The following is a 115,343-nucleotide window of genomic DNA, read 5'->3' on the forward strand; positions in this document are numbered from 1 at the left end:
GGACGAGGACACCGCGCATGCCGAACCACCCGGACTGGACGGTCACCCCGGTGGTGTCGAGTCTGGTCGCACCGAGCCACCGCGCGCCCGGCCACTACCCGGACTCGACCGCCACGCTCTGACCGGGCCGGTCAAGGGGACGGGGGCCGGGCGGCGTGTGCCGCCCGGCCCCCGTCGTCGTCGCGGCCGGGCCTGTGGGGCCCGGTCCGTCGGGTCGAGCTCGTCCGGACCGTCGCGGCCCGGCCCGTGGTCAGAGGCGCTTCGCGGCCTCGCGCTGATGCGGTATCGCGGTCTCCAGGAAGCCCGTGCCGCCGGCCTGGATCGCGACCGTACGGGCGGGCGAGGGAATCCGGATGCCCTCGTCCCGGTAGCGCTTGTGCAGGCGCTTGATGAACTCGTGCTTGATCCGGTACTGGTCGCTGAACTCGCCCACACCGAGGATCACGGTCAGACCGATGCGAGAGTCGCCGAAGGTGTGGAAACGCACGGCGGGTTCGTGCTCCGGCACGGCACCGTCGATCCCGGTCATCACCTGGGCGACCACCTCGTTCGTGACCCGCTCGACGTGGTCGAGGTCGCTGTCGTAGCCGACGCCCACCTGCACGGTGAGCGTCATCCGCTGCTCGGGCCGGGTGAAGTTGGTCATGTTGGTGCCCGAGAGCTGGGCGTTGGGGATGATGACCAGGTTGTTGGAGAGCTGACGGACTGTGGTGTTGCGCCAGTTGATGTCGACGACGTACCCCTCCTCCCCGCTGCTCAGCTGGATGTAGTCACCCGGCTGGATCGTCTTCGAGGCGAGGATGTGCACGCCCGCGAAGAGGTTGGCCAGGGTGTCCTGGAGCGCGAGGGCGACCGCGAGACCGCCCACACCCAGGGCCGTCAGCAGGGGCGCGATCGAGATTCCCAGGGTCTGGAGGACGACCAGGAAACCGATCGCCAGCACCACGACCCGGGTGATGTTGACGAAGATGGTGGCCGAACCGGCGACGCCCGAGCGGGACTGGGTCACCGAGCGGACCAGACCGGCGATCAGCCGCGCGGCGGTGACCGTCGCGACCAGGATGAGCAGCACGGTCAGCGAACGGTTGACGGTGCGGCCGATGGGCGCGGTCAGCGGAAGCACCGCGGCCGCCGCGGCGACGCCTCCCGCCACCGCCGACCACGGCACGACGGTGCGCAGCGCGTCGACCATGACGTCGTCGCCGCTCCAGCGGGTGCGCTCGGCGTGCTTGCCCAGCCAGCGCAGCAGCATCCGCAGCAGGAACGCCGCCAGCAGCCCGGCCGCCACGGCTATTCCGGCGATCATCAGGTCGTCCAGGGTGACGGAGCGCTTCATCGACGGCCTCCTCGCGGGCCGTGGCCGCGGGCGGGGCCGGGGTGAGGGCCCGCGGGCCGAATGTGCTGTGTCGTCACTTGCCACCTGCTCGAATCCGGGAACGCGCGGTCGTGCCCGGACGAGTGATCATCTTCGTCCGGGAGAGGGCTCATCCTGCCGCATCCGGCCGCCCCTTCGTCACCAGCCCGGTGCGGGACGGCCCTTGAGGTCCCGTACCGGCCACCGGGCCCAACTGCCGTACGCCGGCTGCCCGGACGGGGTGCGCGACGCTCACTGTCCGCCGAAGGAACCGTGCCGACCCGCGCCGGAGGCGAAGCGGGCCGCACCCTCCATGCCCTCCGCCAACACATCCATGCCGTAACGGAGTTCGATGCGCATCGCCTCCCTCTCCGCCAGGCCCTCCTGGTCGAGGACCGCGGCGCGGTCGCTGCGCAGACACGACTGCGGGAAGCCGGCGATCTCGGCGGCCAGCCGCTCGGCCTCGGCGCGGGCCCGGCCGACCGGGACGAGACGGTTCGCGAGCCCCATCTCGTAGGCCTCCCGGGCCTGGACCGCACGGCCGGTCAGGATCATGTCCATCGCACGGCTCGTGCCGATGAGCCGGGGCAGCCGTACCGTGCCCCCGTCGATCAGCGGCACCCCCCAGCGGCGGCAGAACACCCCGAAGACGGCGTCCTCCTCGGCGACCCGCAGATCGCACCACAGTGCCAGCTCCAGACCGCCGGCCACGGCGTGCCCGGCGACCGCCGCGATCACCGGCTTGGTCAGACGCAGCCGGGTGGGCCCCATCGGACCGTCACCCTCCTCGGCGACCTCGTTGCCCCGCTCGGTGCCCATCGCCTTCAGGTCGGCGCCCGCGCAGAAGGTGCCGCCCTCACCCCAGAGCACCGCGACCCGCGCGGTCTCGTCCGCCTCGAACGTCCTGAAGGCTTCCGCCAGTTCGGCGGCGGTCGGCCCGTCCACGGCGTTGCGGGCAGCGGGCCGGGAGAGGACGATCGTGGTGACGTGACCCTGACGTTCGCTGCGGACCGGCATCGCGCTGTCCCTTCCGGCGGCCGGCGCGCCACACCGCGCGCCGTGGTTGCTCCTCGGTATCACGGCGGGCGGCGCGACGCACGGTTCGGGGCGGACCGGATCGGATCCCGCCCCCAGGACCCGCGCGTCAGATCACGTTCCAGCGGACCAGCGCCCCGAGCGTCAGCGCCCCCGGCAGCAGCGGCAGCCACACCGTGATGATCCGGTACGCGAGCACCACCGCGGTCGCCACGGCCACCGGGCCGCCCGCCGCGACCAGGGTCACGACCAGCGCGGCCTCCACCGAGCCGAGCCCGCCGGGCGTCGGCACCATCGCGACCGCGATCGTCGCCGCCAGATACGCGATCATCATGTGCGTCGGCGACACCGGGAGGCCGAGCGCCCGCCCCACCGAGGCCAGCCCGGCGGCCTGGAGCAGCGGGAAGGCCAGCGAACCGCCCCACAGGGCGAGGGCCCGGGACGGGCGGCTGTGCACCGAGCGGGCCTCCCCGAAGGCGGTGCGCAGGAAGGAGAACACGGCCGTGCGCAGCCGCGTCACGAACGTGAGCGCCGCCAGCGCGCCGCACAGGGCCAGACCGGCGCCGAGCAGCAGCAGTGCGACCGCGCCGTCCGGCAGCAGACCGTCCACCCGGAGCGCGTCGGGGAAGGCGATCAGCAGGCCGAGCAGCAGGGCCAGCCGGGCGACCGCCTCGGCCAGCAGATACAGCGCGAGCGCGGCCGACGAGCGGGCCAGCGGCACCCCGCACACCGTCATGAACCGCAGATTGACCGCCCCGGCGCCGAGCCCCGTGGGCAGCAGATGATTCGCGGCGCCCGCGGCGAACTGGGTGGCCAGCAGCCGGCGGGCGGGCAGCCGTTCCATCACGGCGCCCTGACGGGTCACGGCCGCGGCCACCCAGGTCAGACAGGTCGCGGCGGCCGCCGCGACGAGCCAGGGCCACTCGGCCGACCTCAGATGGCCGAAACCCTCGGCGAGCACGGACCGGTGGCGCACGGCCACCACGAGGACCAGCGCGAGCGGGAGCAGGCACAGGGCCGGCCGGACGGCGGCGGGCCGCAGGACGAGACGGCGGGGGAGCCGGGGCAGCGCCCGGGGAAGTCGTACGGCTGTCACATCGGGAGAGGCTTTCCACACCGCACCAACGCGAGGTTGCGGGCGCGGGGACGGCGGCTGACACCCGGGGCAAGCCGCGGGAGGAGCGGACGACCGCTGACACCCCGGGCAGGCCGTGGGAGGGGCGGACCGCGGACGCCCCGCACCGGCCCCGGAGCCCGTGCGGCCCCACCCCCGCGAGTGCTCCCGCCCCGATCCGTTGACCTCAACAATGCTTGAGGTCCTACTGTCTCTCCCATGAGCATGGAGACCACAGCCTGGACACAGTTGCACAGTGTCATGAACGCCCAGCAGGAGCGTCGTCCCTTCGACCCTGCGGCGCTGCGCCGCATCGCCGCCTTCGCCCGTCCGCACCGCCGCCGTATCGCGCAGTTCGTCCTCCTCAGTGTGGTGACGGCGCTGCTGGCCGTCGCGACGCCGGTGCTCGCGGGGCATGTCGTGAACACCATCGTGGCCCACGGCGACGGGAGCACCGTCGTCCGTCTTTCCGTGCTCATCGCCGTCATCGCGGTCGCCGAGGCGGGATTCGGGATCCTGGGCCGCTGGCTGTCGTCGACGCTCGGCGAGGGACTCATCCTCGATCTGCGCACGGCTGTCTTCGATCATGTGCAGCGCATGCCGGTCGCGTTCTTCACACGTACACGTACGGGCGCGCTCGTCAGTCGACTCAACAACGACGTGATCGGCGCCCAGCGCGCGTTCTCCAACACCCTGTCCGGCGTCGTGAGCAATGTGGTGACCCTGCTGCTCACCCTCGTCGTGATGCTCACCCTGTCCTGGCAGATCACCCTGCTCGCGCTGGTCCTGCTGCCGGTGTTCGTCATCCCCGCCCGGCGCACGGGCCGCCGCATGGCCAGGCTCCAGCGCGAGGCCGCCGACCTCAACGCCTCCATGGGCACCCGGATGACCGAGCGCTTCTCCGCGCCCGGCGCGACCCTCGTCAAGCTCTTCGGGCGGCCCGGGGAGGAGTCCGCCGAGTTCGCGGCGCGCGCCCGGCGGGTGCGGGACATCGGGGTGCGTACGGCCATGGCGCAGTCCGCCTTCATCACCGCCCTGACCCTGGTCTCGGCCCTGGCGCTCGCCCTCGTCTACGGACTCGGCGGCTGGTTCGCCCTGCGCGGCACCCTGGAGCCGGGCGCGGTCGTCTCGCTGGCGCTGCTGCTCACCCGTCTGTACGCACCGCTGACCTCGCTGGCCGGGGCGCGTGTCGAGGTGATGAGCGCCCTGGTCAGCTTCGAGCGCGTCTTCGAGGTGCTCGACCTGAAGCCGCTCATCGAGGAGCAGCCGGAGCCCCGTACGGTCCCGGAGGGGCCCGCGGCCGTCGAGTTCGAGGACGTCCGCTTCGGCTACCCCTCCGCCGACAAGGTCTCCCTCGCCTCCCTGGAGGAGGTCGCGGCCCTCGACACCCGGGGCGGCGACGAGGTCCTGCACGGCATCTCCTTCCGCGCCGAACCCGGCCAGACCGTCGCGCTCGTCGGCTCCTCCGGCGCCGGCAAGTCGACCATCGCGCAACTGCTGCCCCGTCTGTACGACACCGACTCCGGGGCCGTACGCATCGGCGGCGTCGACGTCCGCGAGCTCAGCGCCGTGTCGATGCGCGCGACCCTCGGCATGGTCACCCAGGACGGGCACCTCTTCCACGACTCGGTCCGCGAGAACCTGCTCCTCGCCCGGCCCGAGGCGGCCGAGGAGGAACTGTGGGACGTCCTGCGCCGGGCCCGTCTCGACGAACTCGTACGGTCCCTGCCCGACGGCCTGGACACCGTGGTCGGCGAGCGCGGCTACCGGCTCTCCGGCGGCGAGCGCCAGCGCATGACCATCGCCCGGCTGCTGCTCGCCCGCCAGCGCGTGGTCATCCTCGACGAGGCCACCGCGCATCTCGACAACACCTCGGAGGCGGCCGTCCAGGAGGCGCTCACCGAGGCACTGGAGGGCCGTACCGCCGTCGTCATCGCGCACCGGCTGTCGACGGTCCGGGCCGCCGATCTGATCCTGGTCGTGGAGGCGGGCCGGATCGTGGAACGGGGCACCCACGACGATCTGCTCGCCGCGGACGGACGCTACGCGGAGCTGTACCGGACGCAGTTCAGGACCGGCCGCCAGGACGGGACCCCGCTGCCCGTCGCGGCGGACGGGACCCCGGTCCCCGCCACCGCGGACGCCCCGGTCCCCGCCACCGCGGACGTGGCGCCGTAGGTGCGCGCGAGTGCCGTGGACGCACGGACGGCCGCCCGCCGTCCGTGCCCCTCGGACCCCTCCGTCAGGTGGTGAAGCGGAAGCTGCCGCAGCCGACGCGGTACACCGCGCAGCCTTCCTCCGTACGCAGGAAGGCCCCGCCGGTGTGCGCGACCGCGTCCGGGCCGGTCGCGGGGATCCACACCTCGGCCGTGGTGTTGGCGGGAACGGAGCAGCTGAGGTCGAAGCCGGCGGAACCCTGGTGCCACCGCGTGGAGACCGGGCCGTATACGGAGGTGAAGGTGGCCCGGGCCGAGGTGACGCCCCCGCCCGGCCGGGGACGCACGACGATCTCCCGGTAGCCGGGCCGGCCCGGAGCGATACCGGCGACGGTCGCGTACATCCACTCGCCCACCGAGCCGTAGGCGTAGTGGTTGAAGGAGTTCATCTCCGGGGTCTGGAAGCTGCCGTCGGGCCGGATGGAGTCCCAGCGTTCCCACATCGTGGTGGAGCCCTTGTCGATCTGGTAGCCCCAGCTGGGGAAGGATCGCTGCCCGATCAGCCGGTAGGCGACGTCCGTGTGCCCGGTGTCCGTGAGGACCGGGAGCAGCCGGGGCGTGCCGAGGAAGCCCGTCGACAGGTGCCAGTCCCTCGCGCGGATCAGATCGACCAGACGCCCGGCCGCCGCCGTGCGCAGGGCGTCGGGAACCAGGTTCATCGACAGGGCGAGCACGTACGCCGTCTGAGTGTCGCCCCGCACCTTCCCGTCCGCGCCGACGTAGGCGTTGCGGAACGCCTCCCGGACGCGGTCGAAGAGGCCGGTCCAGGGCGCGGGATCCTCGCCGAGCGCCGTGGCCATCCGGGACGCGAGGTCGGCGCTGTGCGCGAAGTACGCGGTGGCGATGACGTCCTTGGGCGTCTCGTCCGAGACGTTCAGCCAGTCGCCGTACCCCTCGGCGGGCCGCAGCAGGCCCTGGCTGTGCCGCTCCAGATAGCCCAGCCACGCCCGGACGGACGGCCACGCGTCGGCCAGGACCTGCCGGTCCCCGTATGCCTGGTAGAGGGACCAGGGCACGGTGACACCCGCGTCGCCCCAGCCCGCGACGCCGTTGCCGACGGTCCCGACCATCGGCGCCACGTCCGTGAACGCGCCGTCGGCGGTCTGGCCGTCGCGCAGGTCCACGAGCCATTTGGCCAGGAAGCGCGCCGACTCCATCGTGTAGGCGGCCGTGGGGGCGAAGACGTTGATGTCGCCGGTCCAGCCCAGCCGCTCGTCGCGCGCGGGCGTGTCCGTCGGGACGGAGAGGAAGTTGCCCCGCTGGCCCCAGGTGATGTTGCTGTGCAGCTGGTTGAGCATCGGGACGTCGGTCTCGAACTCCAGGGTGAAGGGCGCCGACGTATGCATGACACGGCCGGTTACGGCCGCCGCGGTGGGGGTGCCGGGGAACCCGGTGACCTCGACGTAGCGGAACCCGTGGAAGGTGAACCGCGGCTCGTAGGTCTCCTCGCCGCCCCCCTTGAGGGTGTACGTGTCGGTCGCCGCGGCCGAGCGCAGATTCGCGGTGTAGAGGGTGCCGTCGGGGTTCAGGACCTCGGCATGGCGCAGCCGTACCGTCGTCCCGGCCTCTCCTGTGACGCGCAGCCGGACCGAACCGACCATGTTCTGGCCCAGGTCGAAGACGAACACGCCCGGGGCGGGTTCGGTCACCTTCTCGGTCCGCCGTTCCCCGGCCACCCGCACCGGTCCGTCGGCCTGCGCGACGATCCGGCGGGGCGCGTCGTCACCCGCGCCGCGTACCGCGAGCCAGGTCCGGTCGTCGAAACCGGGTGAGGTCCAGCCGGCGGTCTCCCCTCGCGCGTCGTAGGTCTCTCCGTTCAGCAGGTCGGCGGAGACGATCGGTCCGGCCGCGGCTCTCCAGTCCGTTCCCGAGGTGACGCGCTCCCGCCTCCCGTCGGCGTAGTCGACCTCCAACTGCGCCAGCAGCGCGGGGCGTTCACCGTACTGATGGGGTCCGAACATGCCGACGTCCCCCGCGTACCAGCCCGGCGCGACCCAGGCGCCGAGGGCGTTGGCCCCGGGCTTCACCAGGGAGGTGACGTCGTAGGTCTGGTACTGGACGCGTTCGCGGTAGTCGGTCCAGCCGGGGGCGAGCTGGTCGCGGCCCACCCGTCCGCCGTTGAGGTGGGCCTCGTACAGGCCGAGAGCCGTGGCGTACAGGCGGGCGCGCGTCACCTTCCCGGCGGGAAGCGTGAACTCGTGCCGCAGTTGGTTGGCGGCGAACGAGGCCGGAACGACCCTTCCCCAGGGACCCGATCCCCACGCGGCGGCGACCTTCGCGGTCGTCCAGCCACTGTCGTCGAAGCCGTCCTCGCGCCAGGTGCCGGGGGGCTCGGTGTCCGTCGCCCTCCAGGACGTGTCGGTGACGATCCGCCGCTCGCCTGACGCGGTGCTCAGGGTGAGGACGGCGATCAGACCGGCGGGCCCCACGGTGGCGTTGGCCGCCGAGACCGCGAGGACGTTCCGTCCGGAGCGCAGGTGTGCGAGGACATCGACGACGGCCGGGTGGCGCCAGTCCTCGTTGTCCGTCGCCAGGTCGGTGCGGGCCACTTCGGCGCCGTTCACCGAGAGCGAGAAAACGTTGTCAGCGCTGATGGCGATCTTCGCCGCCGTGATGTCGTCGGGGAGGTCGAGGACCCGCCGGAACCACCGTGTGGCCGCCGGAGCGCTGCTCGCCGGGTCCCCCTCGGGGAACCAGATCCAGGAGCTGCCTTCGAGGGAGGGCGCGTCCGTGAGGACGGGAGGAGCCGCGACCCACTCCGCCGACCACGGCGTGTCCAGGAGGCCGGTCTCCCACCAGGACGGCGCGCTCCAGTCGGAGACCGCGCCGTCGTTGTCCCAGACCCGCACGGACCAGAAGTAGCGGGTCCGCGGGGCGAGTCGAGGACCGGCGTACGGGACGAGGACGGACTGGTCGGACATGACCTTCCCGCTGTCCCACACATCGGGACGGGACAGGCCCGAGGCGGTCGAGGCGACCCGGATCCGATAGGCGCTCTGCATCGTCCCGGGCCTGTCCGAGACCATCGGCCAGCTCAGCCGCGGGTGTTGGGCGTCGAGGCCTAAGGGGTGCTGGACGTACTCGACGGTCGGAGCGGTGACGCGTGGGGCCGAGAGCCCGGCTCGCGGTCCGGCCTGCCCGGCCCGGCTCGGTGCCGCCGTGGCCGGTCCCGCTCCGGCGACCGTCGCGGCCGCGGCCCCCGCCGCGCTCGCCAGGATGTTCCTTCTGCTGATCAACTGGGGCCCCTCACCTAGGAGTTGTGAAACGATTCATGGCGGTGAAGGTAGGGGTGGGGGAGGAGGAGGTCAACAAGGGGGGCGGGATTTTCCTGAATTCGGCCCCGCTGATCCGTGTCATCGCGCGATCCGGCCGGTTCGCGTCCTCGACCATTGAACGGTTTCAATCGGTGGCGGCCCATCGGGCGCCGTGGGTGCGGCCGGACGGTAAGGCTGGGTCGTCTTGGACGGTCGGGTCGTCCTGGGGGCCGCGTGCCGGCTGAGCGGAGGCGCGGGGGCTCCGGCCTGCCGAGGTGCGGACGGCTTCGGGCCGGCGATCGCTCGCGGTGGCTTCGGCTCCGCGGTCACGACGGCGGCGGCCCCGGCTTCCCGGCCGCGCGCCGCGACCTCGGCCCCGTGGTCGCGCGCGCCGCCGTGGCGTCGGACCAGCTGGTACAGTCCTCAACGATCGATCTCGATCGCAGGATTGTTACTCCCTGTGGAGACCGTCGTCGTCGCCCCGTGCGACGCCGGGTGGCCCACTTGTGCGGGAGGCAAGGCCTGGGTGGCGCCCCGTGCGCTGTCCGGGCCTTTTTTGTTGCTCCGGTCCGGGCGTGAGAGGTCGCGGACCGATGCGGTATCGCAAGAACCAGAGGGATGCAGGGACGCAGCATGAACACAGTCACATCCGAGTCGCCGGCGGAGAAGATCCTCCGCGGCGTCGGCGGACCCGAGAACATCGAGAGCCTCACGCACTGCGCGACGCGGCTGCGCTTCCAGCTCCACGACGGCGAGAAGGTCGACCAGGCCGCGCTCGACGCCCTCGACGGCGTCATGGGTACCGTGCCCCAGTCCGGCGACCGCTTCCAGATCGTGATCGGCGGAGCCGTCGCGGGCGTCTACTCCGACATCATGAACCTGCCGTCGATGAGCGGCGGCAGCACGCCCCGCCCGCAGTCCGACGCCGACGTCAAGGCCGAGATCCGTGCCAAGGGCCGCGGCCGCTACGCCTGGCTCGACAACTTCTTCGAGTACCTCTCGGACTCGTTCCGCCCGCTCCTCGGCGTGCTGCTCGGCGCCTCGCTGATCATCGCGATCGCCTCCATGCTCGACGCCTTCGGCCTGGTCGACTTCCGCTCTGCGGACAAGTCCGCCACCTGGGTCTTCGTCGACTCGATGTGGCGCTCGGTGCTGTACTTCCTGCCGATCATGGTCGCCTACAACGCGGCCAGGAAGCTGAAGGTCGACCCCTGGATCGGCGCCACGGTCATGGCCGCGGTGATGACCCCGAACTTCACCGGCATGATCGGGTCCAAGACCCCCGGCGTCACCACCCACACCAACACGACGCTGGGCACCACCGAGTCCGTGGCGCACGTCTTCGGGCTGCCGATGCAGCTCAACGACTACGGCGGCCAGGTCTTCGTGCCGCTGCTGATGGTCGCCCTGCTCGCCCTGGTCTACAAGGGCCTGAAGCGGATCTTCCCCGAGAACGTGCAGATGGTCTTCGTGCCGTTCTTCAGCATGCTGATCATGATCCCGCTGACCGCCTTCCTCATCGGCCCCATGGGCGTCTGGGCCGGCAACGGCCTCGGCACGGGTCTGTCCTGGCTCAACGGCCACGCCCCGATCGTCTTCGCGATCGTCATCCCGATGCTGTACCCGTTCCTGGTGCCGCTGGGTCTGCACTGGCCGCTGAACGCGCTCATGCTCGTGAACATCAACACCCTCGGGTACGACTTCATCCAGGGCCCCATGGGTACGTGGAACTTCGCCTGCTTCGGCGCGACGGCCGGTGTCCTGCTGCTCTCGATCCGTCACCGTGAGAAGGACATGCGTCAGACCGCCACCGGCGCCCTGGCCGCGGGTCTCCTCGGCGGTATCTCCGAGCCTTCGCTGTACGGCATCCACCTGCGCTTCAAGCGGATCTACCCGCGCATGCTCGTGGGCTGCCTCGTCGGTGGTGTGATCATCGGCCTGCTGGGCGGCGTGAACACCAAGGCCTTCGCCTTCACCTCCCTGCTGACCATCCCGGTCTTCTCCCCGATGATCAAGTACATCATCGCGATCTCGGCGGCCTTCTTCACCTCGATGGCCCTCGTGTACTTCTCCGACTACCGCACCAAGGAGGAGCGCGCCCGGGTCAACGCCGAGCGCGACGCGGCCCGGGCCGCCACCCGCGGTGAGGCCGCCCCGGCCGCCCCCGTCACCTCCGCCGCTCCGGCCGAGGCCGCGCCGGCCGCCGACCGCGAGCTCGTCGGCGTCGGCGCCACCGGTGCCTCCACCGGTTCCGCCTCTGTGCCCGCCGTCGCGGCCGAGGCTCCCGTCGCCGCGAAGGGGCTGGAGCTGATGGCGCCGGTCGCGGGCCGGGTGGTCGGCCTCGGCGAGGTCGAGGACCCGGTCTTCTCCTCCCGCGCGCTCGGCGAGGGTGTGGGCATCGAGCCGGCCGACGGCCGTGTCGTCTCCCCGGTCGACGGCGAGCTGATCACCGTCGCCGACACGGGCCACGCCTTCGGCATCCGCACCGCGAACGGCGTCGAGGTGCTCGTCCACATCGGCATCGACACGGTGAAGATGAAGGGAGAGGGCTTCGACGTGCGCGTCGAGTCCGGCCGGAAGATCTCCGCGGGCGACCTCCTCGCCGAGGTCGACCTCGGCGCCGTGCGCGCCGCGGGACACCCGGCCGTCACCCTGATGACCGTCCTCAACACCGCGGACATGGCCTCGGTCGAGCCGCACGTCGGGCAGGACGTCGCCGTCGGCACCCCCGTCGTGACCGTGCGACGGTGATCAGCCCCGCTTGACGCACACGATCCGGCGCGTGCACGCCTCCCGCGAGGGACGCGTGCACGCGCCGCGTCGGCGTTCGGGAGACCATGGAGATCGGACGGAAAGGAGGGCCGGCGGTGAAGGCTGTGCGTGTCCTGAACAACAACGTGGTCCTCGCGAGCGACGAGAAGGACCAGCCGGTCATCCTGACCGGGCGCGGCATCGGCTTCAGCTCCCACCAGGGCAAGCCCGTCGACCCCACGCTCATCGAGCGTGTCTTCGTCCCCGCCGACGGCCGTGACCCGGCCGCGGGCTCCGTCCCCGACGCGGACCCCGCCCGACTGGCCGAGGCCATGGCCCTCATCAGTGAGGAGATCCTGGAAGCCGTCGTGACCGCCCTCGGCGACGCCGGCATCGAGGGCCGCGAGTCCACCCGGCCCACTCTCGCCATCGCGGTCGCCGACCACGTCGCCGGAGCGCTGGACCGGGCCGCGCGGGGCATAGTCATCGAGTACCCGCTGCGCGCCGAGGTGCAGACCCTGTACGCCACCGAGTACGCCCAGGCGCAGCTCCTGCTCCAGGCCGTCAACGAGCACGTGACCCCGCAGCTGGAGGCCTCCGAGGCGACCCCGCTGGCCCTGCACCTGGTCAACGCGGGCTTCGTCTCGGGCGACCTGTCCTTCACGTACACGATGACCGGGGTCATCCAGCAGATGCTCGCCGTCATCAGGGAGCGGTACGGGCTGGACGTCTCCCACGAGTCGATGAACGTGGCGCGGTTCATCACCCACGTGCGCTATCTCTTCGTACGGATTCAGCAGCGCCGGCAGCTGAAGGGCCACGAGTCCACCATCGGTGTGGGCATCCGCCAGTACTACCCGGAGGCGACGCGCACCGCGCAGCAGCTCGCGACGATCGTCGAGCTGCGTCTGGGCCGCCAACTGAGCGAGGACGAGGTGTCCTATCTGGCGCTCCACGTGGCCCGCATGACGATGGAGGCCGACGACACGGCGGCGTGAGCCGCACGGACGCCGCGACTTCGTGACCACCACCGCCCGCGCCCGCGGGACCACCGCGACCGGCATGGCACGCGAACTGCTCCGAGGGAGTAGTTGAGGGCGGCCATACCGGAGCCGGGGCCGATCGGGTGCCGCAGGGTGACGCGGTCGGGTCCGGTGGTGAAGATCGAGCCCGCCGCGACGGCCTCGTCGATGTCGCTCGGGCCGGGCCCTGCCGGAGCCTTGTGGCTCCTCAACCGCGCGACGAGCCGATCGGGCGCGTCGCCGAGGTCGAGTAGGCCGCCCCAACGCTCGAGTTGACGGAAGATGGCGACGCCGCTGGACGGCCCGGGGCCGTCCGTCCCGCCGCCGGGTTCCGCGTGCAACGGGGACGACCGGTCCGGGGGCGCACCGGTTCCCGAGGGTGCGGGTTCTGAGCCGGGCCGTGCCTCGGGGGAGGACGCCGGAAGCGTCCTCCCCCGAGGGGAGGGCGCCGGAAGCGTCCTCCCCCGAGGGGAGGGCGTCCGACGTTTCCTGTCCGGGGGAGCCGTCCCGGAGCCGGACATCAGGAGTGCTGTCCGGAGGTCTCGACCAGGAGCCCGTCCTGGCCGGGCTCGGCCAGGACGGCCGGCTGCCTGCCCTTGAGGAAGATCAGCGCGAACAGCCCGCCGATCAGGGCCCCGGCCCCGGCGATCTCCATGGCGAGGTGCATGCCCTCCACGTAGACCGGACCGACCGCCTTCATGACCGTCCCCCGGATCGCCGACGGGAGGCCGCTGATCCGGGACAGGTCGCCGTCGCCGAGCAGCTCGACGGCCTTGGCCTGGGCCCGGGCAGGCATGTCGGTCTTGGCCAGGGCGCCCGGCATGCCGTCTCGCAGGTGCCGCAGAAGCAGGGTGCCGGCGAGGGCCACGCCGAAGACCGTACCGACCTGGCGGAACGTGTTCGAGACGCCGGAGGCGGTACCGGCCTGCTCGGCCGGAACCGAGCCGAGGAGCGCGACCGTGGCGGACGCGCCGGTGAACGAGACGCCCACGCCGAGGAGGGCGAGTGACCACCAGTAGCTGCCGAAGCCGGAACCGACCTGAAGGACCGTGAGCCCGAAGAGGCCCACCGCGGACAGCACGGAACCGATCGCGATCGGCAGCCGCGGCCCGACCTTTTCCGCCACGACGCTCGCGGCGAACGAGGCGATCATGATGGGCACGGTGAGCGCGAGGAACCGTACTCCGGTCTCGATGGAACTGAGCCGGTTGATGCTCTGGAGGTACAGGGTGAGCACGAAAATCGCCGCGAACAGGCCGAACAGGCTTAGGCAGTTGACGATGCCGGCGACGACCACGATCGGGCTGCGGAAGAAGCCCATCGGCAGCATGGGGTCGGGATGACGCAACTCCCAGAACATGAACAGCAGCAGGGTCACGACCGAGCCGGCGAACGACCCGAGGATGATCTCGGACGTCCAGCCCTTGGTGTTGCCCTCGATCAGTCCGTACGCCAGTACCGCGATCGTCGTGATGAACAGCAGCTGTCCGACGAAGTCGAGCCTGCGCCCGCGCGGGGAGCGGTTCTCGGTGAGGAGCCGGGCGAGGACGACGGCCGCGATGACACCGACGGGCGCGTTGACCCAGAAGATGCTGTGCCAGCCGTAGTGGTCGACGAGCACTCCGCCGAGCACGGGGCCGGTCGACAGCGCGATACCGCCGACGCCGGCCCAGATGCCGATGGCCTTGGCGCGGGCGGCTGGGGTGGTGTAGGCGGCGGAGACCAGCGCGAGCGAGACCGGGATCATGATGGAGCCGCAGACTCCCTGGAGGATGCGGCCGACGAGCAGCGCCCCGATCGAGTCCGACAGCGCGCAGACCACGGAGCTGAGGGTGAAGCCGATCAGGCCCGCCAGGAAGATCTTCTTGCGGCCGAGGATGTCGCCGAGGGTGCCGGAGGTCAGCAGCAGACACGCGAAGGTCAGCGTGTACGCGTCGATGATCCACTGAAGCTGGGTGATGTCCGTGGACAGGTCTTCCTGGATGTCGGGCAGCGCCACGTTCACGATCGTGGCGTCGAGATAGACCATGAACACGCCGAAGCAGAGGAAGGCGAGAACAAGCCCTTTCCGCTGGTCCGGGGTGGTGGTGTCGCTCATCGCGGTTCCCTCGTGTCAAAGGTCGGGGACGGACTCGGGGATGGTGCGGGGTCGCGGTTGTCGGTTGTGTCAAGGCGACTCGTGACTGATGACCGACGGTCAGTCGGCTCTTCGACGTTAGTGACCGACGGTCAGTCAGTCAACTGACCGTCGGTCGGTCAGTGGGAAGGTAGATTTGGGGAGGTGATCCCAGGAACCTGACGGCGGATCCCCGGACAGGAGACGAGCCCGTGGCGACAGCAGCAGAGACGGACCCCGGCAAAGCCGTGCGCCGGAAGCGCCGGACCATGAGCCCCGACGACCGCCGCTCGGCGCTGATCAAGGGCGCTTCCGAGGTCTTCGGGGAGAAGGGCTTCGCCGCGGCCACGGTCGCCGAACTGGCCGAGGCCGGCCAGGTGGCCAAGGGCACCTTCTACCTCTACTTCGACTCCAAGGACCATCTGCTCGGAGCGATGTGGGAGGAGTACGTCGACGGCTTCCTGCGGGACACCCGCGCCGTGCTCGACGAGGGCGGCGCATGGTGGCCGAGCCTGGACCGTCTGATCCGCGCCATGGTCGAGCACGCCGTCGAGAACGCGGCCCTGCACCGCGTCGTCTACCGCTCCGCCAACGCCAAGGCCCTGGAACTCTGCCACGCCTCCAACCAGCGCGTCGTGGACCTCATGTGCGACTTCGTCGCCCGCGGCGCCCTGGTCGGAGCCTTCCGTGCCCGTGACACCGGCCTCGCCTGCCGCCTGGTCTTCTACGCCGCTGACGGCCTCCTCGACGAGCTGATCGGCCGCGACGAGCCGATCGACCTCGAAGCGGTCACCGCGTCCATCCTGGAAATGGCCCACCGTGGACTGGGCGCCCCGGACCCCGACTGAGCCGACAGGTCTTCGTGGTCACCGAACACGCGGGCCCGGTGCGCACGTCGGCGGCCGAGGCACTGACGTCCGGCGGCCCATAGACGGTACTTCGCCCCCGGCGCGGCGGGTGGCCGCGGCCAGTGCCTCCAGGGCGGCCAGACGCGCGGCGAGTGCCGTGCGGCCGGTCCGGGTGAGGGCGAGCCAGGTGCGGGGCCGCTTTCCGAAGTAGCCCTTGCGGACGCTCACACAGCCGGCCTTCTCCAGGGCGGTGACCGTCTTGCTCCTGGCAAGTTGTTTCCGTCGTGGCAGACACGGACATGCGAAAGCCCCGCCGGGCACGCATCCCGGTGGGGCTCTCGCGCTTGCGACTGGTCGGGCGCGCGCAGGACTTGAGTGCGCATCACCTACAGAAGACGGGCGTCACGCCTGCTGAGCGGGCTTGGCCTCCCGTGCCAGTTCGACGGCCGCCAGCAGGCTCAGTCCCGGCAGTTCCCGGCGCAGGGCCCGTACCGCCGCCACCTCGTGGGCGACGGGGTCCACGCCGTCGCGCTCCAGGATCCCCCTGGCCCACCGCACCCGCGGCTCCCCGCCCCGCTCCGTCAGCTCGTCCAGGATCCGCGCGGCCCGCTGGAGCCCGGGAGCCTCCTCGGCGGGAGCGTCCGACAGCGCCTGGCGTACCGCGTCCCGTGCGTCGTCGAGATCGCTGAGCGCGATCAGGTGCACTTCCTTCTTGCTGAACACTCCGATTCCCCATCTCTCGCGAGCCGTTCACGCTACAGGCTTCTCCGCGAGGCACTCCGGGCCCCCGGCTTTAGGAGCGGTACGCGGCTCAGTCCCGGCGGGCCACCAGACGGTAGGCGTTGGAGACGCCGAGCCGGTGCGAGAGGGGGCGGATGGCGAACCGGTCCAGGAGCGTGGTCAGGACCAGGGCCGGGATCCCCGCGACGAGCAGGGCCGTACGCCCGGCCCGGCGCAGCGCGCCCGGCGGCCTCGGCAGCCAGGGCGCGTCCTCGCGCGGAGCGGCGTGGTCCAGCGTCAGCCAGACGGCGGCGAGCAGGTCCACCGGATCGTGCGGCTCGGCATGCTGCTGCGCCACCACCGTGAACCCCAGCTCCGCCAGTCGGTGGCGCAGATTGGCGACGGGAACGAAGTGCAGGTGCTGCGGCTGGAGCCAGGGCAGCCACCAGCGGCCCAGCAGGCGGGCGTAGCGGCTCTCGGGGTCCGGGACCTCGATGAGCAGATGGCCGCCGGGCCGCACCGCCTGCCACGCGGCGCGCAGTTCACGGTCGGGGTCGGTGCTGTGCTCCAGGTAGTGGAACATGCTCACCACGTCGTAGCGGGAGGCGAGTTCGGGTGCCAGGTCGGGGAAGGTGCCGCGGTAGCCGTGTTCCACCCGGCCCTCGCGGGCGGCGAGTTCGACGCCGTCCGTGAAGTCGAGACCGTCGAACGTCGTGCCGGGCAGCACCTCGCGGGCGGTCGCGCAGAAATGGCCGTGTCCGGTGCCGACGTCGAGCCAGTTCTTCGGGGCGGAGTCGTACGGCAGCATCGACTCGGCGCGGTCGCGGTACATCCTGGCGCGGCCGCCGAAGGTGTCGCCGAGTCTCTTCTCGCCGAGCCCGTCGTAGAAGTCGCGGTAGTAGAACTCCAGTCCCGACTCGCTCAGGCGGGGGTTCTGGAAGACGTGCCCACAGGCGTCGCACTTGTCGAGGACGAACCGGCCCGGCTTGTGCTGGAGCAGGTCGGTCGTGCGGAGGCGTGTCGTCAGCCGATCGGAGCCGCACCAGGGGCAGTTGGCGCGCGGCGGCTCGAAGAAGCGGTCCGTGCCCTCGGCGAGATCGGCCAGATAGCGGGGGCGCAGCCCGGCCACCCGCTCGGCACGGCCGGGCTCCCCGACCGGTTCCCCGGTGTCGGGCTCGGGTCGCTGCTCGGCGTCGAGGCTCGCCGGTTCGCCGGCGTCCCGCCCGGCCGGCTCCTCGTCGGCCTGCCCGGTCGGTCGATCCGTCCGCTCACTCATCGCTGCTCCCAGGCAAGTTGTTCGAGGCTGTCCGCCGCCGCGGGTGCACCGCCGGCGGCGCGGAACGCCGTGCCGATCCGCTCGGCCGCGGCGCGGTGCCCGGGTTCGTGCAGCACGGCGTCGAGCGCCGCGCCCAGCCGGGCGGTGGTCACCCGACCGAACCTGACCCGGACGCCCGCCCCCGCGTCCACCACCTGTCCTGCCACCACCGGCTGGTCGTCGCGGATGGGCGCCACCACGAGCGGAAGCCCGTGCCACAGCGCCTCGCACACGGTGTTGTGACCGGCATGGCAGACCACGGCGTCGGCCCTTTCGAGGAGGGCGAGTTGGGGTACGGAGGGCAGGATCAGCAGGTCCTTGTCGTGGCCGGGCGCGGGGCGAGCGCCGTACGGAGACCTGGTGCCGGCCGGGGACGGGTCGTCGCCCGGTGATGGGGCGGGGTCCGCGCCCAGCGTGTTCCCCGGGTCGACGACGATCCCCTGCACCCGGTCGGCCCGTGCGCGCAGGGCCTCCCGGCAGACGGCGAGGAAGCGTCCGCCGGCGTCCGCGTTCGCGGTGCCGAGGGTCACCAGCACCGTGGCCCGGCCGGGGTCGAGCCAGTCCCAGGGGAAACCGGCCGCGGCCGGTCTGGCCGTGATCGAGGGGCCGACCCAGTGGATCGGGCCGCCCCGCGAGGCGGCCGCATGACCGGCCAGCTCCACCGTGCTGAAGGCCAGCACCAGATGCGGCGAGAACCGCGGATCGGTGTCGCCCGCCGGATCCCCGATGGCTCCGCGCAGGCCCGCCAGGCGCTCCGCCAGCCATTCCGTGACCCTCGGCAGCCCGGCCAGCGGGTCGGCGAACTCGGCCGAGGTGGTCGCCGAGGTGGCCCACGGCAGCCCCGCCCGCTCGGCGACCAGCCCGCCCGCGAACGCCTGCTGGTCGGCGACGACCACGTCCGGACGGAACGTCTCGACCGCCGCCCGCACCCCCGGCGCCATGGCCTCCGCCAGCGGCAGCAGATACCACTCCCACAGGAACTTCAGCGCCTCCGGCCCCCGCAGCTCGGGCGGCCGCCGTGCCTCGCCCACCCCCGGTACCGGCCCGGCGCACGGGAACACCGGGGCCCGGTCACCCGCGAGGCGTCCCACGAGACCGGGGTCGGCGCAGGCCCACGCCACCCGGTGCCCGCGCGCGAGCAGCAGGTCGGCGACCCCGACGGCCGGGTTGATGTGCCCGACCAACGGCGGTACCACGAACAGGAATCCGCTCACCGGGCCTCGGCCCCCACACTCCGGGCCGCCGAAGTCCCCTCGACCAGCGTCAGGATGTGACCGCCCACGGTCCCGGCCGCCTCCACCAGAACCGAGTGCTCGTGCCCCGGGATCACCACCGTCCGGCAGTCCGGCAGCAACGACTCCAACCAGGGCGCGAGTTCGGCGAGGTCGGAGTCACCCCCGTACACGCCGAGCACGGGACACCGCAGCGCGGCTATTTGATGATCCGTCAGGACGCGACTGGCCGGGATGTCCTGGCCGAGGGTGGTGTCCCGGGCGAGCCGGGCCGCGCCCCGGGCCAGCCGGGCGGTGTTGTGGCCACGGTTCGCCGTGATCCAGGCGAGGGCGTCGAGCTCGTTGTGGGCCAGCTGGGCCATCACCCGGTCGAGGATGCCGCCGAGCTTCGACGCCCAGGCGGCGGTGGCCGGTTCGGACTCGATCAGGGTCACGCTGGCCGCACGCTCCGGGTGGCGGGCCGCGAAGCCGAAGGCGATCGTGCCGCCGTAGGAGTTGCCGACCAGGTGCACAGGACCGGTCACCGCCAGCCGGTCGAGCAGCGCCCGGAGGTCGTCGATGTTGTGGTCCAGGGTGTAGCCGTCGGGCGGGCGTTCGCTGCGGCCGTGGCCGCGCAGGTCGTACATGAGGACGTCGAGTCCGGCCGCCGCGAAGGCCGGCGCCACGGTGAAGTAGTAGCTGGCCAGGCTGTCGGTGAGCAGACCGTGGACGAGTACCGCGGTCGCGGTGGCCGCCCGGCCGTCCCGGGGGCCGATCCGCTGTACGTGCAACCGGAGTTCACCGGTGTCGACCATCGCCATGCGTCAGCTCGCCTCCGCCGCCTTCAGACTGGTCACGACGTGAGCGACGAGCTGCCCGACGGTGAGCCCGATGATCTCGTCGAACTCCATTCCGGCCAGGAACTCGGCGAAGTTGACCCGTCCGCCGTACCGCTCCTCCAACAGCCCCGACAGCGTCACCAGGTCGATGCTCTCCAGCTCCAGATCACGGTTGAACGTGGTCGCCATGCCGATCTCGACGTCGTCGAGGCCGTACTCGTCCTCCAGGAGCCGGGCGAGCAGTCCGGTGATGTCGGCGAGGACCAGCTCCGCGTCGGCGGGGTGGGGGGGTACGCGGGTGGCGTCCGCGGGGTGGGGGGTGGCTTTCATGGGGCGTGCTCCTCCTCGTGGGGTGTCCCGTCGGTCCCGTCGGTCAGAACGGTCCGATCGGTCCTGTGGTCCAGGCGACGACATAGGCCCGTTCGGTCAGTCCGGGCGGGTTCGCGGCGGGCGCGCACCGCACGGCGTAGGCGCGTTCCAGGCGTCCCGAGACGATCAGTTCGTCCCCGGCCGGTGCCGCCTCCAGCACGGCGAAGGCGCGCGGCCGGCCGCCGAATCCGGTGCCCTCCGCCTTGGCGACCGCCTCCTTGGCGGCCCAGAACCGGGTGAACCACAGTTCCTCGGTGCCGGTGCCGGTGCCGGTGCCGGTGCCGGTCGCGCACAGCGTGCGCAGCAGCAGCAGTTCCTCCGCGCCGAGCACCGTCGCCATCGCCTGCGGGTCGCGGGACGTGACCTCCTCGATGTCGATGCCAGGACCCGGACCCGGCGTGTGCGGTCGTACGATCGCCACGCCGGCCTCGGCGCGGTGGGCGAGGGAGATGTCCAGCGGGGGCAGTTCCCGGCCGTGCACCCCGATGACGTACGGGCGGCCCATGTCGTCGTTGCGGACCCGCAGTTCGGCGGGGAACACCGGGCCCTCGCCGTGGTCCCACAGCCATCGCCGTACGGCGTCCTTGACCGCGATCCGGCCCAGCAACCACTGCCGTCGGCCGCGTGGCGCGTGCCCGGCGTACTCCGAACGCTCCCGTCCGCCCAGCGAGTTGCGCATGATCAGCTCGCGCGAGGCCAGATCCGGCCACCGTTCGTGCACCAGTAACCAGCCGCCCGGACGGGCCTCGGACAGAGTGTTGCGTTCGGGGAAGCGCTCCATCGGCCCGGTGTGCGGGTCGTTGTCGAAGCGGCGGTCGTGCCAGCCGCGCAACTCCGCCCAGACCGCGCCCGCCACCGATAGCTGTACGTCGGCCTCCAGCACGGTGTCGGTGAGCGAGGTGATCCGCACCAGACACGCCACCTTCGTCCCCGGGGCGGGGTGCGGGCCGTAGAAGCGCATCTCCCGCATCCCGACGGGGAAGACGACCGTCCGCTCGGACCGGGTCGCCATGATCCAGTAGCCGAGGATCTGGCCGACGTTGTCCAGCAGGGCGCCGGGCGCCGCCGGGGCGGTGATGATCCCGCGGATGTGCCGCTCGCCGAGCGCGTTGAGCTCGGTGACTCCCTGGAACGCCGGGCCGTGGAACATCCAGCGCTCGCCGTACAGTTGCGCCGCCGTGTGGAGGGGCGTGCGTTCGCTCGCGGGGTCGGTCCGCCAGCGGGCGGGCGGCGGGGCCTGGTAGCCGGTGGCGAGTTCGACGGTGGCGCGGGCCCGGGGACCGAAGGAGACGGCCAGGCGATCCGGTGCCACGGGCTCCGCGGTGACCTGTACGTCGACGGCGGGCGTGGCCGTCAGCCACTCCTCGAACCGGGCGCCGTGCACCGCGACCGGCACCTTGTCCGGCGCCGCCCGCCGGGCCGCGTCCATCAGGTGGTGCACGATCGTGGTCGCCGGGACGACCGGCCAGCGGTCGGCCACGTCCGGCCAGCCGGCCCGCTGGGGGAAGAAGCAGTGGTCGAGCAGGTACGGCATGGTCTCCGGCGAGACGCGGACGACCGAGGTATGTCCTTGGGCGCCCGTCGCCGCGTCGCCCCTCGCCGTCCGCGTCCCGGCGACGGGTCTGGAGGCGGGGGCGGGCGTGGGGACAGGGCCGGGGACGGGGCTCGGGGGAGGGGGCGTGGCCGCCGGTCGGCCGGCGGGCCGTGCGGTGATGAGCGCTGCCGCCGTGTCCGCGGTGTCCCGCAGCAGGGCGTCCAGTTCGGCGGCGCCGGGGAACCGGTCGGTGAGCCCACGCAGGGAACCCGCCGCGTACGGAGCGGAGACGGCAGCCCCCAACTCGGCTCGCAGCTGCGCCAGTTCCGGGCCGTCGAGGGAGATCAGCGCGCCGTCCAGGTCGAGACGCACGGGAGGCCGCGCCGACAGCGCGCCGCCGTCGGCGGCCCCGGACCCCGCTCCGGCGCCTCCGTCGGCCGCTCCGGATCCGGTTCCTGAAGTGGTGTCCGTACGGGGCCCGGTGGGCAGGCCGGGGGCGACGGCCGCTCCCGCCGTCCACAGCGCGGCCGCCACCCGGCGCAACTGGGCGAGGCCGCTGCGGTGGGGGGAGTTGGCGGCGACGGTCAGATGGTCGCGGTCGCCGAGGGTGTCGCCCACGAGCGACCCGAGCTGCCCGGGGCCCACCTGGACGAAGGCCCGGTGCCCCGCCGCGTACAGGGACTCGGTCAACTGCCGGAAGCGCACGGGTTCCAGCAGGTGCCGTACGAACAAGTCGCGTACCTCCGACTCCCGTTCGGGGAACGGTGCCGCGGTCGTGCCCGACCACACCGGGACGGTCGCCGGATGCAGCCGGAACCGCTGAGCCGCCTCCCTGATGGGCCCGAGGTAGGGCGCCAGCATCGGTGTGTGGAAGCCGGACCGGAACGGCAGCACCTGGCCGAGCACACCGCGGGCCCGGAACGACCGGACGAAGTCCTCGACCGCGCCGTCCGGGCCGCACACCATCGACTGGCCGGGCGCGTTGTCGTGGGAGAGCACCAGACCGGCTCCCGTGAACTCCCCTTCCAGGGCGGCCAGTACACGCTGTGCGGGAGCGCCGACGGCGCCGAACGCGAGACCCGGCACCGTCACCGTGTCCGGATCGAAGCCCGCCATGAAGGCGTCGACCTCGTCCCCGGAGTACAGCCCGGCCACCGTCATCGCGGTCCACTCGCCGACGCTGTGCCCGGCGACCGCGTCCGGCACGACACCGAGGCGACGCAGCGCAGCGTCGAGGAGACGTCCGACGGCCACCACGCCGAGGCCGTGCCGGCCCACGTCGCCGACGGGGTCGCCCCCGGGCGCCGCCCGGGGCAGTCCGAAGTGCGCGGCCACGTCGTCGACGTGCGCGGAGAACTCGCTCTCCAGCCCCGGGAAGACGAAGGCGAGCTTGCCGTGCCCCGGACCGAGCAGCGGGCCGGGCCGGAACCAGACGTCGCCCCGGCCGTGCCAGGCGCGCCCGCGGCCGACCGCCCGGCGGGCCAGGGCCAGCCGTTTCGCCGTCGGGTCGACGATGCCGAGCCGGGCCCGGCCCGCGGCCGGATGGGGAAGCGCGGGGTCGAGCCCGGCGGCGCGTACCGAGGTGTCGTCGGTGTCCAGGAGGGCGGCGAGTGATTCCGGAGCGTCCGCGGCGAGCAGCAGGACCCGCTCGGGCTCGGCGACCCGCAAGGCCAGGCGCCCGGTTGCCGGGGCGGGCGCCGTCGGGCCGGACGCCGGTGCCTCCTCCAGCACCACGTGGGCGTTGATCCCGCCGAAACCGAAGGCGTTCACGGCGGCCCGGCGCACCGGGTGGTCGGGTGAGATCTCCCAGGGGACGGCCTTCTCCAGCGTACGGAAGCGGGTCGCGGCCAGCGCCGGATGGGGGTCGTCGCAGTGCAGGGTCGGCAGCAGCGTCGCGTGGTGCACCGCGAGGGCGGCCTTGACCAGTCCGGCCACCCCGGCGGCGGGCATGGTGTGCCCGATCATCGACTTCACCGAGCCGATCACCGCGCGGTCCCCGTCGGATTCTCCGGCCGGACCGAACACCGTTCCGAGCGTGGCCAGTTCGGCCGCGTCACCGGCCGGGGTCGCGGTGCCGTGCGCCTCCAGCAGGCCGACCGAGCCGGGCGCGGCCGGGTCGAGTCCGGCGGCGAGCCAGGCCTGCCGCACGGCATTCGCCTGGCCGCCGGGATCGGGGCTGACCAGACCGGCGGCCCGGCCGTCGCTCGCCACCCCGGTGCCCCGGATCACCGCGTAGATCCGGTCGCCGTCGCGCCGGGCGTCGGCCAGTCGCTTCAGTACGACGACCCCGGTGCCCTCGCCGACGAGGAGGCCGTCGGCGTCCCGGTGGAAGGGGCGGATGCGCTCGCTGGGGGAGAGGGCGCGCAGTTGGGAGAAGACGCTCCACAGGGTGATGTCGTGGCAGTGGTGGACACCTCCGGCGAGCATCAGATCGCAGCGCTCCGAGGAGAGTTCACCCACCGCCTGGTCGACCGCGACGAGCGACGAGGCGCAGGCGGCGTCCACGGTGTAGGCGGGGCCGCGCAGGTCGAGCCGGTTGGCCACCCGGGAGGCGGCCAGGTTGGGCACCAGGCCGATCGCCGCCTCGGGACTGTCGGGGCCGAGCCGCTCGGTGAACGCCGTGCGTACGCGGTCGAGTTGATGTTCAGTCAACTCCGGCAACAACTCACCCAGGGTGCGCACCAGTTGTCGGGCCGTGCGCACCCGCTGGTCGAGCCGGACCAGGCCAGGGGTGAGATAGCCGCCCCGGCCGAGCACGACACCGACGCGCCGCCGGTCGGGAAGCCGGTCGGGGCCGCCCGCGTCCGCGAGGGCCGCGGCGGCCACGTGCAGTGCGATCAGCTGGTCGGGCTCGGTGCCGGCCACCGAGTTCGGCATGATCCCGAACCGGGTGACCTCCACCTCGGCCAGCGCGTCCACGAACCCGCCCCTGCGGCAGTACACCTGGTCGGCGACGGCCGGTGCGGACGCGGTGCCGGGGCGGTAGTACCCGGCGTCCCAACGCCCCGGCGGCACCTCGCCGATCGCGTCCACGCCGTCCCGCAGATTGAGCCAGTACGCCTCCAGATCCCGGGCCCCCGGCATCAGCACCGCCATGCCGACGATGGCGACCGGAACCTGCCGCCGCGTCCCCGGCTCTCCCTCCGCACCCGCACCCGCACCCGCACTCGTCACCGAACCCGCCGAGGGGTCCGTCACCGAACCCGTCACCAGCCCGAGGCGGTGTAGACGACGGCGGTGGCCGACGGGTCGCCCCAGGCGAGTTCACGCAGCAGGGCCGCGGTGCCTTCCTCGGGGTCGATCAGGCCGATGCCCCGACGGCCGTAGGCGCGGGCCAGCTCCGGCCCGACCATGCCGCCGTGCCGGGCGGCGGGCGCCCAGGGCCCCCAGTGCACGGTCAGTGCCCGGTGTCCGGTGCGGGCGGCCCAGGCCGAACCGAGGCTCTGGAGAGCGTCGTTGGCCGCCGCGTAGTCCGCCTGACCCCGGTTGCCCAGGACACCGGAGATGCTGCCGAACAGCACACTGAACGCGGGTCCCTCGGGCAGGTCCTCCAGCGCGGCGAGCAGGGCACCGGCGCCGGTCGCCTTCGTGCCGTAGACCCGCTGGAAGGACTCGGGGGTCTTCTCGGCGATGATCCGGTCCTCGATGACCCCGGCCGCGTAGACGACACCGTCGAGGCGGCCGTGCTCGGCGTGGATGGCCTTCACGGCCTGGAGCACCGCCTCCGGTTCCCGGAAGTCGACGCAGCGGTAGCGGACTTCGCTTCCGAGCGCCCGGAGTTCCGACAGCGTCGTGGTGATCTCCCGCTGGGCGAGGAGGAGTTCGGCGGCCTGGTTGATCGCCGCGGGTCTCGTCCCGCCGCGGGCGGCGAGCGCCGCGCGCAGTGCGGCCGGGGTGCGGGCGGCTGCCGTGTCGGGGTCCTCCGGGCCGTCCGGCGCGGGTGTCCTGCCGAGCAGTTCGAGCCGGCACCGTCCGGCGGCGGCGATGGCCGCGGCGCACTGCGCGGTGATGCCGCGTGCACCTCCGGCCAGCAGGACCACCGCGTCCCGGTCCAGGCCGAGCGCGGCGGCCTCGGCCGCACCGGCACCTGCCGGGCCCGCGCCGGTGCCACCCAGGATCCCGAGCGGCGACTCGACGAGCTCCAGGCCGAACCGGCCCTCCGGCCCGCGCAGGACGACCGGGGTGAGGTCGGACGAGCACAGCTCCTCGACCAGCGCGTCCGCGAGCAGCAGCCCGTCCGCGACGGTCAGTGTGTCCGAGACGGTCAGTATGTCCGGGACGGCCGACGTGGTCACCACCTCCACCGTCCGCGCGACCGTCGACGGGTACTCGTGCGCCACGGTGCGGAAGAAGCCGCGCAGCCCCGCGGCCGCCGTGTCCTGCGCGTCCCCGCCCACGGCCCGCAGGGCCAGCAGCCGGCGCGGTTCCAGGGCGAGCGCGGCCTTCAGGACGGGGAACGCGTCCGGCAGCACCGGCGCCCCGCCCGTGACGAGGTACAGCACCCCGTCCACCCGGCCGTCGTCCTCGGTGAGCAGATGCTCCCGGTCGCGTACGACGACGTCGGCGCCGTACGAGGCGAGGCGGGCGCCGATCTCGGGGGCGTCGCCGAGCACGGCCCACCGCGTCCCGGACAGTACGGCCGCCGGATCAGCGGCGCCCGCCTCCTGCCCGAGGGGGACCGACCGCAGCAGGTACCGCTTGGGCGCCTCGCCGCTCACCGAAGTAGCGTTCCCCGGGTCGCCGTTCACCGCTTCGCTGATCCCCGCGTCGCCGTTCCCCGCGTCGCTGTTCGCCGCTCGCACGCTCTCGGCCGTCCCGGACGCCTCCGACGCCTCGAACGCATCAGCCGATTCGGTGGCCGCGGAAGCCTCGGCCGTGTCGGATGCCGGGAGCGTCTCGGCGTCCTCCGCGGGAGGCGTGGTCGGCTCGGCGGGGCCGGAGAGCCGCGCGGTCAGCCAGTCGGTCACCGCGGCGGCCGTCCGTGCCTTCGCCAGATCCTCCAGATCGGCGTCGTCGAGACCGGTGAGGTCCGAGCCGTCCCCGGCGCCGAGGCGCCGGGCCAGTTCGCCGGCTATCTCGGCCCGCTTGATGGAGCCGATGCTGAGGTCGGCCTCCAGGTCGAGATCGGGCTCGATCATGTCGAGGGGATAGCCGGTCCGGTCGCTGATGATCTCCAGGACCATCTGCTGGACGTCGACGTCCTGAACCGATGCCGGCCCGGTGGCGGGCGCGGGTGCCTCGTCGGCCGACGCCCCGGTGGCCCGGGGCGGTGGGGGCATCGGCGGCTCCACCTGCGGCACGGCCGCCGTCGTGTACCGCGGTGCCGACGGGGGGACGGGCGCGGGCGGCGCGGCCGTCCGTTCGCCGGCCATCGCTCCGAGGTAGGTCATCAGCACGTCACGCTGGGCGGCGACCATCTCGCGGCTGGTGCGCAGGAATTCGGAGATCAGCGCGTCCTGGGCGTCCTGGCGGTCCTGGTAGTACGCGCCGTTGCCGCCGTTGCCGCCGTTGCCGCCGTTGCCGCCGTTGCCGTCGTGCATGTCGTGCACGCCGTGGCGGACGTCCCGGTCGGACGGGACCGTGTGCGACGGGAGCGCGTGCGAGGGGTTCGCGTGCGAGGGGTTTGTCGGCACAGTGCTCTCCACGACTCGTCGGGCCGGTGCGAGCGCACCGGGAAGGAGGTCTCCGGCGGCGGTGCGGACCAACTGTCCGTCGACCGTCCAGCCGGGCCGCTTCGGTACCGGCGTGCGCACCGCGTCGACCGCGTCGCGGCCTCGCAAGAGCCAGCCGGTGCGCACCGGCAGCCCGGCGACGGCCAGTCGGGCCAGGGCGTCCAGCCAGCCGCGCAGGCCGCTGTCCGGGCGCGGCTCGCAGGCGACCGTCCGGTGCGGCCGGTCGCCGAGGATCTGGCCGACCAGTCCGGTCAGCACGGATCCGGGCCCGGCCTCGACGAAGACCCGCGCGCCCGCCTCGTACATCGCCTCGATCTGCTCGACGAACCCGACCGGGGCGCCGATCTGCGCGACGAGTTCGGCCCGTACCGCGTCCGGGTCGGCGGCGTACGGCGTCGCGGTGCGGTTGGCCCACACCGGGAACTCCGGCGCGCGTACCGTACGGGCCGCGAGCGCCTCGGCGAACCGGGCGCCCGCACCGGCGACGAGAGGGCTGTGGAAGGCGCAGGCCACGGGGATGCGCCGGGCCTCGTACCCGGCCTCGCGCAGCAGACGCACGGCCTCCGTGACGTCGTCGGCCGGGCCTGATATCACCGTCTGGCGGGGCGCGTTGCGGTTGGCGACGACCACGGTGGCGGGGGCCTCCACGGTCCGAAGGGCCCCGGCGACCTCCGCGGCGCCTGCCGTGACCGCGGCCATGGTCCCCGGGTCCGCTCCGCGGTCCGCCCCGGCGGCCGCGAGGATGGCCGCCGCCCGTTCGGAGCTGAGCGCGAGCAGCGTCTCGGGGCTCAGGGCGCCCGCCGCGCTCAGGGCGACCAGTTCGCCGTAGCTGTGCCCGGCGGCCATGTCGGGCCGTACCCCGGCCGTCGTGAGCAGGGCGTGGGCGGCGAGTCCGGTGATGCCGAGCGCGGGCTGTGCGATCCGGGTGTCGGTGAGGGCCGCCCGCTGGCGGTCGCGTGCGGTGTCGTCGAAGGCGGCGGGCGGGTACAGCCGGCCGGCGTGGTCGGCGCCGAGTTCGAGGTAGTGGCGCAGCTCGGGGAAGGCGACGAACAGGTCGCCGAGCATTCCGGGGCGCTGGCTGCCCTGACCGGGAAAGAGAAAGGCCACCTTGCCCCCGGCCTGGTCCTGGTCGGGTCCCGCGCCTTCGACCGGGCCTTGGTCGGGTCCCGCGCCTTCGACCGGGCCTTGGTCGGGTCCCGCGCCTTCGACCGGGCCTTGGTCGGGTCCCGTGCCCACGGCCTGGTCCTGGTCAGGTCCCGCGGCAGGTGACGACCGCCCGTCGCGTCGCGGCATCAGATGGACGCCGTGCGCGGGATCGTGCTCCCCGGCCAGCGCCCGCCGCAGCCGCCCGGTCAGTTCCTCCACGTCCGCGGCCACGACCGCCACCCGCGCCGGATCCGGACAGGCGTCGGCCCGGCGGGCCGCGCTCAGCGCCAGGTCGCGCAGCCGCCACGGTCGGCCGTCGGCCTCGGCGGCCCCGAGCAGCTCCTCGACGGCCCGGTGTGCCGCCGCCGTGTCCCGGCCCCGGAACACGAACAGTTCGGCGGGCCATGCGTCCAGCGCCTGCGTCGGTGCCGGGCCGTCCGCGTACGCGCCGAGAACCACATGGAAGTTGGTGCCGCCGAAGCCGAACGCGCTGACACCGGCGTGCCGTTGTGGGGCCGGAGCCGCCCAGGGCCGGGCCCGGGTGTGGAAGGCGAACGGGCTGCTCTCCGCGTCCCAGGCGGCGTTGGGCCGCTCCAGGTGCAGGGTGGGCGGCCGGACGCCGGTGTACAGCGCCAGGGTCGCCTTGATCAGCCCGGCCAGTCCGGCGGCGCACTTGGTGTGTCCGATCTGCGACTTGACCGAGCCGAGCGCACAACTCCCCTTCTCGGCACCTGCCTTGCCGAACACCTCACCCAGGACGGTCAGTTCGGTGCGGTCGCCGACCACGGTCCCGGTTCCGTGCGCCTCGACGAGTCCGACCTGGGCCGGTGACACCCTCGCGTTGCGGTACGCCCGCTCCAGCGCCGAGCGCTGCCCCTCGGGGCGGGGCGCGGTCAGGCCCAGTGAGCGGCCGTCGCTCGAGCTGCCGAGGCCCTTGATCACGCCGTAGATCCGGTCTCCGTCCCGCTCGGCGTCCGCGAGCCGCTTCAGGACGACGCAGGCGACGCCCTCGCCGAGCGCGATGCCGTCCGCCGAGCCGTCGAAGGAGCGGGAGCGCCCGGTGGGGGAGAGCGCGTGCACCGAGGAGAACAGGACGTAGTCGTTGATGCCGTTGTGCAGGTCGGCGCCGCCGCACAGCACCACGTCGCTGGTGCCGCCGACGAGTTCCTTGCACGCGACGTCCACCGCGGCCAGCGAGGAGGCGCAGGCGGCGTCGACGGTGAAGTTGGCGCCGCCGAGGTCCAGCCGGTTGGCGATGCGGCCGGAGATCACGTTGGCGAGCATGCCGGGGAAGGAGTCCTCGGTCAGCCGGGGCAACTGGCCGTCGAGACCCTCGGGGACACGCCCGTGGTACGACGGGAGCACGGCGCGCAGCGTGGCCGCGTTGGACAGGTCGCTGCCCGCCTCCGCGCCGAACACCACCGAGGTACGGGAACGGTCGAACTCCCTTCCCCCGTCGCCGTATCCGGCGTCGTCCAAGGCGCGCCGGGCGGCCTCCAAGGACAGCAACTGGACCGGCTCGATGCTGCCGAGCGACGCCGGCGGGATGCCGTAGCGCAGCGGGTCGAACGGGATACGGGGCAGGAAACCGCCCCACTTGGAGGGAACGGCGTCGCTGGAGGGAACGGCGTCACTGGAGGGAGCGGCATCGCTGGACGGGGCGACACCGCTCAAGGAAGCCGCACCGCCTAAGGAAGCCGCACCGCTTGAGGAAGCGGCCCCGGCGTCGCCCCGCCCGTAGTGCACGGCCGGGTCCCAGCGCTCGGGCGGGACCTCGCCGACCGCGTCCCGGCCGCCGACGACGTTCGCCCAGAAGGTGGGGAGGTCGGGCGCCTGCGGGAACATGCAGGCCATCCCGACGACCGCGATGTCCAACGGCGGGGGCGCCACCGGCTCCCGGGCCCCGGACCCGCCCGGCCGCTCACCCAGCCGGTCGCGCAGCCCCGCCGCCCGCCGCGTGAGAAAGTCGGCGGCCCCGGAGGTCACCGACGCGTGCAGCGCCGCGACGGTGGTGGTCGCCGAGCGCAGCACGGCCACCTCCCCGGCCATGAACATGCCGTCGGTGAGCTGCCGTGCCTCGCCGACCGACCTGAGCGCGCCTCCGCCGTCCCGTTCCATGCCCTTGCTCGCGAGGCGCAGCCGCCCGATGTTGAGCTGCTCCAGCTCCTCCCAGATCCGCCGGTCGGCCACGCCCGCCGACCGCAGCCGGCCCTCGTGCTCGCGGTACCCCTCGGTGAACGAGCTCGGCAGGCAGCGGGTGGCGTGGCCGGGCGCGGTCTCCAGGAGCGTGGTCCGCTCGGCGGCCCGCACCTGGCGCTGGAAGAGCGGCTGGATCGCGCCGCGCGCGACGACCTCCTCGGTGAACAGGTACGCGGTGCCCATGAGGACCCCGACGGCGGCCCCGCGCGAGGTCAGCGGGGCCGCGAGCGCGGCGACCATCGCCGCCGAGCGCTCGTCGTGGATTCCGCCGGCGAAGAACACCTCCAGGGCCTGAGCCGTGTTCCCGCCGTACCCATGGCCCGCACCCTTACGGCCGCCCGGGCCGCCCCGACCGTCCCCTTCGTCCAGGAAGTCCTCCAGGACCGCGAGTTGAGCCTCCCAGAGCGGAAAACTGCCGCGCGGACCGACGTGCCCGCCGCACTCGGAACCCTCGAACACGAACCGGCGGGCCCCGGCTTCCAGGAACTGCCGCAGCAACCCGGGCGAGGGTACGTGCAGGAAGGTGCGGATCCCGTCCCGCTCCAGCACCCGCGCCTGGGAGGGCCGCCCGCCCGCGATGACGGCGTGCGTCGGCCGCAGCTCCCGTACCGCCTCCAGCTGGGCGGCGCGCACCTCCTCGGGCGCGAAGCCGAGCACGCCGACGCCCCAGGGCCGCCCGGCCATGGCGGCCCGGGTCTCGGTCAGCATCGCCCGGGTGCGCTCCCCGTCCGCCAGCGCCAGCGCGAGAAAGGGCAGCGCGCCGTCCTCGGCGACCGCCGCCGCGAACTCGGCGCGGTCGCTGACCCGGGTCATCGGACCCTGCGCGACCGGCAACCCGGTACCGAGCGCCCGGCTCATCGGGGAGTCCGCGCCCAGTGCTCCGGTGGCCGTGTCGTCGCGTACGACGTCGCGCACCGCGTCCGTCAGAGCGAGCATCGTCCGACGCGCGCTTCCCCAGCGCCGCGCGAACCGGGCGGCGAGAAAGCCGTCCTGACCCACCGGCAGCACCTGGGTCCGCGGATCCTGCGCGCCCAGCGCCGCCGCCACCGTCTCCGGGTCGGTCCCGGCGATGCGCGGCGCGTCCGGGCCCCGCCGCAGCAGCACCCGGTGACCCGCCAGCACCGTCGTCTCCGAACCGTCCAGGGGCCGCAGTTGCGCCGCGGCCGCCTCGGGCAGGGAGGATTCGGCCAGCAGCGCCAGCTGGGTGTCGAGCACCACTCCGACGGCCCCGCCGGCCAGCGCGGCGGCGGCCGTCCGGGGGCCGATTCCACCACAGGCCCAGACCGGGAGCGCCAGGTCGGGCGCGGCGAGCAGCCGCTGGAGCAGGACGAAGGTGCTCAACTCCCCGATCCTGCCGCCGCATTCGCTGCCGCGGGCGATCAGCCCGTGCGCCCCGGCGAGCACCGCGGCCCGCGCCCCGTCGAGGTCCGTGACCTCCACCAGCACACGGTGATCGGCGGTCAGGTCGTCGGCCCGCCAGGGTGCGTCGACCGCGAGGACCACCGTGTCCGGATGGCCGGCGGCACCGGTCCCCGGCGCGAGGTCGGCGGGCTCCAGCCGGCAGCGGGAGCCGATCCGCACCCCGAACGGGCCCGGTGCCAGGCGGTGCACGAGTTCCAGCGCGTCTCGGGATCTTCGGTCCCCGTCGCCCAGATCGAGAACGCCGAACCCGCCGGCCCGGCACACGGCCGCGGCGAGGCGGGCGTCGGGTTCGCCGAACGGGGTGATGCCGATGATCATGTCCTCGGAACGCACAGCAGACGTCATGATTCTCCGAATCAAGCTGAGACTGCATGGTGGGGGATGCGGTACGACAACGATGGCGGCGCGTCGGATTCCAGCGGGGCCTGCGACAACTCGGGGAACACCGCTATATAAAGCCTGCTCGAAACGCGTTGCAAGGTAGCCCTGTTGTTACTGGCTGGTCAATGTTGAACCAGTGGGGCGGTGTACAAGCGCATTGATTCGGTCAATCGTGACCATCGGGCGAGGTGCTGAGATTTTGATCAATTCCTTGATGATGGCGTCTCGTTCACTCCCCTCACACATCATCGAAACGCTGATAGGTGAATGCGTAACTTTCTCTGGTGCGGCATGTCCGCATCGGGGCACGATTTCCCTTCGGGTGGCGGGCGCGGGAGAATTCCATGTATCGATCTTGAAATGACCGGGAAAGGCGCTTGCGGGGTTTCGGGGGCGGCGGGCCGGGTCCTCCGCGCCTGCGCCGGGAGGCGCTCACGTGACAGGGCTCTCAGTGTGTTCCGGAGCACCGTTCCGTAGCCTGGTTCCGCCTGCGTCGGTGCCCGAGCGACAGCGGGAGGCCGGTGCGAAGTCTGTCGTTGTAAGGTGAAAAATGCCCTTGACCTGCATTGACGCGGGCAGGGAGCCGAGATCCCGGAGTTGCCTCATGCTGCGCACCATGTTCAAGTCCAAGATCCACCGTGCCACGGTCACCCAGGCCGACCTGCACTACGTCGGATCCGTCACCATCGACGCCGATCTGCTCGACGCCGCCGATCTGCTGCCCGGTGAGCTCGTCCACATCGTCGACATCACCAATGGCTCCCGCCTGGAGACGTACGTCATCGAGGGTGAGCGCGGATCGGGTGTCGTCGGGATCAACGGAGCCGCGGCGCATCTCGTGCACCCCGGTGACCTGGTGATCATCATCAGTTACGCTCAGGTCGCCGACGCCGAGGCGCGCGCTCTGCGCCCGAGGGTCGTGCACGTGGACCGTGACAACCGGATCGTCTCGCTCGGCGCCGACCCGTCCGAGCCGGTGCCGGACTCGGACCAGGAGCGCAGCCCGCAGGCCGTGCCCGTCAGCGTCTGAGCGCCGGTATCGCAGGACCCCAGGACCTCAGGACCCGAGGAGTGCCCGTGAGTGACATCGAGATCCGCGACGACCGGCCGGCCGGCCGCCTCGAAGCCCTCGCCGACGGCCAAGTGGTCGGACACATCGAGTACTTCGTCCTGGAGGAGCCCGCGCGAGCCCTCGTCCCGGTGCACACCATCGTTGAACCGGAGCACGAGGGCAAGGGCATCGCCGGCTCCCTGGCCCGCAGGCTGTACGGCATCGCCGCGGGCGAGGACATCGTCGTGGCACCGCTCTGCCCGTACGTCGTGCGGTGGGCGGAGCGGCACCCCGAGGAGGCTCCGGCGGCCGCACCGGAACTGCTCAGCGCCGCGATCGAGTGGCTCAAGGCGCATCCGGGACGGTTCTGATGACCCAGGGCGCGCCCTCCGCGCCGGCGTCGCTCCCGCCCCGGTCCGGACCGCTCGCCCTGCTGCACACCTCACCGGTGCACGTCCCCGTCTTCGACGCGCTGCGCGACGCCGATCGCCCCGGCCTTGAGCTGCGGCACCTGGTCGACGAGGAACTGCTCGCGCGGGCCCGGCGCGAAGGGCCCCAAGCGGTGGCCGACGAGGTCCGTGAGCTGCTGGCGGGCGCCGTGGCCGACGGCGCCCGGGCCGTCCTGTGCACGTGCTCGACCATAGGCGCGGTCGCCGAGCGCACCGACGCCGGGGTGCCCGTGCTCCGCGTGGACCGGCCGATGGCCGCCGCCGCGGTGGCCACGGGCGCCCGGGTCATGGTCCTCGCGACGGTCGCGAGCACGCTGGAACCCACCGTCGCCCTGGTCGAGGAGGAGGCCCGCCGGGCCGGGCGTCCCGTGGAGGTCCGTACCGTCCTGGTCGACAACGCCTGGTCCTTGTTCGAGGCGGGCGACACGGACGGCTGCGCCCGCGCGGTCGCCGCTGCCGCCGACGCGGTCGCCGACGCCGATGTGATCGTCCTCGCCCAGGCGTCCATGACCCCCGCCGAAAGGCTCACCACGACCGCGGTACCGGTGCTGTCCAGCCCCCGCCCCGGCCTCGCCGCCGCGGCGGACGTGGCCCGGGAGACGGACGTGGCCCGGGAGGCGGACGGGGCGCGCACGGCTCACGCGGCGCGCGCCGGGCAGGGCAAGGCTGACGCCGAGGAGCGCTGACGCCCGGCCGAGCTGCCGTCGGCTGTCACCGAGAGGCGGTCCAAGCGGGTCGACCGGCCTTCCGGGCCGGGCACGGCGCCCTCCGGTCCGGTGGGGTCGCCCCGGGCTGGGCCGTACGGGCGGCGTCCCCGCGCGACGGGGTGAGTGGGGGCTCGGGCGCTGGGTACGCGGGAGGAAAGTCCAGAGGGCCGACGTACCGACTGGCTGGAGGACGCCATGACACAGCCGTATCCCGACCCCGTGCCGCCGGGACCCACCCCCGGACCGAGCCCCGAACCCCCGGGGCCGTCGCCCTTCCCCGACCCGGTGCCGAACCCCGGCGGCCCCGACCCGTCACCGGGACCCAAGCCGGGTCCGCCCCCGGCGCCGAACCCGGGCGGGCCCGATCCCGTACCCGGTCCTGAACCCGTACCGTCCCCGTCCCCGATCCCGAAGCCGCCGGGCCCCGGCCCGGTCCCGGAACCCCAGCCCCGGCCGGAGCCGCTGACCTGACGGACGAAGGCCCGGCCGGCACCGGTCACCGGACCGGCCGGGCCCCGGCAGGGAAGCTGGAGGCCGTTCCCTACACTCCGCGGGTGAACAACATACGGTGCACTCAGTGCGGTGTCGTGGGGCTTGAACCGGGCTTCGTCGAGGACTCCGGGCAGGGCGCTCGCGGGTTCTCACGATGGGTCGAGGGCGTGCTCCAGCTTGGCCCGCTCGGCGGCGCCCGGCTGATGGGACGGGCGCGCCGGCAGATCGAGGCCTTCCGCTGCCCCAACTGCGCGCACCTGGAACTGTTCGCAGCCCAGCGCAGCTAGCCTCACCGCACCCGCACCCGCATCCATCCCGCACGCACCCCGCCCACGTCGAAGCCGGTGTGTCCTGGCCGTCCGGTGACGGCCCCGCGGACGGCCGCTACGCCCCGACCTCCGACCGGTCACCGCCCCACAGCGTGTGGAACGATCCCTCGCGGTCCGTACGGCGGTAGGTGTGGGCCCCGAAGAAGTCCCGCTGCCCCTGGGTGAGCGCGGCCGGCAGGCGCTCCGCGCGCAGGGCGTCGTAGTAGGCGAGGGCCGCCGAGAAGCCGGGGGTCGGTACGCCCTGGAGGGTCGCGGCGACCACGACCTCGCGCCAGCTGTCCTGGGCCGCCGCGATCTCCTGGGCGAACGTCGCGTCGGACAGCAGGCTCGGCAGGTCCGGCCGGGCGTCATAGGCGGCGCGGATACGGTCCAGGAAGGCCGCCCGGATGATGCAGCCGCCGCGCCAGATCGAGGCGACCGAACCGAGGTCGATGTTCCAGTCGTACTCGTCGCTGCCCGCGGTGATCTCGTGGAATCCCTGCGTGTACGAGACGATCTTCGACGCGTACAGCGCCTGCTCGACCCGGTCCGCGAAGGCGGCGGCCTCGGACTCGTCGAGCTTGCGGGCCGTCGGGCCGGCGAGGTCGCGCGAGGCGGCGCGCAGGTCCGCGTGTCCCGACAGCGAGCGGGCGAAGACCGCCTCGGCGATACCGGACACCGGCACACCCAGGTCCAGCGCGATCTGCACGGTCCAGCGGCCGGTGCCCTTCTGTTCGGCCCGGTCCTGGACCACGTCCACGAACGGCTTGCCCGTCGCCGCGTCGACGTGCGAGAGCACCTCGGCGGTGATCTCGATCAGATACGAGTCGAGACGGCCGGTGTTCCAGGTGCGGAAGATGTCCGCGATCTGCGCGGGGGAGTACCCGGCGACATCACGGAGCAGCTGATAGGCCTCTCCGATGAGCTGCATGTCGGCGTACTCGATGCCGTTGTGGACCATCTTCACGAAGTGCCCGGCGCCGTCGGGACCCACGTGCGTGACACACGGCGCCCCGTCCGCCGCCTTCGCGGAGATCTTCTCCAGCATCGGACCGAGCGAGGCGTACGACTCCACCGAGCCGCCCGGCATGATGCTCGGCCCGTTCAGCGCGCCCTCCTCGCCGCCGGACACGCCCGTGCCGACGAAGTGGATGCCCTGCTCGCGGAGCGCGCGCTCACGGCGCCGGGTGTCCGCGAAGTGCGCGTTGCCACCGTCGATGATCATGTCGCCGGGCTCCAGGAGCGGGGCGAACTCCTGGATCACCGCGTCGGTCGGCTCGCCCGCCTTCACCATGATCACCAGACGCCGGGGCCGTTCGAGCGCCGCCACGAACTCCTTCGCCGTCTCGGCCGCCACGAACGTGCCCTCGTGGCCGAACTCCTCCACCAGCGCGTTCGTCTTGGCCACGGTGCGGTTGTGCACGGCGACCGCGTACCCGTTGCGGGCGAAGTTGCGGGCGAGATTGCGCCCCATGACCGCGAGACCGGTGACGCCGATCTGGGCTGAAGTGCTCATCGGGTTGGCTCCTAAGAAGTGCGGTAAGTCCGTTGGCGGACACGGGAGGGCCGGTACCGGTGCCGTCGGTCGTGCTGCTCGCCAGTGGTGCCCCAGGCCATCCTGACGTGTCCCGGTTGTCCGCGCAGGGGGACGTCCCGGTGCCGCGAGGGCGGATTTCGGACAGAGCGCCCGGGGCCGGCCGCCGGCTTCCGGCGCCTCCGGGAGCCGGGACACGGTCGCGTCCTCCCCGCGGCCGGGCCGGCCGGATGGACCCGACGCCCGTCGACGACCACGGGAACCCGACGTCGGCGGGTTGCGGAGCGGTCGGCGGCGCACCCCGTCCGCCGTGCGGCGCTCTAGCCCGCCGTGCCGCGGACGCCCGTTCCCGCGGCGGTCCGAAAGTCGGCCGACCGCCTTTTCGGAGCGACCGGTTGCCGCCTTGTCCCGGCCTGTTCCCAACGCTTACTTTTGCCGCTCCTGACGCATGTCTAGGGGGGCTCCCTCATGGCCGTACGCGGCCGGCACCGCCGGTATCAGCCGAACAGGATCAACCGCGCCTCGCTCACCGTCACGGCGGGCGGAGCCGGGATCGCGCTCCCGCTCGTGGGGGCCGGAGTCGCCCACGCGGCCGACGTCGCGACCTGGAACAAGGTCGCCGCCTGCGAGTCGAGCGGCAACTGGAGCATCAACACCGGCAACGGCTATTACGGCGGACTCCAGTTCACCCGGTCCACCTGGGAGGCGTACGGCGGCAAGGCCTACGCCGGGCGCGCGGACCTGGCCACGAAGGACCAGCAGATAGCCGTGGCCGAGAAGGTGCTGAAGGGCCAGGGACCCGGCGCGTGGCCGGTGTGCTCGGTCCGCGGCGGACTGACCCGAGGGGGCGCGGCCTCCGACATCAGCCCGGCGGGGCACGAGCAGCGGACCGCGAGTCAGCGGTCGGTGCGGGACGTGAAGCCGCAGACCACACCGCAGTCGCGGGCCGGGACCGCCGAGATGTACACCGTCGTACGCGGCGACACGCTCTCCGGGATCGCCGACTCCCGGCATGTCCAGGGCGGCTGGCAGGGGCTGTACGCCGAGAACCGCACGACCGTCGGCTCCGACCCGGACCTGATCCTGCCGGGCCAGCGGCTCGCCCTGGGCGGCGGGACCGCGCCCACCCGGCACACCCCGGCGAAGCCGCACACCCGGACGCCGGCGAAGAAGACACCGCCGAAGAAGGCCCCGGCCTCGAAGCCGTCCTCGCACACGACGACCCGGGTCGGGTCCGGGACCCACGAACTCGTGGCCCCGGTGCACGCGGCGACCGGCACGCCGTACCACGCGATGGGCTCCCACTGGTCGAAGGGCTACCACACGGGGGTGGACTTCCCCGTGCCCACGGGGACCTCCGTCGCGGCGGTCGCCGCCGGTCATGTGGTCAGCGCGGGCTGGGGCGGATCGTTCGGCTACCAGGTGGTGATCCGGCACGCCGACGGCCGCTACACGCAGTACGGCCACCTCTCCGCGATCGCCGTGAAGGACGGGCAGAGCGTGGTGGCCGGGCAGCGCATAGGCCGCTCGGGGTCCACGGGCAACAGCACGGGCCCGCATCTGCACTTCGAGGTGCGGACCGGGCCCGGCTTCGGATCCGACGTCGACCCGGTGGCGTACCTCCGGGCCGGGGGCGTCAGGATCTGACTCGGGTGCGACGGTGGTCGACGAACGGCGTCGGCACGTAGGGCACGCCGAACATGACCGTCAGGTGGGGCAGCTCGTCCTCCCCGTCCGCCGGGTCCTGGACGGCGAGGGACTCCGTCGGCGCCGCGGCGGCCTGGGGCACGGCCGCGACGACGAACACACCCGCGACCGCGGGCTGCGGAGCCGGTACGAAGCCGTCCGCGCCCTCGGCCGGCCTGGGCAGCCCCGCCAGCAGGTCCGACACGGAGGTCTCGGTGCCCGTGAGCGCCCCGAGATCGGCGACGGCCGGGGCGGTGGGCTCCGAAAGGGGCGGCCCTGCCAGGGCCGGCTCGTGGAGGCGCGGTCCGGACGGGGCCGTGCGGGCCACGGAAGCGGGGCCGGCGGGCAGGTCTCCTTCACCGGCCGGCCTTCCGGCGTCCGCCTGGGCCACGGCGGCCATGGCCGGGTCGGCCGCGGGTTCCGGGTCGGCGGCCACGGCTCGGTCGCCGCTGCCGACCCGCTGGCCGCCGACCGTCTCGCTGCCGGCTCGCTCGCTGTCGGCTCGCTCGGTGGCGATCCGCTCGGTGGTGAGCAGGATCAGACCGCCCGCGGCGACCACGCCGCAGGCCAGGGCGAGCACGGTCCCCGTGGTGCCGTGACGGAAGGTCTCGCCGAACATCGTGATGCCGACGGCGGCCGCCACGACGGGGTTCACGACCGTCAGGGTCGCCAGCGGGGCCTCCAGTCCGGCACCGCGGTAGGAGGCCTGCGAGATCAGCATGCCGGCCGTCGCGAAGGCGGCTATGGCCGCGAGGCTCGACAGATCGGCGAGCGAGACGTGTTGCGACCAGTCGACGGCGACGGTCTTGGTGAACACGGAGGACATGCTGAACGCGATGCCCGCCGCGATCGCCAGCAGCACGCTGCGGACCGCGGGGTGCCGGTGCGCCGTGCGTCCCGCCACCATCAGGGCCGCGACCGCGCCGCCCGACACCAGGCCCAGCGCCAGACGCTGGGCGTTGCTCAGGGACTGCGCGTCGGAGGCGCCGACCAGGGACAGCAGTCCGGCAAGACCCACCGTGGCCATGATCGCGCCGCGCCAGGCGGCGGCTCCGGCCCTGCGGCCGACGAAGAGGGCCGCCATCGGCAGCGCGAAGACGATCGTCAGCGCGCCGAGCGGCTGTACGAGACTGAGCGGGCCGAAGGCCAGGGCGACCACGTGCAGCAGACCGCCGAGACCGGTCAGGGCGACGGCCGCCCACCAGCCCGGCCTGCGCAGCGGAGCGTAGGTCTGGCCGGGAGAGGTCACCGCGACCCGCTCCTGGATGATCGCGCCGCCCGCGTACGCCACGGCGGAGACGAACGAGAGCACCACGGACAAAGCGAGGGCACTCATGAGTCCCTCCTCTGCGTACGGCGCGGAGCGGCGGCCCGGCGCGACGAACGGTCGGCTTCCATGCAAACAACGATGCCGTGCGATTTAGTTCTCGTCGTCGTCCCTGAGCAGTCATTGGGTCCTACTGCCGATGGAGTACGAATCGCCCCTTGTCCTCCCCAGGGTGGGCGACACCACGGCCCGATCCACTGGTGGTCACCCCTAGGGGGCTTGGTACTACTGCTCCTCGTGGACCTCGACCCCGAACTCAAGGCGTTCGAAGCGCTCGGCGGCTTCTTCGTACTACGCACCGGCGTACCGCCGCGTGGCCCCCTGCCGACCCTCGCGAACGCCTGCGCGGACCCGGCGTCCGCGCCCCTTTCGGAGGTTTACGGAGATCCGGTAACTTTTCGCGTCCGCAAGGTCGCGCGGAGTATCCGCGCGCCGGAATCGCGGGTCGCGGCCTCGGTGGCGCAGCAGGGGCTCGCGGCCCGCTTCTGGTCCATCGCCCTCGGCTCCGCCGCGCTCTGCGGCCGACTGCCCGACCTCGATCCGGAGCTGCTCCTCTGGGACCCGGACGCCGGAGCTCCCGACGACCTCCGGCTCCGCGAGGTCCGCTTCCGGCCCGTGGCCGATCTCGACGCGGTCGTACGCGCCGGACTGCTCGTACCGCTGAGTGCGGCCCTGCGCGCACGCCACCGTGTCTCGCCGGCCCTGCTGTGGGGCAACGCGGGCTCGGCCCTGGCCGGGACCGTCCGCCAGCTGGACCGCTGGGCGCTGGCCCACCGGCGCCCGGACGTGGGGGAGCGGGCCAGGGCGCTGGCCGGCCGGCTCTTCGCGCACCCCGATCTGTCCGGCACCCTCGACCCCGGGACGCTGCGCCGCCGCAGCTGCTGTCTCTACTACCGGGTACCCGGCGGCGGGGTCTGCGGCGACTGCTGCTTCGAGCGGCCACCGCGTCCCGCACCCGGCAGGTCCTGACATGGCGGGTCCTGCCACGGCGGCTCCACCGGACCCGAGGCACCCGCCTCACCGGACCGGACGCACCCGCCCGACCGGATCCGAGTCACCCGCCCAGCCGGACCCGAGTCACCCGCCTTGCCGGACCCGGCGCGGGCGCGCTCGTCGCGGTCTTCCGTATCGGCTTCAACTGAGTGACCATGAGGGGAACCAGCCGTTAGGACGGGGGTTCTGTGTGCGCGTGGGACTGCTGACCCGGGAGTATCCGCCGGATGTCTACGGCGGCGCGGGCGTCCATGTCGAGTTCCTCGCCCGGGAGTTGAGGGACCTGACCGAACTCGACGTGCACTGCTGGGGCGAGGGCGCCTCCGGCGGGGTCGTGCGTCACCGGCCCTGGCCCGCCCTCGACGGAGCCAACGACGCCCTGCGCACCTTCTCCGTGGACCTGTCGATCGCCGCCGCGCTCGAAGGCCGCGAACTCGTCCACTCCCACACCTGGTACGCCAACCTCGCGGGACACTTCGGCAAGCTCCTGCACCGCATCCCGCATGTGATGACCGCCCACTCCCTCGAACCGCTGCGCCCTTGGAAGGCCGAGCAACTGGGCGGCGGCTACGCGCTCTCCAGCTGGGCCGAGCGCACCGCCATCGAGGCAGCCGACGCCGTGATCGCCGTCTCCGGCGCCATGCGCGAGGACATCCTCGGCTGCTACCCGGACCTGGACCCGGCCAGGGTGCGCGTCGTGCACAACGGCATCGACACCTCGCTCTACCAGCCCGATCACGGCACCGACGTCCTGGAGCGGATCGGCCTGGACACCGGGCGTCCGTACATCCTGTTCGTCGGCCGCATCACCCGGCAGAAGGGCGTGCCCCATCTCCTGCGTGCCGTGCGGGACATCGACCCGGCCGCGCAGGTGGTGCTGTGCGCGGGCGCCCCCGACACCCCGGAGATCGACCGTGAATTCCGGGAGCTGTACCAGGAGTTGAGCGCCGTACGGGACGGAGTGCACTGGATCCCGCAGATGCTGCCCCGGCCCGATGTCATCCAACTCCTCACGCACGCGGCCGTGTTCGTCTGTCCCTCCGTGTACGAGCCGCTCGGCATCGTGAACCTTGAGGCGATGGCCTGCGGTACGGCGGTGGTGGCCTCGCGGGTCGGCGGCATTCCCGAGGTGGTCGAGCACGGTCAGACGGGCCTTCTCGTGCCGCTCGGCGACGACTTCGAGCGGGAACTCGCGACGGCACTGGACTCCGTGCTCGCCGACCCCGCGACGGCGCGGCGCATGGGCGAGGCCGGACGGCGGCGCGCGGTGGGCGAGTTCGGCTGGGACGCGGTGGCCCGAAGGACGGTCCGGCTGTACGAGGAAGTCCTCAAAGCGGGGTAACCGTTCGGGCAGGTGAACTTCGGACCGGCGGACTTCGGGCGGCCGACTCCGGGGCGCCGGCTACGGGCAGATGAACTTCGGAACGCGGGGCGGGTCCGGGCGGCCGGGCGCGGCCCGAGGGGCGTGGAAGGGGCGGCAGCATGCGGCGTGGTGGGCGCGGTGGACCTTCGGTGCTGGGAATCGTACTGGCGGGAGGCGAGGGGAAACGGCTGATGCCGCTCACCGCGGACCGGGCGAAACCGGCGGTGACCTTCGGCGGCACGTACCGCCTGGTGGACTTCGTCCTCTCCAATCTCGTCAACGCGGACATCCTGCGCATCTGCGTGCTCACGCAGTACAAGTCGCACTCGCTGGACCGGCACATCACCACCACCTGGCGGATGTCGAGCCTGCTCGGCAACTACGTGACCCCGGTGCCGGCCCAGCAGCGGCTCGGGCCCCGCTGGTATCTCGGCAGCGCGGACGCGATCCTCCAGTCGCTGAACCTCATTCACGACGAACAGCCGGAGTACGTAGCGGTGTTCGGCGCCGACCACGTCTACCGGATGGACCCCCGGCAGATGCTCGCCCAGCACATCGAGAGCGGGGCGGGGGTGACGGTGGCCGGCATACGGGTGCCGCGCGCCGAGTCGTCCTCCTTCGGGGTCATCAGCCCCGGCTCCGACGGCCAGAGCGTGCGGGGCTTCTCGGAGAAGCCCGCCGACCCGCCGGGGCTCGCGGACGACCCCGAGTGCGTCTTCGCCTCGATGGGCAACTACATCTTCACCACCAAGGCGCTGATCGAGGCGCTGCACCGGGACGCCGAGGACGACAACTCCGTCCACGACATGGGTGGTTCGATCCTGCCCGCGCTCACGGAGCGGGGCGAGGCGCAGCTGTACGACTTCAGCGACAACCACGTGCCGGGCGAGACCACGCGGGACCAGGGCTACTGGCGCGACGTGGGCACGCTCGACGCCTACTACGACGCGCACATGGACCTGATCGCCGAACGTCCCGCGTTCAACCTGTTCAACCGCAGCTGGCCCGTCTACACCAGCTCGGGACAGCTCTCGCCGGCGCGCTTCAACGCCGGGGGCATCGCGAGCGAGTCCATCATCAGCGCGGGGTGCCTGATCCGCGGACAGGTGACCCGGTCGGTGCTGTCGCCCGGCGTGGTCGTCGATCCCGGAGCGGTGGTCCAGGGCTCGATCCTGCACGACAACGTCAAGATCGGGCGGGGCGCGGTGGTGCGCGGGGCAGTGCTCGACAAGAACGTCGAGGTCCCGCCGGGCGCGACGATCGGCGTCAATCCGGAGCGCGACTCCGACCTCTACACCGTCTCCAAGGGCGGCGTGATCGGCCTGGGCAAGGGCCAGCGCGTGCCCTGACGGGCCCGGCGGGCGGACGGCGGACGGAGGTCCAGGGGGCTCTCGGCCATGAAGGACGGCGACTCCAGGCCGTTGTCCGCCCGCGTTTGTCATGTCCCTGGACAGAGGTCCGGATCGCGTGTTGTCCTGCCGGTGCCCAGGGACGACCTCGTCGTTGAGTTCTGACAACGATGTCATCCCCCGGGGCGGTCCCCAACCTGCCGTGCCCGGACGCGACGCGTCCCGCGCGATCCCTTCCGGTTGCCCGGAAAGCCGGTCCCCCGCCCCGACCATGCATGAGGACAACGATGTCGATCACCCACCGGAGGCTCCCGCATGAGATGGACCCGGCGCCTGCGTCTGTGCACGGCGGGGCTGGTGACAGCGTCCGCGCTGTTCACCCTGCCCACCGCACAGGCCGCCGAGCCGCGCGACGGCCAACTCACCGATCTGGTCAACCCGTTCATCGGCACCCAGAACGAGGGCAACACCTATCCCGGCGCCGCCGTGCCCTTCGGCATGGTCCAGTTCTCGCCGGACACCGGGCACAACACCGGTTACGACCACTCCCAGAACCACGTCCGCGGCTTCTCCCTCGTCCATCTCTCGGGCGTCGGCTGCGGCCTCGGCGGTGATCTGCCCGTCCTGCCCACGACGGGAGACATCACCCGTACGGACGACGCGCAGTACGCGGAGGAGTTCGGCCACGACACCGAGGAGGCCCACCCCGGTTACTACCGGGCGGACCTCAGGAGCGGGATCGAGGCCGAGCTGACGGCCACCGCCCGTACCGGGGTGCAGCGTTACACCTTCCCGGCCACCGACAAGGCCAACGTGCTGCTGAACGCCGGCCAGTCGCTGCACAAGACGGTCTCGACGAAGGTCGAGGTCCTGGACGACCGGACCGTCCGCACGGAGATCACCGGCAGCGGCTTCTGCCGCTCCACCAAGCCCTACACGGTGTACACGATCACCCGCTTCGACCGGCCCTTCACCACCGCGGGCACCTGGAACGGCGACACCGTCACCGGCGCCACGAAGACAGCCGGCACCACCGGGCGCACCGGGGCCTTCGTGCGCTTCGACACCACCGAGGACCGCACGGTCGAGGCGACCACCGCGCTCTCGTACGTGGACGCCCGCGGCGCGGCCGTCAACCTCCGTTCCGAGGGCGGCCGTTCCTTCGACGAGGTCCGTGAGGCCGCCCGCGGCGCCTGGGAGGACCGGCTCGGCGACGTCCGCGCGCAGGGCGGCACCGACGCCCTGCGCCGCACCTTCTACTCCTCGCTCTACCGATCCTTCCTCGCGCCCAACATCGGCAGTGACGCCGACGGCCGCTACACCGGCTGGGACCAGCGGATCCACCGGGCCAAGGGATTCACGTACTACCAGAACTGGTCGCTGTGGGACACCTACCGCACCCAGTCGCAGCTGCTCGCCCTGCTCGCCCCGCGTGAGGCGCGCGACATGGCGATCTCCGTACTCAAGATCGACGAGGAGAGCGGCTGGCTGCCCAAGTGGGGCTACGGCACGGTCGAGACGAACATCATGACCGGCGATCCGGTCACCCCCTTCCTCACCAACGCCTTCCAGCAGGGTCTGCTCAAGGGGTACGAGGAGCGGGCGTACCGCGCGCTGAAGAAGAACGCGGACGGCGTGCCGCCCGCCGACTCGCCCGCGGTGGGCCGCGAGGCCGCCCGGGAGTACAACGCGAACGGGTTCGCCCCCTACCTCCAGGGCCGCCCGCACACGAAGTCCGGTGACTCGGACTACGACCACGGCGCCTCCGTGACCCTGGAGTACGCCCTGTCGGACGCCGTGCTCGGCGAGATGGCACGGGAGCTCGGCCACGACCAGGACGCGGCACGCTATCTGGCGCGGTCCCAGAACTACCGCGCGATCCACGACCCCTCGACCGGCTTCTTCCGCGCCCGGGACGGCGCCGGGGCCTTCACCGGCCCCGTCGACCCGGCCCAGAGCGTCGGCTTCCACGAGGGCACGGCCTGGCAGTACCAGTGGCTCGTGCCGCAGGATCTGCCGGGCATGATCGGCATGATCGGCGGCAAGCAGGCCGCGAACGACCGGCTCGACTCGTTCTTCGCCTACGGGCAGTTGCTGAAGGACCCGGCGAAGACCGCCCGCGACGTCTGGGTCAACGGCCCGTACGCCTACTACAACGCGGACAAGTACAACCCGCAGAACGAGCCCGACCTCATCGCCCCGTACACCTACCTGTCCACGGGACAGCCGTGGAAGACCACCGACGTCGTGCACGCGGCGCTGACCCTGTTCACCGACGCGCCGACCGGCATGACCGGCAACGACGACCTCGGCACGATGTCCGCCTGGAACGTCCTGTCGTCCATCGGGATCTTCCCGGTCCAGCCCGGCTACGACACCTGGGGCCTGTCCACGCCCGTCTTCGAGCGGGTCGACCTCACCCTCGACCGGCGCTACTACCCGCGCGGCGCCCTGACGGTCACGGCGCCGGGCACCTCGGACACCGACCGGTACGTCCAGTCGGCCCGTCTCGACGGTGCGCCGTACGGCCGTACGTACCTGACGACCGGCACCCTGAAGGGCATCCGGTCGCTCCGCTTCACCGTCGGCCCTGAGCCGTCCGAGTGGGGAACGGCGGCCTCCGCGGCGCCTCCGGTCCTGAAGTGACACCCGGCCCGCCCCGAGGCGGGCCACATGTCCCGTCCCTCGTCCGAGGGGCGGGACTTAATCAGCTGTTAACTGTGCGTAACTTGAGCGTACTTGACCGTAATCACCAGTCCGGGTTTGACTGCACGTCCAACCCGTCGTCGACGCGAGAGCATGCCCTTGATCTCCGACCTCCTCGCACCACTCGACCTGGCGTTCTGGAACATCGAGTCCGAGCGGCATCCGATGCACCTCGGAGCCCTCGGTGTCTTCGCCGCGCACTCGCCGGCCGCCGGCGCCCACGCGGCCGACCTGCTGGCGGCCCGCGCCGCGGCCGTCCCCGGCCTGCGCATGCGGATCCGCGACGTGTGGCAGCCCACCGCGCCGCTCGCCTTCGGCAGCGCGGCCCGCGAGCCCGCGCCCGACTTCGAGCCGCTGGACCACGTCCTGCTGCACAAGCCGGCCGCCGACTTCCACGCCGTGGCCGGGCGGCTCATGGAACGCCCGCTGGAGCGCGGCCGGCCGCCGTGGGAGGCCCATGTGCTGCCCGGTGAGGACGGCACGTCCTTCGCCGTGCTCTTCAAGTTCCACCACGCGCTCGCCGACGGGCTCAGGGCGCTGATGCTCGCCGCCGCCCTCATGGACCCGATGGACCTGCCGGAACCCCGGCCGCGCCCCGCGGAACCGCCCAGGGGGCTGTTCCCGGACGTGCGCAAGCTGCCCGGACTGGTCCGCGGCACCCTCTCGGACGTGGGCCGGGCCCTCGACATCGGCACCTCGGTGGCCCGCGCCACACTCGGCGCGCAGTCCTCGCCCGCCCTCACCTCCGCGCCCACCGGCACCCGGCGCACCGCCGGCGTGGTCATCGACCTGGACGACGTGCACACCGTCCGCAAGACCGTCGGCGGCACCGTCAACGACGTCCTGATCGCCGTCGTCGCGGGCGCCCTGCGCCGCTGGCTCGACGAACGCGGCGACGGCAGCGAGGGAGTCTCCCCGCGCGCGCTGATCCCCGTCTCCCGGCGCCGGCCGCGCACCGCGCAGCCACAGGGCAACCGGCTCTCCGGCTATCTGATACGGCTTCCGGTCGACGATCCGGACCCCCTCGGCCGGCTGCGTGCCGTACGGACGGCGATGGACCGCAACAAGGACGCCGGACCCAACCGGGGCGCAGGCGCGGTCGCGCTGCTCGCCGACCACGTCCCGCCGCTCGGACACCGGCTCGGCGGGCCCGTCGTGGGCCAGGCCGCCCGGCTGCTGTTCGACATCCTCGTCACCAGCGTCCCGCTGCCCAGCCTCGGCCTGAAGCTCGGCGGCTGCCCGCTCACCGAGGTCTATCCGTTCGCCCCGCTGGCCCGGGGCCAGGCCCTCGCGGTGGCCGTCTCCACCTACCGGGGGCGGGTCCACTACGGCCTGGTGGCCGACGCGGAGGCCGTTCCCGACCTCGATCTGCTGGCCCGTTCGCTGACCGAGGAGGTGCGCGTACTGATCACCGCCTGCACGCCATGATCACAACGGGTTTGGTGCCGCGCGCGATTGGTCCGTAAAATTCCGCCTTCGAAAGCGAGCGCGGTTTCGAACGCGGCGCACAACCCGAGGAACGGCAGCGATGACGGTGACAGAGGACGGCCGGGCGACCCCCGCCGTGGACACGACAGATGTGGCGGACGTCGCGTTCGGTCCCGGCATCGACCCGGAGCGGCTGGCGGTCTGCCTCGGCGTGCTCGACGAACTCGAGAAGATCGACGTCGACCACCCCGACGCCATCGCCGTGCGCCGTGCCACGGCCGGTGTGTACCGGACCGTGAAGCAGCGCCGCCGCCAGGAGCGCCGCGCCGCCAAGACCGCTCACGACAAGCAGGTCACCGAGTCCACCGCGACCGGCTCCGCCCAGCGCATCGACGACGAGACCGAGGGCATCCTGCCGTCGTCGGTGACGGAGGAGGGTCGGATCGCGGGCATACTCCAGCGCCCGCGCTCCTGCTACACCTGCAAGACGCGGTACGTCGAGGTCGACTACTTCTACCACCAGCTCTGCCAGGACTGCGCCGCCCTGAACCGCTCCCGCCGCGACGCCCGTACCGACCTCACCGGCAAGCGGGCGCTGCTCACCGGCGGCCGCGCCAAGATCGGTATGTACATCGCGCTGCGCCTGCTGCGCGACGGCGCGCACACCACGATCACCACGCGCTTCCCGAACGACGCGATCCGCCGCTTCAAGGCCATGGACGACTCGGCGGACTGGATCCACCGCCTTGAGGTCGTCGGCATCGACCTGCGCGACCCGGCCCAGGCCGTCGCCCTGGCCGAGCGCGTCGCCGAGCAGGGCCCGCTCGACATCCTGATCAACAACGCCACGCAGACCGTGCGCCGGCTGCCGTCCGCGTACGCCGCGCTCGTCGAGAGCGAGAGCGCCCCGCTGCCGGCCGGTGAACTGCCCGCCCAGCACGTCATCGGCGCCTTCAACTCCGGAGCGGTCGACGGACTGACGGCACTGCCCGTCGGCGTCTCAGGACTGGAGGCGCAGAAGGTGGCCGATCTCGCCCTGGTCGCCGGCAACGCCAGCGTGGTCCGCCACCGGGAGGGCACCGCCATCGACGCGGGCGGCCTGCTCCCCGACGTCGTCGACAGCAACACCTGGGTGCAGACCATCGAGCAGATCTCCCCGGTCGAGCTCCTCGAGACCCAGCTGTGCAACTACACGGCACCCTTCATCCTGATCAGCAAGCTGCGGCCGCAGATGGCCGAGGCCGCCCGCACGGCGTCCGCGGGACGCGCCTACGTCGTCAACGTCTCCGCGATGGAGGGCGTGTTCGGCCGCGGCTACAAGGGCGCGGGACACCCGAACACCAACGCCGCCAAGGCCGCCATGAACATGGTGACCCGCACCAGCGCGCAGGAGATGTTCCAGAGCGACGGCATTCTGATGACCTCCGTCGACACCGGCTGGATCACCGACGAGCGCCCGCACTACGACAAGCTGCGCCTGGCCGACGAGGGCTTCCACGCCCCGCTCGACCTCGTCGACGGCGCGGCCCGTGTGTACGACCCGATCGTCCGCGGCGAGCTGGGCGAGGACCTGTACGGCGTCTTCATGAAGGACTACGCGCCCGGCAAGTGGTAGAGGGGCCTGCTACCGCGCGGGCCCTCGCGGGTCGGGGGCCGCGCGCCGCAGCCGTTCGTGGACGGCGTGGGCGTCGGCGCCCGGCCGGGCCGCCCGCACCCGTGTTCCGCCGTCGACCAGCAGGTCGGCGCCGGTGATCCAGCAGGCCGCGTCGGAGACCAGCCAGGCCACGGCACGGGCGACGTCCTCGGGCCGGCCGATCCGGCCGAGCGGGAGCGAGGCGCCCAGTTCCTCCTCGGAGTCCTCCCACACGAAGCGGGCCATCTCGGTGCGGACGAGGCCGGGGGAGACCGAGTTGACCCGCACCCGCGGGGCCAGCTCGCCGGCCAGCTGCCGGGTCAGGTGGAGCAGGGCGGCCTTGCTGGTGCCGTACGCGCCGACCCGCGGGCCGACGTGTTCGGCGCCCTCCGTGCACACGTTGACCACGGCCCCGCCGTGCTCGCCCATCCAGGCCCGCCAGGCGCACTGCACCAGACGCAGCGGCGCCTCGACGTTCACGGCGAACGCCTCGCGCCAGCGGTCCGGGTCGGCGTCCATGAGCGGGCCGTAGGGCTGGTTGGTCGCCGCGTTGTTGACCACGATGTCCAGCCGTCCGAACGTGCGCAGCGTCAGCGAGGTCAGCTCCCTCAGATGCGCCCCGTCGGCCACGGAACCCGCGAGCCCGATCCCGCCGACCCGCTCGGCGGCGCGCCGCACCGCGTCGGGGTCCCGCGCGCTGACGCACACCCCGGCCCCCGCTCCGGCGAGCGCCTCGGCGACGGCGAGACCGATTCCGCGCGAGGCGCCGGTGACGATGGCGGACCTGCCCTCGAGACCGTACGACGGTGTCATCCGCGTACCGTCTCATGACGGACCGTCAGCCGACAGACCCCCGCGACGACCGCCGCCGCCCTCCGGACAGGGTGCGGCGCGCCGCCGGGCGGGTCCGGCCGGAGCGGTCGCCGCGGGCCGTGCGGCGGGGCTGTCAGTCCGAGGCGCCCAGGCGCGCGGAACGTTCCGCCACCAGTTCCAGCAGGGTGCGCCAGTCCTCCAGGTCCCCGGCGTACAGACCGGGGACCCGCCCGGCGTCGTCCGCCTGCCGAAGGATCACGGCGTCCTCCGCCAGCGGGTCGTGCTCGAACGCCGCCGCCTCCCGCGGGGTCATCGCGGCGGCCGGGGCGGGTGTGTCCAACGGGGACGGCCCGCGGCCCGGCGAGGTGGCCGCCAGGTAGCGCTCCGCCGTGACATGCAGACGGACGAGACCGGAGACCCGCTCGCCGAGGAGCGGGCGCACCGCGTCGGCGCCGTGCCCTGCGTGCCCGGCGTCGTCACCCGGCCTGAGCACATGTCCGATGTCGTGCACCAGCCCCGCGACCTGGAGCTCCTTGTCGCTGGGATGGCCCCGGCGCAGCAGTGCGGCGGTCTGGAGGGCGTGGTCGTGCAGATCGACCGGGCCGCCGGCGGGTGTTCCCCCGATCGGGCGAATCCGGGTGCGGGCGAGCTCGGGGGTGTCCCGGAGGCCCCGGCAGGCGTGCAGCAGATCCATCAGCTCCCCGACGCTGCGCAGCTCCATACGTCAGTCCTCCCGCGAGAAAAGCCGTTGCCGTGCGACAGCAGAGCATGGACTCCTTGCGAACCGGCCAACGGGACCTGAACTGCGTGGCGGCTTCGGAGCCGGACGCGCCGACGGCCGTCGGCCGATGGTGACGCAGTCCCGCCCCTGACCGGTCACGACGCCCCCGCCCAGGGGCGATATTGAGCCGAATGGGTGGTCGTGAACGGGGCATCATGTTTCAAATCGCCGCAGATCGTGGCCTGATGGGTCCTGGATGACGTGTGACAGTAACCTCACGTTTTCAGCCCCATAGAGCAGGGGGCCGCTCATTTGGTTAGGCTGTAGCCCGACGGACAGACTTACTGGGGTCCACCCACACCCACGGTCCGTCCCGGGACAAGCCCATCACCACGGCCTGCTCTCACACGAGTTACCGGCGCCACCGCGTCCCTAACTGCTTCGACTCAGACCCGAGCGGGCGTCAGGCGACCCGAGAGCACCGGGCCCTAACGTCCCGAGGGTGACCCGACACATAAGGAGTGCGCGGTGACACCAGAGAAGACGAATCGCGATCACGGCCCCAAGGAACGCATGGAGCGCCGGGGTGGGTCCGACACCAAACTCGGAAGCCTGGACGTGTGGGCCAGGTCCGCTCCGATCCGCCTCGCGGGCTACGAGGACGACCTCGCCGAGCCCCATATCCTGCCCAGCGTCGACTGACCGACGCCGGGAGCCGGCGGAACCGACGACGGCACGCCAGTGCCGGATCCGCGCCCATGCCGAACAGGAGAAGCCGCGGCCGACCACCGGCCGCGGCTTCGGCCTGTGAGGACGCCGTCCGGCCGGACGGCGTCCTCCGGCCGGACGCGGGCCTCAGTCGAGCGGCGCCGTGCGCCGCCACGGGTGGAGCACTTCCAGTTGCCCGGCCACGTCGAGGAGAGCCGCCTCGGAGCCGGGCAGACCGACCAGCTGTACGGCACAGGGGGCGCCGCCCGGCAGCCGTCCGAACGGGACCGACATCGCGGGCCAGCCGGTGAGGTTCCACGGCGGGGTCATCGGCGAGTAGCTGGTGTTGGCCAGTACATTGCGCAGCCAGCCGCGCTTGTGCCAGTCGACGGAGGCGGGACCGCGCCGGGCCAGCGCCGGTGTGAGCAGCACGTCGTGCTCCGCGAAGAACGCCGCCAGCCGTCCGCGCAGTTGCTCACGGCGTTCCCCCGTGCGCACACCGGAGACGAAGCGGCGCCCGATCGCCGCGTGCACCCGGGTGCGCCTGGCCAGCCTTCGCGGGTCGAGATCCTCGGCGTCGACCGCCGTGCCCGCCGTCCAGTGCGCGAGCGAGGACGTGCTCAGCCACAGCGGGTACGGCGGGTTCGCGGTCCGCACCCGGTGGCCCGCCTCGGCCAGCAGGGCGGCCGCCTCCCGGGCCGCGTCCGTATACGGTCGCGTGACGCGGATTCCGGCCAGCGGGCTGCGTACCGAGACGGCGATCCTGAGGGTGGCGGGCTCCGCGGGCGGGGCCGGCTCGATGTCCGCGAGAAGGGCGTACAGCAGCCGGGCGTCCTCGACCGACGTGGCCAGCGGGCCGTTCTCCGACATGCCGAACCAGTCGCCGTGACCGATCCCGGCCGGGATCACCCCATGGCCCGGCTTCAGGGTGACCAGACCGCAGTTGGCGGCCGGGATGCGCAGGGAGCCCATGCCGTCGTTGCCGAGCGCGACCGGCACCATCCCGGCCGCGACCGCCGCCGCGCTGCCGCCCGAGGAGCCGCCCGCCGTGCGGGACAGGTCCCAGGGGTTGCGGGCACTGCCGTACACGCCCTCCGTGGTGCCGAAGACGCAGAGTTCGGGCACGTTCGTCAGGCCGACCACGACGGCCCCCGCCGCACGCAGCCGGGCCACGGTGACGTGGTCCTCGGCGGCGGGCGTGTCCGGGGTCGCCGCGGAACCGTTGCGGGTCGACTCGCCCCGTACCGCCAGGTTGTCCTTCACCGCCACCGGCACTCCCGCGAGGGGCAGCCGGCCGAGATCCCGTCCGGCCAGTTCGTCGGCCTCCGCGAGGGCGGCCCCGGCGCGGACCGTGCGAAAGGCGCCGACGCGTCCGTCGAGGCGTTCGATCCGTGCGAGGTGCTCGGCCACCACCTCGCGGGGGGTGACCTTCTTCTCGCGTACGGCTGCGGCGATCTCGGTGGCGGTCCGGCCGGCCCAGGTGGTCACGGGCGCTCCTCACTCGTGTCGTACTGGCGAGTAGTTACGTGGAGCACTCTGCCCGCAGCCGGGGCACCACGTCGAGAGTCCACGACCCAGGACCTTCGGCGGGCGCCCGTCGGGGGGTGCGTGTCGGACCGGGCCGGGCCTGACGCTGTACGCGGGCCGGTGGGAGGAGAGATCCTCGGGACCGACTCCGAAGCCGACTCCGAAGCCGACTCCGAAGCCGACTCCGAAGCCGACTCCGAAGCCGACTCCGAAGCCGAACCCGACGCCGAAACCGCTGTCCCGACGCCCCGAAGGAGAACACCGTATGACGGATGCCCAGGAACGCCACGGACGTGAGGCGTCGGGGACCGGGGGCGCTCCCGGGACCGGCGGCCCGGTGAACTCCCTCGGCGCCCGCGGCATCCCCGTCAGCGCGCTGTCCTTCGGAGCCGCCGGTATCGGCAACCTGTACACCGAGGTCACCGACGAGCAGGCGCACGAGGCGGTCGACGCCGCCTGGGCGAGCGGCATCCGTTACTTCGACACGGCACCGCACTACGGGCTCGGCCTCTCCGAACGGCGCCTGGGCGCGGCCCTGCGCGGCCTGCCCCGCGAGCGGTACACCGTGTCGACCAAGGTGGGCCGCCTCCTGGAACCCGTGGACACGGGCGGCGACGACCTGGCCGACGGATTCGCGGTGCCCGCCACGCACCGCCGCGTGTGGGACTTCAGCGCCGACGGCGTACGACGGAGCCTGGACGCCAGTCTGGAGCGGCTCGGCCTCGACCATGTGGACGTCGTCTACCTCCACGACCCCGACGACCACGCCGAACAGGCGTTCCGTGAGGGCTTTCCCGCACTGGCGGAGCTGCGCTCGCAGGGGGTGGTCGGCGCGATCGGCGTGGGCATGAACCAGACGCGGATGCCGGCCCGGTTCGTCCGCGAGACCGATGTCGACGTGGTGCTGTGCGCGGGCCGCTACACCCTCCTGGACCACGGCGCCCTCACCGAACTGCTCCCCGCCGCCCAGGCCCGGGGCGTCGCGGTCGTCATCGGCGGTGCCTTCAACTCCGGCCTGCTCGCGGACCCGAGGCCCGGGGCGACGTACAACTATGCGGTGGCCCCGGGCGAGTTGCTGGACCGTGCCCTGCGTCTCCAGGAGATCGCGCGCCGCCACGGCATCACCCTGCGGGCCGCCGCCCTGGCCTTCCCCGCCGCCCATCCGGCCGTCGTCAGTGTGCTGGCCGGGGCCCGCTCGGCGGCCGAAGTCCGCGACTGCGCCCAGCGGTTCGCGGAGCCGGTCCCCCCGGACTTCTGGCGGGAACTGCGCGAGGAGGGCCTGCTGCCCGCCACCGCGCCCGTCCCCGCCGCCACGCCCGTCCCCGCCCCGGAGCAGGCGTGAGAGCCGCCGCCCCCCCGGCCCGGCACGTGTCTCCGACCGTGTGGCACCCGTCGTCACCGGCGCGGAGCCCGCCGCCCGGCCGGCCCCTCCAGCCGGGTCGGCGGAAGGAACTCGCGCACATAGGTCCGGTGCCAGCACGCGCCCGTCTCGCGCAGCTCGCGCCAGGTCGTGTACCGGTAGCGGAAGAGCCGGGCGCGGATGTAGCGGGGCGGCGCGTCGGCCGGGAACGGGCAGCGGCGCAGCAGCCGCAGCGTGTCCCGGTCGTTCTCCAGGAGCCGCTCCACGAGACCGGAGAACCAGGTGCCGGCGTATCCGGGGGAGAGCGCCACGAACCACATCAGCCAGTCGAGCCGCAGGTGGTACGGCGCGAACTGACGCGGCCGGCGCCGTGGATCCCCCGGCTTGCCCCTGAACTCGTACTCCCGCCACTCGGCGTCCTCGCGCGGCACCTCCGCCGCCGTGCCCTCGACGACCACCTCGTGGCGCACCCTGCTGACGCTGCCGAACGCCCCGTAGGTGTTCACCAGATGGAGCGGGTCGAAGGAGCGGTTCATGACCTGCCGCCGGGAGACCAGATTGCGTGCCGGACGGTAACTGAGCGCCAGCAGACCCGCGGCCACCACCAGCACGACCACCTCGTACCACAACGGCGGCGCCGCGGTCCGCGGCGCGGTGCCGGGAAGTTCGGTCACGCTCAGGGCGAGCACGATCGTCGTCCAGTTCAGCCAGGCGAAGTTGCCCGAGAGCACCAGCCACAGCTGGGTCAGGATCATCAGCGAGGCCGCGGCCGTCGCGATCGGCTGCGGGGTGAACAGGAGCACGGGGAGCACGAGTTGGGTGAAGTGGTTCGCCGCCGCCTCGGCGCGGTGCAAGGGCCTGGGCAGCTGGTGGAAGAACCAGCTCAGCGGACCCGGCATCGGCTGGGTCTCGTGGTGGTAGTAGAGGCAGGTCAGCTTCCGCCAGCACGCGTCGCCCCGCATCTTGATCAGCCCCGCCCCGAACTCCACGCGGAACAGCACCCAGCGCAGGAGGAACAGCACGGCGACCGGTGGCGCCACCTCGTCGTTGCCGAGGAACACCGCGAGGAAGCCCACTTCGAGCAGCAGCGACTCCCAGCCGAACGCGTACCAGGTCTGGCCGACGTTGACGACCGACAGGTACAGGGCCCACGGCACGAGCCACAGCAGCATCGCGCCCCACAGCGGCAGCAGCCCGTCGAGTCCGCCGGCCAGCGCCGCCGACACCGCGCAGCCGATCCAGCACCAGGCGGCGAAGAAGCGGTCCGAGTAGCGCCAGTGGAAGACGCTCGGCGCCTCCCGGAACGTGACCCTGCGCACGAAGCGGGGCACGGGCAGCATCCCGCGCTCCCCGGTCAGCGCACGGAACTGGAGGGCCGCGCCCAGGAACGCGACCAGGTACAGCACGGCGAGACCCCGCTGGAACACCAGTCGGCTCAGCCAGTAGCCGGGTGCGACGAACCACTCCATGGAACAGGCTCCTCTCCCCTCCATTGTGACGCTGGGTGACCGATTTCCGCTTGCGTGCGCCAAGAGGGTGACGCAGAGAATGAGGCACCAACTGCCCGGCACGAACGGGAGAGACGTGGTGCACATACCCACCAGGACCTTTTCCGCGGCCTGCGCGCTCGCGGCCGCGCTCCTAGTCGTCGCGGGCTGTGACGCCGGTGGCGGGGACACGGCGCCGAACGGATCCACCGGCGGCGAAGTGCTCCTCCAGCCCCTCACGGACCGGGGGCCCGACCCCTTCACGGGGTCCACCGAGACCACCCCCGCGACCCGGCCGCCCGTCACCCGAACGCCGCAACCCTCGGCCACCGGCACCCAGGGGGTCCGCTCCGTCCCGGGCGGCACACCCGGCCTGTACGGCGGCACCCGCAACACCGGCAGCTGCGATGTCGGCAGGCAGATCCGCTACCTCGCCGCCGACCGGGCCAAGGCCCGCGTCTTCGCCGAACTCTCCGGCGTCTCCCCGGCGTCCGTCCCGGACTATCTGCGGCAGCTGACCCCGGTCGTGCTGCGCGCCGACACCGTGGTGACCGACCACGGATTCGCCGCCGGACGGGCGACCGGGTTCCAGGCTGTGCTCCAGGCCGGCACGGCCGTCCTCGTCGACGACCGGGGCGTCCCCCGGGTGCGCTGCGCCTGCGGCAACCCGCTGGGCCGGCCCACCGTCATCGACGGGAACCCGGACACCCGGGGCAGGCCGTGGGGCGGCTACCGGCCCGCCCAGGTCGTCGTCGTGACACCGGCGCCCGACGTGATCACCGACATCACGATCGTCGACGTCGGCGACAGCACCTGGATCGAGCGGCCGGTCGGGTACGAGGGCCACCGCCACGACCACGCCGTACCGCCGCCCGATGACCCGAGCCCGGGGCCCCACGACTCGCCTCCGACCCAGCGGCCCTCCGCCGGCACCTCACCGGGCGGCCGGAGCCCGTCCCCGGACGCCTCCGACTGCCTCACGCCGACCGCGACGGTGACCCCGACGCCGGGCACCGGGGACGGCACCCCGGGCGAGAGCGCGGGGCCGGGCGCCGCACCCACGGCCCCTGCGACGGACGGCGCCGCCATGGACGTGGCCGTGCCGGCGCGCCCGAGCGCCGAGCCCTCGCACTGCCCAGGGGCCACGGTCACGGCGTCGCCGAAAACCGGGCCAGGCACCACCCCGGCCCCCTCGGACGGCGCCACGGCCCCGCGCACGGACCCGGCCGCCCCCGACCGCTCCGGCTCCCCGGACCCGGGGGTCCCCTCCGACGAGCCGGGCACGCCGACCGAGGACAGCTCCCCGGACGGCCCCGAGGCTCCCGACGGCGGGCTGATCCCGGACGACCCCACCGGTCCGGACAGCGTCTTCGACGTCTCGGCCGATCCCCCCGGCACGTGAACACCCGCCCGTCCGAGGGGCCGGAAACGGGCCTCCCAGAAGTCGAACAATCGGGCAAATACTGGCATGGTGGCCCCATGGTTGATCGGGGAGCGAGCGCCCTGTCACTCCCGGACGACTGGCCCGCCCACCCGGATCCGATCCTGGCGCTCAACCGCATGGGCAGCTTCGACTGGGACCTGGACACCGGTCTGATGCAGATGGACGCCCAGGCCCACGAGGTCTTCGACGTGCGCCCGGACGAATACGACGGGAACCCGTCGACGCTGTCCCTGCGGGTTCCGCCGGCCGAGTCGCGCCGGCTCGACACGATGGTCTCGCACGCCCTGAAGGACGGCAGCGAGAACTACGGCGCCTACTTCCGCATCCGCCGTCGCGACGGCGTCCTGCGCTGGACCCACACCCAGGGCTACATCCGCCGCGACGAGAACGGCAGACCCCGCCGCATCATCGGCATCGTCCGCGACGCCACGGCGGAGCTCGACGAGAGCACGGCCCGCCGCGAACAGGCCGCCCAGCACGAGGTACGGCGCCAGCAGACCAGCGTCGTCCAGCTGACCACGGCCGCCCTGGCCCACGCCGTGACGGTGCAGGACGTCATCGACGTGCTCCAGGACACCCACGGCCTCACCCATCTCGGGGCGGCCAGCCTCGTCATGGGCCTGGTGGAGGCCGGCCGCATCCGCATGGTCGCCACGGGCCCCGAGGCGAGCTACGTCCCCGGCACCCGGGTCACGCGCCTGGACGCCCAGTACCCGATGAACGAGGTCGTACGGACCCTCGTACCGCACTTCATCGAGTCGCCCGAGGAGTTCGCCGAGTCGTACCCGCTCCTGTGGCCGAACATCACCGGTCTGAAGATCACCTCGGCGGCCTATCTGCCGCTCATCGTGCAGGCCCGCCCCATCGGCGCGATCGGCCTGCTCTACAACGACCGGCACGGCTTCTCCGAGGACGAGCGCAACGTCCTCGTCGCGCTCGGCAGCAGCATCGCCCAGAGCCTCCAGCGGGCCATGTTCTTCGAACAGGAGAAGGACCTCGCCCAGGGCCTCCAGCAGGCCATGCTGCCGCGCTCCATCCCCAGCGTGAGTGGCGCCGACATCGCCGTCCGCTACCGCTCCGCCTCGCTCGGCCGTGACATCGGCGGCGACTGGTACGACCTGATCCCGCTGCCCGGCGGACGCGTCGGCGCCGTCATCGGCGACGTCCAGGGCCACGACACCCACGCGGCCGCCGTCATGGGCCAGCTGCGCATCGTCCTGCGCGCCTACGCGGCCGAGGGGCACACCCCGGCCACCGTGATGGCCCGCGCCTCGGTCTTCCTGCACGAACTGGACACCGACCGCTTCGCGACCTGCCTGTACGCGGAGATCGACCTGTCCACCGGAGTGACCCAGATGGTCCGGGCCGGTCACATCGACCCGCTCGTGCGGTACGCCGACCGGACCTGCCGCAGGCTGCCCCTCGAAGGCGGACTGCCGCTCGGTCTGTCCGCCGAGTTCGGACGCCTCGAATACCCGGTCGCCACCGTCGAACTCGACCCGGGCGAGACCCTGCTGCTGTGCACCGACGGACTCGTCGAGGAGCCGGGTGTCGACCTCGACGAGGGCATGCACGCGCTCAGGGAACGCATCCGGGTCGGCCCGGACGACGTGAGTGATCTCGCCGACGTCCTCATCGACATGGCCGAGGCCCGCGGCGGCGACGACGACGTGGCCCTCCTGCTCCTGCGTCGCCACGGTCTGATCGACCAGCGCTCGGGCGGGCGGCTCCAGCAGCACGTGGCCCCCGGCGACCCGGAGGCGCTCAGCGAGGCCCGCCACATGATCCGGGCCGCCGTCCGCGCGTGGGGGGCCCGGGACCGGGCCGACGAGATCGAGCTGGTCGCCGACGAACTGATCACCAACGCCCTCATGCACACCGAGGGATCGGCGATCGTCACCCTGCGCGTCCTGGCCGGATCCGACCGCCGACTGCGCGTCGAGGTCGAGGACTCCTCCAGCGCTCTGCCCCGCCGCCGCGAGGCGGGCGAGTCCGGGGTCTCGGGCCGCGGGCTGCTGCTCGTCGACCGTCTCACCGACGTCTGGGGCGTCGAGGCGCGCGGCGGCGGCAAGGTCGTGTGGTGCGAGTTCATGGTCGGCGAACGGAGCTGATCCCCGGCGCCGCCGGTTCCGGATGGCACCCTGGAGGTATGCCGGAACTGCCCGAGGTCGAAGCGCTCAAGGAATTCCTGGCCGGCCGTCTCGTGGGCCGCCGGATCGTGCGCGTGCTGCCCGTCGCCGTCAGTGTCCTGAAGACGTACGACCCTCCCGTCTCCGCCCTGGAGGGCCGCGAGGTCACGACCGTCCGCCGGTTCGGCAAGTTCCTCGACCTCGGGACGGACGGCCCGCACCTCGTCACGCATCTGGCCCGGGCCGGCTGGCTGCACTGGAAGGACACGCTCCCCGACGGGCCGCCCCGGCCCGGCAAGGGACCGCTCGCGCTGCGGGTCGCGCTGGAGACCCGCGAGGGCTTCGACCTCACCGAGGCGGGCACCCAGAAGCGGCTCGCCGTGTACGTCACCGAGGAGCCGGAGCTCCTTCCGGGCATCGCCCGGCTCGGCCCGGACCCGCTCGCCGACGACTTCGACGAGCGGCGGTTCGCCGGCCTGCTCCAGGGCGAGCGGCGCCGGCTCAAGGGCGCGCTCCGCGACCAGAGCCTGATCGCGGGCGTGGGCAACGCCTACAGCGACGAGATCCTGCACGCCGCCCGGATGTCCCCCTTCAAGATCGCCTCCTCACTGACCCCCGAGGAGACCCGGCGGCTGTACGAGGCGCTGCGCGGCACGCTCGCCGAGGCGGTGGAGCGCTCCCACGGGCTGGCCGCCGGACGGCTGAAGGCGGAGAAGAAGACCGGTCTGCGGGTGCACGGGAGAACGGGGGAGGCGTGCCCGGTGTGCGGCGACGTCATCCGCGAAGTCTCCTTCAGCGATTCCTCGTTGCAGTACTGCCCGACCTGTCAGACGGGCGGCAGGCCGCTGGCCGACCGGCGCATGTCCCGGCTGCTCAAGTAGGCGGGCCGCGGAGGCCGACCCGCGTGATGGATCGAGGCGACGCGCCGAAGTGGCTTGCCGAACCGGCCCACCCGGCACCTCGATCGGTGAAGAGGGTGCCGATCAGGGCGAGTTGAGCGTCACGAGGTGTTCGCCTTCCGCCGTGCGCACCTCGAACCGGCGGATCTCCTCGGGCCGCATCGACGAGCCGCCCTGCATGGTGAGCGCGTCCTCGTGGTGCGCGGGTTCCATCCAGCTGGTCACCGACTGCTCCGAGCCGTCCTTGCCGATGGCGATCAGCTCGCAGGAGCGGGGACCCTTGATGTCCTTGACCGCGACCTCGATCTCGCTGCCCGACAGCCGTTCCCGGGTCGTCACCTGGGCCCAGACGCCGGTCTCCGCGTCGGTCCTGGCCATCTGGCTCGACGGGGGGTCGGCCGCGGCGACCGTGCCCGAGGGCGCGTCGTGGCCGACGGCGGAGAGGGCGATCGCGGACCCGCCCGCGGTGAGCACCACCGAGGCGGCCAGGGCGAACAGGAAGCGCCGGCGCCCGGCCCGGTTGCGGGTGCTGACCTCGCCGAGCAGCCGGTCGAGCAGTCGCGGCCCGGGGGCGGCGAAGGGGTGGACGCTGCGCGGTGTCGACTGCCGGTACAGCATCAACTGCCGTGTGGCGGGCCGGTACTCGCTGACGAACGCCGTGCACTGAGCGCATTCCACGAGGTGGTCCTCGAAGCGGAAGGCTTCCGCCTCGCCGAGCACGCCGAGCGCATAGGCGCCGACGTCGCCATGCCGTTCAAGGGACCTCATACCGAATACCGAATCCTCGTGGCGTTGGTGCGGACTGTGAGTGGTGTTGCTGTTGCCCACGGGTACGCAGCAGACCGTCGAATCACTCAAGACTCGTCAGGAATCGGGGAGAGGACATTCGGAGCGGGGGCGCCCGCGGATTGGTGCGAGCGGGTGAATTCTGTTCCCGGCACGGTCATGGCCGTCGCCCGCGCCGGTTCCGGCACGGTCGTGGCCGCTGCCGGCACCGGTTCCGGCACGGTCGTTGCCACCGCCGGCACCGGTTCCGGCCGGGTCGCGACGGGCCGTCAGAAGAGATGTCAGAAGAGATGGATGGCCAGATGCCCGAGCGGCAGCCCCAGCCGCCAGGCCGCCGTCCACACCTTGGGGCCCTCGTCCTCGCCGGGCACGGAGCCGCCGCCGGGGACCGCGTCGAGGTCCGGAGCGAGCAGTTCCGTCTCCTCCAGCCACCGCCAGGCCGCGGCCGCCAGCTCCAGATCGGGATCGGGCGCGGCGCGTCCGGTGGCCTCGGCCGCGCGCAGCTCCAGTTGTTCGCGCACCCAGGTGTGCCAGGGCTGGTCGTACGCCGTCAGCGAGAGCCAGGTCTCCAGCTGGGTGATGACCCGGATCCCGGAGAGCTCACCGCCGCTGTCGGACAGGAAGATCGTCAGCGCGAGGGCGTCGCGCCCGGCGCGGAACTCGAAGGAGGTGGGCGGCATCAGGTCGCCCGTCCGCAGCAGTTCGTCGGCGATGTACTCGGCGTACAACCAGGCCATGGGGACGGTGAGTTCGCCCCCGCCGGTGCCGTCCGTGCTCTCTTGCCCTCTGTGCAGCATCCCTTCCTGCCTTCCTCCGGTGCGTGCGCGTCGCCCGACCCCGGGCCCCAGTCCGGAAAACGGATGAGGCAAGCTGATTGCTCAACCATGGTCCTCAGCAAGGCGCTTTACGGAGGCTTGACCAAGTCGTCGGTTTCAACGCAGGTCGGCCGCATATCCGGGAAGGACCCGGCGCAGGGCACGCAGCGCGTAGTACGCGCGGGATTTCACCGTACCGGGTGGAATTCCCAGTGCCGCGGCGGCCTCCGCCACACTCGCCCCCTGGAAGTACACCAGCACCAGGACTTCACGGTGTTCGGGAGTGAGTGTCTTCACAGCCTCCCGCACATCCAGGGTCGCCACCGACCGTTCGGCGTGATCCGCACAGACCCGCGCGTTGTCCAGGACCGTGTCGGGGACCTCGGGAGGCCGTGCCTGGCGGGCCCTCCGCGCGTCGATGGCCAGCCGTCGTCCCACGGTCAGCAGCCAGGGCCGTACGGACTCGAAGGCGTCGGCACGCAGGGCCTCGGGATGCTGCCAGGCGCGTACGAACGTCTCCTGCACCAGGTCCTCGGCGCGCTGGCGGTCGCCGTCGGACAGGCGCAGCAGCAGGGCGAAGAGGGGGCGGCCGTGCTCGCGTTGCAGCGCTGCCAGCTCGTGCTCGGCGGTCGTCCTCGGGGTGATGGTGGTGGTTCCGGCCGTCATGGCGTGTATGTCAGCGCCCCGCATCCCGCGCGGACAGGGCGGGGACAGGGTTGTGCGCCGGGCGGTCGAAGCGGTCGGCGAACGGTGCGCCGAACGGTCGGCCGCCGTGGAGCGCCGCGTTCCGCGACCACCGGGTCCGTACGGCCGTTCGCCCGGGCCGCCTCGCCCCGGCCGCCTCGTTCGTGAACGCCGAACGGGTGAGCCGCGAGGGTGTCTCCTTGACTGGCGCCGGTCCATACCCGTGGATTCATATCCATTGGTAATTAAATGCGACCGCATGGGGCCCGGCATGATCACACGCGCGCGACAGATCCAACTGGCCCTCGCTGCCGCCCTCATCGGGGCCGCGCTGGTCACCCAGACCCACGACACGACCGCGCGGCACCGCGACGGACGGCCCGGCCCAGCCGCCGCCCGCGGCTTCACCCTCGTCGCCGGCGGCGACATCCTGCCGGACAGCTCGGTCCTCGAACGCGCGGGCTCCGACGCGGGAGGCGCCGGATACGACTTCCGGCCCATGCTCGCGGGCGTCCGCCCCGCCGTCTCCGGCGCGGGCCTGGCGCTCTGTCACCTGCGGACCGTGTACGACCCGGGCGACGACCGGACCGGGGCGTACGTCTTCAAGGCCCCGCCCCAGGTGGCCGACGGCCTCGCCGCCACCGGCTACGACTCCTGCTCCACCGCTTCCGGCCACGCCCTGGACGACGGCGCCGACGGAGTCCGGCGCACCCTGGACGCGCTGGACCGCGCCGGCGTGCGGCACGCCGGATCGGCCCGCAGCGCACAGGAGTCGGGCGCCGTCACCCTGCTGCGGGCCGGCAGCGCCCGCGTCGCCCATCTCGCGTACACCGACGGCACCGGCGGACTCCCGCTCCCGCCGGGACAGCCCTGGGCGGTCGGCCTGGCCGACCCCGACCGGATCGTCGCGGACGCCCGGGCCGCCCGGGCGGCCGGCGCCGACGTGGTCGTCGTCTCGCTCGACTGGGGCACCGAATGGCAGGACCGGCCGGACGCGAACCAGCTGAGCCTGGCCGGGCGCCTGACCGCCTCCCGCACCGGCGGGCGCCCCGACATCGACCTGATCATCGGCACCCGCTCCCATGTCCCGATGCCGTACGAGAAGGTCAACGGCACCTGGGTGGTCTACGGCACCGGCGACCAGATCGCCGGGGAGATGTACGACGACCAGGGAGTCCAGGACCCGCGCGGTGACCAGGGCACCCTCGGCCGCTTCACCTTCTCGCCGCCCGCGCGGCCCTCGCAGCGCTGGGAGGTGACGAAGGCCGAGTTCATCCCGCTGGCCTTCGACCTCGACGCCGGCCGGGTCGTCGACCTCGACGCGGCGCTGAGGCAGGGTGCCGCCGTGGGTGCCGTGCGCGACCGGATCCGCGATGTCGTCCTCGGCCGGGGCGCGGGGCGGGCCGGACTCGTCATGACCGAGTGACCCGCTGGCCCGCTGACGCGTCCGGAGCCTCCCGTACGGCGTCCCGGCGCGGGTGGGCCGGGTGCCGGGGGTGACCCATTGCCCGGGTGACCCGCTGCCCGAGTGACCGGGCGACCCAGGGGCCGGGTGACCCAGGGGCAGCGTGGCCGGGAAACCGGACCGGCCCCGGCGTGCCCCTACGGCACGACCGTGACGGGCCAGCGGCCCGCCTTCACCAGCCGGATCGCCACCGACCCCACGATCCGGTGCCCGGCCTGTTCGGAGGCCCCCACCACCACGGCGTCCGCCTTCAGCTCGTCCGCGGCGGTGACCAGACCGTTGTAGGGGTCACCACGGAAGGTGTGGAACTCCCAGCGCACATCGAATATGTCCTTCACCCGCTCGGCGGCGTCGCGGATGTACTGGATCAGATCCTCGGCGATCTCGTCGGTCGTCTCCGCGACCGGCACCCCGAGCGCGGCTCCCGCGGCCATCACCGGCTGGACGTAGACCACCGCCAGCAGCGCCCGCTGCCGCCGCGCCAGACCACCGGCGTAGGCCGCGGCACGCAGGGAGGAGTCCGAGCCGTCCACCCCGACGACGATGACCTTGGGACCGTCCGTGCCGCGTTCGAACCGATGCGCGTGCTGCTCTTCCGTCACGGCTGCGAGGCTATCGGAACCCCCAGGTCCCACCGCCTCGGGGGAGCGGCGGAGATCCGCTCGACGGGCGCGCCACCGCCGCCCTTCCTACAGTCGGAACCATGAGTGCCACTGTGGAGGCCCGCCCGCCGAAGACCGCCAGCGGCCCGCCACGGCCGCCCAGGACCGGCTTCCTCAGCAAGGTGCCCGAGGGCTTCGCGACCTTCTTCGCCGCCATCGGCCTGCTCTGCACCCTGCTCGCGTTCATCCCCCCGGTACGCGCGGTGCTGCGCCCGGTCGTGCGCTTCCTCGACCTGCTGATCATCCCGGTCAGCGCCAACCTCGCGTACGCCGTGTTCCTCTTCCTGCTCGCCGCCGCGACGGCCGCCCGCAAGAAGATCGCCTGGTGGCTCGTCGTCGTCTATCTCGGCCTGCTCGTCCTGACCGACGCCCTCGGGGTCGCCGTCGGCCTGTACGCCGCCTCGATCCCCTCGCTCATCGTCTGCGGGCTGCTGCTCGCCCTGCTGATCGTGGCCCGCCGCGAGTTCTACGCCGACTCGCGCCGCGCCGCCGTACGACGGGCCCTGCTCGTCCTGGTCACCGGGCTCGTCCTGGCGATCCTCCTCGGCTGGGGCCTGGTCGCACTGTTCCCGGGCACCCTGGCGGAGGGCCAGCGGCTGCTGTGGGCCGCCAACCGGGTCTGCGGCGGACTCGTCTCCGGCCGCTCCTTCGACGGCCGTCCACCGCACTGGCTGTTCTTCGTCCTCGGACTGTTCGGCGCTCTCGCCCTGCTCAACGCGGCCTCCACGCTCTTCCGTTCCCAGCGCCTGGTCGCGGCCCTGCACGGCGACGAGGAGTCCCGGATCCGCGCCCTGCTCCAGGCGTACGGCGGCGAGGACTCCCTCGGCTACTTCGCCACCCGCCGCGACAAGGCCGTCGTCTTCTCGCCCAGCGGCAAGGCGGCCGTCACCTATCGCGTCGAGGCCGGGGTGTGCCTCGCCAGCGGCGACCCGGTCGGCGACCGGGAGGCCTGGCCGCACGCGATCGCCGCCTGGCTGGACATCGCCCGCCGCTACGCCTGGGCACCGGCCGTCATGGGCGCCTCCGAGGAGGGCGCCAAGGCGTTCGCGCGCTCCGGGCTCGGCGCGCTCCAACTGGGCGACGAGGCCATCCTGAACATCGCCGGCTTCGATCTGTCCGGCCGCGAGATGCGCGTCACCCGGCAGGCCGTCAACCGCGTCAAACGCTCCGGCGCCACGTGCCGGGTCCGCCGGCACTCCACCCTCTCCGAGAGCGAGATGGAGGAGATCGTCGGCCGGGCGGACGCCTGGCGCGACACCGAGACCGAGCGCGGCTTCTCGATGGCCCTCGACCGGCTCGGCGACCCCGAGGACGGCGACTGCCTGCTCGTCGAGGCGATGGGGTCCGACGGCAAGCTGCTCGCCCTGCTCTCCTTCGTGCCCTGGGGCCGCGACGGCATCTCCCTGGACCTCATGCGCCGCGACCGCAGCGCGCCCAACGGCGTCATGGAGTTCATGGTCGCGGAGGTCTGCGCGGTCGCCGGCAAGTTCGGGGTCCGGCGCATCTCCCTCAACTTCGCCGTGTTCCGCTCCGTCTTCGAGGAGGGCGCCCGCATCGGCGCGGGACCCGTGCTCAGACTCTGGCGCCGGCTGCTGCTGTTCTTCTCCCGCTGGTGGCAGCTGGAGGCCCTCTACCGCTCCAACGCCAAGTACCACCCGGACTGGTACCCGCGCTTCATCTGCTACGGCGACACCGGCGCCCTCGCGCGCATCGGAATGGCCTCCGCGATCGCCGAGGGCTTCGTCTCCGTGCCCTCGCTGCGCAGCCTGTGGGGCAAGGGGCACACCAAGGGCGCCCCCGCACCCGCCACGACCGCGGGCCTGCCGTCCCTGGCGGCCCTCGGCCTCGACGCCGAGGGCGCGGCCCGGACGGACGATCCCACCACCGGGCTGCCCGACCAGGTCCGGGTGCGGCACCGCAAACTCGACCGGCTGCGCGCCGAGGGCACCGACCCCTACCCGGTCGGCATCCCGCCGCGCACCCACGTCCTGGCCGAGGTGCGCGGCGGCGAGGACGTCACCGTCGCCGGACGCGTGATGCTCGTACGCGACTTCGGCGGGATCCTCTTCGCCGTGCTGCGCGACTGGTCGGGCGACCTCCAGATCGCCCTCACCCGCAAGGAGTCCGGCGCCGCGCTCGACCGCTTCCGGCAGGTGATCGACATCGGCGACCACATCGGCGCCGACGGTCTGGCGGGCGCGAGCGACTCCGGCGAGCGCACGGTCTTCGTCACCGACTGGCGGCTGACCGCCAAGTGCCTGCACCCGCTCCCCGACAAGCGCAAGGGCCTCGCCGACCCCGAGGCGAAGGTCCGCCGCCGCTATCTCGACCTGGTGTCCAGCCCCGCCGCCCGCGAGGTCGTACGCGCCCGCTCCACGGCCGTACAGGCCCTGCGCCAGGGGCTGCTCGACCGCGGCTACCTGGAGGTCGAGACCCCGATGCTCCAGCAGATCCACGGCGGAGCCAACGCCCGGCCCTTCACCACCCACATCAACGCCTACGACCTGAACCTCTACCTGCGCATCGCGCCCGAGCTCTACCTCAAACGGCTGTGCGTCGGCGGCATGGAGAAGGTGTTCGAGCTGGGCCGCACCTTCCGCAACGAGGGGGTCTCCTACAAGCACAACCCCGAGTTCACGATGCTGGAGGCGTACCAGGCCTTCGCGGACTACGACGTGATGCTCGATCTGGTCCGCGAGCTGATCCAGGGCGCCGCGACCGCCGCGTTCGGCTCACCGGTGGCCCGCAAGGACGGGGTCGAGTACGACATCTCGGGGGAGTGGCCCGTCAAGACGGTGTACGGCGCCGTCTCCGAGGCGCTGGGGGACGAGATCGACGCGGACACGAACCTGGAGAGGCTGCTGCGGCTGTGCGACCGCGCGGGCGTGCCGTACACGGCGGACGACGGGCGCGGCGACGTCGTCCTGGAGATGTACGAACGTCTCGTGGAGGAGAAGACGGGGCTTCCCACGTTCTACAAGGACTTCCCGACCGACGTCTCCCCGCTCACCCGGCAGCACCGCACCGACCCGCGGCTCGCCGAACGCTGGGACCTCGTCGCCTTCGGTACGGAACTGGGCACCGCCTATTCGGAGTTGACCGACCCGGTGGAGCAGCGCCGGCGGCTCACCGAGCAGTCGCTGCTGGCCGCCGGGGGAGACCCCGAGGCGATGGAGCTCGACGAGGACTTCCTGGACGCGCTGGAGTACGCGATGCCGCCCACCGGCGGCCTCGGCATCGGCGTGGACCGGCTCGTCATGTTCCTCACCGGTCTGACGATCCGCGAGACGCTGCCGTTCCCGCTGGTGCGCCGCCGCTGAATGGTCCACGCGGGTGCATTCGTGAGGCCCTACCGGTGGTGCTCGGCGTGGTGGCCCCTCGGCCGGGTGACTGATTAGTCATGAAAAAGGATCAGCTGATTACCCGACGCCGGGCGTTGGTCGCCGGCGCCGCTGTCCTGGGGGCGGCCGGAGCCGCGGGCACGGCCCGTCTCCTGACCACCGATCAGGCCGTGGAGCCGGCGCGGAGCCTCCCGCTCTCCGGCCCGCCGGCCGCACGGGCCCTCAAGCCCTCCGCCTACCGTCTCCAGCCGCTCGCCGGGTACGGCCCGCCGCCGCGCGGCACACAGCTGCGGACCCTCGTCCGCAACGAGCCCTTCATGCGGGTCTCGGGCCGCGGCCGCACGATGGTGCTGAGCTTCGACGACGGCCCCGACCCGCACTTCACCCCCGAGATCCTGCGCACCCTGCGGGAGTACGACGTCCACGCCATGTTCTTCGTGTGCGGGGAGATGGCCGCCGACAACAAGGACCTGCTGGGCGTCATGGCCGACGACGGACACATCGTCGGCAACCACACCTGGAGCCACCCGCTGCTCACCAAGCTCTCGCGCTCCGCGATCCGCTCCGAGCTGGAGCGCACCAGCGACGTGATCGAGGACGCGTACGGAGAGCCGCCCGCCTGGTTCCGCGCGCCGTACGGGGAGTGGAACCGCGCCACCTACCAGATCGGCGCCGAACTCGGCATGGAGCCGATGGCCTGGACGATCGACACGCTCGACTGGTCGAGGCCCGGAACCCGCTCCATCGTCGGCACGGTCCAGAAGGAGGCGGCCCCGGGCGTCGTCGTCCTTCAGCACGACGCGGGCGGCGAGCGCTCGCAGAGCGTCCAGGCCCTGCGCACCTATCTCCCGCGCCTGCTGGACGCCGGCTATCACATCACGGTGCCGCACCGGAAGAACGTGTAGAACCGGGAAAGGCCCCGCGCACGATGTGTCGCGGGGCTTTCGGCCGGAGCGGCCGGCGGGAGGCACGACGCCTCACCGACCGGCTTTTCGCGTGTCCGGCCCGGGAGCGCTCAGCGCACCTCGGAAAGGCGTGCGAAAACGACCACGTTCCCGTCGTATCCGTGCTGCTTGGAGAAACCGCCGCCGCAGGTGATGACCCGCAATTCGGGGGTTCCCTTGCTGTTGTAGACCCGGTCGCCGGGGAAATCGGCCTTCGCGAAGACCTCGATGCCGTAGATCTCGAACACCGCGGTCTTTCCGTCCTTGCGCAGGACCTCGACCTTGTTCCCCTTCTTCAGCGCCCCGAGCCCGTAGAAGACGGCGGGGCCCTGCATGTTGTCGACGTGGCCCACGATCACGGCCGTGCCCTTCTCGCCGGGCGAGACCGCGCCGGTGAACCAGCCGGCCAGATTCGGGTTGTCGGGCGGCGGCGCGTCGACCCATCCGTCCAGGTCAAGGCCTACCGGCATCACCGGGGCGTCGACACGGATGGCCGGGATCCGCACCCGGTCGACCACGGAGTACGGCAGAGCGTCCGGGGTCTTGGAGAACGTCTCGCCCGGCGTGCGGCTGTCGGCCGCTGCCGCCGAGGCCGGCTGCGGGGGACCCACGTCGAACTCGCCGGAGCCGTTCCGGATGAGTGCGAGGCCGGTCAGCAGGACAAGCGCTATGACGCCCCAAGGAGCGCGCTTCCTCTGCCGCTCCTCCTCTTCGGCCAGCTCGGACGCAGACATTCGCAATCCCCTCTCGACGCGGCCGTCGCCTCGTCATCCGCGCATATGAGCACGCTAATGGCAGCAAGGCCGCCCGGCGACGGGGCGCGGGCGAACGGGTGGCGGGCGGAATGCCCCGTGCGCCATCCGAGTTGCCGTGACCAGGAATTTTCTGACAGTCCGTGACCTGCGGCAATATCCGATTGTGTGGAATTCTCTCGGCGTGTCCTCTCACCAGGACGGACCATTCCCGAAATGCGGCCCCGTGCACGGCATCTGAGGGTCTGACTGGGAGGCGCTTTCTCGCCGATCCACCGGGGACGGTTCCCGGGGCGCCCCCGCGGAGGAACACATGCGTACTACTCGTGCCCTGGCGGTGTCCGCCGCCGCGGTCGCCGCCGTGGGGCTCGCCGCCCCGATGGCCGCGGCGTGGAACACGCCGAGCAACATCGTCGCCCAGCCCAGCGTCATCGCCCGCGGCGGTCAGTTGGCCGTGACCGTCGACGGGTGCCCGAGGGGAGGCACGATGACCTCTCCCGCGTTCCGTCAGGCGAGGCTCTCGCCGCTCCTCGGCAGCCGCACCGAGGCGTCAAGCGGTACGGCCACCATCAACCAGGACGCCCGTCCCGGCTCGTACGACATCACCGTCAACTGCGACGGGACGGGTCCGCTGACCCGCCCGGCCGCGTTCACCGTCATCGGCGGTGTGCGCGGTGGTCTCGGCGGCAGCAGCACCACGGGAGCCACGCCCACCGACATGGCGATCGGCGGCGGTCTGGTGGCCGCCGCTGCCGTCGGCGGCGGGGTCTTCTGGATGCGGCGCAGGTCGGAGCGGCACATCTGACCGTCTCCGCGGGCGAGTGGCCGGTCCCGCTCTCCTCGGAGGCCGGCCGTTCGCCGTGTGCGGCGCGCATGACAGCCCTTCGCTCCGGACCCGTCCGACCGGGTCCGGAGCGAAGGGCTGTGCCGCTCCGACCGGGTCCGGGGTGAAGGGCCGTGCCGCTCCGTCAGGATCCGGGACGGGGGCCGTGCCGCTCCGTCAGTTCGGGGACGGGGGCTGTGCCGCTCCGTCAGGTCTCGTCGGAGGAGGTGCGCCGGCGGGAGAGATACCAGGCCGCGCCGACGGAACCGGCGATGAGCGCCGTCCCCATCCCGATCTCCTTGAGGTCGAAGCCACCGACGCTGCCGCCGACTCCGGCCCGGACACCCCGCTGGAGGGGCACCGGGGTCGGGGTGACCGGCCGGTGCCCGGCGATGGTCAGACCGGTGCTGCCGCTCGCTCCGCCGCACGAGAAGGTCACGTCGTACACGGCCCCGGGTCTGGCGTCCCAGTCGACCGTGGCGGTCGCCGAGGACTGCCCCGGCGGGATGGTGACGGTGTCGAAGATCCCGGAGGTGACCGTCGCGGTCCCCCTGCACCCGCCGTCCCGCTTCAGGAGCAGCGACACCTGGCCGCCCGCGGCGATCGTCGACGGCTGCACGCTGAAGGCGAACGGCGTGATCGGGGTGAGGCCGTGGTCCCCGTCGCCTGCGAGGGCGGCGGGTGCGGCGAAGGTGAGGGCGGCTACGCCCAGCAGTGCGGCCGAAGCGACGCGTATCGCGCGCATGGTGAGCCTCCAGGTCCCCGAGGAGCCTTGCTGCGGAACTTTTCCGCTTGCGCCAGAAATGCACCTCGATGATCGGAACGCTAGGAAAGGGCCGACCGGGGCGCGATCCCAGTAGCGCGAACGGGGCAATTGTGTGGGCCGTCCGGGGGACGCGACGGGTGCGGACGGGGGACGCCCGCGGCGTGGCGCGCGTCCCCCGCCCGCCGGGCCCACCCGGGAACGGGTCAGCCGGGAAGGTGCGGGAACAGCGAGGTGAAGGGTTCCGCCGAGGCCGTGATCCCACGGCTGTAGGGCGAGTCGAAGTCCCAGATCAGGAAGAGCAGGAAGGCGATCAGGGCGGAGAACAGCCCGGCCAGGATCAGCTCCCGGGCGGTGCGCCGGATCTGGAGCGCGAAGATCATCCCGACCGTGACCACGGCGCCGGTGATCAGTCCGAACCACACCACTCCGGGCATGGTCGCCCCGGTGGAGTCGGCGCGGGCGCTGCGCGCGGTGTCGGCCGCCGTCACCTGGTCGAGGAGCGGCTGGTAGGCCTGTGCCTCGAAGTCCGACTTCGGCTGGTAATCGGTGACGTCGTGCCGGATCCGGTCCAGGAGCCGGCCGCCCTCGTCGGTCACCCGGCCGTGTTCCTCCATGGCCTTCCACTCGGTGTCGACCACGTAGTGGACGTACGTGTCGACGTCACCGCGGATCCGGTCGCGGACGTCGGGCGGGTAGACCCGTACGCGTTCGTAGATCTCGTGCAGGGCCTGGGCCTCCGACTGCACCTGGTTCTGAGCACCGCCGCGCGCCTCCCAGACACCGGCGATGGCCAGACCGAGGACGATGGCGTACACCACCCCGATCATCATCGTCATGTACTCGATGACGTCCGGGGTCTCGCTGGGGTCCTCGTCCTCGCGGGCCCTGCGATCGCGTACGAGGGTCACGGCGAGGACCACGAGGCACGCGGCCGCCATCGCGAGGGCGAGAACAAGCCAATCCGACACAGTGTGCCTCCAGGGTCAGCGCGGGCGCAGCGCCGCGACGGCGAGCACCGCGGGCGCGGTGATGAGCAGGGTGAACGAGACCAGCGAAGGACCGCCGCGGGGTGCGTGCTTGTGCGGCGGGGTGCGGTACGCCGGGTAGCTGACCGGAACCGGCTGCGGGACGGGACGCGCGCTCGGTCTCGGTGGGGGCTCGGGCGCGGGTCTCGGTGCCACGACCGGAGCCGGCCGCGGCTTCGGTTTGGGAGGCGGCGGTGGCGGGGGCACGGGCTTCGGGGCGTGGGTGGGCGGAGGGGGAGGCGCCGGCGCGGGCTTGGGCTTGGGCTTCGGCGGCGGTGGCGGCGGAGGGGGCTCGGGAGGCGGCGGGGTGGGTGCGGGGGCCGGCGTGGGCGTCGGCGGGCAGGGCGGGGTGGGCGTCGGAGCCGGGCACTCGATGGTGTGTCCGGCCACGGCGACCGCCCCGTCGCCCGCCACGGCCACCGCGGTGATCCCGCCGGGACCCGTCGAGGCGGAGGCACAGGCGTCGGCCGCGGCCGTTCCGCCCGGCGCGCCGACGAGGAGCCAGGTGAGCGTCGTCAGCGCCAGGACCCGTATGACGAGGGCGGACCGGGTCCGCTGGGGTGCGTGCACGACGGAGATCATGGAGGGCGAGAGGCCGCGTCACGCCGAACTGTCCTGGATTGACCACGAATTGGGTACCTCTGGCCCCCGTCGGCTGACGCGCGGTGCCAGGAAGCGCCCGTCTCGATCGAACACCTGCGCGATACGCGTCGAACGGGTCACAGCCTTCCGAAAGAAATTTGGGGCCCGTTTGAACACTCCTGCACCTCCCGCCCGTACCTAGGGCCATGCGCGGCGCCGCAGGGCGCTGCAACACTTATGCGAACAGCGGGAGTTACCAATGAAGACCTCCTGGCGGAGCGCCTCACTCGTAGCGTCAGCTGCGGCCGTGCTGGCGCTCACGACGGCGTGTGGTCAGGAAAGTGGCACCCCTTCGGTGGGTACCCAGAACGTCGGAGCCACCGCCGCGGCGGGTGGTTACGGCACCAGCCCCACCGCGGGTGCGGGCAACGGCTACGGAGCCGATTCGAAGGACGAGAGCGCCGCCGCCAAGCCGGAGGTCGCGGGCAAGCTGACCGTGACCGAAAGCGTCAAGCTCGGCAAGGTGCTGACCGACGGCGCCGGATTCACCCTCTACCGCTTCGACAAGGACACCGCGGAGCCGCCGAAGTCGAGTTGTGACGGCGCCTGCGCGACCGCCTGGCCGCCCGTGCCCGCCGAGGGCGCCGAGGCCGCCACCGGCATCGACAAGGCGCTGCTCGGCGAGGTCACCCGCTCCGACGGCACCAAGCAGCTGACCATCGGCGGCTGGCCCATGTACCGCTTCGCCAAGGACACCAAGGCCGGCGACGTCAACGGCCAGAACGTGGGCGGCACTTGGTTCGCCTCGGCGCCCGACGGCAAGAAGGCCACGCTGGCCGCCCTGCCCGGTCTGTCGGTCCGCAAGGACCCGAAGCTCGGCGACATCGTCGTCGACAAGAACGGCATGACCGTCTACCGCTTCATGAAGGACCAGGCCTGGCCCGTCTCGAAGTCGGCCTGCACCGGCGCCTGCCTGGAGAAGTGGCCCGCGGTCGCCCCGGTCCCCGCGAGCGACACCAAGGGTGTCCAGAAGAAGGGCCTGATGGGCTTCACCCGCCCGGACGGCGTCAAGCAGATGACGGTCAACTGCTGGCCGATCTACACCTTCTCCGGTGACAGCGCTCCCGGCGACACCAACGGTCAGGGCGTGGGCGGCACCTGGTACGCCGTCTCGCCCGACGGAAAGCCGGTCGGCGCGGCCAAGTAGGGCATCAACACCCCACGGTTGATCGGTTCTCCCGAACGAACGCGCCGCCAAGGGTCCGCCCCCTCCACCGGAGGGGGCGGACCCTCGTGCGTCCCCGCGCGGTCCGGCGCCGGACCTTCGTTCCGGTGCGTGACCGGGGCGTTCCGCCCGGTACGTGGCCGCAGCATTCCAGCCGTCGCCGGAACGTGAAAGATCCGGTCTGTCGTCCGGATGTGAAAGAACGTCCTTGTCCGACGGAGGACTTGGCCACGCTTCGTGACTCCGCGGAGCTTTTTGGAATGCTTCGGAACGATTTCGCGGGGGCGGTGAGTGGTGTGCGCGGTATACGTTCGCAGTTGCCAATTCGGCACGTGCCTGAGGCAGTGACCGGGAACGGACGGTCAATTTCCGGTTTGACTCGCCCCTTTGGCGGGCGATCAGTAGCCTCTGCTCGAACACCGGATCGTCCGTGCCGTCGCCTACGCCTTGGAGAGATAGATGGAGCGTCCCGCCTGGGCCCCTCGCAGCATTGACATCTCAGTGCCGAGCGTGTCCCGGATATACGACTACTACCTGGGCGGTTCGCACAACTTCGAGGTGGATCGGGAAGCGGCGCGCAAGGCGATGGAGTTCATGCCGGGCCTTCCCAAGATCATGCAGGCGAACCGGGCGTTCATGCGCCGGGCCGTCCGGTACGCGGTCGGCGAGGGCATCGACCAGTTCCTCGACATCGGCTCCGGGATCCCGACGTTCGGCAACGTCCACGAGATAGTGCAGGCGGCCCGGCCCGGCGCACGGGTCGTCTATGTCGACCACGACCCCGTTGCCGTCGCACACAGTCAGGCCGTCCTGCGGGACAACGAGGACGCGGACGTCGTCGCCGCGGACCTCCTCAAGCCCCAGGAGATCCTCGGAAGTCCCCCGGTTCAGCGGCTGATCGACCTGAACCGGCCGGTCGCGCTGCTTCTCGTTGCCATACTTCACTTCGTGGAAGACGCGGACGACCCGTACCGGGCGGTGGCCGAACTGCGCGACGCCCTCGCGCCGGGGAGCATGCTCGTCGTCACGCATGCCTCGTTCGAGGGAATTCCGCTCACGCGGGAGCGGGCCGAGGGCACGGTCGACGTCTACAAGGACATCCGCAACCCACTGATCATGCGCACGCGCGACGAGATCGCGCGGTTCTTCGAGGGGTACGACATGGTGGAACCCGGACTGGTGCTGATGCCGGAATGGCGGCCCGACACGGCACCCGAGGACGAGGATCCCTATTCCTTCTCCGGGTTCGGCGGCGTGGGACGCACGGCGTGAGCGCCGAGCCGGACGGGCCGGAGGACAGACTGCGCCGGTTCGCGACGATCTGGAGCCGCGCGGTCTTTCCCGTCACCTCCACCTCGCTGACCCGGCCGGAGTTCGAGGAACAACTGCTGCCTCTCGCGAGGCGGCTGAGCGACGCCCTGCGGGCCAGGACCTTCGAGGCGGCCGAGGGGCGCGGGGTCGGCGCCGCGCTCGTCGCCGCGCACTGCACCGATCCCGAGGCACTCAGCCGGGCCCTCGACTGCGTCGACGCCTATCTGGTCCTCTACTGCGGCGAGGACGGTCCCAAGGAGGCGCTGCGGACCCGCTCCGCCCGGCTCCAGCACGCCATCGCCGCCGGATACGCCGAGGCGCTGCGCGAGCGGACACTCGTCGAACAACAGGCCATCTCACAGGCCGCGTTGACCGCCCGGAGCGCCGTCGCGGAGGCGCTGCACGACAGTGAGGCCCGCTTTCGCGCGGTGTTCGAGGGCGCCGCCATAGGCATCGGCATCGCCGACCTCGAAGGAAACATCCTCCAGGCCAACGGCGCCCTGCTGCGGATGTTCGGCGGCTCCGAACAGACCATGCGCGGCCGCAGGGTCCCGGAGTGGACACACGCCGAGGACGCTCCCCAGGTGTGGCGGCTGTACGAGGAGCTGGTGCGCGGCGAGCGCGAGCACTACCACGTCGAGAAGGCGTTCTACCGCCCCGACGGCACCGCCCTGTGGACCAACCTGACGGTCTCCCTGCTGCGCGACGCGGACGGCGAACCCCAGTACCAGCTGGCGCTCATGGAGGACACCACCGAGCGCCGGCTGCTCAATCTGCGGCTGCGCTACGAGGCGACCCACGACGCGCTCACCGGACTGCCCAACCGGACCCTGTTCTTCGAGCGGCTGGAGAAGGCGCTCGCCGCGGGGGAGGGGCAGCGCTTCGGGCTCTGCTATCTCGACCTCGACGGCTTCAAGACCATCAACGACAGCCTCGGGCACGCGGCGGGCGACCGGCTGCTCGTCGAGGTCGCCGACCGTCTCCAGTCCTGTGCCACGGCCCCCGGCGAGATGGTCGCCCGGCTCGGCGGCGACGAGTTCGTGGCCCTCACCACCGGCCCGGACACCGAGCGCGAGGTCGACGAGCTGGCCGGCCGCATCATGAACGCGCTCGTCACCCCGATCAGCGTGGACGGCCGCGACCTGACCGTGCGCGGGAGCGTCGGCATCGTCGAGGGCCCGGCCGGGGAGCGCGGCGCCGCCGAGGTGCTGCGCAGCGCCGACATCACGATGTACCGCGCCAAGTCCGCGGGCGGCAACCGCTTCGAGCTCGCCGACCCCGAGGCCGACGCCCGCGCCATCACCCGCAACGGACTCACCACCGCGCTCCCCGCCGCCCTGGACCGGGGCGAGTTCTTCATCGAGTACCAGCCGCTCGTGCACCTCGGCGACGGCAGCGTGCGGGGCGCGGAGGCGCTGGTGCGCTGGCTGCACCCGCAGCACGGCGTCCTCGGCCCCGACCGCTTCATCCCGCTCGCCGAGCACACCGGACTGATCGTGCCGCTCGGCCGCTGGGTCCTGGAGCAGTCGGTGCGCCAGGCCCGCAGCTGGCAGCAGCGGCACTCAGGCGCAGGCCCGCTGCGCGTCAACGTCAATCTCTCGCCGTGCCAGCTGACCCATCCGGGTCTGGTCCAGGACACGATCGACATCCTGGAGCGTGAAGGGCTCGACGCCCGGGCGCTGTGCCTGGAGGTCACCGAGTCCGCGCTGATCGGGGCGGACGACGACCTGCTCAAACCGCTGCGCAGACTCGCCGAGATGGGTGTCGACATCGCGCTAGACGACTTCGGCACCGGATACTCGAACCTCGCCAACCTCCGTCGTCTGCCGGTCAGCATCCTCAAGCTGGACCGGTCCTTCACCCAGGGCATGCAGCAGTTCCCCGCGGATCCGGTCGACCTGAAGATCGTCGAGGGCATCGTCTCCCTCGCCCACAGCCTCGACCTGGCGGTCACGGTCGAGGGCGTGGAGACCGGAGCGCAGGCCGAGCAGCTGCGGATCCTTGGCTGCGACACCGCGCAGGGCTGGTACTACGCCCGTCCCGGCCCGCCGGAGCGGCTGCACGAGCTGGCCCTGGTCGACGCGGTCGGCTGAGCGCCGGGCGCGGCGCGCCCCGTCAAGACCGGGTGCGCCGCCCACCGGTGGGGCACCGGACGCCTCGCGCCCGCGGCGCTCGGTGGGTCTCATGGACAGGAGGTACCTCCCACACATGGAGCTGAGACGGATGAGCACCGAACTTCAGGGCAGGACGGCCGTCGTCACCGGAGCCAGCAAGGGGATCGGACTCGCGGTCGCGGAGGCACTGGTGGGCGCGGGGGCGACGGTGATCGCCGGCTCCCGCGGCACCTCCGCGGGCCTCGACGCCCTGGCCGCCAAGGGGACCGTGCGCTGGGTGCCGGTCGACCTCGCCGAACCCGACGCCGCGGCCGGGCTCGTCGAAGCGGCGGACGGCCGGATCGACGTCCTGGTCAACAACGTGGGCACGGCCCCCGCCCGCACCGGGGGCTTCCTGTCGGTCACCGACGAGGAATGGCGCCGCACCCTGGATCTGAACCTGCTCACGGCCGTACGGGTCACCCGTGCGGCCCTGCCCGCGATGATCGCCGCCGGGGAGGGCTCGATCGTGACGATCGGCTCGGTCAACGCCACCCTGCCGGACCCGCTGGTCATCGACTACAGCGCGGGGAAGGCCGCGCTGGTCGCGTTCTCCAAGGCGCTGTCCAAGGAGGTCGGCCCGAAGGGCATTCGCGTCAACACGGTGAGCCCGGGTCCGGTGGAGACCGATCTGTGGCTGGGTGGCGGGGGAGTGGCCGCTACGGTCTCGGCCGCCGCCGGACTCACCCCGCAGGACGTGGTCGCCGACGCGTCAGGCGCCACCGTCACCGGCCGTTTCTCCGAGCCGTCCGAGGTGGCCGGCCTGGTGCTCTTCCTCGCCGGGGACCGCGCCCGCAACATCACCGGCAGCGACTTCGTCATCGACGGCGGCCTCATCCCGACCTGGTGAACCGCGGGGCCGCCCGCCCTCAGCGTTCCAGCAGCATCCGCTGGAGTTCCCTGGCCGCCCGCGGCGGGGCCACATCGCTGCGGTGCGCCAGCGCGATGGTCCGCTCCAGTCCCGGCCTGGCCAGCGGCGTCACCCGCAGGCCCGGCCCGGAGCGCGCGGCCACCATGCGCGGTACGACGGCCACACCGAGGCCCGCCCGGACGAAGCCGAGCACCGCGTCCATCTCTCCGCCCTCGACCGCGAAGTCGGGCTCGAAACCCTCGGCGCGACAGGCGGCGACCGTCAGTTCGCGCAGGTCGTAGCCGTGCCGGAACATCACAAGGCGCTCGCCCTCCAGCTCGGCGACCCGCACCGCCCGCCGTCCGCCGCCGGGCGCCGGGGCGTCCGGTGACGACACCACCACGAGGTCCTCGCGCAGCAGCTCGACCGTGGTCAGCGCGGGGGACGGGGTCGGCAGGGGCAGGACGACGAGGGCGAGGTCGAGGGCGCCGCGCGCGAGTTCCCGTACGAGATCGTGCGAGCCGCCCTCCTCGATCAGCAGCCGGATGCCCGGATAGCGGTCGTGGAAGGCGCGCAGCACGTCGGGCAGCAGACCGGTGCACAGGCTCGGGGTCGCGCCGAGCCGTACCCGGCCGCTGCGCAGCTGGGCCAGCTCCTGCACCTCGTGCCGGGCCGTGTCCGCGTCGGCGAGGATGCGCCGGGCCAGCGGCAGCAGCGCCTCGCCCGCGTCGGTGAGCGTGATGTTGCCGCGCGCCCGAAGGAAGAGATCGGCCCCCAACTCCCGCTCCAGCGCCTTGATCTGCTGGGAAAGCGAGGGCTGCGCGACGTGCACGAGGTCCGCGGCCCGGGTGAAGTGCCGGGTCTCCGCGACGGCGACGAAGTACTGGAGCTGTTGGAGCTGCACCCTTCGACGATAGCGCACGCCTATGGAAACCAGCCGTTTCATGTCTTGGACTGATCGGTTCCCGGCGGCCTACCGTCTCTTCCCATGGCTCTGGCAACGCGGACGGACCGACGGCCGTCCATGGCGCGCACCGTGTGGGACAGCTCCGTCGGCAAGAAGACCGTGATGGCCGTCAGCGGCCTGATCATGCTGCTCTACCTGGTCGCCCACATGATCGGGAACCTCAAGATCTACTTCGGCGCGGGCGAGTTCAACCACTACGCCCACTGGCTGCGCACCGTCGGCGAACCCTTCATGCACTACGAGTGGACGCTGTGGATCGTCCGCGTGGTGCTGGTCGTCGCCGTGGTCGCGCACGCCGTGTCCGCCTACCAGCTCAGCCGCCGTGACATCAGGGCCCGGCCCAGCAAGTACGTGCACAGGAAGCGGGGAGCGAGCTACGCCACCCGCACCATGCGCTGGGGCGGGATCATCCTCGGCCTGTTCATCGTCTGGCACCTCCTCGACCTGACCACCGGCACCGTGCACTCCGGCGGCTTCCAGGAGGGCCACCCCTACCAGAACGTCGTGGACACCTTCTCCACCTGGTACGGCGACGTCGTCTACATCGTCGCGATGCTCGCGCTCGGCCTGCACATCCGGCACGGCTTCTGGAGCGCCGCCCAGACCCTCGGGGCCGGCAGCCGCACCCGCGACCGCGCCCTGAAGACCGTCGCGAACGTCCTCGCACTGCTGCTCACGGTCGGCTTCATCGCCGTGCCGGTGGGCGTCATGACCGGAGTGGTGAGCTGAAATGACCGCCGAATACGCCCACTTCACGACCGGGGAACCGGTCACCGACACCAAGGCACCGGCCGGACCCGTCGAAGAGCGATGGGACAGGCGCCGGTTCGAGGCCAAGCTGGTCAACCCCGCCAACCGCCGCAAGCACACCGTGATCGTCGTCGGCACCGGACTCGCGGGCGGCTCCGCGGGCGCCACCCTCGCCGAACAGGGCTACCACGTCGTCCAGTTCTGCTTCCAGGACTCCCCGCGCCGGGCCCACTCGATCGCCGCGCAGGGCGGCATCAACGCGGCGAAGAACTACCGCAACGACGGCGACTCCGTGCACCGCCTCTTCTACGACACCGTCAAGGGCGGCGACTTCAGGGCCCGCGAGTCCAACGTCCGCCGCCTGGCGCAGATCTCCGTCGAGATCATCGACCAGTGCGTCGCCCAGGGCGTGCCCTTCGCCCGCGAGTACGGCGGCCTGCTCGACACCCGGTCCTTCGGCGGCGTCCAGGTCTCCCGCACCTTCTACGCCCGCGGCCAGACCGGCCAGCAGCTCCTGCTCGGCGCCTACCAGGCGCTGTCCCGGCAGATCGCCGCCGGCAACGTCGAGATGCACCCGCGCACCGAGATGCTGGACCTGATCGTGGTCGACGGACGGGCCCGCGGCATCGTCGCCCGCGATCTCGTCACGGGCCGGATCGACACCTACTTCGCCGACGCGGTCGTCCTCGCCAGCGGCGGCTACGGCAACGTCTTCTACCTGTCGACGAACGCCATGAACTCCAACGCCACCGCGATCTGGCGGGCCCACCGGCGCGGCGCCCTGTTCGCCAACCCCTGCTTCACCCAGATCCACCCCACCTGCATCCCGCGCACCGGCGACCACCAGTCCAAGCTCACGCTGATGAGCGAGTCGCTGCGCAACGACGGCCGCATCTGGGTCCCGAAGGCGCACGGCGACACCCGCCCGCCGAACGAGATCCCCGAGGACGAGCGCGACTACTACCTGGAGCGCGTCTACCCCTCCTTCGGCAACCTCGTGCCCCGCGACATCGCCTCCCGGGCCGCCAAGAACGTCTGCGACGAGGGCAGGGGAGTGGGCCCCGGCGGCCAGGGCGTCTACCTCGACTTCGCCGACGCCATCCGGCGGATGGGCCGTGCCGCCGTCGAGGAGAAGTACGGCAACCTCTTCGACATGTACGCCCGGATCACCGCCGAGGACCCGTACACCGTGCCCATGCGGATCTACCCCGCCGTGCACTACACGATGGGCGGACTGTGGGTCGACTACGACCTCCAGACCACCGTCCCCGGCCTGTTCGCCATCGGCGAGGCCAACTTCTCCGACCACGGCGCGAACCGGCTCGGCGCCTCCGCCCTCATGCAGGGGCTCGCCGACGGCTACTTCGTCCTGCCCTCGACGATCAACGACTACCTCGCCCGCAACCCCGCGCAGGAGCCCGTCACCCCCGAACACCCCGCCGTGCAGGAGGTGCTGGCCGAGACCGAGGACCGCGTCAACCTGCTCCTGTCCGTCGACGGCGACCGCACCCCCGACTCCTTCCACCGCGAACTCGGCGAACTCATGTGGGAGTTCTGCGGAATGGCCCGTACGGAGAGCGGGCTGAACAAGGCCCTGGAGCGCATCCCGCAGATCCGCGAGGAGTTCTGGCGGCGCATCAAGGTCCCCGGCACCGGCGCGGAGTTCAACCAGTCGCTGGAGAAGGCCAACCGGATCGTCGACTACCTCGAACTCGCCGAGCTGATGTGCCTCGACGCCCTGCACCGCGCCGAGTCCTGCGGCGGCCACTTCCGCGAGGAGTCCCAGACCCCCGACGGCGAGGCGGCCCGCCGGGACGAGGAGTTCTCGTACGCGGCCGCCTGGGAGTTCGCCGGCACCGGCGCCGCTCCCGTCCTGCACAAGGAAGACCTCGTCTTCGAGTACGTCCACCCCACCCAGCGGAGCTACGCATGAAGCTCACCCTGCGCGTCTGGCGGCAGAAGAACGCCGACGCCGACGGAGCGATGTCCACGTACGAGGTGGACGGAATCTCGGCCGACATCTCCTTCCTGGAGATGCTCGACACCCTCAACGAGGAGCTCATCCTCACGGGCGACGACCCCGTCGCCTTCGACCACGACTGCCGCGAGGGCATCTGCGGCGCGTGCAGTCTCGTCATCAACGGCGACGCGCACGGACCCGAGCGCACCACCACCTGCCAGCTGCACATGCGCTCCTTCCGCGACGGCGACACGATCGACGTCGAGCCCTGGCGGGCCGCCGCCTTCCCGGTCGTCAAGGACCTGGTCGTCGACCGCTCCGCCTTCGACCGGATCATCCAGGCCGGAGGCTACGTCACCGCCCCGACCGGCGCCGCGCCCGAGGCGCACGCGACCCCCGTCCCCAAGCCCGACGCCGACTTCGCCTTCGAGCACGCCGAGTGCATCGGCTGCGGCGCCTGCGTGGCGGCCTGCCCCAACGGCGCCGCCATGCTGTTCACCTCGGCCAAGATCAACCACCTGAACGTGCTGCCGCAGGGCGCCCCCGAACGGGAGACCCGGGTGCTCGACATGGTGGGACAGATGGACGAGGAGGGCTTCGGCGGCTGCACCCTGGCCGGGGAGTGCGCGACCGCCTGCCCCAAGGGCATCCCGCTGGTCTCCATCACCGGCATGAACAAGGAGTGGCTGCGCGCCACCCGCAGGGCGGGAAGGCGTTAGCGGCAAAGTCGTTCGCCGTACGTGCGGACGGGCGGGACCGGGTGTGGTGCTCTCCCCCGGTCCCGTCTCGCTTTTCCGGGGCACCCCTGTCATTCAGCATCCCCACATCCGGCCTCCTGGCACTGGTCACGCAGGCGCCAACCGGCATCGGAAGAACAGGAGCGCGCAGACCGTTCGGATCCGGCCTGCCTCCCCGAGCTCCCGGCCCCCTGGAGCGAGGGGTACCCCTTTCGCCGAACCGGCCCGTGACCAGGAGAGTGCCATGACCGGCGTTTCCACCCTCGACACCCCCACCGAGCCCGTCACCCCCACCCGCTACACCGTCACCCTGGCCCGCGACGAGGCCGATGTCCGGGCAGCGCAGCGGCTGCGCCACGACGTCTTCGCCGGAGAGATGGGCGCCCTCCTGAACACCCCGCAGCCGGGCCTCGACATCGATGCCTTCGACGCCTACTGCGACCACCTGCTCGTCCGCGACACGGAGAACGGCCAGGTCGTCGGCACCTACCGGCTGCTGCCGCCCGACCGTGCCGCGATCGCCGGACGCCTCTACTCGGAGAGCGAGTTCGACCTCGGGCCGCTGGCCGAAATACGCCCCGGGCTGGTCGAGGTGGGCCGCTCCTGTGTCCACCCCGACCACCGCGACGGCGCGGTCATCGGCCTGATCTGGGCCGGGATAGCCCGCTACATGCTCGACGGCGGCCACGAATGGCTCGCCGGCTGCTGCTCCGTACCGCTCGCCGACGGCGGCAACCTCGCGGCGGGAACCTGGGACCGGGTGCGGGACAAGCACCTGGCCCCCGAGGAGTTCCGCGTCCGCCCGCTGCTGCCGTGGAGCCCCGAGGGCGTCGCCCGGCCCGCCCGCACCGAACTGCCCCCGCTGCTGCGCGGCTACCTCCGCCTCGGCGCCTGGGTCTGCGGCGAACCCGCGCACGACACCGACTTCGGGGTCGCCGACCTGTACGTGCTGCTGTCGATGCGCCGGGTCAACCCGCGCTATCTGCGGCACTTCCTCTCGCTCGTCCCCGCCTGATGAGCACTCCCCGCACCGGAGCGGCGCGCCTCCCGGTCCTCCGCCGCCCCCCAACCGGCGGAGGACCGGGAACGGCGGCGCCCCGCGAAGCCGTCCCCGCGCCCCGAAGGCCCGCCGCCGGTCCCGGAGGAGCCCGGTGGTCCGGCGGCGGGCCCGTCCGGACGGCCAGTGCCTGGCTGCCCACCGCACCCTGCTCGCCGCGCGGCTGCGTGGAGTCCGCTCGGCCCTGGACGGGCGTGCCCCGGGCCGTCCTGAGGCTGTCCGCGCTGCTGGCCGTGGTCGTCCTCGGGGTCGCGCTGCTCCCGCTCGTCGCACGGCTGCGGCACCGACCGCGCCAGTGGTGGATCCGCCGCTGGTGTCTGGCCGTGGTGCACACGGCCGGGGTCCGGACATGGATCACCGGGACGGTCCGGCCCACCGGCGGAGTCCTGATCGTGTCCAACCACGTCTCCTGGCTGGACATCCCGCTGCTCGCCGCCCTCCGCCCGGCCCGGATGGTCGCCAAGGCGGAGGTGCGCGGCTGGCCCGTGATGGGCGCGCTGGCGGCCCGCGGCGGCACGCTGTTCATCGACCGCGACCGGCTGCGCGCCCTGCCCGGCACGGTGGAGGGGGTCGCCGAGGCCCTGCGCGGCGGCTCGGCCGTCGCCGCGTTCCCCGAGGGAAGCACCTGGTGCGGCCGCGCCCGCGGCCGCTACCGCAGGGCCCTCTTCCAGGCGGCACTGGACGCCGGCGTGCCGGTCCAGCCGGTGCGCATCCGGTACCGGTCGGGCGACGGCGCGACGAGCACCGCGCCCGCGTTCGTCGGCGAGGACGCGCTGCTCGCCTCGCTGTGGCGGGTGGTGTCGGCGCGCGGCCTGGTGGCGGAGGTGAGTCTGCGGCCCCCGCTCGCGGCGGGCAGCCACCCCGACCGCCGGTCGCTGGCCGAGGCGGCCCAGGGCTCCGCGGGCACTCCCGGCCCGCGTGCCGACGCGTACCGGCCGGACGACGTGCTCGGCCGAGAACCCCACCGGGACCCCCGGCCCGCACCGGAACCGGGTGGTCCGAGCCCGGCGGATCGGTACGAGGTGACGGGTACGACGTGATCGGCACGACCATCGGCATGCCCTGGGCCGGACCTGGCCTAGTGGAGCCCGCCCAGCGCCCGGGCGAGGTAGGGCGCGGTCCTGCCGGCCGCCGCGGCCACCCGCTCGGGCGGACCGGCGGCCACGATCCGGCCGCCCTCGTCGCCCCCGCCGGGGCCGAGGTCGATCACCCAGTCGGCGCCCGCCACCACCGTCATGTCGTGCTCCACGACCACGACGGTGTGGCCGGCGTCCACGAGCCCGTGCAACTGGCGCATCAGCACCTCGACATCGGCCGGATGCAGTCCCGTCGTCGGCTCGTCGAGGAGGTAGAAGGTGTGCCCCCGCCGGACCCGCTGCAACTCGCTCGCCAGCTTGATCCGCTGGGCCTCGCCGCCCGACAGCTCCGTCGCGGGCTGCCCGAGCCGCAGATAGCCGAGGCCCACGTCGAGCAGGGTGTCGAGACTGCGCGTGACGGCCGGGGTGTCCGCGTCGGCGAAGAACCGCGCCGCCGCCTCCACCGTGAGATCCAGGATCTGCGCGATGTTCCTTCCCCGGTACGTCACTTCGAGGGTCTCGGGGTTGTACCGGGCGCCGCCGCAGTCCGGGCACGGGGCGTACGTGCTGGGCAGGAACAGCAGCTCCACACTGACGAAGCCCTCGCCCTGGCAGGTCTCGCAGCGCCCTCCGGCCACGTTGAAGGAGAACCGCCCCACACCGTAGCCGCGCGCCCCGGCCTCCTTCGTCGCCGCGAACACCTTGCGCACGACGTCGAACAGCCCGGTGTAGGTGGCCAGGTTGGAGCGGGGAGTGCGGCCGATGGGCTTCTGGTCGACGCCGACCAGCCGTCCGACGCCCGCCAGTTGTTCGGTCACCTCGCCGATCAGCGTGGACTTCCCTGAGCCGGAGACCCCGGTGACCGCGGTGAACACACCGAGCGGGAACGCGGCGGTGACCCCGCGCAGATTGTGCCGGTTCACCGGACCGACCGACACATGGCCCCGGGGCCGGCGCACCGCGCGCTCCGGCGCGGGGGAGCGGTCGAAGAGGAAGCGTGCCGTCGCCGACTCGCGCACCCCCTCCAACGCGGCGACCGGGCCGCTGTGCAGGACCCGCCCGCCGTGCTCCCCGGCTCCCGGGCCCACGTCCACCAGCCAGTCCGCGCCGCGCACGACGTCGAAGTGATGTTCCACCACGAACACCGAGTTGCCCGCCGCCTTCAGCCGCTCCAGCACGGTGAGCAGAGCCTCCGTGTCCGCCGGGTGCAGCCCGGCGGACGGCTCGTCCAGGACGTACACCACACCGAAGAGTCCGGAGCGCAACTGCGTTGCCAGCCGGAGCCGTTGGAGCTCGCCCGCCGACAGCGTGGGGGTGGCCCGGTCGAGGCTGAGGTAGCCGAGTCCGAGCTCCACGACGGGCGCGATACGGGAGGCGAGGTCCTCGGTCAGGACGCGGGCGCTCTCGGAGGTCCCGGCGCCGCCGGTGAGGGACTTCGCGAGTTCGACCAGCGGCAGCGCGGCCCATGCGGCGATGTCGCGCCCCGCGAACGTCACCGCCAGTGCCTCGGGCCGCAGCCTGCTGCCGCCGCACACCGCACAGGGCGCGGCGACGAGGAAGTGCTCGGCCTTGGTCCGCAGGGTGGCGCTCTTCGTGTCGGCGAAGGTCTTCATGACATAGCGCCGGGCGCTCATGTACGTGCCCTGGTACGGGCGTTGGATGCGGTCGGCGTCCCGCACCGGATGCACGGTGACCACCGGCTGCTCGTCCGTGAACAGGATCCACTCCCGCTCCTCGGCGGGCAGTTCGCGCCAGGGCCGGTCCACGTCGTGGCCGAGCGTGTCCAGGATGTCCCGCAGGTTCTTGCCCTGCCATGCCCCCGGCCAGGCGGCGATCGCGCCCTCACGGATCGACAGCGCGGGATCGGGGACCAGCAACTCCTCGGTCGTACGGTGGACTTGACCCAGGCCGTGGCACGCGGGGCAGGCCCCGGCCGCGGTGTTCGGGGAGAACGCGTCGGAGTCGAGCCGTTCGGCGCCCTCCGGATAGCGGCCCGCGCGCGAGAACAGCATCCGCAGCGAGTTCGACAGATTGGTGACCGTGCCCACCGACGACCGCGAGGTCGGTGCCGATCTGCGCTGCTGGAGGGAGACCGCGGGCGGCAGCCCGGTGATCTCCCCGACCTTCGGCGCCCCCACCTGGTGGATCAGGCGTCGCGCGTACGGGGCGACGGACTCGAAGTACCTCCGCTGCGCCTCCGCGTAGATCGTGCCGAAGGCCAGCGACGACTTCCCGGACCCCGACACACCGGTGAACACCACGAGGAGGTCCCGCGGGATGTCGACGTCGGCACCCTGGAGGTTGTGTTCCCGGGCACCGCGGACGCGGACGTGGGAGTCGTGGGGGCGGCCGTCGGGGCTGGGCATCGGCGGGACTCCTGGGGGCGGCCCGTACCGCGGGCCGGTGGGGCCGCGGCCCGGCCGTCGGGGGGCGGGGGCAAACCCCACGATTCTAGGCCGTGCCCGGTCCCGCTACCCGGAGGCGTCGGACGAGCGCCCGAGAGCGGTCCGTGCGGGGCGCCGGGACGACCGGTACGGACGGGCCCGTGCCGGTCAGGACGGCCGGTCCTCCAGGTCCAGAAGCTGTCGCTTGCGCTCCAGACCCCCGGCGTAGCCGGTGAGCGCCCCGCTCGCCCCGATCACCCGGTGGCACGGGCGGACGATCAGCAGTGGGTTCGCCCCGATCGCCGTACCCACGGCACGGACCGCGGCCCTGGACGCGCCGATCCGCGCGGCGACCTCCCCGTAGCTGACCGTGGTGCCGTACGGGATGGTCTCCAGGGCCTTCCAGACGCGCCGCTGGAAGTCGCTGCCGCCCGTCACGTACTCGATGTCGAAGTCGGTCAGCCGGCCGTCGAAGTACGAGCTCAGCTGGGCGACGATCTCCCGGAAGGCGTCCGCGTCCTCGTGCCAGCCGTCCTGGACGACCGCGCCGTACTTCTGGTCCGGCACGGACAGCGCCGCGAGCGCGGTGCCACCCTTGGCGGTGGCGGACTCCTCACCCACCAGCAGCAGTCGGCCGAGCGGGCTGTCCATGGTCGTGTAGACCGTCATCGGTCCGGTCCTTTCCGAGTTCTCGCGGCGTGTTCACCCTCAACAGTGCGCCCCGCGCGGCCTTCCGTCCGGCGGGATTCGGACAGAGCGCTGAGCCGGGCGTCCGGCGAGGCCGTCCGGGACGCGTTCCCCGCGTCCCGCTGGGGTCGCGCCGGGGCCGGTGCGGGCCCACGATCGAAGTCGACCACTCCGCACGGCTCAGGAGTCCCCATGGTCTGGATCCCGCAGATCTCCGACCTCGTCGAACGGCTCGGCGCCGCCGAGCTCGCCGACGCCCTGCGTGACCCCGCGGCGGCCACCGTACCCCTCGCCCTCGACGACCCGGAGGCCGGCCGGATCAGCGGTGCCGGTGTGCTGGAGGCCTGGCTGGCGGTGCAGGACACCTGGCGGGCGGAGCGCAAGGCGGAGATCGAGGAGGTCGCCACGACGTTCGGCCAGGGGCGGGCCGTGGGGGAATGGGTCGTCCACCTGGAGGGCGAGGACGGCGGACGCATCGGGCTGCCGGTGGCGGCCGCGGTGGACCTCGCCTCCGCGCTGCCGGTGCGGATCCACCACTCCCGCCTGCCGCTGCTCGGCCGCCATGTGGTGCGCCGCCCTATGGTGCCGCCGGACCCGTCGGCGCGCGCCTCCGATGTCGTGGGTGCCTATCTGGACGCCCTCGGGACGGGGGACACCGCGGCCGCCGTCGCCGCCTTCGCGCCGGACGGCACCTGCCGCGGGCCGGCCGCCGAGACCTCCCGGCACACCGGGACCAGGGAACTGACCGAGCTCCACGACGCCCTCTTCTCCACGGGTGGCGGCATCCCGCTCACCCTGTGCAGCGTGACCGAGGACGGCACCCGCAGCGCGTTCGAGTACGTGGTCGACCGCTGGGGCGCCGCCGGTCTGCCTCCTCAGCCGGGCCTCGCGGTCTGTACCCGGGGCGGTGATGGCCTGATCGTGTCGGCGCGGGTGTACGACGACGTGGAAGCCCCGGTGGAGTAGGGCTGCCGGGCGTCCGCGGCGGGCAGGGATGTGTCCTCGGATCTCCGCCCCACCCCGGGATCCGTCCCCGGACCTCCCCGCCCCACCGGCAGCGAGAGCAGGAGTGAGCATGCGGTATGTGAAACTCGGTTCGACGGGTCTCGACGTCTCCCGGATCTGCCTCGGCTGCATGAGCTTCGGTCTGCCCGACCGCGGTGTCCACGGGTGGACCCTCGACGAGGAGGCCTCGCGCCCCCTGATCCGTCAGGCCCTGGAGTCCGGGATCACCTTCTTCGACACGGCCAACGTGTACTCGGACGGCACCAGCGAGGAGATCGTCGGACGGGTGCTCGGCGCGTTCGCGCGACGCGACGAGATCGTGATCGCCAGCAAGGTCAACGGCGCGATGCACGAGGGCCCCAACGGCCGCGGACTGTCCCGCAAGGCGATCATGACGGAGATCGACAACAGCCTGCGCCGCCTCGGCACCGACTACATCGACCTCTACCAGATCCACCGCTTCGACCACCTCACTCCCGTCGAGGAGACGATGGAAGCGCTGCACGACGTGGTCAAGGCGGGCAAGGCCCGCTACATCGGGGCGAGTTCGATGTACGCGTGGGAGTTCTCCAAGGCCCAGTACACGGCCACGCTGCACGGCTGGACCCGCTTCGTGGCCATGCAGAACCACTACAACCTCCTCTACCGCGAGGAGGAGCGCGAGATGCTGCCGCTCTGCGCCGACCAGGGGGTCGGCGTCCTGCCGTGGAGCCCGCTCGCCCGCGGCCGGCTCACCCGTGACTGGGACGCGTCCACCGAACGCAGCCGGAGCGACGAGTTCGGCCGGAAGCTGTACCGGGAGGGCGACCGGGAGATCGTCGACACGGTCGGGCGCATCGCCTCCGAGCGCGGGGTGCCGCGCGCCAGGGTGGCACTCGCCTGGCTGCTCCGGCGTGACGGTGTGACCGCGCCCATCGTCGGCGCCACCCGGGCGGGACACATCGAGGACGCGGTGGCCTCGCTCGATCTGGAGCTCTCCGACAAGGAGACCGAGGAACTGGAACAGCCGTACACGCCCCGCGCGATCAGCGGTCACTGACGCGTACGAGAGGCCACGGGACCGAGGGGAATTACGTGCGGAATGCTGCTCGGATGAGCGCGTGAGAGCGCTCCCATTGTGGAGACTTCGGGACGGAAGGACGGGTCGCCTGGTTTCCGAATTTCTTTTGGCGCCGACCGGCTGACATTTGGTCAATATTCCCGGGGTGCCGTAATAAGAGAAAATCCGGGATCGCTTGTTCCGGCTCGTCGCCCTGTGCAAAGGTGAGCGTTGTCGGCGTGCAGACAATAGTGGCTTCGTTCTGCGCGCGTGCGGCGCGCCCGCCTCCCCTCGCCCGAAAGGGCCCCAGGGGTGATCGTTCGCGACGTCACCCCGCACGGGCGGACCGCCCGGATCAGGTGGGCGGTCTCCATACCGATTGGTATGGACTAGGTGCCGTGCAGCCTTTGGAAGGAAAGCGGACGTGAATGACGGAACGCTGTCTCATTCGTCTGACCCCGACCGCTTGTTCGAGGTGTCGGATGAACGGCTCGCGGCCGAGCTGAAGAAGCAGGGAGGCGCGACCGCGAACTATCCCGTCGGAGAACTCCTGGACCGCCACTGGGAGGCGGTGTTCTCTTACGCGCGGCTGTGCACCGGAGGCGTACGTCCCGCCGGAATGCTCACCACGGCCTCATTCACGCGTCTGTTCGGGGATTCGCTGCACCAGGGCGGCCCGAGCGCCGCCTGGCGTCCCCACCTGCTGGTCACCGTCCGCCGTATCGCCGCCGAGTGGCTCATGGACGCGCGGCGCGACCTGCTCCGTCCCGAGCTCCTGGCCGGGGCCGGCCGCGAGGGCGGCGAGGACCGGGCGGCCGTACGGCTGCTGCCGCCGGAGGGAAGGCGGCTGATCTCGCGCGCGTTCCAGCGGCTGCCCGAACCCGCCCGCTGTCTGCTGTGGCACGGTGAGGTGGAGGCCGAGCGGCCCGAGGTCCCCGCGGCCCTGTTGGGGATCTTCCCCGAGGACGCGGTGACCGAGCTGGAGCGGGCCAGGGAGCGGCTGCGCCAGGGCTGTCTGGAGATCCACCACGAACTCGCCCCCAGCCAGGAGTGCCGCCGCTACCACCGCATGCTCGACGTCTCCTTCCGGCGCGGCGGCCTCGACCTCGACCCCGATCTGCGCGCCCACATGGACGAGTGCGGCCACTGCCGTTACGCGGCCGACCAGTTGAGCCGGTTCAACGGCGACCTCGCCCTGCCGCTCGCCGAGGCCGTGCTCGGCTGGGGCGCGCACGCCTATGCGGCCTCCCGGCAGGCACGGGCCGCCGCGGCCGCGCGGACGGCCCGGCAGCCGGACGGCGAACAGGCCGGTCGAGGAACGGCCTTCGCCGACGGGGGGACGGGTGCGGGCGGTGGTTCGGCCTTCGCCGGGGGAGGGATGGGCGCGGATCCCGGTCCGGGCTTCGCCGAGGGTGTCATGGGCGCTGATTCCGGTCCGGCCTTCGATGACGGCGTGACGGGTGCGGGTGCCGGTCCGGCCGTCGCCTACGGAGCCGCGGGGGTCGGAGGCGGTCCGGCCGCCGGGGCCGCCCCCATCGTCGAGTTCCTGCCCGACGCCGACGGCGTACACCCGCCCGGGCCCTTCCCGGACACGCCTCACCCCACCGGTACCCCGACCACCACCTTCGACGTGACCGCCCGGCAGGCGGCCGTCCCGTCCGAGCGGGATGCGGCCGCTCCCGCAGAGGAGGGCCGCCCCGTCCGCCGCCGGGGCGCCCCCCGTTCCGGGGCCGGAACGGGGGCGCCCCGCAGGGCCGCCGGGCACAAGGGGTCCCGCCGTGCGCCGGGACGCCGCAACGTCGCCGCCGCCGTGCTGACCCTCGGCGCCCTGATCACGGTCCCGCTGGTCCTGTGGGCGTCCGACGGCGACTCCGGCGACCGGCACGGCACGACCGACGGCGGCCACGCCTCCGCGGCACCCAGTCGGGGCACGGACCCGTCGTGGGCCAGTACCGGCGCGAAGAAGGACGGCACCGTGCGCGGCCGGCTGCGCAACGCCGCGACCGGGCTGTGCGTCGGCTTCGCCGGAACGGCGCCGGCACGCGGGGCCGAGGCCCGGCTCGTCCCCTGCTCCTCGGACTCGGCGGCCCAGTGGTCCTACGCGTCCGACGGGCTGCTGCGCGCGGCGGACCAGCCGAGCCTGTGTCTCGACTCGCACCTGGGCTACTCCGTCCAACTGGCCGCCTGTACGGGCCCGTCGCAGCCGGACACCAAGAACGTCCGCTACGACTTCACCCTCCAGGGCATGCTCGTACCGCGCTGGAACCAGGATCTGGCCCTCGCCCCCGCCTCGGCCGCGGGGGAGTCGGCGCTCGTCCTCAAACTCCGCGACGACGAGCCGGTCCAGCACTGGACGCTCGACACCTCGTCGCCCTCCCTCCAACTGGAGGTCGTCAACTGGGACTCCACCACCGGAGACGCGAAGGGCCGCTCCACCAAGAAGCCCTCCGCGACGCCACCCTCACCCACCGGTCCCGGAACGCCCGCCGCGACATCCGGCCCGGCGAGCCCGTCCGACGTCGCGTGCGCCCCGGCGTCCTCCTTCTGCTCCGGGGACGACGTCAACGGCGCGGGCAGGGAAGGTGGTTACGGCACGGGCTGGTGGTCCGGCGGCCATGGATCGTACGGCGGCGGGGGCCGGGGCGGCCGCCGGTGACGTCACGGACTCCGGCGGCCCCTCTGTCCCCGGGCCGTCAGGAGGTCGCGGTGCCGGAGGAGGAGGCGGAGCCCGCCGTGCTGTCCGGGCCCGCCGTACCCAGGAACTCGGCCCAGCCGCCGAGCGGTGACTGTCCCGGGTCGAGGGTGCGCAACTTCCGCAGGACCGCAGGGTCCTGGACCTCCAGCCACTGCACCAGCTGGCGGAAGGAGACCATCCGGACGTCGTCGTGGCCCGCCATCCGGGACAGGGCCTGCTCGACGGCGTCCATGTAGATGCCGCCGTTCCAGCGCTCGAAATGGTTGCCGATGAAGAACGGGGCCCGGTTGCTCTCGTACGCGCGACGGAAGCCCGCGAGATAGCTGTCGCGGGCCTGCGCGCGCCAGGCGTCGTACCGCGTACGGTCGCCGAGCGGGTTGGCGTTCGACTGATTGGCCATCAGGTTGTAGTCCATCGACAGGACTTGGAACGAGTGGCCGGGAAAGGGAATGGACTGGAGCGGAAAGTCCCACAGCTTGCCGCCCTGCACCTTGGAGGGCCACATCTGGAGTCCGCCGGGCGAACTCGCGTCGTACTTCCAGCCCAGCGCGGCGGCGGTCGGCAGCAGATTCGACTGCCCTTCGAGGCAGGGAGTACGGCCGCCCGTCAGCTCCTTGTCGTAGTCGAACGGCAGCGGTTCCAGGTCGGTGAAGCCGGTGTTGGTCCGCCATTCCTTGACGAACGTCTTCGCCTGGTCTATCTCGCTGCGCCACTCGGAGGGGGACCAGCGGCGGACCCCGTCCGGGCCGCAGAAGTGACCGTTGAAGTGGGTGCCGATCTCGTGGCCCTCCAGCCAGGCCGCGCGTATCTGCTGGAGCGTCGCGTGGATGTGCCGGTCGGAGAGGTAGCCGATGGCGGAGGCGCCGACCGGGTGCTGCGGCGGGTGGTAGAGGTTCTTCTTCGACTCGGGCAGGGTGTAGATGCCGCTGAGGAAGAACGTCATCGACGCCCCGTGGTCGGAGGCGATCTTGCGGAAGCGGGAGAACAGCTTGTTGCTCAGCTCGCCCGCGCCGTCCCAGGAGAAGACGACGAACTGCGGCGGCCGTTGCCCCGGCTTCAGCCGCTCCGCCTTCGGCTGCTTGGGCTGGGCCCCGGTGTCCGCCGTGGAACCGTCGCCGATCGGCCTGGCCTTCGGGGGCTTAGGCGCGCCGCCGCCGCCGCTTCCCACGGACCAGTCCCGTGCCGAGCAGGCCGACAGGGCTCCCAGCGCGCCCGCCGAGGCCGTCGCTGCCAGCAGTCGCCTGCGTGAGACACCACTCATCGTTCGTCCCCCGATGTTCTTGGCGCCGGCCTGGGTCAGGGGATCGGCGCCGTATCCGTACGACGCTCCGCTCACCGGGTGCGTCAAACGGTGGGATGCGCGAGATTCCGGAAAGGGTCGCGGGAAACGGGACGCGTTACCGTCCTGTGACAAACCCACCACCCGAGAGACGGGTGGTGGGCAGGGGAACGCTGTCCGGCACGGCGAGGACAGGGCGTCCCGGTGCCGTCGTGGGCATGCGGTCAGGGGGCGGTGCCGGGGCTCAGGACGGTCAGGCGGACCGACGAGGCGTTGCCGGACACGGGCACCTCGCCCTGGGTCCAGGACACCTTGAGGGGGTCCAGCTCGTCGGGCGGAGTGACGATCAGGGAGGCGGGAGTCGCCGTGTGCGCCCCGCTGATCGACGGGTTGGAGAAGGTCAGGCCCGACCAGGCGCTGTGTCCGGGCGCCAGCGCGATCGTCGTCGGCGTGCCCGGGGACCGCTGGGGGTCGGGTCCGAGCTGCTTGCCGGAGACGTCGACGAAGGCTGCGCCGGGGTAGCCGCGCACGGTGCAGGTGCGCCCCGACCTGTTGGTCAGGACGACCGGGAAGTTCTCCTGCCCCGCGCCGGGGTCGTTGCGCCCGACGGAGGCGCGCAGCTCCGAGGTGTGACAGCGCCCGGAGGCGGCGGCGCCCCCGGAGGTGGCCGAGGCCGACGCGGACCCGCTGCCCGTCGTCGTCCCCGTCCCCGTTCCCGCCTTCTTCGACGGGGCGCCGGCGCTCTGGCTGGCGGCACCGGTCGAACCCCCCTTCGTCGTGCCCGTGTCGCCGGACGCCGGTCCTGCCGTGCCGGGAAGGGTCTTCGGAGAGCTCTGCGCGGAGCCGTCGTTGCAGGCGGTCAGGGTCAGCAGGCTCAGCAGGGCGACACCCGTGAGCAGCGCGGCCCGCCGGGGGGCGGGTGAAGGACGGTGCGTGGACACCGTGCCGGGCCACTCCGTGTGCGTGTCCGTCCGCGAGAAGGTCGACATGTCACCACTCCTTGCCATTCTCCGTACGAGCTCGTCGCACGGGCGCGGGGTGCGTCGCCCCCCGTCACTACTCTTGGATGCGCCCGGGGACCGAAAAGTTCTCGGGATTCCCGACGGGTTCCGCCGGGACCGCCCGTCCAGGATCAGGCCTTGAGGCGTACCGACCCGATGACACCGTCGGCCGTGTCGCCGCCGCCGCCCTCCTGGCGGACCTGCACGTACACCTGGGGTTCCCGGCCACCACCCGCCGCGGTCAGCGCGGCCTCGGTGAGGCGGCCCTCCTTGCCCGGGCAGGAGTCCCAGGTCCGTATCAGCCCGTGCCAGCGCGCCCCGGAGTAGGAGTGGCTTCCCGCGTAGTGGCATCCCGGGTGCGTGATGGCGCGGACCTCGCCGGTCACGTCACCGTGTTCGCTGAGGCCGACGAAGGCGCCGTCGACGCCGACACGCAGGTCGGGCCAGCTCGCCAGGCGGTTCGCGACGACGAGGCCGGGTTCCGTGCCGTTCCCGAGTCCCAGCGACCGCGGATTCCACCCCGAGGTGCGCATCTGCCCGCCCCAGGCGGTCGGTACCTCCACCGAGATCCGGCCCGTGCCGTCCTCGACCGGGAGGGTCCTGGTGGCGGGCCCGTTCGTCAGCAGGACGGCGGTGACACCGACGGCGCAGGCCACGGCGACGCCGGTCAGCGCGAGGAGCGCCGTGCGCCGGCTCCGGCCGGACGCGGGGACGCCCCCGGCCCCGATCCCCTCCGCCAGCCGTTCGAGCTCCGCGGCGAAGGCGGCCGCGCTCGGCCAGCGCCGCTCCCGGTCGGGTTCCATGGCGCGCAGCAGTGCCCGCCCGACGTCCGGACCGATGTCCGTACGGAGCCGGTCGGCGCGCTCGACCTTGCCGGGTGGCCCCGGGACCGTACCCGTGAGGAGGTGGTGGCCGAGTGCGCCGAGGCTGTACACGTCGGCCCGGGCGTCGATCCCCGAGCCGGGACGGGCCTGTTCGGGCGGGGTGTAGCCGACCGAGCCCGCCGCGATGGTGAGCCCGGAGGCCTGGGCCAGGCTCTTGGCGAGCCCGAGGTCGGCCAGCAGCACCCGGTCCGCTCCGCCGGACGTCGTGCGCAGCAGCACGTTGGACGGCTTGATGTCGCGGTGCACGATCCCCGCCGTGTGCAGCGCCTCGGCGCCCCGCGCCGCCAGCGCCGTCATCCGCAGCGCCTCGGCGACGGGCAGCGGTCCGGCCTCGATCCGGTCGGCGAGGGTGCCGGCGTCGGCGTACTCCATGACGAAGAACGGCCTGCCGTCCGGGAGTTCGCCGATGTCGTAGACCTGGACGACCCGGTTCGAGTCCGCCTTGCGCAGCAGCCGGGCCTCGGACAGGAAGCGTTCCCGGACGTCCAGGCGGTCGACCCAGTTCTCGGTGAGGACCTTGACCGCGACGGGGGCGTCGAGAACGTCGTCGTGGGCGAGCCAGACCACGCCGAACCCACCGGCGCCCAGGCGCCGTTCGAGACGGTAGCGGCCGATCCGCTCCAGGGAGTGCATGCGACTATCATGCCTGGCCTCTGATCGGCATCGAGGGGAGCGCCAGGTGCGGGACGCGGGAACGACCGAGGAGCTCGCGTTGCGGGCGGCGGCCGGTGACGCGGCGGCTCTCGATGTCCTGCTCCGGCAGGTCCGGCCCGAGGTGGTGCTGCGGTGTGCGCGGTTTCTGCCCTGCCGCGAGGACGCGGAGGAGACGGCCCAGGACGTGCTGCTCCAAGTCGCCCGGAAGATAACGGCGTTCGAGGGTCGCAGCCGGTTCAGCACCTGGCTGTACACGGTGGTCGCCAACTGTGCCCGGCAGAAGTACCGCGAGCTGAAGCGCCGTGCCGCCGAACGGCCGGAGGTCATCGACGCGGCGCAGCACGTCGATCCCCGGACGACGAGTGTCATCGCCGGTTCCAGGATCGACCTGCTGGAGGCCCTTGAGCGGCTGGAGCGGGAACACCCCCATCTGGTGGAGCCGTTGGTCTACCGCGACATCTGCCAGCTGGAGTACGCGGAGGTGGCCGAGCGGGTCGGTATTCCGCTCGGCACACTCAAGTCCCGTCTGCACGAGGCGCGCAGCAAGGTCAGGCCCTGGCTGTCGGACGCCTCCTGAGCGGCGGCCGGCGCGACCGCCGTCCGGTCAGCGCTGGGTGTAGATGAAACCGATCTTGTCGACCTCGTCCCCGGCACGCCCGTGGAAGCCGGCGATCTGCCGGCCGCTCGGAGCGGTGCGGGTCACGCAGTCCGAGGTCGTCGTCCCTCCCGCCAGGGTGCGGCCGAGGTTCGTGGTGAACTTCGCGTAGAAGATGCGGGTATGACTGTCCTTCACGCCCTCGCAGAGCTGTGCGGAGGTGACGTACTCGCCGCTCCCGAGGGTCAGTGAGGCGGCCGTGCCACCGGTGCCGCCGTGCGTGAGCACGGTGCCGTCGCTCAGCGTCAGCCCCATCCGGTCGACCCGTGCGCCGCTGCCGAGGGACACGACGGACGCGCGGGCGCCGGCGGACACGCGGTCGATGTCGTCGAAGTAGTCGCCGTGCGGCCCCCCGAACTGGTCGCTGAACTGGAACGCGGGGTTGCGCGACCAGGTGAACGACGCGGTGACCGGGTCGTGGTCGGAGAGCATCAGACCGTCCGAGGTCAGGAACCGTGTGTGCTCGTTGTGGTAGCTCGTGGCGTTCAGTGTCACGAGCTTGCTGCCGCGGTAGAGGATCTTGTCGACGACCTCGCAGGTGTCGGGAACGGTGGTGCCGCTCTGGTCGCAGACCAGGGCGTCGCTCCCCTTGGCCGGCGCGCTGCCGCCGCGGACGAGCTGGACCCAGGCGTCGGAGAGCCGGTTGGCGGCGGCGAACTCCGCGATGGTGTCGCCGCTGCGGGTGTAGCGGGTGTTCGTGTCGCCCATGACGACGACCGCGTTGCCCGCGGAATGGCCGTTGATGAACGCGGTGAGCTGACTGAGGTTGTCGGCGCGGGAGGCGAGGTCGCCGTCGTTGGTGCCCGCGTTGGTGTGCACGTTGTAGAAGTCGACGTAGACGCCCTCGGCGAGGCGTTCGCGCTGGAAGGTGAAGCCCTTGGGCGTGAGGCAGTCGCCGGAGTCGATCTGGCAGGAGTTCCAGCCGACCCGCTCGAAGTCGCCGGTGTCGTACGGGATCTTCGCGAGGGTGTTGAGCCCGCTGCCGATGCCCGCGCCGCCACTGGTGGGGGTGCGGTAGGCGTGCGCGGTGTCGGCCGCGTACAGGGCCGCGTGGTAGTTGAAGTCCTCCTCGACGTGCACGATGTCGTAGGGGGCGACGAGCCCGCCGATCGCCGTGGTCGCGGACTGCCGGGGGGTCGGCGCGCTGGAGATGCCGTCGGGCAGCCCGGCCACGTTGTAGGTGAGCACACTCAAGGTTCCGGAGTCGGCGGCCACGGCGGGGGACGCGGTCGCCGTCAGTCCGCCGAGCAGGACGGCTCCCGCCGCGGCGAGGGCGAGGAGTCTGCGCAGAGGGGACATGGGGGTGTCTCCTGGGGACGCGGGGACGTCGAGAGCCGACCTCCCCTGTTCGGTATACCGAATGTCGTGCGACATGCTGTGCGGAGGCCCACGGTAGGGGCTTGCCGATGATGTGAACAGGGCCTGGAGAGACGGAAGTTGAGCGTGTTCACGCCTCTTCGGGTCGCCGGGACAGCCCTTAGGCTGGTCCGCGTGAAGGAACAGAACATCCGTGCGAAGGCACGGAACGGCACACCGCTCGCCGTCTTCGATCTGGACGGCACCCTCGCGGACACCGCGCACCGGCAGCGGTTCCTGGAGCGTGCGCCGCGGGACTGGGACGCCTTCTTCGCGGCGGCGCCCCTCGATCCGCCGCTCGCGCAGGGCGTCGAGCTCGCGCTGAGCAGCGCGCGGGAGTGCGAGGTGGTCTATCTGACCGGCCGCCCCGAGCGGTGCAGGCGGGCGACGGTGGAGTGGCTGGCCGGGAACGGCCTGCCCGAAGGCCGTATCTGGATGCGGCGCGACGACGACCGCAGGCCCGCCCGCCGCACCAAGCTGGAGATCCTTCGCCGGCTGGCCCGCGACCGGGAGATCCGCGTGCTCGTCGACGACGACGAACTCGTCTGCACGGAGGCGGAGCGGGCCGGCTTCACCGTCGTACGGGCACGGTGGGCGGCCGCGTCGGCGGCGCTGAAGGACGCGCAGGAGCGGGAGGGACGGACCTGAGGCGATGCCCGGCGGCCGGCGGAACCGGCGGCGCGGGTCGGGTCAGTCGGCGTCCTCCAGCCGGAAGCCGAGCTTCAGACCGACCTGGTAGTGCTCGATCCGCCCGTTCTCGATCTGGCCCCTGACCTGCGTCACCTCGAACCAGTCGAGGTTGCGCAGCGTCGCCGAGGCCCGGGTGACCCCATTGCGAATGGCCTGGTCGACGCCTTCGTGGGAGGTCCCGACGATCTCGGTGACCCGGTAGGTGTGCTCGGACATGCGGCTGCTCCTCTCCGCCGTGGCGGGAGTGCCAGGCGTGATTCCACGGTGCCCCACCGGGTGGCGCTCCGCGAGACGGCGGGGCACCGCGGGTGAAGGGGCCCGGGGTACCGAGGTGACGCGGGCCCAGGGTGCCGTGCCGTGGGTGAAGCGGGCCCAGGGTGTCGTGGTGATGCGGGTCCCGGGTGCCGTAGGTGCCGCGGGCCCCCGCGGGCCGGCAGACCTCAGGGCCCGGCCGCGGACGGCGGTGTGCTTGAGTGGGCGGCGAGGCGAGCGCCCCGGCCTCGCCGCCGCTGCCCCCGCTCCTCGCTCCCCGGAAGGGAACCGGACCTCGTGCACGTACTGATCCTGGGTGGTACGACCGAGGCCCGCCGTCTCGCCGAGAGCCTGGCGGAGCCGACGCGCCCGGACCTCAGAGTGACGAGCTCGCTCGCCGGACGGGTGGGCGCGCCCCGGCTGCCGCCCGGCGAGGTACGCGTGGGCGGCTTCGGCGGTACGGAGGGGCTGGCCCGGTGGCTGCGCGAGCACGCCGTGGACGCGGTCGTCGACGCCACGCACCCCTTCGCCGCGGCCATCAGCTCCAACGCGGCCTCGGCGGCGGCCGTCACCGATGTTCCCCTGCTCGCCCTGAGGCGCCCCGGCTGGGTCCCGGTCCCGGGCGACGTCTGGCACGAGGCCGGTTCCCTGGAAGAGGCCGCCGGCCTCCTGCCCCCGCTGGGCGGCCGCGTGTTCCTCACCACGGGCCGGCTGGGTCTCGCGGCCTTCGCGGCCCTGGACGACCTGTGGTTTCTCGTACGCTCGGTGGACGCGCCGCGGGCACCGGCTCCGGCCCGCATGGAGGTGCTGCTCGACCGCGGCCCCTTCACGCTCCAGGGGGAACGGGAACTGCTCCGGCGTCACGCCGTCGATGTCCTGGTGACGAAGGACAGCGGAGGGCACGCCACCGCACCGAAACTGACGGCGGCCCGTGAGGCCGGGCTGCCGGTGATCGTGATCCGCAGACCGCGGGTCCCCGACGGGGTCCCCGTCGTGACGGGCCCCGCGGCGGCGGCCGACTGGATCACGGAGCTGTTCCGGCCAGGAAGCACCGGAACGTAGCGGGCGCAGCGGACCGCGGCCCGGCAACTCGTCCGGACGGACACGCGCAACCGGTCCGTCACGCCCCGGCGTCGGCGCCCGTGCCGGCTTCGGTGCCGGAGCTGGTGCCGGAGCCGTGGACCGAGCCGTGGACCGTGGTCCGAGCGGATACCGGGGGCTGGTCCGGCCAGGTGAACGCGTACCGGGGATCGCCGCCGCGGCTCAGCCGTACGAAGCGCAGGAGTTCACGGACGATGCCCGCGTTGCCCATCGCCCAGTCGGTGCGCGGTTCGAGGTCGCTCGGGGTCGCCCTGTGCTCGGAGTTGGACCAGCGAGCGCCGTCGCCGTCCCGGATCGCACGGTCGGCGAGGTCGGCGACGAGGACCTGGGCGAAGTCGTACGGGTCCCGCTCCTCGGCGATGCGGTCGCAGGCCAGGGCGAGGACCCCGGCGGTGCCGCAGCAGCGCCCGTTGTTGTCCCAGAAGCCGGGGCGCGGGCGCCGGGGCAGGCCGGAGCGGGTGACCGTGTGCCAGCACCGGTCGGCGAGGGCGGGCCAGGCGGGGTCTCCCGTGACGTCCCGCAGCAGCCGGAAGACCTGGGCGTCGCCGGCCGGGCCGTGACACCAGCCGTAGCTGACGGGCTCGATCACATCGGGGCGGTACTGGGGGGTGGAATGCCGCACCAGGAAGCCCTCGGGCCCCGCCTCGTCGCGCGCGACGACGTCCGCGGCGCTGGCCAGCGCGAGGTCGACCAGGTCGCTGCGGCCACTGGCCCCGCCGACCCGGGCGAGTCCCGCGACGATGCCGAGCGTGCCGTGCGAGACGTGGTGCAGACGGGAGTCGGTACCCGGGCGATGGGCCCAGTGGACGCCCGCCGGGGTCGGCTCCGCCGTCCGCAGATACGGCTCCACGGCGAGGACGGCCAGGTCGGTGTCGCCGGCCAGGAGCGCTCCGAGGCCGATCCCCGCGTTGCCGCCCATCAGTTCGTACAGTTCGCCCCAGCCGGCGCCGTCGAAGCGGGACCGTACGCGTTCCAGCGCGCGGTCGGCGGCGATCCCCGCGGCCGTGTCACCGAGTTCCCGCTGAACGGTCCGCAGGACGAGCGCGATGCCGGTGCGGCCGAAGTAGAGGGAGTCGTCGTCGACGCCGTCGGCGCGGTCCGCGAGACCGAGGGCGGCCCGCAGCGCGGTGTCGGCGTAGGAGTCGTCGCCGAAGTGCCGCCAGGCCTCCAGGAGCACGGGGACGATCCCGGCCGTACCGCTGTAGAGAGTCGGATCGAGGCGGCTGTCCGAGGGGCTTGAGGCCCACGCGAGGCCGCCTCCGGACGTCTTACGCGCCGCTCCCGCCAGCCACCGCAGTCCGTCCACCGCGAGGTCCTCGACGTCTTCGACGCTCGCGGCGGGGGCTTCGGGTGTCGTCATTCCTCCTCGCAGGCGATCGCGTTGACCGCGGCCGCCGCCATCGCGCTGCCGCCGCGGCGGCCCCGTACGACCAAGTACTCCAGAGCGGAGGGGTGTCGGGCCAGGGCCTCCTTCGACTCGGCGGCGCCGACGAAGCCCACGGGGACACCGATGACCGCGGCCGGGCGCGGTGCGCCCTCCTCGATCAGCTCCAGGAGGCGGAAGAGCGCGGTCGGGGCGTTGCCCACGGCCACCACTGCGCCGTCCAGATGCTCGCGCCACAGCTCCAGGGCGGCCGCGCTGCGCGTGGTGCCCAGTTCCGCCGCCAGGTCCGGCACCGACGGGTCGGAGAGCGTGCAGATCACGGCGTTGTCTGCGGGCAGCCGCTTGCGGGTGATCCCGCTCGCGACCATGGAGACGTCACACAGGATCGGCGCGCCCGAGCGCAGGGCCTCGCGGGCGCGGGCCACGACGTGGGGGCTGTGGCCGAGGTCGTCGACGAGGTCCACCATGCCGCAGGCGTGGATCATCCGTACCGCCACCTGGCCGACATCGGCGGGCAGGCCCGCGAGATCGGCTTCCGCGCGGATGGTGGCAAAGGACTCGCGGTAGATGGCCGCGCCGTCCTTCTCGTAGTCGAACACAGTCTTCTCGCTCATCCGTTGACGTTCCGGGTCCGGGCGCGTGCCGACGCCGGAGGCCCGGCCCAGGGCGCGGGCGTCGGCGCGAGCATATCGATCATCGGCGGGCAGCCGAAGAGGAGGGCTCCCGCGGGACCTGCCCCGCGAAAGCCCTCCCGGTCGCTCGCCCCCGGCTCGCGCCCGTGCCCGGACCAGGGCCGGGCTCGCGCGCCGTGCCCGAACCAGGGCCGGGCTCGCGCGCCGTGCCCGAACCAGGGCCGGGCTCGCGCGCCGCGCCTGAACCAGAGCCGGGCCGGCCGCGCCCGAACCAGGCCCGGTCTAGCCCGCGGTGGCGAGGGTCAGGGTGAACCCCGCCTCGGAATCGGCCCAGAGCCGGTCCGTGCGCAGGCCCGCGTCGGCCATCTCCGACCGCAGACCGTCGACCGTGAACTTCGCGCTGCGCTCGGTGATCCACTCCTCGCCCTGCTCGAACGGCACCGACAGACCCAGTCCTCGGATCTTGACGCGCTGTTCGGCCCGGCTGCGCAGCCGCATCTCGATGTGACTCTCCTCGCCGTTCCACACCGCGACATGGTCGAAGCTGTCCGGGTCGAAGTCGGCGTCCAGTTCGTGGTTCAGGACGTGCAGCAGGTTCTTGTCGAACTCGGCCGTGACCCCCTGGGCGTCGTCGTAGGCGGTGACCATCTCGTCCACGTCCTTGACCAGGTCCGCGCCGATCAGCAGGAAGTCCTCGGGGCGCATGATGTCCCGCAGCCCGCGCAGGAACGGGCCCCGGGTGGAGCGGCGGAAGTTGCCCAGCGTGCTGCCGAGGAAGGCGATCAGCCGGGAGCCGCGCTCGGGCAGTTCCGGCAGGACGAGGGGAGCGGTGAAGTCGGCGCGCAGGGCGTGCAGACTGATCCCCGGGTAGTCCGCGACGAGTTGGGCGCTCGCCTGGTGCAGCGCGTCGGCGCTCACGTCGACCGGGACGTAGCGCAGGCCCGCGGGACCCAGCGCCTCGATGATCAGCTTGGTCTTGGTCGAGCTCCCGGATCCGAGTTCGACGAGGCCGCGGGCCGAGGTCAGGGCCGCGATCTCGTCGGCGTGCCGGCGCAACAGGCCCAGTTCGGCCCGCCACAGGGGGTACTCGGGGAGCTGGGTGATCTCCTCGAAGAGGTCGCTGCCCCGGGCGTCGTAGAACCAGGTGGGCGCCGTGGACTTCGGCGTGCTGGTCAGTCCGTCGCGGATGTCGGCGTTCAGGGCCCTGGCGTAGTGCTCGGCGTCGAGCGTGTCGGTGTAGCCGTAGGCGCGGGTGCCGGTCATGAGTGCCTCTCTTCGGTCGGCGTCGACGTCACATCGGCGGAGTGCCACAGGCGCGGTTCACCTGCCGAAGCGGCGGCACCCGCGGCCGAGGGGGCCCTTCGTGCGGCGGAGAGGGCGTACGGGGGTGCCTGCGCGGTGTCCTCGTGAAAGGTGGGGTTCGACTGGAACGGACTCACGTACGGGGCTCCTTGTGCTGTGCGGATGCCATGTCGTCGCTCGTGTCCTTGAGCGGGGTGAGCAGGACGTCGGTGCGGCCGGCGGTGAGGAGGGTGCGGTCGGGGACCTCGCGCCAGAGCGGGTCGTCGTCGTGCGGCTCGGAGGCCACGAGGGTGCGGCTGCCGGGCTCGATCAGATACCAGAGGGTGTCGCCCCAGGCGGTCGCGGTGATCGTCTCGCCGTCGGTGAGCAGCAGGTTGAGCCGCGACCCGGGGGCCGCCTCGGCGACCTCCACGACGGTGTCGGCCAGCGCCTGGCCCGGCTCGTCGCCCGAACGCAGCCGGCGCAGGACCAGCGCCCACACGAACGCCGAGTCGCACCGGGCCTCCAGGGACAGCAACTCGGCCGGGGGCAGGCCCGACACGAGCGGGGCGAGTGTGCCGGGCCAGCCGCGGACCGCGCCGTTGTGGCTGAACAGCCAGGGGCCCGCGGCGAACGGCGCGGCCGCCGCCTCCCCGTCCGCGCCCGCCTCGGTCGCGTCCCGCACCGCGGCGAGCAGTGCCCGCGTCCCGACCACCCGGGCCAGATCCTGGAACGACTGGTCGCCCCAGATCGGGCCCGTGCGCCGGTAGCGGGCCGGGACCGGGTCGCCCTCGGCGTACCAGCCCACTCCGAAACCGTCGGCGTTGACCGTTCCGTGGCGCTGGCGCCGGGGTGTCCAGGACTGCCGGAACAGGCTGTGCTCCGGTTCCACGAGGAGTGCTCCGAGCCTCTCCTCGCCTCCCAGATAAGCGAGATGACGGCACATCAGGCGGCTCCGTCGCGGGCCGTGCGGAACCCGGAGAAGATCTGCCGCCGGATCGGGTAGTCCCAGTTGCGGAACGTGCCCCGGCAGGCCACCTGGTCCACCGCGAACGAACCGCCCCGCAGCACCTTGTACTCAGGGCCGAAGAACACCTCCGAGTACTCGCGGTAGGGGAAGGCGACGAACCCGGGGTAGGGCTCCAGATCGCTCGACGTCCACTCCCACACGTCGCCGATCAACTGCCGTACACCCAGCGGCGAGGCGCCCGCCGGATAGCTGCCCGCCGCGGCCGGACGCAGATGACGCTGGCCCAGGTTGGCGTGGGCAGGGGAGGGGTCCTCGTCGCCCCACGGATAGCGGGTGGAACGGCCGGACACCGGGTCGTGGCGGGCCGCCTTCTCCCACTCGGCCTCGGTGGGCAGCCGCCGCCCCGCCCAGCGCGCGTACGCGTCCGCCTCGTACCAGCACACGTGCAGCACCGGCTCCTCGGGCGGCACGACCTCCGTCACGCCGAAGCGGCGCCGCAGCCACTGCCCGCCCTCGCGCCGCCAGAACAGCGGCGCCTCGATCCCGTGCGTACGGATGTGGTCGAAGCCCGCCGGAGTCCACCAGCGTTCCTCGCCGTAGCCGCCGTCCTCGATGAAGGCCCGGTAGGCGCCGTTGGTGACCGGGGTGGTGTCGATGAAGAACGACGGGACCGTGCGCCGGTGCGCGGGACGCTCGTTGTCGAGCGCCCACGGTTCGGTGGAGGTCCCCATCACGAACGGGCCCCCGGGCACCAGGACTTCGGCGGGTCCGGTGAACGGAGCGGCGGGAGCGGGGTCCGGCGCGGTGAGGGAGGCGGGCCCCTGCCGGAGCTGATGGGTGATCAGCATGGTCTCGTCGTGCTGCTGTTCGTGCTGCGCGATCATGCCGAACGCGAAACCCGACTCGGTCAGCCGGGTGCCCTCGAACGCAGCGCTCTCCAGCACGTCCAGCGCCCGGCCGCGTACCTCGGCCGCGTACGTACGGGCCTCGGCGGGCGGCAGCAGCGGCAGCGAGGGCCGGTCGGCGCGCGCGTGCTCGAACGCGTCGTAGAGCCCGTCGATCTCGGGCCGCATCGCCGCACGCCCCGCGACCGCCCGCAGCAGCCACAGCTCCTCCTGGTTGCCGATGTGCGCGAGGTCCCACACCAGCGGCGACATCAACGGCGAGTGCTGCGCCGTCAGTTCGGGCTCCTCCACGCACGAGGTGAGCAGGGCGGTGCGGTCGCGGGCGGTGTTGAGCGCGTCCAGGGCGCGCAGCCGGAGCGATTCCGGATCCGTGCGCGGACCGGAGGCGGTCGTGTCGGAAGCGGTCGTGCCGGTCATGTGCTCATGTCCTTCCCGTCGGGCAGGCGCTGCGGGCCGCCGGCCGGGCCGCGTCCCGGGCGGCCGTCGTGCCGTGCCATGGCCGCGCCGACCAGGTCGTCGGCGGGGCAGCGGCCGCGGGCCACATAGCGATCGGTGAACTCGGCCACCGCGTCGAGTACGTCGGCGGTGGCACCGAGCCGGGGCAGGGCCTCGTACGCGGCCGCGAAACAGACCGCCGCGGCCTCGCGCAGCTCCGGATCGGCGAGGCCGAGGCGCGCCGCGTCCCGCCACAGCGGATTGCGCGGCGCCGGATCCGGGCCGGCCCGCTCGGCGAGCGGTTTGACGGTCCGGTAGGCGATCTCGGCCGCCTCCGGGTCGTCGAACAGCGCCGCCGTCACCGCGAGCGGCACGATCCAGCCGTCCTCGCCCGGCTGCGCGTCGATCATGCGCAGCTCCAGATGACCGCGCGGCCGCACCGGTGGGAACAGGGTGGTCATGTGGTACGCGAGGTCCGCCCGGTCCGGTGGCGCGGCGGATCTCGTCCAGTCCCGGAAACTCAGGTCCTCCGGGACCTCCCAGGGCGCCTCGCTCCCTCGTACGCACATCACCGGCGCGTCCAGCACGCGCCGGGCCCAGGCCGCACGGGGATCACCGCCCAGGGGCGGCGCGTCGGTGCGCCCGGGGTCCATCGACGCCCACAGCGACTGGCGGGTGGAGCGCCAGCCGGTGCGCCGTCCGCCGGCCATCGGGGAGTGGGCGAACGCGGCCACGAGGACCGCGCCGAGCTGATGGGCCAGCCACCAGCGGCGCCCGTGCCCGAGCGGGCCAGGCTCCTCGTACCCGGCGTCCAGGCACACCTGGACCGAGGCCGACGTGCACATCATGGCGCGGCCCTCGGGCCCCGCGCGGTCCAGATACCGCTCCATGGCGTCGTACCTGGGCTCCCGGAGATAGCGGCTCGGGGTGTTCCAGGGGTCCTGGCCGAAACCGCTGAGGCCGAGATCCGCCTCGCGCAAGGTCGCGCGCACGGCGTCGAGGTCGGCCGAGACGGACCGCACGCACTCCATCAGGGAGGCGGCGGGGTCGGAGCTGAGCTCCAGCTGCCCGCCCGGTTCGACGGTGAGCGCCGAACGCAGGGGCAGGGGCCGCAGTGCGGCATAGGCCGCTTCGAGTCGTTCGGGTGATACGGGGAGCCGCGGCCCGCGCAGCTCGTGGACCAGCCATTCCACCTCGACACCGAGGAGGCGGGGCGGACCGGTCTTGAAGCAGATGCCACGGACCAGTGCCTCCACCTCGGCCTCGGTGACAGCGGAGCGTCGTCGCTCCGTACAGTCACTCACCGAATCGGACATGTCGGGATCCTCCTGAGATTCCACCATGCCGCCGGCCCGGAGTCTGGTGGGCCGGACCGACAATGACCGTTCCACCCAAGACCCTCTCGCCGGTTCGCACAAGGGTGCAAATCGTTGCTTCGGGGACCGGGAAGCGCTGTTTTCGGCGCCGGGAAACTCTGTTGCGCCCGAGGACCAGCATCGCTCACGATGCGTTCATGGGCACGACGGGGGAACGCACGCAGGCCGCGCCCGTGGCGCGTACGGGGGTGGCGCCATGAGCGCGCGCCTGCGTGCGATCGCCCGGGAGACCGAGGAGATCGTGGCGGCCGGCGGCTATCGCGGCCCCTCCGGGGGCGCGGTGTCCATCGCCGCGGCCGTCGAGGCCGCGCGGGCCGGGACGCGGCTGCACGGACCGGAGCCGGTGGGGACACCGTCGGTGACGGCGGTCGTCACTTCGTACGAGGTCACGGGCGAGAGCAGCCTGGAGGCGGCCCGTCGGCTGACCTCCGGGGGCGCGGACCCGGTCGCCGTGCTGAACTTCTCCTCGGCGCGCAATCCCGGCGGCGGCTATCTGAACGGCGCGCAGGCCCAGGAAGAGGCCCTGTGCCGGGCCTCCGCGCTGTACACGTGTCTGCTGCGGGCCCGCGGTTTCTACGACCATCACCGCGCCCACCGTGACGCGTTCTACACGGACCGTGTCGTTCACTCGCCCGGCGTACCGGTGTTCCGGGACGACCGGGGCCGGCTCCTCGACGAGCCGTTCGCGGCCGGTTTTCTGACCGCGGCGGCCCCGAACGCGGGGGTCGTCCTGCGCACGGCTCCCGGACGGGCGGTGGATCTGCAGGGCGCGCTGGCGATCCGCGCCGAACGCGTCCTGGAGACGGCCGCCCACCACGGCTACCGCCGCCTGGTCCTCGGGGCCTGGGGCTGCGGGGTCTTCCAGAACGACCCGGAGCAGGTGGCGCGGGCCTTTCGCGGAGTGCTGGCCGGGGGCCGCCTGGAGGGATACTTCGACCACGTGGTCTTCGGCATCCTGGACCGCACCCCGCACCGCACCACACACCGGGCCTTCGACCAGGTGTTCGCATCGGAGCTCAGGGGAGTGTGAACCCCCCGGTCTCCTGCTGACGCGCGGCGCCTCAGCTCATGCCGACGCCTCGGCTCCCGCCGGCGCCCGGGCCCGGTGCGGTCGGCGGAGGAGCGCTCAGCGCCAGCCGTACAGCTCCTTGAGCCGGTGCACCACGGAGTTGAACCGCATCCGGTCCAGCGCGCACGCCTCCCGTCGCATCCCCTCCTCGTGCAGCCGCATCACGCGGTCCACGTTCACCCAGGAGTCGCGGCCGGTCCGGTCCCAGGGGCCGCTGCCGATCGCCACCCACTCGCGGTCGCCGTTGTGCGCCTTGCTGGAGAGCTGGACGGCCAGCAGGGTGCCCGCGGCCTCCCGCGCCACGACCAGCACCGGACGGTCCTTGCCCCGGCCGTCGTTCTCCTCGAAGGGCACCCACGTCCAGACGATCTCACCGGGATCGGGGTCGCCGTCGTGCGCGGGGGAGTACTCGGTCCTCACGGAGCCGACCTCGCGGGGTTCGGCCTCGGTGGTCGCGGAGGGGCCGTAGCGGCCCGGGACCTCTGCTTCGGTCTCATCGGTAAAGGCGTTCACGTCGGCCACCGTAGAGGCTGCGTCCGAGGCCGCGGCGGGCGGGGCAGGGGCCGGGGCGCCTCGCACGGACCCGGGACCCGGTCCAACTCCCCTCGCACCGCCTGCCGTACGGCGTCACGCGCCCCGGGGAACGGCGCCGGGCGTACGGCGTGGTGGGCGCCCGTGGGGATGGCGCCGGGCGGCGCCCTGCGTGCTGCGGAACGACGCCGGGCGCACGGGGGCTGTGGCCCAACTCCCGTACGTCCGCGCCTCATCGCTCACACAACCTGGTGCCGGTGCGCCTCAGCGCGGCGGCCTCACGCCTCCCTCTCCACGGGCACCTTCTCGCTGACCGGAGCCACGACCCCGTTGAGCCCCGCCGGGTTCTTGGCCTGGCTCCCCTCCTGGTTCATCGAGGCGAGCAACTGGCGTGCCAGGCCGAGGCCGGTGCCGCCCATGGTGAGCGCCTTGGCGAACAGGTCCGAGATGCCGTCGGCGCCGTTGAGCAGCACCATGTGGTCCACGTTGCCGAACGCGCTCGCGCCCGCCTGGACGATCTCCGGCCAGTGCTCGGCGAGTTGCTGGGCGACGACGGCCTCCTGGTTCTCGGCCAGCGCGGCGGCGCGGGCCTGGATGGCCTCCGCCTCCGCGAGACCCTGGGCCCGGGTCGCCTCGGCGGCCGCGAGGCCCTTGGCCTGGGAGGCGGCGGCCTCGGCCTCACCGGTTGCCCGGGTCGCCTGCGCGGCCGCCGCACCGCGCGCCTTGGTCGCCTCGGCCTCGGCATTGGCGGCCGCCTTGACCCGGGTCGCCTCCGCCACCGCGGCCAGTTCGGTCTCCTTGGCCTTGGCCTGCGCCGCCGAGATCCGCGCGTCACGATCGGCCTCGGCCTGTGCCCGGATCTCGTACGCCCTGGCGTCCGCGGGCTTGCGGACGTCCGCCTGGAGCTGCTGCTCGCGGCGGTGCGCCTCCAGCTCGGCGACCCGGGTCTCCTGGACGACGACATCCTGCTGAGCCGAGGCCGCCGCGAGCGGTCCGGCCATCTGGGCCGTCGCCGCCGCCTTGTCCCGCTCGGCCTGGTAACCGGCCTGCTGGATCTCGCTGTCCCGGGTCGCCTCCGACATCCGTGCCGCGGCCTTCTGCTCGGCCTCGGTGGCCAGCCGGTTCGCCTCGGCCTGCGCGATACGCGCGTCACGCTGCACGGCGGCGGCGTGCGGCATGGCCAGGTTCCGGATGTACCCGGTCGGGTCCTCGATCTCGTGGATCTGGAGCGAGTCGACGATCAGGCCGAGCTTCTCCATCTCCGTGCCGCACGCGGCCCGGGTCTGACCGGTGAGCTTCTCCCGGTCGCGGATCATGTCCTCGACGGTCAGCCCGCCGACGATGGACCGCAGATGACCCGCGAACACGTTGTGCACGCGCTCCGCCATCATCTTCTGCTGGTCGAGAAAACGACGCCCCGCGTTGGCGATCGACACGAAGTCGTCGCCCACCTTGAAGATGACCACGCCCCGCACCTTGAGCGGAATGCCCTGGGTGGTCACGCAGTCCACATGCAGTTCGGTCTCGTTCAGGTCGAGCGAGATCTTCCGCACCGCCTGCACGCCCGGCAGAACCAGCGTGCCGCGCCCCGTCACGATGCGGAATCCCATTCCTTCTTCGAGGCCTTCGGTCCGATGCTTCGAACCGGAGATGATCAACGCTTCGTTGGGCTCCGCGACGCGCCACATGAGCTTGAAGACCACAACGATGAAGATCAGTGCGAGGACAACCGTCCCCGCCACGACGCCGATGACCATCGGCATACGCCCCCTTTGCATGGTGCCCTTTCGGCACCGAACGAACGGGAGTGTGCTCCTCGCCGCGACCGGAATACAGAGGTGCGCGAATCCTTGTTGCGTTCTTGACGCATACGGCTCTCACCTGGGACATCTGCTGCTCAACTGTCGTACGGACAGGGCGAGTCGGAGACTCCTGCGCGCGGGTTCCCGGAGCCTCCGGGAGCGTCGTCAGCTGTCGTAGGCGGCCGACACGTACACCGTGCGCGGCGCCAGGTACTCCACCACCATCACCACCGTGCCCCGCTCGATACGGTCCTTCGGCGCGGCCGGGTACGCGAGGAAGTGCTCGGCGCCGCCGCGCACCCGGACCATCACCTCGCCGACGAGCCCGGGTCCGACCGTGCCGGTGACGCGTCCCATCAAACCGACCATCGAGGCATCGTCCATGGCCACAGGGTAGAGCCGGAACTCCCCTATGCGGCCGGGGAGTCCACGACGGCTTCGCGCGGAGGCCACCGTTCGTGCCAGCGCAGGTCCGCCTCCAACTGCGCGGCGAGCGACACCACCAGCGGCTCGCTGTCCGCCGGGCCCAGCAACTGCGCTCCGACCGGGAGCCCTTCGCCGACGAAGCCCGCGGGGACGTTGACGCCCGGCCAGCCGAGGACGTTCCACGGCCAGGCGTACGGGCAGGCGGCGATCATGGCACGGTCGGTGCGCAGCCCGCTCAGGCCGAGCATCGCGCCGATGGCCGGCGGGGGAGCGGCGGTGGTGGGCGCGAGCACGACGTCGTAGGTGTCGAAGAGCGCGCCGACGCGCCGTCCCAGCCCGGCCTCGGCACGACGGGCCGCCCGCAGCGGAGCGCCGCCGAGCAGCCGGCCGAAGCGCGCCGCTCCGTGCGTGCGCCGGTCGAGGAGTTCGGGGAACGGTACGGCGCCCACATGTTCGGCGATGCCCGCCGTGGCGCGCGGGACGAACGTGAGCCCGATGGGCCCGTAGCGGGGGTCGGCCTCCTCGACGGTGTGCCCGAGCGTGGCGAGCCGCTCCGCGAGCGCGAGGACCTTCGCCCGTACGGCGGGGTCGAGCCGCGCGGGCAGCGCGGTGAAGGGCGGTTTCAGCGACAGCGCGATGCGCAGCCGGCCGGGGTCGCGGCCCACGGCGTCCTGGACGCGCAGCGGGGCGGGCCGGTGCAGATCGCCCGCGTGGCTGCCGCTGGCCGCGTCCAGCAGCAGGGCCGCGTCCGCGACCGTGCGGGCGAGCGTGCCGTTGACGGTGATGCCCTGGAAGGACTCCGGGCGCGGCCAGGTCGAGATCCGGCCGCGCTGCGGCTTGATGCCGACCAGATGGGTCCAGGCGGCCGGGATGCGTACGGAGCCCGCCCCGTCCGAGCCCAGCGCCGCGGGCACCAGACCCGCGGCCACGGCCGCCGCGGAGCCCCCGGACGAGCCGCCCGGGGTGTGTCCGTGATGCCAGGGGTTGCGGGTCGCGCCGAAGGCCGGGCCCTCGGTGAAGGGCCACTGGCCGAGCTCGCAGGCGTTGGTCTTGCCGACCACGACGGCGCCGGCCACGCGCAGCCGTCTCACCGCCTCGCCGTCCTCGGCGACCGGAGGGTGCTCACCCCGGCAGCCGAACGCGGTCGGCTCTCCGGCCACGTCCATGTCGTCCTTGACCGCGACCGGCACCCCGAGCAGCGGCCGCCGCCCGCCCGCCGCCAGTTCCGCGTCCGCCGCGTCCGCCTCCGCGAGGGCGGCCTCGGCGCGGACCAGCCGGAAGGCGTTCACCGTGGACCGGGTGGCCTCGATCCGGGCGAGCGCCCGCTCGACCAGCTCGCGCGAACTCACCTCGCCGGCGGCCAGCGCACGCGCGCTCTCCGTCAGCCCTTGGGCGCGGTCGGGAGTCATGCGGGCCACCTCCGAAGCAGTTGTCTACCGAACGGTAACCTCTGTGGCCGCGCTGCGGTACGGGGCCTGCAACTCCCTTTGCGGAAGCGGGAGTTCCGTGAAACGGCGCGGCGATCGGGTGCCCCGGCGCACGGCTGTGCCCCGGCCCTCTGCAAGGATGCCTGGCGTCATGGTGCAGATACCGAACCAGTCCGCCCAGCCGGCGCCCGCCCGACGGCCCGTACCGACCAGCGCCGACGTGGCCCGCCTCGCGGGCGTCTCGCGCGCGACCGTCTCGTACGTCCTGAACAACACCAGCGCCGTCCGCATCAGCGAGCCCACCCGGCGCCGGGTCCGCGAGGCCGCCGAGGAACTCGGATACGTTCCGCACGCGGCCGCCCGCAGCCTGCGCGCCGGACACAGCCGCATGGTCCTGATGCCCGCCCCCGCCATCCCCGTGGGCCCGCTCTACCACCAGTTCTTCGCCGAACTCCAGTCGGAGCTGGGGCGGCTCGACTACACCGTCGTGCAGTACGGCAGCGTCGGCCTGCACGGCGACGAGGCCGCCCGCGCCTGGGCCGAGCTGCGCCCCGTCGCCGTCCTGGTGCCCGGCAGCGGCCTCGGCCCCCAGGGGGTGGCGGTCCTCAAGCGGGCCGGCGCCCGCGCCGTGCTCACGCTGGGCCCCGAACGGGTCGAGGGCGCCCACGCGCTGCTCATGAAGCACGACCGGGTCGGCCACTGCGCGGGCATCCACCTGCTGTCCGGGGGCCGGCGCCGCATCGGGGTGGTGATGCCCGGGGAGAGCGGCCTTGAGATCTTCTCCAGGCCCCGGCTCGACGGCGTCCGACGGGCCGTGAGCGGCACGGACGCGACGGTGACGGAACTGCCGCTGGCCTACGAGGAGGAGGCCGCGGCCCGGCTCGCGGCCCGCTGGCGCTCCCTCGGCCTCGACGCCGTCTTCGGGTACAACGACGAGTACGCGATGCTCCTGATGCGCGCCCTCCAGGACGAGGGCGTCACCGTGCCTGACGAGACCGCCGTCGTCGGCGCCGACGACCTCATGCTCGGCCGGCTGCTCAGGCCCCGGCTCAGCACCGTGCACCTGGAGCTGCCCTCCGGCCGGGACCTCGCGGAACTGGTCGACCGTGCGGTCCGTGAGCCGGGCGCCGAGCCCGGGACGCACGAGGTGTTGGGCGCGCGAGTCGTGCACCGCGCGTCGAGCTGAGAGAGGCTGGAGCCGCGGCGGGCATCGCCATCCCCGGCCCGGCCCGTGCGCGGCCGGGCCGGTCCCCGGGGCCGGAGCCCGGCCCCGGCGGCATCGGACAGCGGAGGCGCTTCATGCGGACCACGGTCGGCATCATCGGCGGGGGCCCGGCGGGGCTCCTGCTGGCCCGGCTGCTGCACCGGACGGGGATCGACTGCGTCGTCCTGGAGAGCAGGGCGCGCGCGTACGCCGAGGCACGCCAGCGGGCCGGGATGCTGGAGCAGGGCACGGTCGACGTCCTGCGCGCCTGCGGGGCGGGCCGGCGGCTGGACGCCGAGGGCCTGGTCCACCACGGGATCGAGCTGCGCTTCGAGGGGGAGCGCCACCACGTCGACTTCCCCGGACTCACCGGCGGCCGGACCGTCACGATCTACGCCCAGACGGAGATCGTGAAGGATCTCGTCGCCCTCCAACTCGCCGACGGACCACCCCTGTTGTTCGAGGCCGAGGCGCTCGCCGTGGAGAGGCCGGAGAGCGCCTCGCCCGTCGTACGGTTCACGCACGAGGGGCGCGAGCGGACGCTGACCTGCGACTGGGTGGTGGGCTGCGACGGTGGCCACGGCGTCGCGCGCTCCGCGTTCCCGGCCGGCACGGGCCGCTCGTACGCGCACGACTACCCGTACTCCTGGCTCGGCATCCTCGCCGATGTGCCGCCCTCCTGCGAGGAGTTGATCTACGCCCGGGGTGACGGCGGCTTCGCCCTGCACAGCATGCGCTCCCCGTCGGTGTCCCGGCTCTATCTCCAGGTCCCGAACGGCACCGACCCCGCCGACTGGCCCGACGAGAGCATCTGGGACGAACTGGCCGCGCGCTTCGCGGTCGGCGGGTGCTGGCG

General features: G+C 72.6%; 88 protein-coding genes (2 of these 88 only partly in view). 43 read left to right on the forward strand and 45 right to left on the reverse strand.

Going from position 1 to position 115,343, the window contains the following annotated elements; all coding sequences use genetic code 11:
• Positions 1 to 122: the 3' portion of a M1 family metallopeptidase gene (locus ACZ4AA_RS25840; RefSeq protein ID WP_467607427.1), read on the forward strand. Its footprint begins 1,432 nt before the window's first position; 122 of the gene's 1,554 nt are visible here — the last part of the coding sequence; its start codon lies beyond the left edge, outside the window; the stop codon is at positions 120 to 122.
• Between the two features lie 128 nt (positions 123 to 250).
• Here ACZ4AA_RS25840 and ACZ4AA_RS25845 read toward each other — a convergent pair whose 3' ends face one another.
• From ACZ4AA_RS25845 to ACZ4AA_RS25855, 3 genes are all read right to left on the reverse strand, one after another.
• Positions 251 to 1,336 (reverse strand): mechanosensitive ion channel family protein, encoded by a 1,086-nt coding sequence (locus tag ACZ4AA_RS25845; RefSeq protein WP_467607431.1) that lies wholly within the window; start codon positions 1,334 to 1,336, stop codon positions 251 to 253.
• Positions 1,337 to 1,606: 270 nt separating this feature from the next.
• A complete protein-coding gene (locus tag ACZ4AA_RS25850) occupies positions 1,607 to 2,371 on the reverse strand; it encodes a crotonase/enoyl-CoA hydratase family protein (protein ID WP_467607433.1) in 765 nt (254 codons plus the stop codon).
• 127 nt (positions 2,372 to 2,498) lie between these two features.
• A complete protein-coding gene (locus tag ACZ4AA_RS25855) occupies positions 2,499 to 3,431 on the reverse strand; it encodes a lysylphosphatidylglycerol synthase transmembrane domain-containing protein (protein WP_467607770.1) in 933 nt (310 codons plus the stop codon).
• Between the two features lie 297 nt (positions 3,432 to 3,728).
• Between ACZ4AA_RS25855 and ACZ4AA_RS25860 the strand changes: the two genes are divergently transcribed.
• Positions 3,729 to 5,681, forward strand: a complete 1,953-nt coding sequence (locus ACZ4AA_RS25860; RefSeq protein WP_467607773.1) for an ABC transporter ATP-binding protein — start codon at positions 3,729 to 3,731, stop codon at positions 5,679 to 5,681.
• 64 nt (positions 5,682 to 5,745) lie between these two features.
• Here the strand turns inward: ACZ4AA_RS25860 and ACZ4AA_RS25865 are convergent, their stop codons facing one another.
• Positions 5,746 to 8,955 carry an alpha-L-rhamnosidase gene (locus ACZ4AA_RS25865; protein ID WP_467607437.1) on the reverse strand — a complete coding sequence of 1,070 codons (3,210 nt, stop codon included), beginning with the start codon at positions 8,953 to 8,955 and terminating at the stop codon, positions 5,746 to 5,748.
• Positions 8,956 to 9,606: 651 nt separating this feature from the next.
• Here ACZ4AA_RS25865 and ACZ4AA_RS25870 point away from each other — a divergent pair.
• Complete coding sequence (locus ACZ4AA_RS25870) at positions 9,607 to 11,724, forward strand: glucose PTS transporter subunit IIA (protein WP_467607439.1); 2,118 nt, start codon at positions 9,607 to 9,609, stop codon at positions 11,722 to 11,724.
• A 116-nt stretch (positions 11,725 to 11,840) separates the two neighbouring features.
• The gene (locus ACZ4AA_RS25875; RefSeq protein ID WP_467607442.1) at positions 11,841 to 12,722 is read left to right on the forward strand and encodes a PRD domain-containing protein; all 882 of its coding nucleotides are present in this window, start codon (positions 11,841 to 11,843) and stop codon (positions 12,720 to 12,722) included.
• A 544-nt stretch (positions 12,723 to 13,266) separates the two neighbouring features.
• On the opposite strand, the gene ACZ4AA_RS25880 is transcribed toward ACZ4AA_RS25875, so the two are convergent.
• Complete coding sequence (locus tag ACZ4AA_RS25880; protein ID WP_467607445.1) at positions 13,267 to 14,844, reverse strand: MFS transporter; 1,578 nt, start codon at positions 14,842 to 14,844, stop codon at positions 13,267 to 13,269.
• Positions 14,845 to 15,074: 230 nt separating this feature from the next.
• Between ACZ4AA_RS25880 and ACZ4AA_RS25885 the strand changes: the two genes are divergently transcribed.
• Complete coding sequence (locus ACZ4AA_RS25885) at positions 15,075 to 15,710, forward strand: TetR/AcrR family transcriptional regulator (RefSeq protein WP_467607448.1); 636 nt, start codon at positions 15,075 to 15,077, stop codon at positions 15,708 to 15,710.
• An 18-nt stretch (positions 15,711 to 15,728) separates the two neighbouring features.
• Here the strand turns inward: ACZ4AA_RS25885 and ACZ4AA_RS25890 are convergent, their stop codons facing one another.
• The 8 genes from ACZ4AA_RS25890 to ACZ4AA_RS25925 all read right to left on the reverse strand — a co-directional run bounded on the left by ACZ4AA_RS25890 (position 15,729) and on the right by ACZ4AA_RS25925 (position 32,482).
• Positions 15,729 to 16,031: a transcriptional regulator gene (locus ACZ4AA_RS25890; RefSeq protein WP_467607450.1), complete on the reverse strand. Its 303-nt coding sequence runs from the start codon at positions 16,029 to 16,031 to the stop codon at positions 15,729 to 15,731.
• Between the two features lie 81 nt (positions 16,032 to 16,112).
• The gene (locus ACZ4AA_RS25895; protein WP_467607453.1) at positions 16,113 to 16,433 is read right to left on the reverse strand and encodes a hypothetical protein; all 321 of its coding nucleotides are present in this window, start codon (positions 16,431 to 16,433) and stop codon (positions 16,113 to 16,115) included.
• Positions 16,434 to 16,521: 88 nt separating this feature from the next.
• Complete coding sequence (locus ACZ4AA_RS25900; RefSeq protein ID WP_467607455.1) at positions 16,522 to 17,706, reverse strand: class I SAM-dependent methyltransferase; 1,185 nt, start codon at positions 17,704 to 17,706, stop codon at positions 16,522 to 16,524.
• Positions 17,703 to 18,959: a glycosyltransferase gene (locus ACZ4AA_RS25905; protein WP_467607458.1), complete on the reverse strand. Its 1,257-nt coding sequence runs from the start codon at positions 18,957 to 18,959 to the stop codon at positions 17,703 to 17,705. The genes ACZ4AA_RS25900 and ACZ4AA_RS25905 overlap by 4 nt, the downstream gene beginning before the upstream one ends.
• A complete protein-coding gene (locus ACZ4AA_RS25910; protein WP_467607461.1) occupies positions 18,956 to 19,777 on the reverse strand; it encodes an alpha/beta fold hydrolase in 822 nt (273 codons plus the stop codon). Before ACZ4AA_RS25910 ends, ACZ4AA_RS25905 begins: the two co-directional genes overlap by 4 nt.
• Before the next feature lie 3 nt (positions 19,778 to 19,780).
• Positions 19,781 to 20,125: an acyl carrier protein gene (locus tag ACZ4AA_RS25915; RefSeq protein ID WP_467607466.1), complete on the reverse strand. Its 345-nt coding sequence runs from the start codon at positions 20,123 to 20,125 to the stop codon at positions 19,781 to 19,783.
• Positions 20,126 to 20,168: 43 nt separating this feature from the next.
• A complete protein-coding gene (locus ACZ4AA_RS25920; protein WP_467607777.1) occupies positions 20,169 to 24,794 on the reverse strand; it encodes a beta-ketoacyl synthase N-terminal-like domain-containing protein in 4,626 nt (1,541 codons plus the stop codon).
• Positions 24,795 to 24,904: 110 nt separating this feature from the next.
• Entirely contained in the window at positions 24,905 to 32,482 is a 7,578-nt protein-coding gene (locus ACZ4AA_RS25925) for an SDR family oxidoreductase (RefSeq protein WP_467607469.1), read from the reverse strand.
• 640 nt (positions 32,483 to 33,122) lie between these two features.
• On the opposite strand from ACZ4AA_RS25925, the gene panD reads away from it, so the two are divergent.
• From panD to ACZ4AA_RS25945, 4 genes are all read left to right on the forward strand, one after another.
• Positions 33,123 to 33,548, forward strand: coding sequence for an aspartate 1-decarboxylase (panD, locus tag ACZ4AA_RS25930; protein WP_467607473.1), 426 nt, complete (start codon positions 33,123 to 33,125; stop codon positions 33,546 to 33,548).
• A 47-nt stretch (positions 33,549 to 33,595) separates the two neighbouring features.
• Complete coding sequence (locus tag ACZ4AA_RS25935) at positions 33,596 to 33,940, forward strand: GNAT family N-acetyltransferase (RefSeq protein ID WP_467607478.1); 345 nt, start codon at positions 33,596 to 33,598, stop codon at positions 33,938 to 33,940.
• The gene (locus ACZ4AA_RS25940; RefSeq protein WP_467607482.1) at positions 33,940 to 34,704 is read left to right on the forward strand and encodes an aspartate/glutamate racemase family protein; all 765 of its coding nucleotides are present in this window, start codon (positions 33,940 to 33,942) and stop codon (positions 34,702 to 34,704) included. Before ACZ4AA_RS25935 ends, ACZ4AA_RS25940 begins: the two co-directional genes overlap by 1 nt.
• A gap of 575 nt (positions 34,705 to 35,279) precedes the next feature.
• Positions 35,280 to 35,504: a hypothetical protein gene (locus ACZ4AA_RS25945; protein WP_467607485.1), complete on the forward strand. Its 225-nt coding sequence runs from the start codon at positions 35,280 to 35,282 to the stop codon at positions 35,502 to 35,504.
• Positions 35,505 to 35,601: 97 nt separating this feature from the next.
• Here the strand turns inward: ACZ4AA_RS25945 and gndA are convergent, their stop codons facing one another.
• A complete protein-coding gene (gene gndA / locus ACZ4AA_RS25950; protein WP_467607488.1) occupies positions 35,602 to 37,041 on the reverse strand; it encodes an NADP-dependent phosphogluconate dehydrogenase in 1,440 nt (479 codons plus the stop codon).
• A 486-nt stretch (positions 37,042 to 37,527) separates the two neighbouring features.
• Between gndA and ACZ4AA_RS25955 the strand changes: the two genes are divergently transcribed.
• Positions 37,528 to 38,706, forward strand: coding sequence for a transglycosylase family protein (locus ACZ4AA_RS25955; protein ID WP_467607491.1), 1,179 nt, complete (start codon positions 37,528 to 37,530; stop codon positions 38,704 to 38,706).
• On the opposite strand, the gene ACZ4AA_RS25960 is transcribed toward ACZ4AA_RS25955, so the two are convergent.
• Positions 38,696 to 40,081, reverse strand: a complete 1,386-nt coding sequence (locus ACZ4AA_RS25960; RefSeq protein ID WP_467607496.1) for a DMT family transporter — start codon at positions 40,079 to 40,081, stop codon at positions 38,696 to 38,698. The two genes, ACZ4AA_RS25955 and ACZ4AA_RS25960, sit on opposite strands and share 11 nt — an antisense overlap.
• Positions 40,082 to 40,291: 210 nt before the next feature.
• On the opposite strand from ACZ4AA_RS25960, the gene ACZ4AA_RS25965 reads away from it, so the two are divergent.
• The 6 genes from ACZ4AA_RS25965 to ACZ4AA_RS25990 all read left to right on the forward strand — a co-directional run bounded on the left by ACZ4AA_RS25965 (position 40,292) and on the right by ACZ4AA_RS25990 (position 49,526).
• The gene (locus tag ACZ4AA_RS25965; protein ID WP_467607500.1) at positions 40,292 to 41,041 is read left to right on the forward strand and encodes a (2Fe-2S)-binding protein; all 750 of its coding nucleotides are present in this window, start codon (positions 40,292 to 40,294) and stop codon (positions 41,039 to 41,041) included.
• 214 nt (positions 41,042 to 41,255) lie between these two features.
• A complete protein-coding gene (gene glgA, locus ACZ4AA_RS25970) occupies positions 41,256 to 42,407 on the forward strand; it encodes a glycogen synthase (RefSeq protein ID WP_467607503.1) in 1,152 nt (383 codons plus the stop codon).
• Positions 42,408 to 42,547: 140 nt separating this feature from the next.
• Positions 42,548 to 43,777: a glucose-1-phosphate adenylyltransferase gene (gene glgC, locus ACZ4AA_RS25975; RefSeq protein ID WP_467607506.1), complete on the forward strand. Its 1,230-nt coding sequence runs from the start codon at positions 42,548 to 42,550 to the stop codon at positions 43,775 to 43,777.
• 315 nt (positions 43,778 to 44,092) lie between these two features.
• Positions 44,093 to 46,423 (forward strand): GH92 family glycosyl hydrolase, encoded by a 2,331-nt coding sequence (locus tag ACZ4AA_RS25980; protein ID WP_467607509.1) that lies wholly within the window; start codon positions 44,093 to 44,095, stop codon positions 46,421 to 46,423.
• A 159-nt stretch (positions 46,424 to 46,582) separates the two neighbouring features.
• Positions 46,583 to 47,911, forward strand: coding sequence for a wax ester/triacylglycerol synthase family O-acyltransferase (locus tag ACZ4AA_RS25985; protein ID WP_467607781.1), 1,329 nt, complete (start codon positions 46,583 to 46,585; stop codon positions 47,909 to 47,911).
• A 100-nt stretch (positions 47,912 to 48,011) separates the two neighbouring features.
• The gene (locus ACZ4AA_RS25990) at positions 48,012 to 49,526 is read left to right on the forward strand and encodes an SDR family NAD(P)-dependent oxidoreductase (RefSeq protein WP_467607513.1); all 1,515 of its coding nucleotides are present in this window, start codon (positions 48,012 to 48,014) and stop codon (positions 49,524 to 49,526) included.
• A 9-nt stretch (positions 49,527 to 49,535) separates the two neighbouring features.
• Here the strand turns inward: ACZ4AA_RS25990 and ACZ4AA_RS25995 are convergent, their stop codons facing one another.
• Complete coding sequence (locus ACZ4AA_RS25995) at positions 49,536 to 50,357, reverse strand: SDR family oxidoreductase (RefSeq protein WP_467607516.1); 822 nt, start codon at positions 50,355 to 50,357, stop codon at positions 49,536 to 49,538.
• Positions 50,358 to 50,490: 133 nt separating this feature from the next.
• The gene (locus ACZ4AA_RS26000; protein WP_467607519.1) at positions 50,491 to 51,078 is read right to left on the reverse strand and encodes an HD domain-containing protein; all 588 of its coding nucleotides are present in this window, start codon (positions 51,076 to 51,078) and stop codon (positions 50,491 to 50,493) included.
• 528 nt (positions 51,079 to 51,606) lie between these two features.
• On the opposite strand from ACZ4AA_RS26000, the gene ACZ4AA_RS26005 reads away from it, so the two are divergent.
• The gene (locus ACZ4AA_RS26005) at positions 51,607 to 51,780 is read left to right on the forward strand and encodes a hypothetical protein (protein ID WP_385403331.1); all 174 of its coding nucleotides are present in this window, start codon (positions 51,607 to 51,609) and stop codon (positions 51,778 to 51,780) included.
• A 153-nt stretch (positions 51,781 to 51,933) separates the two neighbouring features.
• Here ACZ4AA_RS26005 and ACZ4AA_RS26010 read toward each other — a convergent pair whose 3' ends face one another.
• Entirely contained in the window at positions 51,934 to 53,274 is a 1,341-nt protein-coding gene (locus ACZ4AA_RS26010; protein ID WP_467607521.1) for an amidase, read from the reverse strand.
• 376 nt (positions 53,275 to 53,650) lie between these two features.
• Here ACZ4AA_RS26010 and ACZ4AA_RS26015 point away from each other — a divergent pair, with 376 nt between their 5' ends.
• Positions 53,651 to 54,655: an aldo/keto reductase gene (locus tag ACZ4AA_RS26015; RefSeq protein ID WP_467607784.1), complete on the forward strand. Its 1,005-nt coding sequence runs from the start codon at positions 53,651 to 53,653 to the stop codon at positions 54,653 to 54,655.
• Positions 54,656 to 54,708: 53 nt separating this feature from the next.
• Here the strand turns inward: ACZ4AA_RS26015 and ACZ4AA_RS26020 are convergent, their stop codons facing one another.
• Entirely contained in the window at positions 54,709 to 56,142 is a 1,434-nt protein-coding gene (locus ACZ4AA_RS26020) for a lipase maturation factor family protein (RefSeq protein WP_467607523.1), read from the reverse strand.
• A 115-nt stretch (positions 56,143 to 56,257) separates the two neighbouring features.
• On the opposite strand from ACZ4AA_RS26020, the gene ACZ4AA_RS26025 reads away from it, so the two are divergent.
• The 3 genes from ACZ4AA_RS26025 (at position 56,258) to ACZ4AA_RS26035 (ending at position 60,614) form a co-directional block, all read left to right on the forward strand.
• On the forward strand, positions 56,258 to 57,562 hold the full coding sequence (locus tag ACZ4AA_RS26025) for a DUF6777 domain-containing protein (RefSeq protein WP_467607526.1): 1,305 nt from the start codon (positions 56,258 to 56,260) through the stop codon (positions 57,560 to 57,562).
• A gap of 77 nt (positions 57,563 to 57,639) precedes the next feature.
• Complete coding sequence (locus tag ACZ4AA_RS26030) at positions 57,640 to 59,715, forward strand: SpoIIE family protein phosphatase (protein ID WP_467607529.1); 2,076 nt, start codon at positions 57,640 to 57,642, stop codon at positions 59,713 to 59,715.
• A gap of 38 nt (positions 59,716 to 59,753) precedes the next feature.
• On the forward strand, positions 59,754 to 60,614 hold the full coding sequence (locus ACZ4AA_RS26035; protein WP_467607532.1) for an Fpg/Nei family DNA glycosylase: 861 nt from the start codon (positions 59,754 to 59,756) through the stop codon (positions 60,612 to 60,614).
• 102 nt (positions 60,615 to 60,716) lie between these two features.
• On the opposite strand, the gene ACZ4AA_RS26040 is transcribed toward ACZ4AA_RS26035, so the two are convergent.
• The 3 genes from ACZ4AA_RS26040 to ACZ4AA_RS26050 form a co-directional block, all read right to left on the reverse strand.
• A complete protein-coding gene (locus ACZ4AA_RS26040) occupies positions 60,717 to 61,400 on the reverse strand; it encodes a zf-HC2 domain-containing protein (RefSeq protein ID WP_467607536.1) in 684 nt (227 codons plus the stop codon).
• A 299-nt stretch (positions 61,401 to 61,699) separates the two neighbouring features.
• Complete coding sequence (locus tag ACZ4AA_RS26045) at positions 61,700 to 62,215, reverse strand: hypothetical protein (protein ID WP_467607540.1); 516 nt, start codon at positions 62,213 to 62,215, stop codon at positions 61,700 to 61,702.
• A gap of 135 nt (positions 62,216 to 62,350) precedes the next feature.
• Entirely contained in the window at positions 62,351 to 62,899 is a 549-nt protein-coding gene (locus ACZ4AA_RS26050) for a sigma-70 family RNA polymerase sigma factor (RefSeq protein ID WP_467607543.1), read from the reverse strand.
• 289 nt (positions 62,900 to 63,188) lie between these two features.
• Between ACZ4AA_RS26050 and ACZ4AA_RS26055 the strand changes: the two genes are divergently transcribed.
• A complete protein-coding gene (locus tag ACZ4AA_RS26055; protein WP_467607545.1) occupies positions 63,189 to 64,343 on the forward strand; it encodes a CapA family protein in 1,155 nt (384 codons plus the stop codon).
• A gap of 176 nt (positions 64,344 to 64,519) precedes the next feature.
• On the opposite strand, the gene ACZ4AA_RS26060 is transcribed toward ACZ4AA_RS26055, so the two are convergent.
• Positions 64,520 to 64,984 carry a universal stress protein gene (locus tag ACZ4AA_RS26060; RefSeq protein ID WP_389399799.1) on the reverse strand — a complete coding sequence of 155 codons (465 nt, stop codon included), beginning with the start codon at positions 64,982 to 64,984 and terminating at the stop codon, positions 64,520 to 64,522.
• 101 nt (positions 64,985 to 65,085) lie between these two features.
• Between ACZ4AA_RS26060 and lysX the strand changes: the two genes are divergently transcribed.
• Together lysX and ACZ4AA_RS26070 are read left to right on the forward strand one after the other, a co-directional pair.
• A complete protein-coding gene (lysX, locus tag ACZ4AA_RS26065; RefSeq protein ID WP_467607547.1) occupies positions 65,086 to 68,364 on the forward strand; it encodes a bifunctional lysylphosphatidylglycerol synthetase/lysine--tRNA ligase LysX in 3,279 nt (1,092 codons plus the stop codon).
• Positions 68,365 to 68,444: 80 nt separating this feature from the next.
• The gene (locus tag ACZ4AA_RS26070) at positions 68,445 to 69,290 is read left to right on the forward strand and encodes a polysaccharide deacetylase family protein (RefSeq protein WP_467607549.1); all 846 of its coding nucleotides are present in this window, start codon (positions 68,445 to 68,447) and stop codon (positions 69,288 to 69,290) included.
• Positions 69,291 to 69,400: 110 nt separating this feature from the next.
• Here ACZ4AA_RS26070 and ACZ4AA_RS26075 read toward each other — a convergent pair whose 3' ends face one another.
• Complete coding sequence (locus ACZ4AA_RS26075) at positions 69,401 to 70,063, reverse strand: class F sortase (protein WP_389399802.1); 663 nt, start codon at positions 70,061 to 70,063, stop codon at positions 69,401 to 69,403.
• Positions 70,064 to 70,394: 331 nt separating this feature from the next.
• Between ACZ4AA_RS26075 and ACZ4AA_RS26080 the strand changes: the two genes are divergently transcribed.
• Positions 70,395 to 70,886 (forward strand): hypothetical protein, encoded by a 492-nt coding sequence (locus tag ACZ4AA_RS26080; RefSeq protein WP_339132989.1) that lies wholly within the window; start codon positions 70,395 to 70,397, stop codon positions 70,884 to 70,886.
• A 226-nt stretch (positions 70,887 to 71,112) separates the two neighbouring features.
• On the opposite strand, the gene ACZ4AA_RS26085 is transcribed toward ACZ4AA_RS26080, so the two are convergent.
• The 3 genes from ACZ4AA_RS26085 to ACZ4AA_RS26095 form a co-directional block, all read right to left on the reverse strand.
• Positions 71,113 to 71,649 (reverse strand): hypothetical protein, encoded by a 537-nt coding sequence (locus tag ACZ4AA_RS26085; RefSeq protein ID WP_467607554.1) that lies wholly within the window; start codon positions 71,647 to 71,649, stop codon positions 71,113 to 71,115.
• Between the two features lie 224 nt (positions 71,650 to 71,873).
• Positions 71,874 to 72,638, reverse strand: coding sequence for a bestrophin-like domain (locus ACZ4AA_RS26090; protein WP_467607557.1), 765 nt, complete (start codon positions 72,636 to 72,638; stop codon positions 71,874 to 71,876).
• Between the two features lie 15 nt (positions 72,639 to 72,653).
• Positions 72,654 to 73,265: a hypothetical protein gene (locus ACZ4AA_RS26095; RefSeq protein WP_467607560.1), complete on the reverse strand. Its 612-nt coding sequence runs from the start codon at positions 73,263 to 73,265 to the stop codon at positions 72,654 to 72,656.
• Positions 73,266 to 73,536: 271 nt separating this feature from the next.
• Between ACZ4AA_RS26095 and ACZ4AA_RS26100 the strand changes: the two genes are divergently transcribed.
• The 4 genes from ACZ4AA_RS26100 (at position 73,537) to ACZ4AA_RS26115 (ending at position 78,816) form a co-directional block, all read left to right on the forward strand.
• Positions 73,537 to 74,484: an SCO0930 family lipoprotein gene (locus tag ACZ4AA_RS26100; RefSeq protein ID WP_467607563.1), complete on the forward strand. Its 948-nt coding sequence runs from the start codon at positions 73,537 to 73,539 to the stop codon at positions 74,482 to 74,484.
• Positions 74,485 to 74,961: 477 nt separating this feature from the next.
• Positions 74,962 to 75,774, forward strand: a complete 813-nt coding sequence (locus tag ACZ4AA_RS26105) for an SAM-dependent methyltransferase (RefSeq protein ID WP_467607567.1) — start codon at positions 74,962 to 74,964, stop codon at positions 75,772 to 75,774.
• Positions 75,771 to 77,906: a putative bifunctional diguanylate cyclase/phosphodiesterase gene (locus ACZ4AA_RS26110; protein ID WP_467607570.1), complete on the forward strand. Its 2,136-nt coding sequence runs from the start codon at positions 75,771 to 75,773 to the stop codon at positions 77,904 to 77,906. The genes ACZ4AA_RS26105 and ACZ4AA_RS26110 overlap by 4 nt, the downstream gene beginning before the upstream one ends.
• Before the next feature lie 130 nt (positions 77,907 to 78,036).
• Positions 78,037 to 78,816, forward strand: coding sequence for an SDR family NAD(P)-dependent oxidoreductase (locus tag ACZ4AA_RS26115; RefSeq protein WP_467607574.1), 780 nt, complete (start codon positions 78,037 to 78,039; stop codon positions 78,814 to 78,816).
• Between the two features lie 19 nt (positions 78,817 to 78,835).
• Here ACZ4AA_RS26115 and ACZ4AA_RS26120 read toward each other — a convergent pair whose 3' ends face one another.
• Positions 78,836 to 79,720, reverse strand: a complete 885-nt coding sequence (locus ACZ4AA_RS26120) for a LysR family transcriptional regulator (RefSeq protein ID WP_467607578.1) — start codon at positions 79,718 to 79,720, stop codon at positions 78,836 to 78,838.
• Positions 79,721 to 79,840: 120 nt separating this feature from the next.
• Here ACZ4AA_RS26120 and ACZ4AA_RS26125 point away from each other — a divergent pair, with 120 nt between their 5' ends.
• From ACZ4AA_RS26125 to ACZ4AA_RS26145, 5 genes are all read left to right on the forward strand, one after another.
• Complete coding sequence (locus tag ACZ4AA_RS26125) at positions 79,841 to 80,512, forward strand: succinate dehydrogenase (RefSeq protein ID WP_467607789.1); 672 nt, start codon at positions 79,841 to 79,843, stop codon at positions 80,510 to 80,512.
• Between the two features lies 1 nt (position 80,513).
• Positions 80,514 to 82,466 (forward strand): fumarate reductase/succinate dehydrogenase flavoprotein subunit, encoded by a 1,953-nt coding sequence (locus ACZ4AA_RS26130; protein WP_467607582.1) that lies wholly within the window; start codon positions 80,514 to 80,516, stop codon positions 82,464 to 82,466.
• Positions 82,463 to 83,212 carry a succinate dehydrogenase/fumarate reductase iron-sulfur subunit gene (locus ACZ4AA_RS26135; protein ID WP_467607587.1) on the forward strand — a complete coding sequence of 250 codons (750 nt, stop codon included), beginning with the start codon at positions 82,463 to 82,465 and terminating at the stop codon, positions 83,210 to 83,212. The genes ACZ4AA_RS26130 and ACZ4AA_RS26135 overlap by 4 nt, the downstream gene beginning before the upstream one ends.
• Positions 83,213 to 83,474: 262 nt before the next feature.
• Positions 83,475 to 84,245: a GNAT family N-acetyltransferase gene (locus tag ACZ4AA_RS26140; RefSeq protein ID WP_467607591.1), complete on the forward strand. Its 771-nt coding sequence runs from the start codon at positions 83,475 to 83,477 to the stop codon at positions 84,243 to 84,245.
• Between the two features lie 176 nt (positions 84,246 to 84,421).
• Positions 84,422 to 85,327 (forward strand): lysophospholipid acyltransferase family protein, encoded by a 906-nt coding sequence (locus tag ACZ4AA_RS26145; protein WP_467607793.1) that lies wholly within the window; start codon positions 84,422 to 84,424, stop codon positions 85,325 to 85,327.
• 38 nt (positions 85,328 to 85,365) lie between these two features.
• Here ACZ4AA_RS26145 and ACZ4AA_RS26150 read toward each other — a convergent pair whose 3' ends face one another.
• Together ACZ4AA_RS26150 and ACZ4AA_RS26155 are read right to left on the reverse strand one after the other, a co-directional pair.
• Positions 85,366 to 87,729: an ATP-binding cassette domain-containing protein gene (locus ACZ4AA_RS26150; RefSeq protein WP_467607596.1), complete on the reverse strand. Its 2,364-nt coding sequence runs from the start codon at positions 87,727 to 87,729 to the stop codon at positions 85,366 to 85,368.
• Between the two features lie 186 nt (positions 87,730 to 87,915).
• Positions 87,916 to 88,416: a methylated-DNA--[protein]-cysteine S-methyltransferase gene (locus ACZ4AA_RS26155; protein WP_467607602.1), complete on the reverse strand. Its 501-nt coding sequence runs from the start codon at positions 88,414 to 88,416 to the stop codon at positions 87,916 to 87,918.
• Between the two features lie 210 nt (positions 88,417 to 88,626).
• Between ACZ4AA_RS26155 and ACZ4AA_RS26160 the strand changes: the two genes are divergently transcribed.
• From ACZ4AA_RS26160 to ACZ4AA_RS26170, 3 genes are all read left to right on the forward strand, one after another.
• Positions 88,627 to 89,400 carry a nuclear transport factor 2 family protein gene (locus ACZ4AA_RS26160; protein ID WP_467607604.1) on the forward strand — a complete coding sequence of 258 codons (774 nt, stop codon included), beginning with the start codon at positions 88,627 to 88,629 and terminating at the stop codon, positions 89,398 to 89,400.
• Positions 89,401 to 89,509: 109 nt separating this feature from the next.
• The gene (locus ACZ4AA_RS26165) at positions 89,510 to 90,478 is read left to right on the forward strand and encodes an aldo/keto reductase (RefSeq protein WP_467607608.1); all 969 of its coding nucleotides are present in this window, start codon (positions 89,510 to 89,512) and stop codon (positions 90,476 to 90,478) included.
• Between the two features lie 475 nt (positions 90,479 to 90,953).
• The gene (locus ACZ4AA_RS26170) at positions 90,954 to 93,134 is read left to right on the forward strand and encodes a ricin-type beta-trefoil lectin domain protein (RefSeq protein ID WP_467607795.1); all 2,181 of its coding nucleotides are present in this window, start codon (positions 90,954 to 90,956) and stop codon (positions 93,132 to 93,134) included.
• Positions 93,135 to 93,171: 37 nt separating this feature from the next.
• Here the strand turns inward: ACZ4AA_RS26170 and ACZ4AA_RS26175 are convergent, their stop codons facing one another.
• The 3 genes from ACZ4AA_RS26175 to ACZ4AA_RS26185 form a co-directional block, all read right to left on the reverse strand.
• A complete protein-coding gene (locus tag ACZ4AA_RS26175) occupies positions 93,172 to 94,434 on the reverse strand; it encodes a polysaccharide deacetylase family protein (RefSeq protein WP_467607614.1) in 1,263 nt (420 codons plus the stop codon).
• A gap of 242 nt (positions 94,435 to 94,676) precedes the next feature.
• Positions 94,677 to 95,441 carry a DUF4232 domain-containing protein gene (locus tag ACZ4AA_RS26180; protein WP_467607617.1) on the reverse strand — a complete coding sequence of 255 codons (765 nt, stop codon included), beginning with the start codon at positions 95,439 to 95,441 and terminating at the stop codon, positions 94,677 to 94,679.
• Positions 95,442 to 95,584: 143 nt separating this feature from the next.
• Positions 95,585 to 96,970 (reverse strand): serine/threonine-protein kinase, encoded by a 1,386-nt coding sequence (locus ACZ4AA_RS26185; RefSeq protein ID WP_467607621.1) that lies wholly within the window; start codon positions 96,968 to 96,970, stop codon positions 95,585 to 95,587.
• Here ACZ4AA_RS26185 and ACZ4AA_RS26190 point away from each other — a divergent pair.
• On the forward strand, positions 96,969 to 97,568 hold the full coding sequence (locus tag ACZ4AA_RS26190; protein ID WP_467607625.1) for an RNA polymerase sigma factor: 600 nt from the start codon (positions 96,969 to 96,971) through the stop codon (positions 97,566 to 97,568). The genes ACZ4AA_RS26185 and ACZ4AA_RS26190 overlap by 2 nt on opposite strands.
• A 27-nt stretch (positions 97,569 to 97,595) precedes the next feature.
• On the opposite strand, the gene ACZ4AA_RS26195 is transcribed toward ACZ4AA_RS26190, so the two are convergent.
• A complete protein-coding gene (locus ACZ4AA_RS26195; RefSeq protein WP_467607797.1) occupies positions 97,596 to 98,936 on the reverse strand; it encodes a jacalin-like lectin in 1,341 nt (446 codons plus the stop codon).
• A 201-nt stretch (positions 98,937 to 99,137) separates the two neighbouring features.
• Between ACZ4AA_RS26195 and ACZ4AA_RS26200 the strand changes: the two genes are divergently transcribed.
• Positions 99,138 to 99,650, forward strand: coding sequence for a phosphatase domain-containing protein (locus tag ACZ4AA_RS26200; protein ID WP_467607629.1), 513 nt, complete (start codon positions 99,138 to 99,140; stop codon positions 99,648 to 99,650).
• A gap of 42 nt (positions 99,651 to 99,692) precedes the next feature.
• Here ACZ4AA_RS26200 and ACZ4AA_RS26205 read toward each other — a convergent pair whose 3' ends face one another.
• Entirely contained in the window at positions 99,693 to 99,908 is a 216-nt protein-coding gene (locus ACZ4AA_RS26205) for a dodecin (RefSeq protein WP_467607633.1), read from the reverse strand.
• 333 nt (positions 99,909 to 100,241) lie between these two features.
• Here ACZ4AA_RS26205 and ACZ4AA_RS26210 point away from each other — a divergent pair, with 333 nt between their 5' ends.
• The gene (locus ACZ4AA_RS26210; protein WP_467607640.1) at positions 100,242 to 101,006 is read left to right on the forward strand and encodes a cobalt-precorrin-6A reductase; all 765 of its coding nucleotides are present in this window, start codon (positions 100,242 to 100,244) and stop codon (positions 101,004 to 101,006) included.
• Positions 101,007 to 101,064: 58 nt separating this feature from the next.
• On the opposite strand, the gene ACZ4AA_RS26215 is transcribed toward ACZ4AA_RS26210, so the two are convergent.
• The 6 genes from ACZ4AA_RS26215 to egtA all read right to left on the reverse strand — a co-directional run bounded on the left by ACZ4AA_RS26215 (position 101,065) and on the right by egtA (position 107,968).
• Positions 101,065 to 102,405: a lanthionine synthetase LanC family protein gene (locus ACZ4AA_RS26215; RefSeq protein WP_467607644.1), complete on the reverse strand. Its 1,341-nt coding sequence runs from the start codon at positions 102,403 to 102,405 to the stop codon at positions 101,065 to 101,067.
• Complete coding sequence (locus tag ACZ4AA_RS26220) at positions 102,402 to 103,028, reverse strand: precorrin-8X methylmutase (protein WP_467607801.1); 627 nt, start codon at positions 103,026 to 103,028, stop codon at positions 102,402 to 102,404. The genes ACZ4AA_RS26215 and ACZ4AA_RS26220 overlap by 4 nt, the downstream gene beginning before the upstream one ends.
• Before the next feature lie 315 nt (positions 103,029 to 103,343).
• The gene (gene egtD / locus ACZ4AA_RS26225; RefSeq protein ID WP_467607649.1) at positions 103,344 to 104,324 is read right to left on the reverse strand and encodes an L-histidine N(alpha)-methyltransferase; all 981 of its coding nucleotides are present in this window, start codon (positions 104,322 to 104,324) and stop codon (positions 103,344 to 103,346) included.
• Between the two features lie 172 nt (positions 104,325 to 104,496).
• Positions 104,497 to 105,288, reverse strand: coding sequence for an ergothioneine biosynthesis protein EgtC (gene egtC, locus ACZ4AA_RS26230; protein WP_467607653.1), 792 nt, complete (start codon positions 105,286 to 105,288; stop codon positions 104,497 to 104,499).
• A complete protein-coding gene (gene egtB / locus ACZ4AA_RS26235) occupies positions 105,288 to 106,634 on the reverse strand; it encodes an ergothioneine biosynthesis protein EgtB (protein ID WP_467607658.1) in 1,347 nt (448 codons plus the stop codon). Before egtB ends, egtC begins: the two co-directional genes overlap by 1 nt.
• On the reverse strand, positions 106,631 to 107,968 hold the full coding sequence (gene egtA / locus ACZ4AA_RS26240; protein WP_467607662.1) for an ergothioneine biosynthesis glutamate--cysteine ligase EgtA: 1,338 nt from the start codon (positions 107,966 to 107,968) through the stop codon (positions 106,631 to 106,633). The genes egtB and egtA overlap by 4 nt, the downstream gene beginning before the upstream one ends.
• Positions 107,969 to 108,224: 256 nt before the next feature.
• Here egtA and ACZ4AA_RS26245 point away from each other — a divergent pair, with 256 nt between their 5' ends.
• Positions 108,225 to 109,058 (forward strand): TIGR02452 family protein, encoded by an 834-nt coding sequence (locus ACZ4AA_RS26245; RefSeq protein ID WP_467607665.1) that lies wholly within the window; start codon positions 108,225 to 108,227, stop codon positions 109,056 to 109,058.
• A gap of 96 nt (positions 109,059 to 109,154) precedes the next feature.
• On the opposite strand, the gene ACZ4AA_RS26250 is transcribed toward ACZ4AA_RS26245, so the two are convergent.
• The 4 genes from ACZ4AA_RS26250 to ACZ4AA_RS26265 all read right to left on the reverse strand — a co-directional run bounded on the left by ACZ4AA_RS26250 (position 109,155) and on the right by ACZ4AA_RS26265 (position 113,265).
• Positions 109,155 to 109,610, reverse strand: a complete 456-nt coding sequence (locus ACZ4AA_RS26250) for a type II toxin-antitoxin system PemK/MazF family toxin (protein ID WP_467607668.1) — start codon at positions 109,608 to 109,610, stop codon at positions 109,155 to 109,157.
• A gap of 296 nt (positions 109,611 to 109,906) precedes the next feature.
• A complete protein-coding gene (locus ACZ4AA_RS26255) occupies positions 109,907 to 111,391 on the reverse strand; it encodes an SPFH domain-containing protein (protein ID WP_467607675.1) in 1,485 nt (494 codons plus the stop codon).
• 204 nt (positions 111,392 to 111,595) lie between these two features.
• On the reverse strand, positions 111,596 to 111,820 hold the full coding sequence (locus tag ACZ4AA_RS26260) for a hypothetical protein (RefSeq protein ID WP_467607680.1): 225 nt from the start codon (positions 111,818 to 111,820) through the stop codon (positions 111,596 to 111,598).
• A 20-nt stretch (positions 111,821 to 111,840) separates the two neighbouring features.
• Positions 111,841 to 113,265, reverse strand: coding sequence for an amidase (locus tag ACZ4AA_RS26265; protein WP_467607685.1), 1,425 nt, complete (start codon positions 113,263 to 113,265; stop codon positions 111,841 to 111,843).
• A 169-nt stretch (positions 113,266 to 113,434) separates the two neighbouring features.
• On the opposite strand from ACZ4AA_RS26265, the gene ACZ4AA_RS26270 reads away from it, so the two are divergent.
• Together ACZ4AA_RS26270 and ACZ4AA_RS26275 are read left to right on the forward strand one after the other, a co-directional pair.
• Positions 113,435 to 114,469 (forward strand): LacI family DNA-binding transcriptional regulator, encoded by a 1,035-nt coding sequence (locus tag ACZ4AA_RS26270; RefSeq protein ID WP_467607690.1) that lies wholly within the window; start codon positions 113,435 to 113,437, stop codon positions 114,467 to 114,469.
• A 113-nt stretch (positions 114,470 to 114,582) separates the two neighbouring features.
• Positions 114,583 to 115,343: the 5' portion of a 4-hydroxybenzoate 3-monooxygenase gene (locus ACZ4AA_RS26275; RefSeq protein ID WP_467607694.1), read on the forward strand. Its footprint extends 454 nt past the window's final position; only the first 761 of its 1,215 coding nucleotides appear in the window; the start codon lies at positions 114,583 to 114,585; the stop codon falls past the right edge of the window.

This window comes from Streptomyces sp. NPDC024698, from assembly GCF_055559015.1.

What these genes read in the sequence shown, in the direction of transcription:
- ACZ4AA_RS25870 (WP_467607439.1), top strand. Translation starts at nt 9,607, where the DNA reads ATGAACACAGTCACATCCGAGTCGCCGGCGGAGAAGATCCTCCGCGGC.
- ACZ4AA_RS26180 (WP_467607617.1), bottom strand. Translation starts at nt 95,441, where the DNA reads ATGTCGACCTTCTCGCGGACGGACACGCACACGGAGTGGCCCGGCACG.
- ACZ4AA_RS26245 (WP_467607665.1), top strand. Translation starts at nt 108,225, where the DNA reads ATGAGCGCGCGCCTGCGTGCGATCGCCCGGGAGACCGAGGAGATCGTG.
- ACZ4AA_RS26030 (WP_467607529.1), top strand. Translation starts at nt 57,640, where the DNA reads ATGGTTGATCGGGGAGCGAGCGCCCTGTCACTCCCGGACGACTGGCCC.
- ACZ4AA_RS26155 (WP_467607602.1), bottom strand. Translation starts at nt 88,416, where the DNA reads ATGACGGTCTACACGACCATGGACAGCCCGCTCGGCCGACTGCTGCTG.
- egtA (WP_467607662.1), bottom strand. Translation starts at nt 107,968, where the DNA reads ATGTCCGATTCGGTGAGTGACTGTACGGAGCGACGACGCTCCGCTGTC.
- ACZ4AA_RS26265 (WP_467607685.1), bottom strand. Translation starts at nt 113,265, where the DNA reads ATGACTCCCGACCGCGCCCAAGGGCTGACGGAGAGCGCGCGTGCGCTG.
- egtC (WP_467607653.1), bottom strand. Translation starts at nt 105,288, where the DNA reads ATGTGCCGTCATCTCGCTTATCTGGGAGGCGAGGAGAGGCTCGGAGCA.
- ACZ4AA_RS25880 (WP_467607445.1), bottom strand. Translation starts at nt 14,844, where the DNA reads ATGAGCGACACCACCACCCCGGACCAGCGGAAAGGGCTTGTTCTCGCC.
- ACZ4AA_RS25900 (WP_467607455.1), bottom strand. Translation starts at nt 17,706, where the DNA reads ATGAGTGAGCGGACGGATCGACCGACCGGGCAGGCCGACGAGGAGCCG.
- egtB (WP_467607658.1), bottom strand. Translation starts at nt 106,634, where the DNA reads ATGACCGGCACGACCGCTTCCGACACGACCGCCTCCGGTCCGCGCACG.
- ACZ4AA_RS25925 (WP_467607469.1), bottom strand. Translation starts at nt 32,482, where the DNA reads ATGACGTCTGCTGTGCGTTCCGAGGACATGATCATCGGCATCACCCCG.
- ACZ4AA_RS25860 (WP_467607773.1), top strand. Translation starts at nt 3,729, where the DNA reads ATGGAGACCACAGCCTGGACACAGTTGCACAGTGTCATGAACGCCCAG.
- ACZ4AA_RS26205 (WP_467607633.1), bottom strand. Translation starts at nt 99,908, where the DNA reads ATGTCCGAGCACACCTACCGGGTCACCGAGATCGTCGGGACCTCCCAC.
- panD (WP_467607473.1), top strand. Translation starts at nt 33,123, where the DNA reads ATGCTGCGCACCATGTTCAAGTCCAAGATCCACCGTGCCACGGTCACC.
- ACZ4AA_RS26215 (WP_467607644.1), bottom strand. Translation starts at nt 102,405, where the DNA reads ATGACGACACCCGAAGCCCCCGCCGCGAGCGTCGAAGACGTCGAGGAC.
- ACZ4AA_RS26185 (WP_467607621.1), bottom strand. Translation starts at nt 96,970, where the DNA reads ATGCACTCCCTGGAGCGGATCGGCCGCTACCGTCTCGAACGGCGCCTG.
- ACZ4AA_RS26050 (WP_467607543.1), bottom strand. Translation starts at nt 62,899, where the DNA reads ATGACGGCCGGAACCACCACCATCACCCCGAGGACGACCGCCGAGCAC.
- ACZ4AA_RS25995 (WP_467607516.1), bottom strand. Translation starts at nt 50,357, where the DNA reads ATGACACCGTCGTACGGTCTCGAGGGCAGGTCCGCCATCGTCACCGGC.
- ACZ4AA_RS25910 (WP_467607461.1), bottom strand. Translation starts at nt 19,777, where the DNA reads ATGGCGATGGTCGACACCGGTGAACTCCGGTTGCACGTACAGCGGATC.
- ACZ4AA_RS26165 (WP_467607608.1), top strand. Translation starts at nt 89,510, where the DNA reads ATGCGGTATGTGAAACTCGGTTCGACGGGTCTCGACGTCTCCCGGATC.
- egtD (WP_467607649.1), bottom strand. Translation starts at nt 104,324, where the DNA reads ATGACCGGCACCCGCGCCTACGGCTACACCGACACGCTCGACGCCGAG.
- lysX (WP_467607547.1), top strand. Translation starts at nt 65,086, where the DNA reads ATGAGTGCCACTGTGGAGGCCCGCCCGCCGAAGACCGCCAGCGGCCCG.
- ACZ4AA_RS26150 (WP_467607596.1), bottom strand. Translation starts at nt 87,729, where the DNA reads ATGCCCAGCCCCGACGGCCGCCCCCACGACTCCCACGTCCGCGTCCGC.
- ACZ4AA_RS25955 (WP_467607491.1), top strand. Translation starts at nt 37,528, where the DNA reads ATGGCCGTACGCGGCCGGCACCGCCGGTATCAGCCGAACAGGATCAAC.
- ACZ4AA_RS26125 (WP_467607789.1), top strand. Translation starts at nt 79,841, where the DNA reads ATGGCGCGCACCGTGTGGGACAGCTCCGTCGGCAAGAAGACCGTGATG.
- gndA (WP_467607488.1), bottom strand. Translation starts at nt 37,041, where the DNA reads ATGAGCACTTCAGCCCAGATCGGCGTCACCGGTCTCGCGGTCATGGGG.
- ACZ4AA_RS26070 (WP_467607549.1), top strand. Translation starts at nt 68,445, where the DNA reads ATGAAAAAGGATCAGCTGATTACCCGACGCCGGGCGTTGGTCGCCGGC.
- ACZ4AA_RS25960 (WP_467607496.1), bottom strand. Translation starts at nt 40,081, where the DNA reads ATGAGTGCCCTCGCTTTGTCCGTGGTGCTCTCGTTCGTCTCCGCCGTG.
- ACZ4AA_RS25980 (WP_467607509.1), top strand. Translation starts at nt 44,093, where the DNA reads ATGAGATGGACCCGGCGCCTGCGTCTGTGCACGGCGGGGCTGGTGACA.
- ACZ4AA_RS26000 (WP_467607519.1), bottom strand. Translation starts at nt 51,078, where the DNA reads ATGGAGCTGCGCAGCGTCGGGGAGCTGATGGATCTGCTGCACGCCTGC.
- ACZ4AA_RS26100 (WP_467607563.1), top strand. Translation starts at nt 73,537, where the DNA reads ATGAAGACCTCCTGGCGGAGCGCCTCACTCGTAGCGTCAGCTGCGGCC.
- ACZ4AA_RS26160 (WP_467607604.1), top strand. Translation starts at nt 88,627, where the DNA reads ATGGTCTGGATCCCGCAGATCTCCGACCTCGTCGAACGGCTCGGCGCC.
- ACZ4AA_RS26270 (WP_467607690.1), top strand. Translation starts at nt 113,435, where the DNA reads ATGGTGCAGATACCGAACCAGTCCGCCCAGCCGGCGCCCGCCCGACGG.
- ACZ4AA_RS25990 (WP_467607513.1), top strand. Translation starts at nt 48,012, where the DNA reads ATGACGGTGACAGAGGACGGCCGGGCGACCCCCGCCGTGGACACGACA.
- ACZ4AA_RS26140 (WP_467607591.1), top strand. Translation starts at nt 83,475, where the DNA reads ATGACCGGCGTTTCCACCCTCGACACCCCCACCGAGCCCGTCACCCCC.
- ACZ4AA_RS26040 (WP_467607536.1), bottom strand. Translation starts at nt 61,400, where the DNA reads ATGAGGTCCCTTGAACGGCATGGCGACGTCGGCGCCTATGCGCTCGGC.
- ACZ4AA_RS26045 (WP_467607540.1), bottom strand. Translation starts at nt 62,215, where the DNA reads ATGCTGCACAGAGGGCAAGAGAGCACGGACGGCACCGGCGGGGGCGAA.
- ACZ4AA_RS26115 (WP_467607574.1), top strand. Translation starts at nt 78,037, where the DNA reads ATGAGCACCGAACTTCAGGGCAGGACGGCCGTCGTCACCGGAGCCAGC.
- ACZ4AA_RS26075 (WP_389399802.1), bottom strand. Translation starts at nt 70,063, where the DNA reads ATGTCTGCGTCCGAGCTGGCCGAAGAGGAGGAGCGGCAGAGGAAGCGC.
- ACZ4AA_RS26175 (WP_467607614.1), bottom strand. Translation starts at nt 94,434, where the DNA reads ATGAGTGGTGTCTCACGCAGGCGACTGCTGGCAGCGACGGCCTCGGCG.
- ACZ4AA_RS26135 (WP_467607587.1), top strand. Translation starts at nt 82,463, where the DNA reads ATGAAGCTCACCCTGCGCGTCTGGCGGCAGAAGAACGCCGACGCCGAC.
- ACZ4AA_RS25940 (WP_467607482.1), top strand. Translation starts at nt 33,940, where the DNA reads ATGACCCAGGGCGCGCCCTCCGCGCCGGCGTCGCTCCCGCCCCGGTCC.
- ACZ4AA_RS26190 (WP_467607625.1), top strand. Translation starts at nt 96,969, where the DNA reads ATGCGACTATCATGCCTGGCCTCTGATCGGCATCGAGGGGAGCGCCAG.
- ACZ4AA_RS26055 (WP_467607545.1), top strand. Translation starts at nt 63,189, where the DNA reads ATGATCACACGCGCGCGACAGATCCAACTGGCCCTCGCTGCCGCCCTC.
- ACZ4AA_RS26080 (WP_339132989.1), top strand. Translation starts at nt 70,395, where the DNA reads ATGCGTACTACTCGTGCCCTGGCGGTGTCCGCCGCCGCGGTCGCCGCC.
- ACZ4AA_RS26255 (WP_467607675.1), bottom strand. Translation starts at nt 111,391, where the DNA reads ATGCCGATGGTCATCGGCGTCGTGGCGGGGACGGTTGTCCTCGCACTG.
- ACZ4AA_RS26035 (WP_467607532.1), top strand. Translation starts at nt 59,754, where the DNA reads ATGCCGGAACTGCCCGAGGTCGAAGCGCTCAAGGAATTCCTGGCCGGC.
- ACZ4AA_RS26085 (WP_467607554.1), bottom strand. Translation starts at nt 71,649, where the DNA reads ATGCGCGCGATACGCGTCGCTTCGGCCGCACTGCTGGGCGTAGCCGCC.
- ACZ4AA_RS26105 (WP_467607567.1), top strand. Translation starts at nt 74,962, where the DNA reads ATGGAGCGTCCCGCCTGGGCCCCTCGCAGCATTGACATCTCAGTGCCG.
- ACZ4AA_RS25920 (WP_467607777.1), bottom strand. Translation starts at nt 24,794, where the DNA reads ATGGCGGTGCTGATGCCGGGGGCCCGGGATCTGGAGGCGTACTGGCTC.
- ACZ4AA_RS26020 (WP_467607523.1), bottom strand. Translation starts at nt 56,142, where the DNA reads ATGGAGTGGTTCGTCGCACCCGGCTACTGGCTGAGCCGACTGGTGTTC.
- ACZ4AA_RS25915 (WP_467607466.1), bottom strand. Translation starts at nt 20,125, where the DNA reads ATGAAAGCCACCCCCCACCCCGCGGACGCCACCCGCGTACCCCCCCAC.
- ACZ4AA_RS25850 (WP_467607433.1), bottom strand. Translation starts at nt 2,371, where the DNA reads ATGCCGGTCCGCAGCGAACGTCAGGGTCACGTCACCACGATCGTCCTC.
- glgC (WP_467607506.1), top strand. Translation starts at nt 42,548, where the DNA reads ATGCGGCGTGGTGGGCGCGGTGGACCTTCGGTGCTGGGAATCGTACTG.
- ACZ4AA_RS26130 (WP_467607582.1), top strand. Translation starts at nt 80,514, where the DNA reads ATGACCGCCGAATACGCCCACTTCACGACCGGGGAACCGGTCACCGAC.
- ACZ4AA_RS25845 (WP_467607431.1), bottom strand. Translation starts at nt 1,336, where the DNA reads ATGAAGCGCTCCGTCACCCTGGACGACCTGATGATCGCCGGAATAGCC.